General features: G+C 61.4%; 103 protein-coding genes (2 of these 103 running past the window's edge). 52 read left to right on the forward strand and 51 right to left on the reverse strand.

Features of this window, described 5'->3' with window-relative positions; genetic code table 11:
- From glnE to Q0887_RS12965, 8 genes are all read left to right on the forward strand, one after another.
- Positions 1-773, forward strand: the final stretch of a protein-coding gene (gene glnE / locus Q0887_RS12930) for a bifunctional [glutamate--ammonia ligase]-adenylyl-L-tyrosine phosphorylase/[glutamate--ammonia-ligase] adenylyltransferase (protein ID WP_299196755.1). Its footprint begins 1945 nt before the window's first position; the window shows 773 of its 2718 coding nt (coding positions 1946-2718); its start codon lies beyond the left edge, outside the window; the stop codon is at positions 771-773.
- Positions 773-1246 carry a peroxiredoxin gene (locus Q0887_RS12935; RefSeq protein ID WP_299196065.1) on the forward strand — a complete coding sequence of 158 codons (474 nt, stop codon included), beginning with the start codon at positions 773-775 and terminating at the stop codon, positions 1244-1246. Before glnE ends, Q0887_RS12935 begins: the two co-directional genes overlap by 1 nt.
- A gap of 9 nt (positions 1247-1255) precedes the next feature.
- Positions 1256-2059, forward strand: coding sequence for a ferritin-like domain-containing protein (locus Q0887_RS12940; protein WP_299196067.1), 804 nt, complete (start codon positions 1256-1258; stop codon positions 2057-2059).
- Positions 2060-2282: 223 nt separating this feature from the next.
- The gene (locus Q0887_RS12945; RefSeq protein WP_363317676.1) at positions 2283-2957 is read left to right on the forward strand and encodes a M23 family metallopeptidase; all 675 of its coding nucleotides are present in this window, start codon (positions 2283-2285) and stop codon (positions 2955-2957) included.
- 208 nt (positions 2958-3165) lie between these two features.
- Complete coding sequence (locus tag Q0887_RS12950) at positions 3166-4698, forward strand: acyl-CoA synthetase (protein ID WP_299196757.1); 1533 nt, start codon at positions 3166-3168, stop codon at positions 4696-4698.
- 10 nt (positions 4699-4708) lie between these two features.
- On the forward strand, positions 4709-6001 hold the full coding sequence (locus Q0887_RS12955) for a cytochrome P450 (RefSeq protein ID WP_299196071.1): 1293 nt from the start codon (positions 4709-4711) through the stop codon (positions 5999-6001).
- A gap of 217 nt (positions 6002-6218) precedes the next feature.
- Positions 6219-6860 (forward strand): OB-fold-containig protein, encoded by a 642-nt coding sequence (locus Q0887_RS12960; RefSeq protein WP_299196073.1) that lies wholly within the window; start codon positions 6219-6221, stop codon positions 6858-6860.
- A gap of 27 nt (positions 6861-6887) precedes the next feature.
- Positions 6888-8615: a flotillin domain-containing protein gene (locus Q0887_RS12965; protein WP_299196075.1), complete on the forward strand. Its 1728-nt coding sequence runs from the start codon at positions 6888-6890 to the stop codon at positions 8613-8615.
- A 74-nt stretch (positions 8616-8689) separates the two neighbouring features.
- Here the strand turns inward: Q0887_RS12965 and galU are convergent, their stop codons facing one another.
- Positions 8690-9568, reverse strand: a complete 879-nt coding sequence (gene galU / locus Q0887_RS12970; RefSeq protein ID WP_299196076.1) for a UTP--glucose-1-phosphate uridylyltransferase GalU — start codon at positions 9566-9568, stop codon at positions 8690-8692.
- A 128-nt stretch (positions 9569-9696) separates the two neighbouring features.
- On the opposite strand from galU, the gene murA reads away from it, so the two are divergent.
- Positions 9697-10977 carry a UDP-N-acetylglucosamine 1-carboxyvinyltransferase gene (gene murA, locus Q0887_RS12975; protein ID WP_299196078.1) on the forward strand — a complete coding sequence of 427 codons (1281 nt, stop codon included), beginning with the start codon at positions 9697-9699 and terminating at the stop codon, positions 10975-10977.
- On the opposite strand, the gene Q0887_RS12980 is transcribed toward murA, so the two are convergent.
- On the reverse strand, positions 10974-11216 hold the full coding sequence (locus Q0887_RS12980) for a ribbon-helix-helix domain-containing protein (RefSeq protein WP_299196080.1): 243 nt from the start codon (positions 11214-11216) through the stop codon (positions 10974-10976). The two genes, murA and Q0887_RS12980, sit on opposite strands and share 4 nt — an antisense overlap.
- Positions 11217-11396: 180 nt before the next feature.
- Here Q0887_RS12980 and Q0887_RS12985 point away from each other — a divergent pair, with 180 nt between their 5' ends.
- Positions 11397-11714 carry a metalloregulator ArsR/SmtB family transcription factor gene (locus tag Q0887_RS12985; RefSeq protein ID WP_299196082.1) on the forward strand — a complete coding sequence of 106 codons (318 nt, stop codon included), beginning with the start codon at positions 11397-11399 and terminating at the stop codon, positions 11712-11714.
- A complete protein-coding gene (locus Q0887_RS12990) occupies positions 11711-12700 on the forward strand; it encodes an acyl-CoA desaturase (protein ID WP_299196084.1) in 990 nt (329 codons plus the stop codon). The genes Q0887_RS12985 and Q0887_RS12990 overlap by 4 nt, the downstream gene beginning before the upstream one ends.
- Before the next feature lie 12 nt (positions 12701-12712).
- Here Q0887_RS12990 and Q0887_RS12995 read toward each other — a convergent pair whose 3' ends face one another.
- From Q0887_RS12995 to Q0887_RS13005, 3 genes are all read right to left on the reverse strand, one after another.
- Positions 12713-13357, reverse strand: a complete 645-nt coding sequence (locus Q0887_RS12995; RefSeq protein ID WP_299196086.1) for a PilZ domain-containing protein — start codon at positions 13355-13357, stop codon at positions 12713-12715.
- A 134-nt stretch (positions 13358-13491) separates the two neighbouring features.
- Positions 13492-14214 carry an acetoacetyl-CoA reductase gene (gene phbB, locus Q0887_RS13000; RefSeq protein ID WP_299196088.1) on the reverse strand — a complete coding sequence of 241 codons (723 nt, stop codon included), beginning with the start codon at positions 14212-14214 and terminating at the stop codon, positions 13492-13494.
- A 131-nt stretch (positions 14215-14345) separates the two neighbouring features.
- Positions 14346-15131 (reverse strand): hypothetical protein, encoded by a 786-nt coding sequence (locus Q0887_RS13005; protein ID WP_299196090.1) that lies wholly within the window; start codon positions 15129-15131, stop codon positions 14346-14348.
- A gap of 438 nt (positions 15132-15569) precedes the next feature.
- Between Q0887_RS13005 and Q0887_RS13010 the strand changes: the two genes are divergently transcribed.
- The 5 genes from Q0887_RS13010 to Q0887_RS13030 all read left to right on the forward strand — a co-directional run bounded on the left by Q0887_RS13010 (position 15570) and on the right by Q0887_RS13030 (position 21699).
- Positions 15570-15983 (forward strand): DUF3576 domain-containing protein, encoded by a 414-nt coding sequence (locus Q0887_RS13010; RefSeq protein ID WP_299196758.1) that lies wholly within the window; start codon positions 15570-15572, stop codon positions 15981-15983.
- A gap of 24 nt (positions 15984-16007) precedes the next feature.
- A complete protein-coding gene (gene leuS, locus Q0887_RS13015; RefSeq protein WP_299196092.1) occupies positions 16008-18563 on the forward strand; it encodes a leucine--tRNA ligase in 2556 nt (851 codons plus the stop codon).
- A gap of 32 nt (positions 18564-18595) precedes the next feature.
- Positions 18596-19108, forward strand: a complete 513-nt coding sequence (gene lptE, locus Q0887_RS13020; RefSeq protein WP_299196094.1) for an LPS assembly lipoprotein LptE — start codon at positions 18596-18598, stop codon at positions 19106-19108.
- Complete coding sequence (locus tag Q0887_RS13025) at positions 19105-20169, forward strand: DNA polymerase III subunit delta (protein WP_299196095.1); 1065 nt, start codon at positions 19105-19107, stop codon at positions 20167-20169. Before lptE ends, Q0887_RS13025 begins: the two co-directional genes overlap by 4 nt.
- Positions 20170-20295: 126 nt before the next feature.
- A complete protein-coding gene (locus tag Q0887_RS13030) occupies positions 20296-21699 on the forward strand; it encodes an exopolysaccharide biosynthesis polyprenyl glycosylphosphotransferase (RefSeq protein ID WP_299196097.1) in 1404 nt (467 codons plus the stop codon).
- Between the two features lie 363 nt (positions 21700-22062).
- Here the strand turns inward: Q0887_RS13030 and Q0887_RS13035 are convergent, their stop codons facing one another.
- From Q0887_RS13035 to Q0887_RS13045, 3 genes are read right to left on the reverse strand one after another with little or no spacing between them, the layout of a single operon-like run.
- The gene (locus tag Q0887_RS13035) at positions 22063-22608 is read right to left on the reverse strand and encodes an LptA/OstA family protein (RefSeq protein ID WP_299196099.1); all 546 of its coding nucleotides are present in this window, start codon (positions 22606-22608) and stop codon (positions 22063-22065) included.
- Entirely contained in the window at positions 22608-23273 is a 666-nt protein-coding gene (locus tag Q0887_RS13040) for an LPS export ABC transporter periplasmic protein LptC (protein WP_299196101.1), read from the reverse strand. The genes Q0887_RS13035 and Q0887_RS13040 overlap by 1 nt, the downstream gene beginning before the upstream one ends.
- Before the next feature lie 24 nt (positions 23274-23297).
- Positions 23298-23933, reverse strand: a complete 636-nt coding sequence (locus Q0887_RS13045) for a ribonuclease D (protein WP_299196103.1) — start codon at positions 23931-23933, stop codon at positions 23298-23300.
- Positions 23934-24016: 83 nt separating this feature from the next.
- Here Q0887_RS13045 and ung point away from each other — a divergent pair, with 83 nt between their 5' ends.
- The 4 genes from ung to Q0887_RS13065 are packed head-to-tail and all read left to right on the forward strand — an operon-like array spanning position 24017 to position 27074.
- Positions 24017-24703 carry a uracil-DNA glycosylase gene (ung, locus tag Q0887_RS13050; protein WP_299196104.1) on the forward strand — a complete coding sequence of 229 codons (687 nt, stop codon included), beginning with the start codon at positions 24017-24019 and terminating at the stop codon, positions 24701-24703.
- Complete coding sequence (locus Q0887_RS13055) at positions 24700-25035, forward strand: TraR/DksA family transcriptional regulator (RefSeq protein WP_299196106.1); 336 nt, start codon at positions 24700-24702, stop codon at positions 25033-25035. The genes ung and Q0887_RS13055 overlap by 4 nt, the downstream gene beginning before the upstream one ends.
- Positions 25036-25060: 25 nt before the next feature.
- Entirely contained in the window at positions 25061-26293 is a 1233-nt protein-coding gene (locus tag Q0887_RS13060; RefSeq protein ID WP_299196108.1) for an FAD-dependent oxidoreductase, read from the forward strand.
- A 46-nt stretch (positions 26294-26339) separates the two neighbouring features.
- Positions 26340-27074: an alpha/beta hydrolase-fold protein gene (locus Q0887_RS13065; RefSeq protein ID WP_299196110.1), complete on the forward strand. Its 735-nt coding sequence runs from the start codon at positions 26340-26342 to the stop codon at positions 27072-27074.
- Between the two features lie 60 nt (positions 27075-27134).
- Here Q0887_RS13065 and Q0887_RS13070 read toward each other — a convergent pair whose 3' ends face one another.
- From Q0887_RS13070 to Q0887_RS13095, 6 genes are all read right to left on the reverse strand, one after another.
- Positions 27135-28211: a glutathione S-transferase family protein gene (locus Q0887_RS13070; protein ID WP_299196112.1), complete on the reverse strand. Its 1077-nt coding sequence runs from the start codon at positions 28209-28211 to the stop codon at positions 27135-27137.
- Between the two features lie 70 nt (positions 28212-28281).
- Complete coding sequence (locus Q0887_RS13075) at positions 28282-29631, reverse strand: carbohydrate porin (RefSeq protein WP_299196114.1); 1350 nt, start codon at positions 29629-29631, stop codon at positions 28282-28284.
- A gap of 138 nt (positions 29632-29769) precedes the next feature.
- A complete protein-coding gene (locus tag Q0887_RS13080) occupies positions 29770-31206 on the reverse strand; it encodes a glutamate synthase subunit beta (protein ID WP_299196116.1) in 1437 nt (478 codons plus the stop codon).
- A 12-nt stretch (positions 31207-31218) separates the two neighbouring features.
- Positions 31219-35859 carry a glutamate synthase large subunit gene (gene gltB / locus Q0887_RS13085; RefSeq protein WP_299196760.1) on the reverse strand — a complete coding sequence of 1547 codons (4641 nt, stop codon included), beginning with the start codon at positions 35857-35859 and terminating at the stop codon, positions 31219-31221.
- Positions 35860-36116: 257 nt separating this feature from the next.
- Entirely contained in the window at positions 36117-37502 is a 1386-nt protein-coding gene (locus Q0887_RS13090) for a hypothetical protein (RefSeq protein WP_299196118.1), read from the reverse strand.
- A gap of 40 nt (positions 37503-37542) precedes the next feature.
- Positions 37543-38808, reverse strand: a complete 1266-nt coding sequence (locus Q0887_RS13095) for a TIGR04063 family PEP-CTERM/XrtA system glycosyltransferase (protein WP_299196120.1) — start codon at positions 38806-38808, stop codon at positions 37543-37545.
- Between the two features lie 21 nt (positions 38809-38829).
- Between Q0887_RS13095 and Q0887_RS13100 the strand changes: the two genes are divergently transcribed.
- The 7 genes from Q0887_RS13100 (at position 38830) to Q0887_RS13130 (ending at position 43806) form a co-directional block, all read left to right on the forward strand.
- Positions 38830-39078, forward strand: coding sequence for a hypothetical protein (locus tag Q0887_RS13100; protein ID WP_299196122.1), 249 nt, complete (start codon positions 38830-38832; stop codon positions 39076-39078).
- A complete protein-coding gene (locus Q0887_RS13105) occupies positions 39078-40496 on the forward strand; it encodes a putative O-glycosylation ligase, exosortase A system-associated (RefSeq protein WP_299196124.1) in 1419 nt (472 codons plus the stop codon). Before Q0887_RS13100 ends, Q0887_RS13105 begins: the two co-directional genes overlap by 1 nt.
- 132 nt (positions 40497-40628) lie before the next feature.
- Complete coding sequence (locus Q0887_RS13110; protein WP_299196126.1) at positions 40629-41078, forward strand: MaoC family dehydratase; 450 nt, start codon at positions 40629-40631, stop codon at positions 41076-41078.
- Between the two features lie 78 nt (positions 41079-41156).
- Positions 41157-42338 carry an acetyl-CoA C-acyltransferase gene (locus Q0887_RS13115; protein WP_299196128.1) on the forward strand — a complete coding sequence of 394 codons (1182 nt, stop codon included), beginning with the start codon at positions 41157-41159 and terminating at the stop codon, positions 42336-42338.
- 163 nt (positions 42339-42501) lie between these two features.
- Positions 42502-42765: a hypothetical protein gene (locus Q0887_RS13120; protein ID WP_299196129.1), complete on the forward strand. Its 264-nt coding sequence runs from the start codon at positions 42502-42504 to the stop codon at positions 42763-42765.
- A 28-nt stretch (positions 42766-42793) separates the two neighbouring features.
- Entirely contained in the window at positions 42794-43405 is a 612-nt protein-coding gene (locus Q0887_RS13125) for a DUF4126 domain-containing protein (protein WP_299196131.1), read from the forward strand.
- An 86-nt stretch (positions 43406-43491) separates the two neighbouring features.
- Positions 43492-43806 (forward strand): hypothetical protein, encoded by a 315-nt coding sequence (locus Q0887_RS13130; protein ID WP_299196133.1) that lies wholly within the window; start codon positions 43492-43494, stop codon positions 43804-43806.
- A gap of 23 nt (positions 43807-43829) precedes the next feature.
- Here the strand turns inward: Q0887_RS13130 and phaZ are convergent, their stop codons facing one another.
- Positions 43830-45065, reverse strand: coding sequence for a polyhydroxyalkanoate depolymerase (gene phaZ, locus Q0887_RS13135; RefSeq protein ID WP_299196762.1), 1236 nt, complete (start codon positions 45063-45065; stop codon positions 43830-43832).
- Positions 45066-45349: 284 nt separating this feature from the next.
- Between phaZ and Q0887_RS13140 the strand changes: the two genes are divergently transcribed.
- From Q0887_RS13140 to Q0887_RS13155, 4 genes are all read left to right on the forward strand, one after another.
- Entirely contained in the window at positions 45350-47077 is a 1728-nt protein-coding gene (locus tag Q0887_RS13140; RefSeq protein WP_299196765.1) for an ABC transporter transmembrane domain-containing protein, read from the forward strand.
- Between the two features lie 101 nt (positions 47078-47178).
- On the forward strand, positions 47179-49362 hold the full coding sequence (locus Q0887_RS13145) for a M13 family metallopeptidase (protein WP_299196135.1): 2184 nt from the start codon (positions 47179-47181) through the stop codon (positions 49360-49362).
- 304 nt (positions 49363-49666) lie between these two features.
- Entirely contained in the window at positions 49667-50524 is an 858-nt protein-coding gene (locus tag Q0887_RS13150) for an undecaprenyl-diphosphate phosphatase (RefSeq protein ID WP_299196137.1), read from the forward strand.
- An 88-nt stretch (positions 50525-50612) separates the two neighbouring features.
- Positions 50613-50870 carry a hypothetical protein gene (locus Q0887_RS13155; protein ID WP_299196139.1) on the forward strand — a complete coding sequence of 86 codons (258 nt, stop codon included), beginning with the start codon at positions 50613-50615 and terminating at the stop codon, positions 50868-50870.
- 3 nt (positions 50871-50873) lie between these two features.
- On the opposite strand, the gene phhA is transcribed toward Q0887_RS13155, so the two are convergent.
- Positions 50874-51812: a phenylalanine 4-monooxygenase gene (phhA, locus tag Q0887_RS13160; protein WP_299196141.1), complete on the reverse strand. Its 939-nt coding sequence runs from the start codon at positions 51810-51812 to the stop codon at positions 50874-50876.
- Between the two features lie 56 nt (positions 51813-51868).
- Here phhA and ppk2 point away from each other — a divergent pair, with 56 nt between their 5' ends.
- Positions 51869-52645, forward strand: coding sequence for a polyphosphate kinase 2 (gene ppk2, locus Q0887_RS13165; protein WP_299196143.1), 777 nt, complete (start codon positions 51869-51871; stop codon positions 52643-52645).
- On the opposite strand, the gene Q0887_RS13170 is transcribed toward ppk2, so the two are convergent.
- From Q0887_RS13170 to Q0887_RS13195, 6 genes are all read right to left on the reverse strand, one after another.
- Positions 52642-53496, reverse strand: coding sequence for a MaoC family dehydratase N-terminal domain-containing protein (locus Q0887_RS13170; protein WP_299196145.1), 855 nt, complete (start codon positions 53494-53496; stop codon positions 52642-52644). The two genes, ppk2 and Q0887_RS13170, sit on opposite strands and share 4 nt — an antisense overlap.
- The gene (locus tag Q0887_RS13175; protein WP_299196147.1) at positions 53493-54719 is read right to left on the reverse strand and encodes an acetyl-CoA C-acetyltransferase; all 1227 of its coding nucleotides are present in this window, start codon (positions 54717-54719) and stop codon (positions 53493-53495) included. Before Q0887_RS13175 ends, Q0887_RS13170 begins: the two co-directional genes overlap by 4 nt.
- On the reverse strand, positions 54716-55960 hold the full coding sequence (locus Q0887_RS13180) for a CoA transferase (protein ID WP_299196150.1): 1245 nt from the start codon (positions 55958-55960) through the stop codon (positions 54716-54718). The genes Q0887_RS13175 and Q0887_RS13180 overlap by 4 nt, the downstream gene beginning before the upstream one ends.
- Positions 55961-56094: 134 nt before the next feature.
- Positions 56095-57297: an acyl-CoA dehydrogenase family protein gene (locus tag Q0887_RS13185; RefSeq protein ID WP_299196152.1), complete on the reverse strand. Its 1203-nt coding sequence runs from the start codon at positions 57295-57297 to the stop codon at positions 56095-56097.
- Positions 57294-57545, reverse strand: coding sequence for a hypothetical protein (locus Q0887_RS13190; RefSeq protein WP_299196154.1), 252 nt, complete (start codon positions 57543-57545; stop codon positions 57294-57296). The genes Q0887_RS13185 and Q0887_RS13190 overlap by 4 nt, the downstream gene beginning before the upstream one ends.
- On the reverse strand, positions 57542-57874 hold the full coding sequence (locus tag Q0887_RS13195; protein ID WP_299196156.1) for a hypothetical protein: 333 nt from the start codon (positions 57872-57874) through the stop codon (positions 57542-57544). Before Q0887_RS13195 ends, Q0887_RS13190 begins: the two co-directional genes overlap by 4 nt.
- Before the next feature lie 152 nt (positions 57875-58026).
- Here Q0887_RS13195 and Q0887_RS13200 point away from each other — a divergent pair, with 152 nt between their 5' ends.
- Positions 58027-59043 (forward strand): right-handed parallel beta-helix repeat-containing protein, encoded by a 1017-nt coding sequence (locus Q0887_RS13200; protein ID WP_299196158.1) that lies wholly within the window; start codon positions 58027-58029, stop codon positions 59041-59043.
- Here Q0887_RS13200 and Q0887_RS13205 read toward each other — a convergent pair.
- The 3 genes from Q0887_RS13205 to xth are packed head-to-tail and all read right to left on the reverse strand — an operon-like array spanning position 59040 to position 61428.
- Positions 59040-59561, reverse strand: a complete 522-nt coding sequence (locus Q0887_RS13205) for an N-acetyltransferase (protein WP_299196160.1) — start codon at positions 59559-59561, stop codon at positions 59040-59042. The two genes, Q0887_RS13200 and Q0887_RS13205, sit on opposite strands and share 4 nt — an antisense overlap.
- The gene (gene ribA, locus Q0887_RS13210) at positions 59558-60643 is read right to left on the reverse strand and encodes a GTP cyclohydrolase II (RefSeq protein WP_299196163.1); all 1086 of its coding nucleotides are present in this window, start codon (positions 60641-60643) and stop codon (positions 59558-59560) included. The genes Q0887_RS13205 and ribA overlap by 4 nt, the downstream gene beginning before the upstream one ends.
- A complete protein-coding gene (xth, locus tag Q0887_RS13215; RefSeq protein WP_299196165.1) occupies positions 60640-61428 on the reverse strand; it encodes an exodeoxyribonuclease III in 789 nt (262 codons plus the stop codon). The genes ribA and xth overlap by 4 nt, the downstream gene beginning before the upstream one ends.
- Before the next feature lie 99 nt (positions 61429-61527).
- On the opposite strand from xth, the gene Q0887_RS13220 reads away from it, so the two are divergent.
- Positions 61528-62964, forward strand: a complete 1437-nt coding sequence (locus Q0887_RS13220; RefSeq protein ID WP_299196167.1) for an alkaline phosphatase — start codon at positions 61528-61530, stop codon at positions 62962-62964.
- 213 nt (positions 62965-63177) lie between these two features.
- Here Q0887_RS13220 and Q0887_RS13225 read toward each other — a convergent pair whose 3' ends face one another.
- The 5 genes from Q0887_RS13225 to pabB form a co-directional block, all read right to left on the reverse strand.
- Entirely contained in the window at positions 63178-63864 is a 687-nt protein-coding gene (locus tag Q0887_RS13225) for an outer membrane lipoprotein carrier protein LolA (RefSeq protein WP_299196169.1), read from the reverse strand.
- 90 nt (positions 63865-63954) lie between these two features.
- Positions 63955-64122 carry a 50S ribosomal protein L33 gene (rpmG, locus tag Q0887_RS13230; RefSeq protein WP_111991276.1) on the reverse strand — a complete coding sequence of 56 codons (168 nt, stop codon included), beginning with the start codon at positions 64120-64122 and terminating at the stop codon, positions 63955-63957.
- A gap of 138 nt (positions 64123-64260) precedes the next feature.
- Positions 64261-64677 carry an alternative ribosome rescue aminoacyl-tRNA hydrolase ArfB gene (gene arfB / locus Q0887_RS13235; RefSeq protein WP_299196174.1) on the reverse strand — a complete coding sequence of 139 codons (417 nt, stop codon included), beginning with the start codon at positions 64675-64677 and terminating at the stop codon, positions 64261-64263.
- Positions 64670-65368, reverse strand: coding sequence for an RNA pseudouridine synthase (locus Q0887_RS13240; RefSeq protein WP_299196176.1), 699 nt, complete (start codon positions 65366-65368; stop codon positions 64670-64672). The genes arfB and Q0887_RS13240 overlap by 8 nt, the downstream gene beginning before the upstream one ends.
- A gap of 114 nt (positions 65369-65482) precedes the next feature.
- Positions 65483-67309, reverse strand: a complete 1827-nt coding sequence (gene pabB / locus Q0887_RS13245; protein WP_299196178.1) for an aminodeoxychorismate synthase component I — start codon at positions 67307-67309, stop codon at positions 65483-65485.
- A gap of 118 nt (positions 67310-67427) precedes the next feature.
- On the opposite strand from pabB, the gene Q0887_RS13250 reads away from it, so the two are divergent.
- Positions 67428-69002 carry a helicase HerA-like domain-containing protein gene (locus Q0887_RS13250; RefSeq protein WP_299196180.1) on the forward strand — a complete coding sequence of 525 codons (1575 nt, stop codon included), beginning with the start codon at positions 67428-67430 and terminating at the stop codon, positions 69000-69002.
- Here the strand turns inward: Q0887_RS13250 and Q0887_RS13255 are convergent.
- From Q0887_RS13255 to Q0887_RS13280, 6 genes are all read right to left on the reverse strand, one after another.
- Positions 68999-70408, reverse strand: a complete 1410-nt coding sequence (locus tag Q0887_RS13255; RefSeq protein ID WP_299196182.1) for an ATP-binding protein — start codon at positions 70406-70408, stop codon at positions 68999-69001. The genes Q0887_RS13250 and Q0887_RS13255 overlap by 4 nt on opposite strands.
- Positions 70405-71151: a response regulator transcription factor gene (locus Q0887_RS13260; RefSeq protein WP_299196184.1), complete on the reverse strand. Its 747-nt coding sequence runs from the start codon at positions 71149-71151 to the stop codon at positions 70405-70407. The genes Q0887_RS13255 and Q0887_RS13260 overlap by 4 nt, the downstream gene beginning before the upstream one ends.
- Before the next feature lie 140 nt (positions 71152-71291).
- Positions 71292-71990 (reverse strand): hypothetical protein, encoded by a 699-nt coding sequence (locus tag Q0887_RS13265; protein WP_299196186.1) that lies wholly within the window; start codon positions 71988-71990, stop codon positions 71292-71294.
- A 276-nt stretch (positions 71991-72266) separates the two neighbouring features.
- Entirely contained in the window at positions 72267-72662 is a 396-nt protein-coding gene (locus Q0887_RS13270; RefSeq protein WP_299196188.1) for a cupin domain-containing protein, read from the reverse strand.
- Complete coding sequence (locus Q0887_RS13275) at positions 72659-73045, reverse strand: VOC family protein (RefSeq protein WP_299196191.1); 387 nt, start codon at positions 73043-73045, stop codon at positions 72659-72661. Before Q0887_RS13275 ends, Q0887_RS13270 begins: the two co-directional genes overlap by 4 nt.
- A 231-nt stretch (positions 73046-73276) precedes the next feature.
- A complete protein-coding gene (locus tag Q0887_RS13280; protein WP_299196193.1) occupies positions 73277-75091 on the reverse strand; it encodes an aminopeptidase P family protein in 1815 nt (604 codons plus the stop codon).
- A gap of 241 nt (positions 75092-75332) precedes the next feature.
- On the opposite strand from Q0887_RS13280, the gene Q0887_RS13285 reads away from it, so the two are divergent.
- Both Q0887_RS13285 and Q0887_RS13290 read left to right on the forward strand, forming a co-directional pair.
- Entirely contained in the window at positions 75333-77423 is a 2091-nt protein-coding gene (locus Q0887_RS13285; protein ID WP_299196195.1) for a S9 family peptidase, read from the forward strand.
- A complete protein-coding gene (locus Q0887_RS13290) occupies positions 77420-77827 on the forward strand; it encodes an acyl-CoA thioesterase (RefSeq protein WP_299196197.1) in 408 nt (135 codons plus the stop codon). Before Q0887_RS13285 ends, Q0887_RS13290 begins: the two co-directional genes overlap by 4 nt.
- Here Q0887_RS13290 and Q0887_RS13295 read toward each other — a convergent pair.
- Positions 77824-79560, reverse strand: a complete 1737-nt coding sequence (locus Q0887_RS13295) for a diguanylate cyclase (RefSeq protein ID WP_299196199.1) — start codon at positions 79558-79560, stop codon at positions 77824-77826. The genes Q0887_RS13290 and Q0887_RS13295 overlap by 4 nt on opposite strands.
- A gap of 267 nt (positions 79561-79827) precedes the next feature.
- Here Q0887_RS13295 and Q0887_RS13300 point away from each other — a divergent pair, with 267 nt between their 5' ends.
- Positions 79828-81225, forward strand: coding sequence for a porin (locus Q0887_RS13300; RefSeq protein WP_299196201.1), 1398 nt, complete (start codon positions 79828-79830; stop codon positions 81223-81225).
- A gap of 47 nt (positions 81226-81272) precedes the next feature.
- On the forward strand, positions 81273-82328 hold the full coding sequence (locus tag Q0887_RS13305) for a substrate-binding domain-containing protein (RefSeq protein ID WP_299196203.1): 1056 nt from the start codon (positions 81273-81275) through the stop codon (positions 82326-82328).
- A 65-nt stretch (positions 82329-82393) separates the two neighbouring features.
- On the opposite strand, the gene Q0887_RS13310 is transcribed toward Q0887_RS13305, so the two are convergent.
- The 5 genes from Q0887_RS13310 to Q0887_RS13330 all read right to left on the reverse strand — a co-directional run bounded on the left by Q0887_RS13310 (position 82394) and on the right by Q0887_RS13330 (position 88713).
- Positions 82394-83353, reverse strand: coding sequence for a sugar-transfer associated ATP-grasp domain-containing protein (locus tag Q0887_RS13310; protein WP_299196205.1), 960 nt, complete (start codon positions 83351-83353; stop codon positions 82394-82396).
- A gap of 2 nt (positions 83354-83355) precedes the next feature.
- Complete coding sequence (locus Q0887_RS13315) at positions 83356-84447, reverse strand: 7TM domain-containing protein (RefSeq protein ID WP_299196207.1); 1092 nt, start codon at positions 84445-84447, stop codon at positions 83356-83358.
- A complete protein-coding gene (locus Q0887_RS13320; protein ID WP_299196209.1) occupies positions 84437-85366 on the reverse strand; it encodes a hypothetical protein in 930 nt (309 codons plus the stop codon). Before Q0887_RS13320 ends, Q0887_RS13315 begins: the two co-directional genes overlap by 11 nt.
- Before the next feature lie 210 nt (positions 85367-85576).
- On the reverse strand, positions 85577-87970 hold the full coding sequence (locus Q0887_RS13325; RefSeq protein WP_299196211.1) for a DNA translocase FtsK 4TM domain-containing protein: 2394 nt from the start codon (positions 87968-87970) through the stop codon (positions 85577-85579).
- Between the two features lie 206 nt (positions 87971-88176).
- Positions 88177-88713: a thiamine phosphate synthase gene (locus Q0887_RS13330; protein ID WP_299196213.1), complete on the reverse strand. Its 537-nt coding sequence runs from the start codon at positions 88711-88713 to the stop codon at positions 88177-88179.
- Between the two features lie 23 nt (positions 88714-88736).
- Between Q0887_RS13330 and Q0887_RS13335 the strand changes: the two genes are divergently transcribed.
- Positions 88737-89414 (forward strand): YggS family pyridoxal phosphate-dependent enzyme, encoded by a 678-nt coding sequence (locus Q0887_RS13335; protein WP_299196215.1) that lies wholly within the window; start codon positions 88737-88739, stop codon positions 89412-89414.
- On the forward strand, positions 89414-89866 hold the full coding sequence (locus Q0887_RS13340) for a hypothetical protein (RefSeq protein WP_299196217.1): 453 nt from the start codon (positions 89414-89416) through the stop codon (positions 89864-89866). The genes Q0887_RS13335 and Q0887_RS13340 overlap by 1 nt, the downstream gene beginning before the upstream one ends.
- A 254-nt stretch (positions 89867-90120) precedes the next feature.
- On the opposite strand, the gene Q0887_RS13345 is transcribed toward Q0887_RS13340, so the two are convergent.
- From Q0887_RS13345 to Q0887_RS13355, 3 genes are all read right to left on the reverse strand, one after another.
- Positions 90121-92427 (reverse strand): TonB-dependent receptor, encoded by a 2307-nt coding sequence (locus Q0887_RS13345; RefSeq protein ID WP_299196219.1) that lies wholly within the window; start codon positions 92425-92427, stop codon positions 90121-90123.
- Between the two features lie 117 nt (positions 92428-92544).
- Positions 92545-95319, reverse strand: a complete 2775-nt coding sequence (locus Q0887_RS13350) for a [protein-PII] uridylyltransferase (RefSeq protein WP_299196221.1) — start codon at positions 95317-95319, stop codon at positions 92545-92547.
- Between the two features lie 43 nt (positions 95320-95362).
- Positions 95363-97081, reverse strand: coding sequence for a class I adenylate-forming enzyme family protein (locus Q0887_RS13355; RefSeq protein ID WP_299196223.1), 1719 nt, complete (start codon positions 97079-97081; stop codon positions 95363-95365).
- Positions 97082-97286: 205 nt separating this feature from the next.
- Here Q0887_RS13355 and lgt point away from each other — a divergent pair, with 205 nt between their 5' ends.
- The 3 genes from lgt (at position 97287) to Q0887_RS13370 (ending at position 100744) form a co-directional block, all read left to right on the forward strand.
- Positions 97287-98144 (forward strand): prolipoprotein diacylglyceryl transferase, encoded by an 858-nt coding sequence (gene lgt / locus Q0887_RS13360; RefSeq protein ID WP_299196225.1) that lies wholly within the window; start codon positions 97287-97289, stop codon positions 98142-98144.
- Positions 98054-100246, forward strand: coding sequence for an SAM-dependent methyltransferase (locus tag Q0887_RS15045; RefSeq protein ID WP_363317679.1), 2193 nt, complete (start codon positions 98054-98056; stop codon positions 100244-100246). The genes lgt and Q0887_RS15045 overlap by 91 nt, the downstream gene beginning before the upstream one ends.
- A gap of 66 nt (positions 100247-100312) precedes the next feature.
- Positions 100313-100744, forward strand: a complete 432-nt coding sequence (locus Q0887_RS13370; RefSeq protein WP_299196227.1) for a DUF2147 domain-containing protein — start codon at positions 100313-100315, stop codon at positions 100742-100744.
- Positions 100745-100831: 87 nt separating this feature from the next.
- On the opposite strand, the gene Q0887_RS13375 is transcribed toward Q0887_RS13370, so the two are convergent.
- From Q0887_RS13375 to Q0887_RS13385, 3 genes are all read right to left on the reverse strand, one after another.
- Complete coding sequence (locus tag Q0887_RS13375; RefSeq protein WP_299196229.1) at positions 100832-102370, reverse strand: ABC transporter permease/substrate-binding protein; 1539 nt, start codon at positions 102368-102370, stop codon at positions 100832-100834.
- Positions 102367-103083: an ATP-binding cassette domain-containing protein gene (locus Q0887_RS13380; RefSeq protein ID WP_299196230.1), complete on the reverse strand. Its 717-nt coding sequence runs from the start codon at positions 103081-103083 to the stop codon at positions 102367-102369. The genes Q0887_RS13375 and Q0887_RS13380 overlap by 4 nt, the downstream gene beginning before the upstream one ends.
- A 127-nt stretch (positions 103084-103210) precedes the next feature.
- Positions 103211-104641 carry a PAS domain-containing protein gene (locus Q0887_RS13385; RefSeq protein ID WP_299196232.1) on the reverse strand — a complete coding sequence of 477 codons (1431 nt, stop codon included), beginning with the start codon at positions 104639-104641 and terminating at the stop codon, positions 103211-103213.
- 331 nt (positions 104642-104972) lie between these two features.
- Between Q0887_RS13385 and Q0887_RS13390 the strand changes: the two genes are divergently transcribed.
- The 8 genes from Q0887_RS13390 (at position 104973) to Q0887_RS13425 (ending at position 111226) form a co-directional block, all read left to right on the forward strand.
- Positions 104973-106154 (forward strand): acyl-CoA dehydrogenase family protein, encoded by a 1182-nt coding sequence (locus tag Q0887_RS13390; RefSeq protein ID WP_299196234.1) that lies wholly within the window; start codon positions 104973-104975, stop codon positions 106152-106154.
- A complete protein-coding gene (locus tag Q0887_RS13395) occupies positions 106151-106504 on the forward strand; it encodes a hypothetical protein (protein WP_299196236.1) in 354 nt (117 codons plus the stop codon). Before Q0887_RS13390 ends, Q0887_RS13395 begins: the two co-directional genes overlap by 4 nt.
- Entirely contained in the window at positions 106504-106803 is a 300-nt protein-coding gene (locus tag Q0887_RS13400) for a DUF1330 domain-containing protein (RefSeq protein WP_299196237.1), read from the forward strand. Before Q0887_RS13395 ends, Q0887_RS13400 begins: the two co-directional genes overlap by 1 nt.
- A complete protein-coding gene (locus Q0887_RS13405) occupies positions 106800-108407 on the forward strand; it encodes a carboxyl transferase domain-containing protein (protein WP_299196239.1) in 1608 nt (535 codons plus the stop codon). Before Q0887_RS13400 ends, Q0887_RS13405 begins: the two co-directional genes overlap by 4 nt.
- Positions 108408-108487: 80 nt before the next feature.
- Positions 108488-109309, forward strand: coding sequence for a hypothetical protein (locus Q0887_RS13410; protein ID WP_299196241.1), 822 nt, complete (start codon positions 108488-108490; stop codon positions 109307-109309).
- A 79-nt stretch (positions 109310-109388) separates the two neighbouring features.
- The gene (locus tag Q0887_RS13415; RefSeq protein ID WP_299196243.1) at positions 109389-109757 is read left to right on the forward strand and encodes a hypothetical protein; all 369 of its coding nucleotides are present in this window, start codon (positions 109389-109391) and stop codon (positions 109755-109757) included.
- 86 nt (positions 109758-109843) lie between these two features.
- Complete coding sequence (locus Q0887_RS13420; RefSeq protein ID WP_299196244.1) at positions 109844-110473, forward strand: lysophospholipid acyltransferase family protein; 630 nt, start codon at positions 109844-109846, stop codon at positions 110471-110473.
- A gap of 114 nt (positions 110474-110587) precedes the next feature.
- On the forward strand, positions 110588-111226 hold the full coding sequence (locus tag Q0887_RS13425; RefSeq protein ID WP_299196245.1) for a hypothetical protein: 639 nt from the start codon (positions 110588-110590) through the stop codon (positions 111224-111226).
- A gap of 6 nt (positions 111227-111232) precedes the next feature.
- On the opposite strand, the gene Q0887_RS13430 is transcribed toward Q0887_RS13425, so the two are convergent.
- The 3 genes in view from Q0887_RS13430 to gyrB are tightly spaced (at most 55 nt apart) and all read right to left on the reverse strand, a layout consistent with a single transcriptional unit that may run on beyond the window.
- Entirely contained in the window at positions 111233-112027 is a 795-nt protein-coding gene (locus tag Q0887_RS13430) for a M50 family metallopeptidase (RefSeq protein ID WP_299196247.1), read from the reverse strand.
- Between the two features lie 3 nt (positions 112028-112030).
- Entirely contained in the window at positions 112031-113176 is a 1146-nt protein-coding gene (locus Q0887_RS13435) for an AI-2E family transporter (RefSeq protein WP_299196249.1), read from the reverse strand.
- Between the two features lie 55 nt (positions 113177-113231).
- Positions 113232-114980: the 3' portion of a DNA topoisomerase (ATP-hydrolyzing) subunit B gene (gene gyrB / locus Q0887_RS13440; RefSeq protein ID WP_299196770.1), read on the reverse strand. Its footprint extends 738 nt past the window's final position; 1749 of the gene's 2487 nt are visible here — the last part of the coding sequence; its start codon lies beyond the right edge, outside the window — the gene reads right to left on this strand; its stop codon occupies positions 113232-113234.

The following is a 114980-nucleotide window of genomic DNA, read 5'->3' on the forward strand; positions in this document are numbered from 1 at the left end:
AGTTTTCCGCGCAATCGGACGGAGAGAAACCGCTTGGCGCGACGCTTTACTTCAACCGCCTCGCCAGCCGCATCACCGCTGCATTGTCGGTGCCTACGGCGCAAGGGGCGCTCTACGAAGTCGACACAAGGCTGCGCCCGCAAGGCAATCAGGGGCCGCTGGCCGTCTCACTAGAGGCCTTTGCCAAATATCAGCAGGAAAGCGCGTGGACGTGGGAGCATATGGCGCTGACCCGCGCGCGGGTGTTGACCGGATCGGAAGAAGCGCGCGCTGAAACGGACGCGATCATCGCCGATGTGCTGCAACGCCAGCGCGACCCTGTAGAGCTGCGCAAAGCCGTGCTCAAAATGCGCGGGGAGATGGCGCAGCATAAACCGTCGAAGGGCGAGATTGACGTCAAACTTCTGCGCGGCGGGCTGGTCGATATCGAGTTCCTCACTCACTTCCTGCAATTGCGCGACGCCGCGCAGCTGAACGCCGCAGATTCCGATGCGCTCAACCCGGATCTGGGAATTGCGGTCGCGGGACTTGTCGCCGCCGGTCTGTTAGACCCCGCTATGGCCGCCGCGCATCAGCTGATGACCAATATGCTGGTGGCTGGCCGCTTGCTCGCCCCCGATGGCAAGAATCCACCCAAGGCTGCCGCGAAAGCCCTTGCGCGTGCCTGCGGGTGCGATAGCTACGCGCAGCTGATGGAGGATCTGGCCAATGCCCGCGAGGATGTCGCGCGCTGTTGGACTGCGATTTTCGACCAAGTTCTGGAGACAAAGTGATGAGTGAATTTGCCAAAGCGGGCGATGCTATGCCCGATATCGCGATGGAAACGCCCGATGGCGGCAGCGTCAAAGCGTCGGACTTCGCCGGGCAGAAGCTGGTGATCTTCTTCTATCCCAAGGACAACACGCCCGGCTGCACCACCGAAGCCAAAGACTTCACAGCGCTCAAGTCAGAGTTCGACAATGCAGGCGTCGCTTTGCTCGGCGTGAGCAAGGACAGCGCGAAAAAGCACCTCAACTTCATCGCCAAGCACGAGCTTACCACCCCGCTTGCGACCGATGCGGCAGAGGGCGGGCTGTCCGATGCGCTTGGCATCTGGACAGAGAAGCAGATGTACGGAAAGACCTATATGGGCATGGTCCGCTCGACCTATCTGGTCGGGGCTGACGGCAAAATCGCGCAGGCGTGGAACAAGGTGAAGGTCAAAGGCCACGCCGAGGAAGTGCTCGCTGCTGCCAAAGCGCTCTGACGTCACCCGATGCAATCTGTCGCCTCCGCCATTCGCGCCGCGCTCCTGACCGGTGACCCGCGCGCCAAGTGCTTCGCTGCCCGCGATGTCGCGCGGCGCTGGCGCATGGGAAAGCTTGCGTTCGAGTTTGACTGCGCGATGCCCGATGCGCCCGCATGGCCCGAGCGTCCCGAATTGCTCCCGCCCAGCCAGATGCCCAAGCGCGGCAAATTCGGCTCCGAACGCGGACGGATCGCGCTCTGGCACAGCCTTGCGCACATCGAATTCGTCGCGATCGATCTCGCGCTCGATATGGCCGGGCGGTTCGGGGCGGAGATGGCCCAGATCGGCGGGCGTGAGTTCGTTTCAGACTTCCTCTATGTCGCCGCCGACGAAGCGATGCATTTTGCCCTGCTCGCGCGCAAATTGCAGAGCATGGGGACCCACTACGGCGCGCTCCCGGCGCATGGCGGATTGTGGGAGGCGGCGCATGGCACCCGCCACGATGTCGCAGCGCGGCTCGCGGTGGTGCCGATGGTGCTCGAAGCGCGCGGGCTCGACGTGACGCCGGCCACGCTGGAACGGGTCAGAGCGGCGGGAGACGAAGGCGGCGCGAGAATTCTTGCCCGCATCCTTGACGATGAGATTCGCCATGTCGGATTCGGCACAAAACACTTTCTGAAAGTTTCAGAATCTCTTGGTGAGAATCCCGAAAACAAGTGGAAGTGCTTGGTTCGGGAGCACTTCAGGGGGCCGATTAAGCCTCCGTTTAACGACTCAGCGCGTCTTGCAGCCGGTTTATCGCGCGCATTTTATATTGATGTTGCGAATTAACGAATCGGCCCGATAACTCGCTTTACATGTTGAGGCGCTGCGGCGCTTTGAGTCACACAGCGATGCCAAACTGGGCTTTCGACAAGCCGGGAAAAACAACAAGGGCACGCAAAAACGTTTTCTTTGGCGCATCAACGCCAGTCAGGACCGGGTCAAAATGATAACGCTTCTAAAGCGTCCCATGTCAAAGGTAGCGGCGGCGCTTTTTGCCGCGACGACCTTGATGGCTGCGAATCCCGCGCTGGCCAATTCCTCCGCCAACTCAGCCGCCGATATTGCCGAGCCCGTGCGTGAAGCGCAGGACGATAGCCTTGCAAAGGGCGATGAGCGTTTCCGCGAACTGTTCGCCAGTTGGAGCGCGCTCGATACGCTTGATCCGCAGGCGCCGGGTGCCGGCACCACGATTATTGACCGCCCGACAATTTCGGTGCCTTCGCGCATGCCGCTTGATGGTGCGCGGATGACCAGCGGATACGGGATGCGCAATCATCCGATCCTGCGCCAGCGTCGCCGCCACACCGGTATCGACCTTGCCGCTCCGACCGGAACGCCAGTCTATGCAACCGCTGACGGTATCATCGAGCGCGCTGACTGGTTCTCCAGCTACGGCCTGTTCATCAGCATCGACCACGGTGCCGACCTCCAGACGCGCTATGCACATATGTCGCGGCTTGCGGTTGCAGCGGGAGACCGCGTCGAAGTGGGCGATGTGATTGGCTATGTCGGTTCAACCGGCCGCTCGACCGGTCCGCATTTGCATTACGAAGTGCGCGTCGATGGGGTTGCGGTCAATCCGATCCCCTATATGCAGGAAAGCGAAATGCAGACGCGGATGGCAAGCAGCAGCGAAGATCTGCTTCCCGGTCGCCGCCGCGTAGGTGCTGCTGGCGGCCAATAAGGCCAGCAAGAGTTACCCGCCTGGAAGCGGGTCGGACATTGGAGAGGGTGTCCGAGTTGAGGCGGCGGGTTTTCCCGCCGCCTTTTTTCATGCCACCAGCCTCTTTGCTGGCTGCCTGTCAAAAAGAGCGGTGAGCCTGCGCCGTTTTCGCTTGAGTGCTTGCCCCTCCCCGCTAGTCTCAGTTTCGAGGAGAGACTGATCTATGAGCATGCATCCAATCGCACACGCAGCGAGCCGCCCCGACCACCCGGCGGTGATCATGGCGGGCAGCGGCAAGCAGATGACCTATGGCGAGATGGATGACGCCGCAAACCGCTTCGCGCACGTGCTGCGCGCCCACGGACTTGCACCGGATGCGGCCTTTGCGGTCCTGCTTGAAAACCGGATCGAGTATTTCGCGCTTGTCTGGGGTTCACAGCGCGCGGGCACTCTGATGGTGCCCATCTCAACGCGGCTGACCGCGCCGGAGATTTCCTATATTCTGAAGGATAGCGGGGCAAAGCTGCTCGTCACCTCGCACGCCTTTGACGAGGTGATGGCGGATATTCGCAAGGACTGCCCCGATCTGACCGTGCTGATGACCGGCGATGATGGCGCAGAGAGCTTCGATGCCGCGCTCGCCGCGCAGCCTGACGGACCGATTGCCGATCAGCGCGCGGGCGCAAACATGCTCTATTCCTCCGGCACGACCGGCAGACCCAAGGGCATCCGCCCCGCTCCCCCCGAAAACCCCGATCCGCAAGCGATGATCCCGTTTCTGGGCCTTGCAACAATGGGCGCAGGGATGCCCACCGATGGCTCGATGATCTACCTCTCTCCCGCGCCGCTCTACCACGCCGCCCCGCTCGCGTGGTGCAGCGCGGCCCAGCGTTTGGGCGCAACACTGGTGGTGCTCGAAAAATTCGATCCCGAAGGCGCGCTTGCGGCGATCGAGAAATACAAGATCACCGACAGCCAGTGGGTGCCAACCCATTTCGTGCGCTTCCTCAAGCTCGATCCGGCGATCCGCACCAGATATGACCTCTCCAGCCACAAGCGCGCGCTCCACGCCGCTGCGCCCTGCCCGGTGCCGATCAAGCAAGAGATGATCGAATGGTGGGGGCCGATCGTGAACGAATATTACGCCGGTAGCGAAGGGATCGGCATGACCATGATCCACGCCGCCGACTGGCTCGAACACCCCGGCACTGTGGGCAAGGCGATCCACGGCACGCTCCACATTTGCGGCCCCGATGGCGAAGAAGTTGGCGCGGGCGAGGATGGCCTGATCTATTTCGAAAACGCTCTGCTGCCGACCTATCACAACGATCCGGAGAAAACCGCCGATGCGATGCATCCCAGGGGCTGGATGACTTTGGGCGATATCGGCCATGTCGATGAAGACGGCTATCTCTTCCTCACCGACCGTAAGAGCCACATGATTATCTCGGGAGGGGTGAACATCTACCCGCAGGAGATCGAGAACCTGCTCGTCACCCATGATAAGGTGATGGACGCCGCGGTCATCGGCGCTCCCGATCCCGATCTGGGGGAGAAGGTCGTCGCGGTGGTGCAGCCCATCGATATGGCGGGTGCGGGCGAGGCGCTGGAGCAGGAGCTGCGCGACTTCCTCGCGCCCAGCCTTGCACGGATCAAGATGCCCCGGTTGTTCGACTTCCGTCCCGAGCTTCCGCGTGAGGCCAATGGCAAGCTCTACAAACGCGAGCTGCGCGACGAATATGCCGCCAAGGCGCAGGAATAGGGGCGTTTCGATGAGCGAACCCGCGATCCTCCCCACCGATCTCGCCAGAACCGCGATTGATCCGCATGCCTATGCCGAATGGGACGGACTGCTCGACACGTTCGATCACATCCGCTCGACCATGCCGGTGGCCAAGATCGTGCCTGAGGATCCCGACCTGTTCGAACCCTTCTGGCTGATCACCGCCTATGACGATGTTATGCGCATCTCAAAGGATAACGCGACCTTCCTCAACAATCCCAAGCCGGTCGTGTTCTCGCTCAAACAGGCGATCGAGTTCAGCCGCAAGGCGACCGGATCGAACATGCTGGTCGATTCGCTGGTGGTCTTCGACGCGCCAATCCACCCGAAATATCGCAAGCTGACGCAAGACTGGTTCATGCCGCGCAATCTGAAGCGGATCGAAGCCGAAATCCGCGATCTCGCGGCGCGCACGGTGGACCGGATGATTGGCCTTGGGCCGCAGGTAGATTTCGTGAAGGAGGTCGCAGGCCCCTATCCCTTGCGCGTGGTGATGCAGATCCTTGGCGTTCCGCCCGAGGATGAGCCGCGCATGCAGATGCTCACCCAGCAGCTTTTCGGCGGGCAGGATGCCGATCTGTCGGGCACCGGCATGGAGAACATGACGCCAGAGCAAGTGGTCCAGCTGGTCGCGGGCGCGGTGAAGAGTTTTGAGGGTTACTTTGCCGAGCTGGCCGAAAAGCGCCGCGCCAACCCCACCGATGATGTCGCCAGCGTGATCGCCAATGCGCTGGTCGATGGTGAGCCTCTGCCGCCGCGCGACATGGCGGGCTATTACATCATCGTCGCCACTGCCGGGCACGACACGACCAGCGCTTCGACTGCGGGTGCGATGATGGCGCTCGCCAATGATCCGGAGCAATTTGCGCGGGTCAAAGCCGACCGTTCGCTGCTGCCCGGCATCGTCGAAGAGGCCATCCGCTGGACTTCGCCTGTGCAGCATTTCATGCGCACCGCCGCCAAAGACGTCGAAGTTGGAGGCCAGCAGATCAAGGCGGGCGACTGGATGATGATCAACTATGTCGCGGCCAATCACGATCCGGCGCAATTCGCCGATCCGCGCAGATTCGACGCGGCGCGATCACCCAACCGGCATCTCGCATTCGGAGCGGGCGCGCATCAATGCCTCGGTCTGCATCTGGCGCGGCTGGAAATGCGGATATTGTTCGAGGCTTTGCTGGACCGGATCGAAGCGGTCGAACCAGCGGGCGAAGCAAAGCGCGCGACCAGCACTTTTGTCGGCGGGTTGAAGTCACTGCCGCTCAAAATCACGCCAGCTTAAGCCTTGGATATGGGAAGGGCCGCGCAACAATACAAGGCATGCGCGACCAATAAAGTTGCAATCGAGAACTATCGAGACACTTTGTACGATTTTACTGTTAAATCGCCACAACATGTGTTAATACTCCATTCATGGGAAAAACTTGGAAAACAACCGTTGCACGTCGCAGCGGGCGACTGTTTGCGACTTGCTTCGCAGTAGAGTTGGAGGTGTGCGCATGATCTTGCTTGAACCGTATAACCTGCCCTTTGCGGTCGCTTTGGCTGCACTGTTCCTGGTGGCTTTGCTCCAGATCATCGGCGTCGGCGACCTGTTCGAAGGCGCGGATGATATCGAGATCGACATGGATGCCGACATCGCTGACGGGTTAGAGGCAAGCGGCTTTCTCGAAGGGTTTTTCAGCCTTCTAGGGCTGGGCCGGGTGCCCTTCCTGATCTGGCTATCGAGCCTGCTGCTGGTCTTTTCGTTCACCGGCGTGGTCGGACAATGGATCATCGGCAGCGTCGCTGGCGGACCGCTCGGTGCGGGGCTTGCGGCTCTGCTGGCGGGCGGCGCGGCACTGCCGCTCAACGGCCTGCTGACGCGCCCGCTTGCCATGCTCTTGCCTGAGGATGAGACCTCTGCGGTGGGCCTGCAAAGCCTGGTGCGCAGGGATGCTGTGATCCAGACCGGAACCGCGCGCGCCGCTTCACCGGCGCGGGCACAAGTCAAAGATGCTTTCGGGCATCCCCATTTTGTAATGGTCGAACCGCATGACCCCGATGCGGAGCTGGCCGAGGGTGAAACGGTGCTGCTCGTCCGCCGCGAAGGACAATTGTTCTTCGGCGTGCGTTACGAAAGCCCGTTGCTGACGCCCTGAACCCCATAGGAATCGTAAGGAGAAGAAATGGATTTCTGGACAATCTTGATGTTCGCAGGCGGCGTTGTCGCACTCTTCATAATCATACTCATCTTCATGATGTCGCTCTACCGGCGCGCATCGAAAGAGATCGCATTCGTGCGGACTGGTGTCGGCGGTGAGAAGGTCGTGATGAATGGCGGCGCGGTCGTGCTTCCGGTTCTGCACGAGACCATGCCGGTCAATATGAATACCTTGGTGCTACCGGTTGTGCGCCGCGACACTGAGGCGCTGATTACGCTCGACCGGCTGCGGATCGACGTGAAGGCGGAGTTTTATGTCCGCGTCCGTCCCGATGCCGGCGCGATTGCGATGGCCGCACAAACGCTCGGCCAGCGCACGATGCAGCCGGAAATGCTGAAAGATCTGGTCGAAGGTAAGTTCGTCGACGCGCTGCGCTCGGTCGCGGCGGGGATGAGCATGAACGAGCTGCATGAGCAGCGCGCGGACTTCGTCCAGAAGGTGCAGCAAGTCTCGTCCAACGACCTTGCAATGAACGGTCTGGAACTGGAATCGGTCTCGCTGACTGGGCTCGACCAGACGAGCATCGAGCACTTCAACGCCAACAACGCGTTTGACGCCGAAGGTCTGACCAAGCTCACCGAACAGATCGAAGCGCGCAAGAAACTGCGCAACGATATCGAGCAGGATACGCGGGTCCAGATGGAATCGAAGGATCTCGAAGCCGATACCAGAAGCTTCGAAATCGGGCGCGACAAGGAATATGCGCGGCTTCAGCAAGAGCGTGAGGTGGAAATTCGCCGCGCGTCACAGATGTCCGAAATCGCGACCGAACAGGCTGAGCGGCAACGCGAAGCCGATGCGGCGCGGATCGAGGCGAAGAAGCAGGTCGATGCCCAGCAGATCGAGGCGGACCGTCTCGTCGAAGAGGCCCGGATCGATCAGCAGCGCGCGCTCGAAATCGCACGGCAAGAACAGCAGATCGCTGTCCAGAACAAGTCGCGCGAGGAGAGCCAGGCCAAGGCAGAAGCCGACGCGGCACGTGCTCTGGCGGTGCAGGCCGAGGAGCAGGTCACAACCTCGCGTGAAAGCGAGATTGCCGAGCGTCAGAAGAAGATCGAATTGATCGAAGCGGCCAAGCAGGCAGAGCGCGACGCGATCCAGGTCAAGGTGGAAGCCGAGGCCGAGAAGGACGCAGCGACCAACCGCGCAGAGGCTGCACGCCTAGAAGCGAAGGGTGATGCAGACGCTGAAATCCTGCGCGCCGAAGCAGACCGTGTGCGCTTCGAAGTCGAAGCAGCCGGTCAGCAAGCGGTCAACGAGGCGGCCAATATCCTCTCGATGGACCAGATCAGCTTGCAGACCAAACTCGCACTGCTCGAAGTGCTGCCCGATGTTATCCGGGAAAGCGCCAAGCCGATGGAGGCGATCGATTCGATCAAGATCGTGCAGGTTGACGGCCTCACCCAAAACGGTGGCGGCTCGAAGGGCGGCTCAGGCGGCGGCGGCGCAGGCGGCTCGGGAAACCTCGCCAGTGACGCGGTTTCAGCAGCCCTCGCCTACCGCGCACAGGCCCCGGTGCTTGACGGGCTGATGAAAGAGCTGGGCCTCGACGGCTCCTCGCTCGGCACGCTTGTGCAGGGCGCGGCCACCGATGTCGCGGATGAGAAGGGCGATGATGATGCGCCTGCCCCGGTCACTTTCGACGACGCGCAAAGCGAAGCAGACGAAGGCCGCGAGGAAGCCGCCGAGTAACTTCTCGCGCGACGCTTTCCGCGATCTCAAAGCCCCCGGTTAGCCTCGCGCTGATCGGGGGTTTGCTTTGTGCGTTACCCGAGCAGCCGCTCCGCCATTGCGCGCACTTCGGCGCCCATGTCCTCACGCTCCAGCGCCAGCGCCAAAGTCGCTTCGACAAAGCCCAGCTTGCTTCCGCAATCATAGCGGTTGCCGTCAAATGTCACCGCGTGGAACGGCTGGCTGCCGATCATCCGCGCCATCGCATCGGTGAGCTGGATCTCACCGCCCGCGCCTTTGCCCTGATTTTCGAGCGTGCGCATGACCTCTGGCTGGAGGATGTAGCGGCCCGAAATGATCTTGTTCGACGGAGCCTCTTCGCGCGGAGGCTTTTCAACCAGACCGCGCACTTCGGTCAGCGCGCCGTTTGATGCGCCCGGATCGATGACGCCGTAGCTCGACACTTCCTCTTCGGGCACTTCGAGCACGCTGATGACGTTGCCGCCGACCTCATCATAGGCATCGACCATCTGCTTCATGCAGCCGGTGCCGCCCTTTCTGCCGATCATCAGTTCATCGGGAAGGAAGATGGCGAAAGGCTCATCGCCGACAATCGCGCGCGCGCACCAGATCGCATGGCCTAGGCCCATCGGAACTTGTTGGCGCACCGTGATGATATCGCCCGGCGTCGCGCGAGTGGAATCGAGCACCGACATGTCCTTGCCGCGCTCACCCATCGTGCTTTCAAGCTCGAAGGCGACATCGAAATGCTCGACGATGGCCGACTTGCCGCGTCCGGTGACGAAGATCATCTGCTCGATCCCCGCCTCGCGCGCTTCGTCTACCGCATATTGGATCAGCGGGCGGTCGACGATCGGGAGCAATTCCTTGGGGATCGCCTTGGTCGCGGGCAGGAAACGCGTGCCGAGTCCGGCGACGGGAAAAACGGCTTTCTTGATCGGCTTTTGTCTCATTCGCGTCGGGCCTCTTTGCTTGCCTGATTACGGGGTCCGCTTGCCACGCGCCAAGTGCCTTGCGCGGGCCCGCAGGTCAATGTCCGGCGTGAGTTGCGCGTTACACAAGTTTCGCTAATGCATTGTGCATGGACAAATTGATCATTCGCGGCGGTAATCGCCTGTCGGGCACTATCCCGGTTTCGGGCGCGAAGAATGCCGCGCTCACCCTGATCCCTTGCGCGCTTCTGACCGAGGAGCCGGTGACTTTGCGCAATCTGCCGCGGCTGGCGGATATTGACGGGTTCCAGCACCTGATGAACCAGTTCGGCGTGACCACTGCTATCCAGGGCACGCGGCCAGAGGATTTCGGGCGGACCATGCGGCTGGAGGCAACCCGCATCACCTCCAGCGTCGCGCCTTATGATCTGGTGCGCAAGATGCGCGCTTCGATCCTTGTGCTCGGCCCGATGCTTGCGCGCGCGGGCGAGGCTACGGTCTCGATGCCGGGCGGCTGCGCAATCGGCAACCGGCCTATCGACCTGCATTTGAAAGCGCTCGAAGCGATGGGCGCGGAGATCGAGCTGGCCCAAGGTTATGTCAAAGCGATCCAGCCCGATGGCGGAATGCCCGGCGGCGATTTCGACTTTCCGGTCGTGTCTGTGGGCGCGACCGAGAATGCGCTGATGGCGGCGGTTCTCGCCAATGGCACAACACGCCTGACCGGAGCGGCGCGCGAGCCTGAAATTGTCGACCTGTGCAATCTGCTCGCCGCAATGGGAGCTGAGATCGAGGGGATCGGAACCTCCGACCTGACGATCCACGGGGTCAAGCGGCTCAACGGCGCGACCTATAAGGTGATGGCCGACCGGATCGAGGCGGGCTCCTATGCCTGCGCGGCGGCGATCACAGGCGGCGAAGTGCGGCTCGAAGGGGCCAATGCGCATGACATGGCATCGACGCTGACGGCCCTGCGCGAGATCGGCGTCGAAGTCAGCGAGGACAAGAACGGCGTAAGCGTTGCGGCGAATGGCTCGCTGAAACCCACAAACCTCACCACCGCTCCGTTCCCCGGCCTCGCCACCGATATGCAGGCCCAGTTGATGAGCCTCTTGTGCAAGGCCGAGGGCACCAGCGTGCTCAAGGAAACGATTTTCGAAAACCGCTTCATGCATGTGCCCGAGCTGGCGCGAATGGGCGCGGATATCGAGACCGAAGGGCGCACCGCCATCGTCAAAGGGCCGGTGCACCTAACTGGTGCCGAAGTCATGGCAACCGACCTGCGCGCTTCGATGAGCCTGATTATTGCTGCGCTCGCCGCTGAGGGCGAGACGACCGTGCGGCGCATCTATCACCTCGACCGCGGCTATGAACGCCTCGAAGAGAAGCTCCAGCTCGTCGGCGCGGATATTGAAAGAGTAGACGACTAGCGCTGGCTCACCAGCCAGACTCTGATCGCGCCAGCTAGCCCGGGCGGGGTTTCGGCGCGGATGCGTTCGGCATCGATCCTGGCGACGATCGCATTGACCGGCACACCTTCGCGCGCCGCGGCGTCTTTGAGCATGTCCCAAAACACCGGCTCCAGACTGATCGAGGTCTTGTGTCCAGCAATCTCGACCGAGCGTTTCACCGGCGGGTGATAGGGCGTGTCGGTAGAGCTTTGCGTCATTTGCAATCAGATAAAGTACATTGCGAGGCGAACAAATGGAAATCTCCATTCATTCTCCCCAATGCACGAAAGCCCCGCCTCGGTGATAGGCCGGGCGGGAGACTGGCGCATCGTTAGCCCCTCGGGAAATCGCATCCTTCGCTCATTGACTTTCATACTTTCCTATTTAGGAAAGTATCTATGGAGAAGGCTTTCAAAGCTCTCGCGTCTACTCCTCGCAGGCGCATCCTGAACCACCTTGCCGGTGGGCCGATGACGGTTGGCGAAGTGGCCTCGAAGTTCGACATGGCTATGCCTTCGATCTCCAAACATATCTCGGTTCTGTATGATGCCGGCCTGCTGCACCGGCAAAAGCGCGGGCAGGAGGTGATCTATTCGATCGCCGCCGATAGGCTCGCCAACAACCTCTATTCCTTCCTCACCCCCTTCTGCCCCGAGGCGCGCGCGCTTTCGGCGGAGCGCAAACTCAAACCGCCACAAGAGGAGCCAGACCAATGAGCGCAACCCAAGGCGAAGCCGCAGACGGCGCGTTCAAAGTGAACTCACTGTCGGGGTTGGAGCGGGCTGATGCGGGCAGCGGCAGGCTGGTCTGGGATTGGCCGCGTTCAATCTGGAACATGAGTTTTATTGTTGCCGCGATAGTCCTCGGACCATTATTCTTCTCATGGAGCGGAGTTGCAGTCTTCCTTGTTCTCTCTGGCTTTACACTATGTGTTGGCCATTCTGTCGGGTTTCACCGCCGCCTGATCCACCGCACTTTTGACTGCCCCAAATGGCTCGAACGGATAATGGTCTATGTCGGGGTTTTGGTTGGCATGGGAGGACCGCTCTGGACGGTCGGCCTTCACGATATCCGCGACTGGGCGCAGAGGCAGGAAAATTGCCACTGGTTCCTCAGACACGCCAAACCTGCGCTGGCTGACGGATTCTATTATCTCAACTTCAGGCTGATCTTTGACAAGCCGCCCCAGTTCGATGCTGGACCAGGCGTCTCCGATGATCCCTTCTACATATTTTTGCAGCGCACCTGGATGCTCCATCAAATACCTGTCGCCTTGATACTGTTCTGGATCGGCGGTTGGTCGTGGGTGGTCTGGGGTGTCGTTGTAAGGGTCGCAGTGTGCTTTACCATGCACTGGTACATTGCCCATGTCGCGCACCGCAGAGGGCATCAGGACTGGTTCGTCGAAGACGCTGCTGTGCAAGGCTATAATATCGGCTGGCTTGCGATCCCGACGATGGGCGAAAGCTGGCATTGCAACCATCACGCCTTTCCGGCCTCGGCGCGCCATGGACTATATCCGGGCCAAATTGACTGGGGTTATGATTTCATCAGGCTGCTAGCCTTGTTGGGACTGGCCAAGAATATCCAGCTCCCCGCAAACCTTCCTGCAAGGCCGTCCATTACGCCTCTGACTGTACGTGCATTGAGCATCGCTGCGCCTGAACAGGCGGAGTACTCACGAAATCGGAATTCAGACTGACGGTATGGCTGCTTAAGCAGCCCGCGCCTTTGCCAGCAATTGTGAGAAGCCGCGTGAGCGGGTCTGGTCGAACGGTTGCAGATGCAGCGCGCAGGCGGCGAGTTCTTCGGTTGTGACCGGTTGCTGGAAGCGCAATCCGTGGCGCTTGCCTTCGACCCAGCGCACTTGGCCCAGCTGTGGGGGCAGGCCTTCAAGGTCGAATGTCACCAGCTTGCCTTCGGGCAATTCGACCGAGGAGGTGAACTTCGCGCCTTCGCAGGACAGGTCGAGCAGCCGGGCATCATAGACATCGCGCCCTTCGCCAAGCCGCACAGGAGCCGACATCTGCAAGCGCAATGGTCGGCTTTCAAATTGAGAATTTTCGCGCAGGAATTCGTCGAGTGTCACTTCGGCGCCAAAGCGGAAACCCGCCTGCCGCTTTCCGGTCCATACGCGCTCGATCGGATAGGTCAGTTCGTTGGCGAGCTGCAGCAATGTGCGCGGTTCGGGCGGGACATCGTGCATGAAGCCCAGCCCTACACCCAATTCGGACACATCGCGGATCAGGCACAGATATTCGCCGCTCTGACACACCAGCTTTGCCCGGCGCAGCATCAATGATGCGCGATGCGCTTGCCGTGGATCATTGCGGATTGCGGTGTCACCACCCTCGGTCATTGCCCAGCACCTCGAAAAGGAACCCTACGCGATTCCTAATCAAAGCTAGCCGAGCATACCTAACAAATCGCTAAGATCCGCCGCTTTCGGCGCAAGCCTGCCACGATGCAGCGCGCATCTGGCGATCTGCGCGATCAATACATATGCTGGCCGCCATTGATGCTCATGGTCGATCCGGTCATGAAGGCACCGTTGTTGGAGGTAAAGAAGGCGACGCCGCGCGCGATTTCCTCGGCCTGACCCAGACGCCCGACGGGGATGCCTGCGACGATCTTTTCCAGCACATTCTCAGGCACGGCAGCGACCATATCGGTGTCGATATAGCCCGGAGCAATGGCGTTGACGGTTACGCCGAACTTCGCGCCTTCCTGCGCCAGTGCCTTGGTAAAGCCGTGAATGCCGGACTTGGCGGCGGCGTAATTGACCTGGCCATATTGTCCCGCCTGACCATTGATCGATCCGATATTGACGATCCGGCCCCACTTGCGCTCACGCATGCCGGGGAAGGTTGCCTTGGCCATGTTGAAGCACCCGCCCAGATTGACGCGCATGACATCATGCCAGTCATCATAGCTCATCTTGTGGAGCGTGCCGTCGCGGGTAATCCCGGCATTGTTGATGACGATATCAACCTCGCCATATTCCTCGGCCACTTTGGCGCAGCCTTCAAGGCAGGCCTCGTGATCGCCGACATCCCATTTGTGCGCGGGAATGCCGGTTCCCTCGGTAAAGGCGCGCGCGGCATCGTCATTGCCGCCATAATTGGCGATGACCGTGTGGCCCTGCCGTTTGAGGCGTTGGCAGATAGCCTCTCCGATCCCGCGGGTTCCTCCGGTGACAATGGCGACTCGACTCATAGGTTTGGCTCCTGTTGCAATGCCCATCAACCCTAGCTGTGACGTAGCGTCACGCAACAAAAAGGCGTCAGGCAATAAAAAAGGCCCGCCTAAGCGAGCCTTGGTTCAATTCAAGCGGAGGCTGTGCAAGATCAGAAGCGCAGCTGCGTTCCGACATAGACGGCCTGACTGTCCTGAACCGCATTGGTCAGCGGGTCGAGGCGGTCGCGCTCTTGCGAATAGCGAACACCGGCAGTGACATCGAGATTGGGCGAGAGGCGGAAGCTGCCGCCAACATCGACCACATCCTCGGACGCGTCGAGCGTGTTGACTGAACGGCCGGCGATTGCGTTATCCGAAAGCTCGATCCGCGGCTGGAGGCGGCTGGGCTTGTCTTCGCGGCTCGGGCGCGCAGGCTCAAACTCGGCAAGGTCGGGCATCGAGAGGTTGCGGACATTGTCAGGCAGGCGGACCGTGCCCGAAACCGGAGCAGCGGATGCCGCAGTCTGGGTGCGGGCAAAGCTCTGATAACCGCGCGCAGTGCCGAGGTTAAAGCGGCTTGCCTGAATGCCGCGAATGCCTGTGCCATTGCCCGGCACTGCGTCCGCTGCCGCGCGAACCGAGATCGCCTGCGCAGTGGAATCGTCAACGCGGACCGCGACGGTCACGGTGCGATCGGAGCGTGAGATGCTGGTGCCGGTCGGGGTAAAGCGGATGCCGTGCTGGCGCGCTTTCTCTTCGACGCGCGCGGCCAGATCAGGATCAACCGATGCGGGAGTGAACAGGTCAAAACCCGGACCTTCGGCGCTATCGCCGCCCGATCCGATGCCGACCACTGCCAGACCTGCTGTCGGCAGCCCCAGCATAACAGCAGCAGCCACGCCAAGCAGCGGCAGTTTGAACTGCGTTCCTGCTGTCATGGTCTGTGCGTCTGCCATTGCGTCCCTTCAAATCCCCACTTTGTGTTCCGGATCAAGCCCCGGATTAAGCCCGGATCAAGCATAGTGATCCTGAACCATAGCTGAGTCTGCTTCGGTCTGTGTATGCCACCATCGCAGAATCGGCTCGATAACAAACAAACGATAGGTCCGAAGCGGCACAATGCGCAATATTTTCCACAAGTCCAAAGCCGCTTCACGACTCACCTGTTGCGTCCAGCACACATAGCAGATTGAATAGTGCGGGGCGATTAAGCGCTCATACAGGGGAAGCCCTGATAGGCTTGCGCGCAGAAATTAGCCGTGGCTGGCGCGGTCAACATGCTTGCCGCGAGAGGCAGGGCCGGTATAGAGCCATCTGGATATTGAACGAGGAACATTTCCGCAGTGACACGCGCAAACACCGCATTTTCGAAAACGCTTTCCCTCTCTGGCCGCATTGCCGCTCCGCTGGCTGCACTCGGTCTGCTTGCCGCATGCGGCGGAAACGAGCGCCCGACAACTGAGCTTGCAGCCTCGCAGGTCAACACGATCGGGGTCAACGCTTACCTATGGCGCGGTGCGCTTGAAACACTCAGCTTTGCGCCTCTCGCGTCGGCTGACAGCGCAGGCGGCGTGATCGTGACTGACTGGTACGCCAATCCCAACAACCCCAATGAGCGGGTCAAGGTGACGGTGACGATCCTCGATCAGGATCTTCGCGCCGATGCTTTGCGGGTTTCGGCCAGCCGTCAGGTTGCGCAGGGCGGAGGCTGGGTCGATGCGCCGGTTCAGGCCGCGACCGTGCAGAAGCTCGAAGACATTATTCTCACCAAGGCGCGCGATCTGCGGCGCAAGGCCGTCGCTTCGTAAGCCAATTCGCGATAGCGAGTTTTCATGACCGACACCCGATTCGATCCGTCGCAAGCTGACGGGCGCTGGCAGCGCGCGTGGGACGAGGCTGGTACTTTTACCGCCGATTCTGACAGCGAAAAGCCCAAGAGCTACATCCTTGAGATGTTCCCCTATCCATCGGGGCGCATCCATATGGGGCATGTGCGCAATTACACGATGGGCGACGTCCTCGCGCGCTACAAGAAGATGCAAGGCTTCGAAGTGCTCCACCCGATGGGCTGGGACGCGTTCGGGATGCCTGCTGAAAACGCCGCGATGGAGAAAAAGGTCCATCCCGGCAGCTGGACCCGCTCGAATATCGAGGCGATGAAGGCGCAGCTCAAACGGATCGGCTTCGCGCTCGACTGGACCCGCGAGTTTGCCACCTGCGACCCTGAATATTACGGCCACGAACAGGCGCTGTTCCTCGACATGTACGAGGCGGGGCTGGTTTATCGCCGATCATCCGAGGTGAACTGGGACCCGGTCGATATGACCGTGCTCGCCAATGAGCAGGTGATCGACGGCAAGGGCTGGCGCTCGGGCGCGGAGGTCGAAAAGCGCAAGCTCGACCAGTGGTTCCTCAAGATCACCGACTTTGCCGAAGACCTGCTCGATGGGCTGGGTGACCTGAAAGACTGGCCCGACAAGGTCCGTCTGATGCAGGAAAACTGGATCGGCAAGTCGCAGGGGCTGGAATTCTCGTTTGAACTTTCGAGCGGCGAGAAGCTGCCGGTCTACACTACGCGGCCTGACACGATCTTCGGCGCGAGCTTTGTCGCCGTCGCCGCTGACCATCCGGTCGCGCAGGCGCTGGCGGGTGATCCGGCGGTCCGAAGCTTCATCGAGGAATGCAAGCGCGGCGCGACCACCGCCGCGGCGCTGGAAACGGCGGAGAAGCTGGGCTTCCGCACCGAGATCACGGCCAAGCATCCCTTCACTGGCGCGCCCATGCCGGTCTTCATCGCGAACTTCGTGCTGATGGATTACGGCACCGGCGCGGTCATGGGCGTTCCGGGCCACGACCAGCGCGATTTCGAGTTCGCGACCAAATACGAGCTGCCGATCCTGCGCGTCATTGCGAGCGATCCGGCGCAGGCCGATGCTCCGATGGGCGACGAGGCCGAGCCGGGCGACGGCGTGTGCGTCAACTCGGACTTCCTCGATGGCAAATCGGTCGAAGATGCCAAAGCCGACGTTATCAACCGCGCGGAAAGTGGCGGATGGGGCGAAGGCACCACCGTTTGGCGGCTGCGTGACTGGGGCATTTCTCGGCAGCGCTATTGGGGTACTCCGATCCCCTTCATCCACTGCGCGAAATGCGACATCGTGCCGGTTCCCAAGGACCAGCTTCCGGTCACTCTGCCCGATGACGTCGATTTCGACACGCCCGGCAACCCGCTTGAGCGCCACCCCTCGTGGAAGCACACCACCTGCCCCAAATGCGGCGGAGACGCTGTGCGCGAGACCGACACGCTCGACACCTTCACCAATTCCAGCTGGTACTTCCTGCGCTTTGCCAGCCAGCCCGAGGGCGCGCCCTTCGATCCCGAAGAGATCGCCAAATGGATGCCGGTGCAGCACTATATTGGCGGGATCGAGCATGCGATCCTGCACCTGCTCTACGCCCGGTTCTGGACCCGCGCGCTGGCCCATATCGGCAAGTTCGATGTGAAGGAGCCGTTCGCGGCGCTCTTTACGCAGGGCATGGTGACGCATGAGACTTATTCGGTGATGGATGGTGCGGAAGAAGGTGTCCAAGACGCTAACCGGTTACGATTCGTGAGTCCGGCAGAGGTCGAAAACCGCGACGGTAAAATGTTTGAGGCCGAGACAGGTCGGCCCATCATATCAGGCCGTGTCGTCAAGATGTCGAAGTCGAAGAAAAACGTCGTCGACCCCGACAATATCATCGAGAAATACGGCGCAGATGCGGTGCGCTGGTTCATGCTGTCCGACAGCCCGCCCGAGCGCGACCTTCCATGGTCCGAAGCCGGAATCGAAGGCTGCTGGCGCTTTGTCCAGCGCCTGTGGCGTCTGTTTTCAGAACGCGGTTTCGGCGGCGCCGGTGCCGATTCGTTCGAGGACGAGGCGCTTGACCGCAAGGTTCACCAGACCGTCGCAGCCGTGTCCGCCGATATCGAGGCGCTTGCCTTTAACAAGGCGGTTGCGCGGATTTACGAGCTGACCGCAGCGATCGAGAAGGCGAAGTATTCGTCCAGCCGCACCAATGCGCTGGCCGAGCTGATGCTGCTGATTTCTCCGATGATGCCGCATCTGGCAGAGGAAGCGCGCAGCCAGTTCCATCTGGGAACCGGACTGGTCGCCGAAGACGCTTGGCCCAAAGTCGACGAAGCCATGCTGGTCGAGAAGGAAGTGACCATCGCCGTCCAACATATGGGCAAGCTGCGCGACACGCTCACCGCACCAAAAGGCGCTTCGAAGGAAGATCTCGAAGCGCTTGCGCTTGCCTCCGAGAAGGTTCAGCGTTCGCTTGACGGGGCTGAAGTGAGGAAGGTGATCGTCGTGCCCGACCGGCTGGTGAATATCGTAACGTGATGAGGAGGCCTGCCTTCTTGCTGGCGCTGGCCATGGCTGCTCCCCTGTCAGGGTGCGGGTTGCAGCCGATGTATGGCGGCGGCGCTTCCTCGGGCGTGGCTCAGGGTCTTGCGGTGGTTGATGTGCCTGCAATCCCCGGACGCGATGGCTGGTTGGTGCGCAAGGCTTTGCGCGACCGGCTTGGAGTCGCCAATTCGGGGCGAGGCGAGACAACTCCGCAATACAGGCTCGATGTGCGGCTCGACGATTCGCTCGAAGCTTTGGGCGTGCTTAACGATGACACGATCAGCCGCGAACGCCGCATCCTACGCGCGCGCTATCAGCTCATTGACCTTGCGACTGGCGAGATCCTGCTTGACGCGACCGCCGGATCGGATGCTGGGATCGACGTGGTTTCCAGCGAATATGCCACAATTGCCGCTGAACAAACCGCGCTGGAGAACCTCGCGCGCGATGTCGCAGGGCGGATGACGACGCGGATTGCGCTCACTCTTCGTGAAAGAGAGCGTTCCAATGAGCGCGCCAGTGAGTCTGGGGCCCAGTGAAGGCCAAGCACACCGAATTCGCGCGCGGCATTCCCAAGTCCGCAAGCCAAGCCTCTATTTTCTTCTTTTGCGGTCCTGACGAAGCGGGGGCATCGGCTGCGGCTGAGAAAATCGTCAAAGCGCTGCCCGATGCGGGCGAGCGGCTCGACATTTCCGGCGGCGATCTGAAGCGCGACCCCGCCATGCTGGGCGATGAAGCGCGCTCGGGATCATTGTTTGGCGACACGCGGCATCTTTGGGTGCGCGCCAATGGCGATGAAGCGCATGATGCGGTCAAGGCGCTGATCGAGACTTCGGATGCGGGTGCGGGAGATGCCGCTCCGGTCCTGATCGTCGCCACCTCGGCGACCGACAAATCGCGCACCGCGAAATTGCTCGAAAAGCGCAAGGATGCGCTGGTGGCGATGTTCTATCCGCCCGATCTGATGAGCGTTGCCGCCTCGGTCCGCGCAATGGGCGATGCGGCGGGTCTGCGGCTGGGCGGTGATCTGGCCGAAAGGATCGCGCGCGCGGCAGGCCTCGATGTGCGGCTCGCGCAGTCAGAGGTCGACAAGCTCGCGCTCTATATGGACGCCTCGGCGCAGGCTCCCAAAACCGCCTCGCCCGAAGATTACGGCGAAATCGGCGCGGCGACCGAAGAGGACGGGTTCGGGCCAGTGGTGAACGCGGTTCTGGGCGGCGATCTGGGGAAGCTTTCGGGCGAGATCAAGCGGATCAAGGAGTTGGGCCTCAACCCTGTCGGGCTGTTGCTTGCGCTTGAGAGGCGTACCGCGCAGCTCGCCCTGATCAGCGCAAAGCTTGGCCCGCGCGGCTCGATTGAAAATCTCGGACGCGGGGAAAAGGCGCAGCTGGGAATTTTCTGGAAGGAAGAGCGCGATATTCGCGCGCAGCTTTCGATCTGGCAGCGCCCCGCTGCACGCGGCGGCAAGGAAAGCCGCCTCGACCGGCTGATTCCGCGTCTGATCGGACTGCACCAAAGCCTGCTCGCCAACAGTCAGGCGGCGGAACTGCTGCTAGCTCAAGACCTTGCGGAAATCGCAAGATATGCCGCCAGACGGTAGCGTTTTCGGACAGGCAGACAATTCGTTACATTTCGCATTCGCACAAATACCGTTTTCTGGTGTAGAGGGTAAACCTTCGATAAGGGAAAATGCTTAAGGGGTGCTCTGTAAGGGGGCGCAGCGCGCATGAACAAGCAGACCGGGCAACTTCTTGAAGGTGCCCAAGCAGACAATGTTGACCACAAGGTCGCGCCCTCGCTGGAGCGGCGGCGTCTGCGCGCCTATGCGGCGCTCTTGCTGGTCGATGCACTCGTGTTGCATCTCGCCTTTGCGCTGGCTGGCCTGCTTTATGAAGGGCTGTGGTGGTATCCGCGCAATATGCTCGCCATTCAGACGATGCTGCCGGTGTTCTTCACCATTGCGCTTTACAACCGGACTTATGGTGCAAAGTCGCTGGGCGACTGGATGTTCGCGTCAAGACAGGCGTTGACCGCTCTGTTGCTCTCGGCAGCCTTGCTCAACTTCGTGGCATTCTACACCAAGTCAAACGCACAGTTCAGCCGTGTTTCTGTGACATTGGGTCTGATCCTGTCGGGCGTCGCGATCGTCGCTGTGCGGCGTTTGATGCCAATCGCGATCAACAAGTTTTGGGGCGGTCGCACGCAAAACAGCCTGATTATCAAGGATGGCGGTCCCGATTTCGAGCTGGATAATTCGCTCTCGATTTCGGCAGACGAATTCGAGCTCGATCCCACCAGCCACGATCCCTACATGTTCGACCGGCTGGGCAAGCTGCTGCAAAATCAGGACAAGGTGGTTATCTCGACTCCAAGGGAGCGGCGCGAGGAGTGGGCGTTCCTGCTCAAATCTGCGGGCGTCTATGGCGAGATTGTCAGCGAGCCAGCGCATGTCCTGGGCACGGTTGGCGTGCACCGCTATGAACAGCAGGGTCGCACAACTTTGGTCGTATCGACCGGCCCGTTGGGGCTGCGCTCGCGGATTTCGAAGCGCCTGTTCGACATTGTGCTTGCAGGCGGCGCGCTGGTGCTGCTCTCTCCAGTCTTCCTTTACGCTGCCTTGCGTATCAAGCTGGAGGATGGCGGTCCGATCCTGTTCGTTCAGCAGCGCGTGGGCCGCGGAAACAAGTTCTTCAATATGCTCAAATTCCGCTCGATGAAGATGGGCAAAAACGACGCCAAGGGCGACCGTTCGACAGGGCGCGAAGACGACCGCATCACCAAAGTCGGCGGAATGATCCGCCGCACCAGCATCGACGAGCTGCCGCAGCTCATCAATGTGCTGCGCGGAGATATGTCGATCGTCGGCCCGCGTCCGCATGCTTTGGGCAGCCGCGCGAACAACAAGTATTTCTGGGAAGTCGACGCGCAATACTGGCAGCGTCATTGCCTCAAGCCCGGCCTTACCGGCCTTGCGCAAGTGCGCGGCCATCGCGGCGCGACCGAGCAAGAGAAAGACTTGACTGACCGGCTCCAGTCGGACCTTGAATATATCTCCGGCTGGTCGCTGCGGCGCGATCTCGAGATCGTGTTCCGTACCGTTTTCGTGCTGAAGCACGATAACGCGTTTTAGTATTTGTTTGTTTGTTTTTCGCACCCACCTCCGTGGGTGCGTCCTCGCTAGACGCGCGGCAAGCCGCGCCCGCTGCGGGCGGGCGGTCGCCCTTGCGGCTGCTAAGCAGCCGTACTCCGCGACACGTTAGCTAGCTGGCACCAAGCATCAGGGTGCAAGGCAGATGGCTGGGAATGGTTGCGAGCCAAAGGCGAGCCAGCGCGCGACCGCGCGCCGCCGCTCCTGCGGCCCTAAGCGCTCAGGGCCAAGCGGCCCGGACGGGCCGCGCCCGGCGTCTGAGGGCGCAACAAACATACTGCACCCTGGTCCCAACCTACCGGTGTTTCCCCAAGGCCCCTCGCGCCAAGGGAGCAACCCCTAACCCTACTCACCACCCGAAACGCTGAAAGTCCCGCGCACGCGGCCGTCCGATCCCTCGGTGCCCGGTGTGCCGCCGCTGGAGCGGCCATCAACCGTTGAACGCCCGCTGGCGAGGTCAATCACCAGCCTTCCGCCGCTGAGCGTGTCGCCGCCGCGGCTGAGACTGACATTGCCGGCCATGGTGATGATCCGGCGGCCAAAGTCATAGACAGCGACATCGCCGCTCGCGCGTTCATTGCCGCGTGTCACGACCACGCCGCCATTGGCGGTGATGCGCTCGATATCGAGTGATCCGTCATCGGAATAGTTGGCGAGCATCCTGTTCGAGCGCACTGTCAGGCCCGATTGGTTGACCACGACTCCGCCGGTCAGCACCACGCGGTTCGCACGGTCATCAAGCGCGATATTGCCCGCATCGAACGTCACCGGCGCATTGGTATTGTGCGCGGAAATCGCCTGCGCCTCGGCTTCCATCTCGCTCGTCACGATTGCGGTGAGCGCGAAGCCTCCGACCGCCCAAAGCGCTGCGATTGTGGCCAATTTCTTCATCACGGCATCCTCAACTGGCCCGGGATCAGCGTCAACCGGGCATTGCCATCCAGAGTAATCCTGCGCGCATCGACATCGGTGCGCATTGTGTCGGCAGAGAATGTCCCCGCCGGTATTGCGCCTTCGACCCTGCCTTCGCCAAGCATCAGACGATTGTCGAGGTCGAAACTGACCCCGCTCGCGGTCATTTCATAGCCATCGGCGGTGCGCAGCCGCAGCTCGCCATTCACAGCGACGATATCGGCGTCGATGTCATAGACGCCTCCCGGAGCAGAAAGCTGCGCGGGACCGTCTTCAAGCAGCAATTGCGCCATCAGATCCTCCATCCGCACCTTGCCTTCCGCGCTCGACCGCTGAACCGCTTCGCCTGCAGTCAGAGAGAAAGGACGGCCAATAGCGTCTCGCCCGCGATACATGGCATTGTCGACGCTCAGCCGTTCGTCGATCACGTCGACTTCATTGCGGTCGAGCAGGAAACTGACCTCGCCGCGCGGGGAAAGCGGTGTGATGACCATCAATGCGGCCAGCACGCCCACGCCCATCGGCAACACGCGCGCAAGGAAGCCGACAAGCTTGTCGTGGCTTCCGCCCGGCGCGGCAAAGTGCTGACGCTTGTTGCGCAGTTCCTTTGCTTCGCTGGTTTCGATGCGGCGCTTGATGACCATGATCCTGTCTTCTCCGCCCCTGCCCTAGGCGTAGAAACCTTCATTGTGGCTGAATATGTCACGTCCGTCCCAACCGGCTATATCCAGCAACGCACGGGTCGGCAGGAAGTCAAAGCAGGATTGCGCCAGCTCGGTGCGCCCTTCGCGCTCCAGCCGCACGGCCAGCTCATCGCGCAGCCGGTGGAGGAAGCGCACATCCGACGCAGCGTAATCGCGCTGCGCATCGTTGATGTCGGGCCCGCCCCAATCGCTCGACTGCTGCTGCTTTGACATGCTCTCGTTGAGCAGTTCATCGGTCAGGTTTTTGAGGCCATGCCGGTCGGTGTAAGTGCGCACCAGCTTGCTCGCGATCTTGGTGCAGAACACCGGCGCGGCCATCACGCCCAGATAATACTGGATCGCCGCCAGATCGAAACGCGCGAAGTGGTAAAGCTTCAGCCTGCTCTCATCCGCCAGCAAAGCGGTCAGGTTGGGCGCTTCATAGGTGCTGCCAGGCGAAAAGCGCACAAGGTGCTCGTCGCCCGAACCATCGCTGATCTGGACCACGCAAAGCCGGTCGCGGTGAGTGATGAGACCCATGGTCTCGGTGTCGACCGCAAGCGGGGCGGTGCCTTGCAGCACGCCTTCGGGCAGGTCTTCTTCGTGGAAATGGACTGTCATTGCCTCAAGCCATTACGCCGATTGGGGATAGAGGGAAAGAGGTCTCTCGCGTGGAATGCTCCTTGAGGTGTAGCCTCGCTTGCATGGCAAGCGACGACATCCCTGAAAGCTGGCGCGCGGCGCTTGAACCCGCTCTGGATACTCCGGAAGCGCGCAAGCTGGGCGGCTGGCTGCGCGCAGAGGAGGCGGCGGGCAAGGTGATCTATCCACCGCGCGGGAGCCGCCTTGCCGCGCTCGCCGAAACGCCGCTTGATCAGGTGAAGGTCGTGATACTGGGGCAGGATCCCTATCACGGTCCAGGTCAAGCGCATGGCCTGAGCTTCTCGGTGCAGGACGGGGTCAAGCAGCCGCCGTCGCTGGTCAATATCTTCAAGGAACTGGAGGGTGATCTGGGCATTCCCCGCCCCGCGACCGGCAATCTTACGCCGTGGACGCGCCAAGGCGTGCTGCTGCTCAACAACACGCTGACAGTCGAGGCGGGGCAGGCGGGCAGCCATGCGGGGCGCGGTTGGGACGCGATCACCGACGCGGCTGTCGAGGCGGTTGCATCGACGGGCGAGCCGACCGTCTTCGTGCTGTGGGGCAGCCATGCGAAGAAGAAGGCGGGACGGGTGCCAAGCCTTGGCAAAGGCGCGCGTCATCTGGTGCTGACTTCGGTCCACCCAAGCCCGCTGTCGGCGCATTCGGGCTTTTTCGGTTCGAAGCCTTTCAGTCAGGCCAATGCTTTTTTGCAGGCGCAGGGGCGCGGTGTGATAGACTGGAGCCTATGACCGAGGATGAAGCCCGCAAAGCCCTGATCGCGCGCGCGGCGCAGCTGGATGAGGAAGACCGATCCAACAGCGACGCGCGCGATCCAGTGACGCTCCAGCAAGACAGCGTCGGCAGGCTCAGCCGCATGGACGCGATGCAGCAACAGGCGATGGCGCAAGCAACAGAGCGCCGCCGTCAGGCCGAGCGCAGCCGGATCAAAGCGGCGCTGGCACGGCTCGACGAAGGCGAATGGGGTTATTGCGGCACTTGCGGCGAGGACATTGCGCCCAAACGGCTGGAGCACGATCCAAGCGTTGGAACGTGTGTGAAATGTGCAAGCGGTGCTTCGTGAGCCTGACGATACGGGGAGAGGAATGATGCCCAGATTGTCACGCAGGAACCTGCTGGCCATTGGCGCAGTGAGCCCTCTTGTTGCGGCTTGTGGCTCCACCGGCTCGGGCGAGAAACGCCATGTCGCGGTTATTGGCGCGGGGATCATCGGTGCTTCGATTGCCTACCATCTGGCCAAGGGCGGCGCGCAGGTGACGGTGATCGAGCGGCATGACATCGCAACCCGCGCCAGTCGCGGCACGTTCGCCTGGCTCAACGCCACCTGGGCCAAGCAGCCGCGAAACTATCACCGCTTGAACCAACTCGGCCTCGCTGCGTGGCAGGAGCTGGAAGCGGAGATTGGCATTCCGATCAAATGGGGCGGCTCGCTCGAATGGTTTGGCGGAGCCGAGCGGCAGGAATTGCTTGGCGCGCAGATTGCCGAGCAGGCCGAATGGGGCGAACCCGCGCGGATGATTGGGCCGCAGGAGCTGGCTTCGCTCGAACCGCAGGTTGTATTTGGGGGCGCGCAGTCGGTTGCCTATTCCCCCAATGACGGCGCGCTTGATCCGGTGCTGGCAGCGCGGACCTTGCTGAACGAGGCACAGGCGCTGGGCGCGGTCCTCAAGACCAATTGTGCGGTGACCGGCGCTCGGGCGGGATCCATGGGCGCCGAAGCGGTGCTTGAGACAGATCAGGGTGATCTGGAGGTGGATTCCTACGTTCTTGCGACCGGGGCCGATCCCGAGGCGACGCAGGCGCTTGCTGGGATCGACATTCCTCAGCGCTCAACACCCGGTGTGATCGTCGTGACCCAGCCTATGGCGCCGATGTTGGGCCGCATTCTGGTCGCCCCCGGCGTGCATGTTCACCAGCGGCTCGACGGGCGCGTGGTGCTGGGCGAGCAGGACGGAGCGCCGCAGAACGAAGCTCATGCCGCGCGCCTTGCAGACCGGCCTAACGCCTTCCCCACGCGCGCATTGGCCGAAGAACATGCTGCGCGCATCCTAGCTATTGCACAGGCGTATTTGCCTGCTTTGGCGGATGCAGCGACCGAGGACGTCTTTATCGGCTGGCGGCCCCTGCCGCTGGACGGCCATCCGGTGATGGGTTTCTCGCCCCAGCGCCCCAAAGCCTATCTTGCGATCACGCATAGCGGCGTTTCGCTCGCGCCAATTCTGGGCCGGTTGGCAGCACAGGAGTTGCTTGAAGAGACCACCGCCTCCATGCTCGAACCTTACCGGCCTGACCGCGCATTCGAGGAGGTTCGCCGCTATTAGCCGTCTTGTTGCCCTACTTATCGCATTGGCTTTCCCGCAGCCGCTAATGGCCGACGAGGAGCCGCCAAGCGAGCCGATCACAATCGGCACGTCTTACACGCTCGAAACCCACGGGGCCGAGCGGCGGGTGAATGTCATCCTCCCGCGCGATTACGAGGCCGGGACGCGCGAATACCCTATCCTGCTGGTGCTCGATGGCGGGATGGATCAGGATCTGTTCCTGACGCTGGGCCTGTCGCGCTGGAACCAGCTGTGGGGGCGCAGCGAGGCGGTGATCTTTGTCGGGATCGAGACGGTTGATCGCCAGCGCGAGCTGCTGCCGCCGACGAGCGACTTGGACGAACAGACGCGCTACCCCAGCGCCGGTGAAAGCACCGCATTTCGCGCATGGCTCACCGAAACAGTCGTGGCTCTATTACGCGAAAACTACCGCAGCGACGGCCGGTTCATTCTCGCAGGCGAGAGCGCGGCGGGGCATTTCGTTGCCGAAACATGGGCGCTGCACCCCGACCTGTTTGACGGATACGCGGCTATCTCCCCAAGCCTGCAATGGTCCGGCCAAGCCTTGGCTACCCGGTTTGAGCAGATGGACAGCCGCACCCGCCCGCCGCTCTACATCTCGCTCGCCGATGAAGGCGGGGCGACCGAAGAGGGGATCGAGCGTCTCGTGGCAAAGGCGGGCGAGAATCTCTGCTTCTCCGACCGGCGCGAGGAGCTGGTCCACGCTAATGCCCTGCACGGCCTGCTGCCCGAAGCGCTGCAATTCCTGCTGCCAACCTAGGCAGATTGGCTCGAGGAATACGGGCTGGGCCTGCGCTGCAACAATCTGGCCTCGTAACGGCTAGGGCAGTCCGTCCTTGAACACGTTGATGGCCTTGCCGAAGGGCAGATGGTTGCCCGTGTTAAAGCCGGATGGGGCGGGCCCGTCATCTTGCCACAAGAGCTCAGCGCCTTCGTGGGGCAATAGAGCTTTGACCTTGGCCTGATCCGCGCTGCCCAGTTCAGCAAAGCGGCGGCGCAGCTCCTCAAGGCACCAAACGCGATATCGGGAGGTGGCGATGCTTCGATATTGGCAATCCTGCACTACCATATCAAACCGGTCCTCACCTGCACCAAATGCTGCCGCATTGGCCGACAATTGTGCCAGGTGGGTTTCGCAGATTTCCTTGAGCAGCGGCGCGACATCCTCCGGGATTTCCGTAACAAACACCGGATTGTCGCAATCTTTGGCGAGCCACATCCTCGCGGCCCATTCATAGACCAGCGGCGCGGTGTTGCGCATGATGTCTTGCGGTGTGGGATCCTGCCCGAAATGACGAAGCATCGGCCCCATCAATCCGAAATCGGCGATGGAAGGCGCATTGCCCAAGAGAAACGGCCGGTTTTCCAGCATCGCGCTCATTGCTGCCAATGCGCTGGCATAACCGTGCTCGATATGGGCGCGCGTTGCCTCGTTCCCGCCGTCGCGGTGAATGTAATGGTTCACTTGTCTGCGCGTGATCATCCGCTTTCTCAAGAAGCGCGGAAGGCGCAAATGGCCGGTTAGCTCATCGGTCAGGACGCTTGCGGCATATTCCCGGTCATGGCGGTACCACCATCTGTAGAACATCGCCGGACGCCACAGATATTCGTCTGCATAATCCTCGATCAGAAAGGCGATGAAGCGCACCACCGGATCGGAGGGAAGGATCGGTCTGGCGGCATGTGCGCTTTCCAGATGACACAGGATCGGCGTGGTGTCCGACATCCATGTGCCATCATCATCGACGATCGGCATTTGCACCGCGCCGACTTTCTCTTTGAGCATCTCCGCCTTGTCATAGGGCGTGGGCAACAGCTCGTAGCCTATGCCCTTGTAGCGCAGATAGGTTTCGAGTTTCCCGGTGTAATAGGAAATCCGCGATCCGTAGACTTTCATAATCACTCCCTCATGCTTGCGTAGAGCACGCGGAGAGCAAATCAAAACGAAGTGTTCAGAAGACCGGTCGTCAGAACTCTGTCGTCAATCTGGCACCCACCGTCACGCCGGTATCGCGAAACGCGACCGCGCTATCGACCACCTGCACATTGGCGGTGAGGCCAAAGCCCTCGGCGAATGTGTAGGTGTAGAACGCCTCGACGCCCTGCTCGTCCTCGATCCCGAGGCGGAAAGCGATGTCGTCGACCAGCTCGTCAGTGAGCGAATACTGGAAATAGGCGAGGCCAAAACGGTCCTGCGGGCGGAAGCGCGGATTGCCCGAGACGCCGAAATAGCCCGAATAATCGAGGAAGGTAGGATCGCCCATCGAGGCCTGGAAACGGGCGAGAATGCCCCAGCCCTTACCGCGGGCCTCAGGGTACATTTTGAGGAACTGGTAATAGGAAAGCTGCATCGCCAGCTCTCCGCTCTCGTTCCCGAAAGAGGCGAAGGGCTGCGGCGGCGGGGTCAGTGCTCGCGGCAGAATGTCGACCGCAAACTGATCGCGGGTCGAACCGACAATCGCGAGATTGACGACGCCAGGCAGGCGGTTGACTGTGGTGCGGCGCGCAGCGGCAAGCATGAAGCCAACGCCGCTCTCAAATGCAGTCTCGAAACCGGTGCGCTGATACTGGCTGTCCGGATCGAAGACCCATGCGCGGTAGATCATCTTGCCGCTTGGCACGGTCAGCATGGCGCCGGTCAGCGTGTTGGGAACGACAGCAGTCGGCGGAAGCGCCAGGCCGAGATTCTGGAAACCGTAATGCCCGTCACTCGCCACAATCGGCAATGCGCCGGACGTGTCGAGAATGTTCATCTTGCCGATCTCGAAAGTCGCGCCCGAATCCCATTTGTATTCAAGCGAAGCCGAAAGGTCGAAATCGCCTTTGCTTTCGGGACGGAAGAGCGCGGTGTTGCCGGGGATCAGTCCAACCTCTCCATTGGATGAGCGGCCCCAGGTGTATTCGGGACGGATGCGGATCGTGATATTGTCCGAACCGCCGTAGAAATGTCCGCCTACTTCCAGATAGCCGTCCACCCGGCCCGAATAGCGCGCGGTGCTGGCGGCATCGCCTGCAATCGGCGCATCGACAAATTGCGAGGCGACCACGCGCAGGCGCACTGGTTTGGGCGGCGGAGGCGCTTGCGGCGCGGCGGCGGCGGGAGCAGCAGGCGCTGCATCCTGCGGGCCGAGCGCTGCGTTGTCGTCCGCGGGCAAAGTGTAGGCGTCTGCATCCCCACTCGCTGCGATCTCAAAGGTCTCCGCCGAAATCGCGATATCCGCTGGCGCATTTGCCAAAGCTGGCGTGGCGGCTGCCATGGCGAGCACGGAACCCGCGGCTGTAAATACGCCAAGGCGGCGGCTGTTGAACTGGTGCAAGACCCATATCCCTTTTCTGCGCGCGAACCTTGTGCCTGATCCCGGCCGCGCAAACTGAAACACGGGTGAACCACCCGCGAATCCACGGGTCAAGCCAATTGAATGGTTAATGCACCGCCAGAAGTGACGAGTTTGCCCTTAGCGTGGCAGTTCGGAGACACCCATAAGCGCCTCATCGACAGCCCGCGCGCATTGGCGCCCCTCGCGGATTGCCCAGACCACAAGGCTTTGCCCGCGCCGCATATCGCCGCAGGCAAAGACGTTTTCGGTGCTGGTGGAGTAGTTGTTCGTGTCGGCGGCCACATTACCGCGATCCGTCAACTCGACACCCGCTTGCTCAAGCAATCCGGCCTTTTTCGGGCCGACAAAGCCCATGGCGAGCAGGATCAGATCGGCCGGGATGGTGAAGGTGCTGCCTTCGATTTCCTGCATCTGGCCGTCTTGCCACTCAACCCGCGCACATTCCAGGCCGGTGACCGTCGCACCATCGCCGATCACCCGCTTGGTCAGCACGGCCCAGTCGCGCGCGGCGCCTTCTTCGTGGCTGGAGGAGGTGCGCAATTTGAGCGGCCAATCGGGCCAGGTCAGCGCCTTGTCCTCTTTTTCAGGAGGCTTGGGCATGATCTCAAGCTGGGTGACGCTGGCCGCGCCCTGACGGTTGGACGTGCCCACACAGTCAGAGCCGGTGTCCCCGCCCCCGATCACGACGACATGCTTGCCCGTAGCCTTGAGCGTGCCGCGCGGCGCAGCTCGGGTTTCGTCATCGCCGGCATTGCGCTTGTTCTGCTGGGTCAGGAATTCCATCGCGAGCCGCACGCCGGGCATTTCGGCGCCGGGTATCGAGAGAGCGCGCGCATCTTCTGCGCCGCCGGACAGGACAATCGCGTCGAAGTTTTCCCGCAAGCTCTTGAACGAGACATCCACGCCCACTTCCTTGCTGGTGCGGAACTCGACCCCCTCAGCCTCCATCTGCACGCAGCGGCGGTTGATGAGGTGTTTTTCCATCTTGAAGTCTGGAATGCCGTAACGCAGCAGCCCGCCGACGCGGTCCGCTTTCTCGAACAGCACAACCGAATGGCCCGCGCGCGCCAGTTGCTGAGCGGCGGCCATGCCTGCGGGGCCGGAGCCTACGACAGCGACCGACTTGCCGGTCTTCTTCTCAGGCACTTGCGGGGTGATCCAGCCTTCCTGCCACCCGCGATCGACAATCGCGCATTCGATCGACTTGATCGTCACCGGCTGATCGACAATGTTGAGCGTGCAGGACGCTTCGCAGGGCGCGGGGCAGATGCGGCCGGTGAACTCAGGGAAGTTGTTGGTGGAGTGCAGGACGTCGAGCGCGTTCCTCCAGTCCTGCTCATAGACCAGATGGTTCCAGTCCGGGATCATGTTGTTCACCGGACAGCCATTGTGACAATAGGGAATGCCGCAATCCATGCAGCGCGAAGCCTGCGCGGCAAGCACCTCGTTGCTCGGCTGAACGACGAATTCGCGGTAGTTTTCAAGCCGCTGCTTGGGATCGAGATAGTCGCGCTCGCGGCGGTCCAGCTCGAGAAATCCGGTGTCTTTGCCCATGTTCTTTGACCCTTATTCCGCCGCCACGCTTGCGGCTTCTTCGCGCTCTGCTTCGAGAGCTTCGAGCGCGCGCTGGTAGTCGCGCGGCATGACCTTGACGAATTTGCTCAAGTTGCTGTCCCAATCGCCCAGCAGCTCTCCCGCGACCACGCTGCCGGTGTGGAGTTGATGGCGCTCGACGAGGATGCGCAGACGCTCGGCATCGTGGTGGAGCATATCGCCCATGCCGAAATCGTTGACCGATGTGCCGCGTTGCTGCGGGCGGCCAGTCCCAACTTTTGGATCAACCTCTGCCGAAACCGGCAGCAGATCGACCTGCGCGTGGTTCACCAACTCGCTGAACGCGCCCTCGGGGTCATAGACATAGGCGACCCCGCCGCTCATTCCGGCTGCGAAGTTGCGCCCGGTCTTGCCGAGGACAACCACGACGCCGCCGGTCATATATTCGCAGGCATGGTCGCCCGCGCCTTCGACCACGGCGATGGCGCCCGAATTGCGCACGGCAAAGCGCTCACCCGCAACGCCGGAGAAATAGGCCTCGCCCGCAATCGCGCCGTAAAGCACGGTGTTGCCGACGATGATGTTCTCGCCCGCCACGCGCGGGGCGTTTTCGGGCGGGCGCACGATGATCCGCCCGCCGCTCAGCCCCTTGCCGACATAGTCATTGGCATCGCCAATCAGATCGAGCGCGACGCCGTGCGCCAGCCATGCTCCGAAGCTTTGCCCGGCAACGCCCGTCAGGTTCACGCGAATTGTATCGACTGGCAGGCCCTCGTGACCATGCGCCTTGGCAATCTCGCCCGACAGCATCGCGCCGACCGTGCGGTTCACATTGCGGATCTCGACATTGAGTTTGACCGGTGTCTTGGCCGCGATCGCTTCGCGCGCGTCGGCGATCAGCGCATTGTCGAGCGCGCCGCCAAGGCCGTGATCTTGAGTCTCGGTGTTGAGGAGCGGGGCGCCCTCAGCAAGCGCGGGCTGGTGGAGCAGGCGGTCGAGATTGATCCCGCGCGCCTTCCAGTGGCGGTGCATGCGGGTCATGTCGAGCCGGTCGACGCGCCCAACCATCTCGGCGAGCGTGCGGAAGCCCATTTCGGCCATGATGGCGCGCAATTCCTCAGCGACGAAGAACATGTAATTGACGACATGTTCGGGCTGTCCGGTGAAGCGCTTGCGCAGCTCAGGGTCCTGCGTTGCGACGCCAACGGGGCAGGTGTTGAGGTGGCATTTGCGCATCATGATACAGCCCGCCGCGATCAGCGGGGCGGTGGCAAAGCCGAACTCGTCCGCGCCCAGCAACGCGCCGATGGCCACGTCGCGGCCTGTGCGCAAACCGCCATCGACCTGTACCGCGATGCGGCTGCGCAGATCGTTGAGCAGCAAGGTCTGCTGGGTTTCTGCCAGACCGATTTCCCACGGGCTGCCCGCATGGGTGAGGCTGGTCAGCGGCGAAGCGCCAGTACCACCATCATAGCCGGAGATCGTGACGTGATCCGCGCGCGCCTTGGAGACGCCTGCGGCCACCGTGCCCACGCCCACTTCGGAGACGAGCTTCACTGAGATACGCGCGTCGGTGTTCACGTTTTTGAGATCGTGGATCAGCTGCGCGAGGTCTTCGATCGAATAGATATCGTGATGCGGCGGGGGCGAGATCAGGCCTACGCCCGGCGTTGAATGCCGGACCGCGCCGATGCGCTTGTCGACCTTGTGACCGGGCAGCTGGCCGCCTTCGCCGGGCTTTGCACCCTGCGCCATCTTGATCTGGATATCGTCCGAATTGACGAGATATTCGGTGGTCACGCCGAACCGGCCCGAGGCCACCTGCTTGATCCGGCTGCGCATCGAATCCCCGTTCTCCATCGGGGTGAAGCGGAACGGCTCTTCGCCGCCTTCGCCGGTGTTCGAGCGCCCGCCAATGCGGTTCATCGCCACTGCAAGCGTCGAATGCGCTTCGTGGCTGATCGAGCCAAAGCTCATCGCGCCGGTGCTGAAGCGTTTGACGATTTCGCTCGCCGGTTCGACCTCTTCGAGCGGGATCGGCGTGTCAGCCTTTTTCAGCTCCATCAGCCCGCGAATTGTGAGCAGGCGTTCGCTCTGCTCGTTCACCGACTTGGCAAACTCTTCGTAATTGCTGAGATTGTTGCCGCGCACCGCATGCTGCAATTGCGCAACATTCTCGGGCGTCCAGGCGTGCTCCTCACCGCGCAGGCGATATTGGTAGATGCCGCCGACATCGAGCATGCCCTTGTAGAGCGGATTGTCGCCATAGGCCTGCGCGTGGCGGCGCACGCTTTCCTCGGCGACCTGTTCCAGCCCGACCCCTTCGATCGTGGTCGATGTACCGGTGAAGTATCTCTCGACGAAATCGGATGAGAGGCCAACGGCGTCAAAGATCTGCGCGCCGCAATAGGATTGGTAGGTCGAGATGCCCATCTTGGACATGACCTTGCGGATGCCTTTCCCGACACCCTTGATGTAGTTTTGCTGGACCTCTTCGGCGGTGAGGTCAGAGTGCTTGCGCACGCGAATATCTTCGAGCGTTTCGAACGCCACATAGGGATTGATCGCTTCGGCGCCGTAGCCTGCCAGCACGCAGAAATGGTGCACTTCGCGCGCTTCGCCGGTTTCGATGACGAGGCCGGTTTGCATCCGCAGGCCCTGCCGAACGAGGTGGTGGTGGACCGCCGCTGTCGCGAGCAGAGCGGGCATGGGCACGCGGTTCTCGTCTTGCGCGCGGTCGGACAGGACGAGGATGTTCTGGTCCTGCAACACCGCTTCGGTTGCCGCCCAGCACATTTCCCGCAGAGCCAGCTCGATGCCTTCGACGCCCTTTTCCGCATCGAAAGTGATGTCGATGGTCTCGCAGCGGAACGCACCGTCTAGCACCGCTTCGACCGAGCGGATTTTGGCCAGTTCCTCATTGGTGAGGATCGGCTGTTCAACCTCGAGGCGTTTATGCGTGCCGGCATCATGGCCCAGCAGGTTGGGGCGCGGGCCGATCATCGATAGCAGGCTCATCACCAGCTCTTCACGGATCGGATCGATCGGCGGATTGGTGACCTGCGCGAAGTTCTGTTTGAAATAATCGTAGAGCAGCCGCGCTTTGCCCGACAGGACCGCAATCGGCGTGTCGGTGCCCATCGACCCGATCGGATCGTCGCCCTTGACCGCCATCGGCTCGAGGAATTTCGAGATGTCTTCCTGCGTGTAGCCAAACGCCTGCTGGCGCTGGAGCAGGCTGGTGTGGTGCTCGGGCACATGCGACAATTCAGGCTCGATATGGGTGATATCGGCCAGCTTGAACTGCGCTTGATCAAGCCATTCGGCAAAGGGCGCATCGCCGGCAAGCTCGGCCTTGAGCTCGTCATCTTCGATGATCCGGCCCTGTTCGAGGTCGATCAGAAGCATCTTGCCGGGTTGCAAACGCCATTTGCGGGTGATGTCTTCCTCGGCAAAGGGCAGCACGCCGCTTTCCGAAGCGAGGCAGACAATGTCGTCCTTGGTCACGCAGAATCGCGCTGGGCGCAGGCCGTTGCGATCGAGCGTTGCGCCGATCTGGCGGCCATCGGTAAAGCACACCGCCGCAGGGCCGTCCCACGGCTCCATCAAAGCGGCGTGATATTCGTAAAACGCGCGCAGCTCAGGCGACATTTGCTCGTTCTTTGCCCAGGCTTCGGGGATCAGAACCATCATCGCATGGGCGAGAGAATATCCGCCCGCGAGCAGCAATTCGAGCGCGTTGTCGAGGCAGGCCGTGTCTGATTGGCCGTGCGGGATGATCGGCCACATCTTGTCGAGATCGGGACCAAGCAGCTCGCTTTCCATCGTGCGGCGGCGCGCATTCATCCAGTTCACATTGCCGCGAACCGTGTTGATCTCGCCATTGTGAGCGATGAAGCGGAACGGGTGGGCGAGCCGCCAGCTGGGGAAAGTGTTGGTCGAAAAGCGTTGATGGACGAGGCCAAAGGCGCTGACGCATTCGGGATCGCGCAGATCGTCGAAAAAGCTCTGCACCTGCGTTGCCAGCAGCAGGCCTTTGTAAACGATGGTGCGGCTGGAGAAGCTGGGCACATAGAGGTCGGCGAGGCCCGGAAGCCCATGCTTCTCGGCGAGCTTCTTGAGCGGGTTTTGCACCTGCTTGCGGATGACCAGCAGCTTGCGCTCGAACGCGTCCTGATCGGCACAATTCTCGCCCCGCGCGATGACCGCCATCTGGATCACCGGCATGGAATCAACCACTGCCTTGCCCAGCCCTTCGAGCGTGACAGGAACTTCGCGCCAGCCGACAAAGCGCTGGCCTTCCTTGGCGGTGAATTTCTCGAACTGTTCGGCGACAAAGCTGCGCGCCGCCTCGTCCTGAGGCATAAAGCACATGGCGACCGCGTAATCGCCCGGCTCCGGCAATTTGTGGCCATGCTCACCCGCCCAGCGCCGGATCAGCGCATCGGGGATCTGCATCAGCAGGCCCGCGCCGTCTCCCAGCAAAGGGTCTGCGCCCACCGCACCGCGATGGTCGAGCTTCTCGAGAATCTCGAGCGATTGTTCGACGATCGAATGGCTGCGCACGCCTTTGATATGCGCGACCATGCCTACACCGCAGGCGTCGTGTTCGTTTCTCGGGTCGTAAAGACCCTGCTGAGCGGGGTAACCCACCATGGCAAAGTTCCGTCCTGTCAGATGCTGCGACAGCGAGAGGGAGCACGCAGGCTTCACTGTAGCGGCAGAATGTCGAGCGCACCGGTGCGTCAGGCATAGCCGGACCGCGCTTCGTTTCGACACCCTAATGCCGATGGACGGGATATATTGCAACCGCGAAGAACGCAGTAATATTACGTTTGTGCAAAGATTGACTTTAGTTTCGTTGCGTCACCGCGTGTTATCAGCATAGTTTCATGCGAAACTAGTCAGAATCACGCCGCTCCACGCGCGCTGCCGGGGCTCTGCGGACGCAGGCTCTGGAGCTTGGTTAGAGCGTTGCGCAATTCGCGCTCGGTCTGGCCGAGCTGCGAGGTGTCGGCATGGGCAGCGACATCCGCGGGGCCTTTATCGAAGCCGCGTTCGGTGAACAGGTTGAGCGCTTTGAGCGCTTCTGCCAAAGCGGCATCGCGGGTCGGGCCGGTCTTGGCGAGGTTGGCGCGTTCGGCGGCCTGATGTTCGTGCAGCGCGCCTGCAAAGCGCTCAACCATTTCGACGAGGCTCAGTTCTTCGGGATGACGCTGGCGCAATTTCTCAAGCGCGTTTTCAGGCGGTGATGCGGTGCGAGCGGCGGGTTCAGGTGCAGGATCAGCCGCAGCTTGCTCTTCCACCCAGACCGCGTTGCGACCCGGAAGTTCGGCAAATTCGCCAAGATCAAGCGCTTGCGGCCTTTCAGGCAGCGGCGCTGATTTGGGGGCGGGCGCGGCTTCGGCAACGGGATCGGGCACGACATTCACCGGCGAAGTCTTGTCGGCACTGGCGAATGCCGATGCGACGGGCGCCGGTACAGGGGCGGGCGCAGCTTCGGGGGAAGGCGGGGTAAACTGGGTGAGGCTCCACGAAGCCGCTTCTGTTGCTGCGCGGGGGCTGCCGATCGGGGCGGGCCCGCCATCGCGTTTTGGCTTGGTCAATACCTGAGCCATGTCGTCTTCCTTCTCAGGGTTCTGGTCAGCAACTGCCTCGCACGTTTCGGCTTCACAGGTTTCGGCCTCACAGGTCTCGATCAGAGCTGACTGAAAATGCTTGCGGGTGAACAAAGCGTCCCCCCCGTTTTCGCGCGCAGTGACATCTTCGGGCGCTTCCATTTCATAGCCACGCTTGGACAATTCGCCCAAAGTGGGTGCGCGTTTCTCGCCGCTGGCGGCGCAATCCTCGCGCAGTTCCTCGAACTCGCCTTCCTCGATCGGCGCATCGAGGCTGTCGCTGCCAAGATCGGTTGCAGGGTCAATCGGATCAACTCTGCCAGAGCGGCGCGATTGGACAGCGGATACGACCGAAAGGCTCTCATCCGAAGCGCGCGCGCGCTCATGCATGCTACCCGCAGCAAAATAGGCGATCCCGCCACCAAGCACGGCTGCGATGCCTGCATAGGCGAGCTGCGCCCAGTCGCCGAGAAAGCTCGATTTGGTCAGAACAGTGATTCGAATGATGGCATCCGCAGGCAGGACCATGACGATAAGGCCCAGCAGCGCCGCGCCCCATGCGCTGATGATCGGCACAAAGAACCGTTGCGCTGCGATAGCTTGCAGTCCGCTCGCGGGTTTGGCGCGCGACTTCTTCCGCTTTACCGGCTGCCTATCGATATACTGGCTTAGACGCATGACGCCCCTTACAAATTGGGGCTTCGGGGGATGCGTATCCCTAGGCCCTTAATCCCTGTTCGCGCGGATTGGACGCAAACCGTCCATCACGCTTAAGATCGGCTAGCAAGAGTTGGTAAACGTCTGGATAACGACGCGCATTTTCATGCCAGTCGTGGCGGGTGCGCACATGTTCGATGCCGCGCTTGCGCATAGCGTCCCATTCATCGCGCCGGTCGAGCATATCGGCCAGCGCATCGGCGCAGGCTGCGGGATCGTCAGGCGGGAAGAGAAAGCCGGTTTCACCGTGGGTAATCAGCTCGCGGTGTCCGCCGACATCGGAAGCCGCCACAATCCGGCGCTGGGCCATCGCTTCGAGCGGTTTGAGCGGGGTCACGAGATCGGTGAGGCGCGAGTCTTTGCGCGGATAGGCCAGCACGTCGATAAGTGAATAGTAACGCTCGACCTCTGTGTGCGGCACGCGTCCGGCAAAGATCACGGCGTCCGGCTGAGGCAGCGAAGCGGCGGCCGCGCGCCATTCGCTCTCCATCTCGCCCGCTCCGACCAGCAGCAGCCTTGCCGCAGTGTGCCGTTCGCGCAGTCGCGGCATGGCGGCAATCAGGTCGTCAATGCCTTCGTAATCGTAGAAGCTGCCGATATAGCCGATCACTGGAGCGCCCGTTTCGATCCCCAATTCGCGCGCCAGAGCGTCATCGCGCGGCGGCGGGTCGCCGAAAAGCTGCAAATCAACGCCATTGGGCATCACTCCGATTTTCCCCGGAGCGATCCCGCGCGCGACCAGATCATCGCGCAGGCCCTTGCAAATGGTGAAGACCGCATCGGCGCGGCTCGCGACCTGCGTTTCGAGGCTGCGGGTGAGGCGGTATTTGGCTGATCCCTCGGTACCGTTGCGATTGCCGACAGCGGCATCTTCCCAGAACGCGCGGATTTCATAGACGAACGGCACGCCCAGCGCGCGCGCTGCCCGCAAGGCGGCTCCGCCATTGAGCGCGGGCGAGTGGGCGTGGATGACGTCAGGACGCCAATCTTTGGCAAGCTCCTGAATTGCGCCGGAAAGCGCGGCCATCTCGCGGAATTCATTGACCAGCATCGGCCCGCTGGTGACGCCCGGCGTGCGGTGAAAGGTCAGCCCGTCAAACGTCTCGACATCTTCATCCCACTCCGCCTCGTGATTGTGCTTTTGCGAGGTGATCCCGCGCACTTCGAGGCCCAGCGCCTCCTGCGCTTTCAGAATAGCGCGGGTGCGGAAGGTGTAGCCGCTATGCAGCGGCAACGAATGGTCAAGGACGTGGAGTATGCGCGTCATAGGATTTCACATAAGCGCAATGTGCTTAACGGGCCGTCAACCGCGTTGCCCTATGGCGGCGATGACATGATCGACTATCTCTCCCTTGCTATCGGGCACGCGCTGCTCGCTGTCGCATTTCTGCGGCTGGTGATGCGCGAGGATCTGGATGTCGATCCCGAGATTCAGGCCTATGCCGACAAGCTGGATGCCGAACGCGAGGCCGCCAGCGTTGCGGGCCGCAATGCCCGTCGCCGCCAGCGTGGTTCTGATGATGAGAGCGCAGTCTGATGCTCGACCTCGTCTTCATCGCCTTTATCGGATTTATCCTGCTGCTGGGCCTGCGCCGACCGTTCCTGTGGGTGCTGCTCTATGTCTATATTGACATTCTGGCTCCCCAGCGGATCGGCTATGGCATCATTCAGGAATTGCAGATCTCGCTGATCGCCTTTGCTGCCGCTTTCGGTGGCTGGCTGATCCTTGATCGCAAGGAGGGCGCGCGTTTCTCGCTACGCCAGTTCCTTATACTTGGATTGCTGATCTATTGCTGGTGGACGCTTCAAGGAGCCGAATTCCCCGAGGCTGCCGCGACTAAGTGGGACTGGGTTTGGAAGGCGTTTCTATTCGCAATCTTCCTGCCGCTTACCATCACAACCCGGCTTCGGATAGAAGCGCTCGCGCTGGTACTGGTGGTCGCTGTGGCGACGATTGTTATCGGGACGGGGATGAAGACCGTGCTGGGCGGCGGGGGCTACGAGAACCTCAAATTCTTCGTCAAAGACAATAGCGGCATTTACGAAAGTTCGACGCTTGCCACCGTTGCTATCGCGCTGATCCCGGTAATCGCGTGGTTCACCAAATATGGCACGGTCTACCGCCCGCATTGGACGGTGAGCGTGTTTGCAGGCGCGCTGATCTTTGCCAGCCTGCTGATCCCGGTAGGCACCGAAGCGCGCACGGGCCTGCTCTGCATTGCGGCGCTCGGCGTGCTACTGCTGCGTTACACAAAGCGCCGGCTAGTCTTCATCGCCGCAGCGGGTGTCATGGGGCTGACCGCTTTGCCGTTCCTTCCGGCGAGCTATTACGAACGGATGGCAACCCTGACCCAGCCGGGCGGCGACGAAAGCGCCTCCACCCGGATCGCGGTGTGGGAGTGGACCATGGACTACGCCGCGGAAAGGCCGTTTGGCGGAGGCTTCGATGCATACCGCGCGAACAGCTTCACCTATCGCATGCCGGTGCGGCAGGAGGTCGGCAATACGGTCAGCGTCGAGTACCGCGAAGTCACGGACGAAGCGCGCGCGTTCCACTCATCCTTCTTTGAGGTTCTGGGCGAGCAGGGCTATCCCGGCCTTGCCATGTGGCTGCTGCTGCACGGGCTGGGCGTGTGGCAGATGGAGCGGATCTATCGCAAATGGCGTGTGGGTGATCGCAGCCGCGACGAAGCGACCGAATGGATCGCGCCGCTCGCCGCAGCGCTGCAGATGGCAAGCCTGGTCTATCTGGTCGGCGCGACGTTTCAGGGGATCGCCTATCAGCCAGTGATGCTGATGATTGTCGGCCTGCAAATCGGGCTCAACTCCTATACCATCCGGATCGAATCGACCCGCGAGGATGAAGTCGAAACTACCGAACCTTCTCCATCAGAGCGGCGGGCGGAGCGCCAACGTGCCGCCGCACAGGCACGCGCAAGGCTGGCGGTGCCGTAACGGCAGGCCGCCCGCGCCCTACGATTGGCCGCTGCGCACATTGCATCACCCCGTTTCATAGGCCATGTAGCTCCCCAAGAAGCGCCGTTCCTGACGGAATTTCCAGCGGCGTATTGTTATAGGGAGAACATTATGACCCCGCAGGAATTGGCCGCAAAAGTCGGCGAGAATATCGGCACCAGTGAATGGGTTGAGATGCCTCAGGAGAAGGTCAACATGTTCGCGGATGCGACAGGCGACCATCAGTTCATTCACATCAACGAAGAAGCTGCCAAGATGACGCCGTTTGGTGGCACCATCGTGCATGGGTTTATGACCCTCTCGATGATCCCCTACCTTTCCGCCAACAGCGACATGCCCAAGATGGATAACGTCAAGATGGGCGTGAATTATGGCGGCAACAAAACCCGCTTCATCAACCCGGTCCGCGTTGGCAAGCGCATTCGCGGCCACTGGAAACTCGTCGAAATGATCGAAAAGCGCCCCGGCCAATGGCAGCAAACTGCCGAGATCACGATCGAGATCGAAGGCGAGGAGAAGCCCGCTTTGATCTGCGAGTGGATCACCCAGTTCTTCGTCTGAGCGCGCTCGACATACACAAAACGCCATTTTCGCCCTCCCCGGGGGATGGACCGTTTAACATTCTAAAGGACACCTCTCATGTCACGTGACGCAGTCATCGTTTCCACCGCCCGCACGCCGATTGGCCGGGCTTATAAAGGCGGCTTCAACGCCACTCCGGGCGCGACGCTCGGCTCCTATTCCTTCGCCGCAGCGGTTGAGCGTTCGGGCATCGACGCGGGCGAGATCGACGATGTTGTCTGGGGCGCGGTCCTCACGCAAGGCACGCAGGCAGGCAATATCGGCCGCCAGGTCGCGCTTCGCGGCGGCGCTCCGGTGAGCGTTGCTGCGCAGACGATTGACCGTCAGTGCTCTTCGGGCCTGATGGCGATTGCGACTGCAGCCAAGCAGATCATTGTCGACAATATGGATATCGTCGTCGGCGGCGGTCAGGATTCGATCTCGATGGTCCAAACGCCGGAAATGCGCGTCGCGCCTGACCGGTCGCTGATCGAGATGCACAAGGACGTCTACATGCCGATGCTCGGCACCGCAGAGACGGTGGCCGCGCGTTACGGCGTCAGCCGCGAAGCGCAGGACGAATATGCGCTGCAATCGCAAATGCGCACTGCCGCGGGGCAAGAGGCCGGCCATTTCGATGCCGAAATCGTTCCTGTGACCACCACTATGATGGTCAAGGACAAGGCAACCGGCGAAGTTTCGAGCCAGGAAGTCACAATCACCAAGGATGAAGGCAACCGCCCTTCGACCACGCTCGAAGGGCTGGCCTCGCTCAATCCGGTAATGGGTCCGGACAAGGTCATCACGGCCGGTAACGCCTCGCAGCTTTCGGACGGTTCGTCGGCCAGCGTGCTGATGGAAGCCAAGCTCGCCGAGCAAAAGGGCCTCCAGCCGCTCGGCCGCTATGTCGGCATGGCAGTCGCGGGCACTGAACCTGACGAAATGGGCATCGGCCCGGTCTTCGCGATTCCGAAACTGCTCAAGCAGACCGGCCTCACCATGGACGATATCGGCCTGTGGGAACTGAACGAAGCGTTTGCGGTGCAGGTGCTTTACTGCCGCGACCGTCTGGGCATCGATAACGATATCCTCAACGTCAATGGCGGCTCGATCTCGATCGGCCACCCTTACGGCATGACCGGCGCACGCTGCACCGGCCACGCGCTGATCGAAGGCAAGCGCCGCGGCGCCAAATACGTCGTCGTGACTATGTGCGTCGGCGGCGGCATGGGCGCAGCGGGGCTGTTCGAGGTCTTCTGATTTGCAAACCGCGCTCCGCTCCCATTGGGTCTGGCTTTTCGCGATCCTGACCCTTGTGAGTACGCTTGATTACTGGGATCACATCTCACGCCCGGGGTCTGCTTTTGCGCAGGCTCCGGGCGCCTGGTTTGCCTTCACGGCGGTCAGTCACATGAGCGTGTGTGTGATTGCATGGCTTGTGGCAAAGGGGCTTGCAAGGCTCAATCTACCCGCCTTGCTCGCGGATACTCTAGGCATTGCCAGCGCGGTTGCGGCGCATTTGCTGGCGACCGGCCCGCTGTGGGACCGACTGTTCTGGGGCGGCGGACTGATCTTTAGCTCGGTTTTGATCCCGGTTGCGATCGCTTGCGGGCTTTACCTGTTCTACCGGCTGGCCTTCGGATTTGTCCTGAAATTGCGCACCACAGAGCCCAAAAGCTTGCCGTAGCGGCGGCTTGGGAGCATTCTCCTACCCCATGGGCATAATGGAAATCATCGGGATCGCTGGGAGCGTCAGCCTGCTTTCGGGCTGGCGGCTCTATCTGTGCATCTTTGCAACCGGCCTTGCGATGCGGCTCGACGCGTTGCCGGTGCCCGAACATCTGGCGAGCCTTGGCGTGCTCGAAAATCCGTGGGTGATGGGCATCGCAGCTGTCGGCGCTCTGGCGGAGTTCTTTGCCGATAAGGTGATGTGGCTCGACAGCATCTGGGACAGCATTCACACCTTCATCCGGCCCGTCGGCGGCGCGCTGCTGGCGCTGGCTATCGTTGATCCGTCGGACCCGGCGATGCAGGTGATCGCCTTTATGCTGGGCGGCGGAGCGAGCTTCCTCGCGCATGGCGGCAAGGCCAGCGCGCGCGCCGTGGCCAACACTTCGCCGGAGCCGGTTTCGAACGCGGTCACATCGAGCGTAGAGGATGTCGCGACCGTCGGCCTGCTTTGGGCAGCCTACGAATACCCGACAATCGCAGCGGGAATTGCGGTTGTGCTGCTGGTTCTGGTGATTGTGCTGCTATGGTTAGCGTGGCGCGTGCTTGGGAGTATCCGCGCGGCGCTTAGGGGGACAGGTAGCGGAGACCTAGGATGAATTTGAGAAATTCGGTTCTTCTTACAGTTGTTGTCTTAGCATCCTGCGAACGAGCGGGAGAAGTGAGGCACCCGGAAGAAGTTATGGTGAGCCTTTACCAGTTCAACGGCCAAGAGGTCAGGATTGAGGCATGTGGTGAGCAGATCATTGCTGGATCATTCAAAACTTCTGATGCGACAGGCCATTCCAAGAGCGAGGTTTTTCGAAAGCGTGACGGCTGCAAGTTGAGCGTCAAGATCGGGTCGGATTTCGATCAAATTTACGATTTGAGTGAGCGGACAAACTACGTCCATATTACCTATACCGGCAACCCTGTATACGTAGATGGCCTCGAAGAGTGTGGCCCAAGTTGCATTGGATTTGTCGTAAAGCAATTCGAGGAGTTCCCGCCTCTCGATTGAGCGACTAATGCCGGCGCCGAGCTTTAAGAATGCGCCGCCACAAATTCCTCAACCACCGGTGCGACCTTGGTCCGCCACCTGCTCCCGTTGAAGATGCCGTAATGCCCGGCGCCTTCGGCCATGTAGTAGCGCTTCTTGTCTTCGGAGAGCCCGCTTGCGAGGTCGAGCGCGGCTTTGGTCTGGCCGAGGCCTGAAATGTCGTCGCGTTCGCCTTCGATGGCGAGCAAGGCGGTGTCGGTGATCTGAGTGAGGTCGACCACTTCGCCCTTGTGTTCAAACGTGCCGCGCGGGATCGAGTGTTTCTGGAACACTTCCTCGACCGTCTGGAGGTAGAACTCCGCCGTCATGTCGCACACGGCGCGATATTCGTCGTAAAACGCCTTTGTCGCATCTGCGCTTTCCTCATCGCCAGCGGTGAGGTGTTTGAACATCTCGTAATGGCTCATCATGTGGCTTTGCAGGTTCATGCTCATGAACGCTGATAGCTGCATGAAGCCGGGATAGACCCGCCGCCCGGCGCCGCGATAATTGATCGGAACGGTGGCAATTACGCTCTGGCGGAACCATTCGATCGGGCGGTTCATCGCGTGATTGTTGACCGTGGTCGGGCTTTCGCGCGTATCAATCGGCCCGCCCATCATGGTCAGCGTGGCGGGCGCAGCCGGAGAATTGTGCTGATTGAGCAGCGCGGTCGCGGCAAAGGCCGGGACCGAGGGCTGGCATACGGCGAGCATATGCGGGCGCTGGCCGGGTTCCAGCGACTCGATATATTCGAGGAATTCGATGAGGTAGTCGATATAGGTGTCGAGGTTGAAGTCGCCTTCCGACACCGGCACCAGCTTCGCATCGGCCCAGTCGGTGATGTAGACCTCAAAGCTTTGCAGCATCCGCTCGACCGTGCCGCGCAGCAGGGTCGCATAATGCCCGCTCATGGGAGCAACGATCAGCAATTTGGGCCGCTTGTCATCTATCCCGTCGAGGCGGAAGCGTTTGAGATCGCCGAAAGCGCGGTTGATCACCGTCGCCTCGATCACGGGATAGGTTCTGCCATCCACCTCGACCTCGTTGATGTCGAAAGCGGGCTTGCCATAATGCGCGGTGGCATGGGCGAACACGTCAAGCGCGTTGGCAGCCATCGGGCCGAAGCCAACTTTGCCCAGCGGATTGGCGGGGTGTGCGAGCATCTCTGAACTGATCGAAGCGATCGCGCTCACGGAATTCATCCAGCTGCGTTGCAGCTCATAAGCTTGGTAAAGCATCATTGCCCCGTAAAGAGTTGCGCAAAGCCTCCCCACAGGCGCGGCGCGAACATGTTTGATTGACTGCTAGATGGCCTCTCGCAGACCATTGTGCAATGCACAAAACCCGGCTCATTCCCAATGCGGGGCGATAATCTGCGCTTTTGCGCGTGATATTTGTGCGCGCTCTGACTAGATCGGGCGCTATGGACGGCAAAACTACCGAAACAAGCGACATTGTGACCGAAGATAGCGAGGCCGAGGTCGAGGCTGGCAAGAAGCCGCGCTCACTTGCGCCGCTTCGCATGATCTATCGCGAGGCCGCCAAATATCCGGCACAGATAATCTTTGCCTTGATCGCTCTGACAGTCACTGCTGCGGGCACACTTGCCATCCCTGCCGCTGTCCAGCTGATCGTCGATCGCGGGTTCGGCGCGGTCGAGGGCGCCGGTGAAATCGCGCGATGGTTCCGTTATCTTGGGCTGATTGTTGTCGTCATCGCTTTGGGCACAGCAGCGCGGTTCTACTTCGTCAGCTGGATCGGCGAGCGCGTGGTCGCCGATATCCGCCGCAAGGTTCACCGCAACCTGCTCAGGCTTTCGCCCGCCTTTTACGAGGACAATTCACCCAAGGAAATTTCCAGCCGGATGACGTCGGATACGGCGATTATCGAAACGGTGGTGGGCACCACGGTATCGGTCGCCTTGCGCAACGTCTTTCTCGGCATCGGCGGAACGATTTACCTCTTCTACCTGCTGCCCGGCTTTACGATCTGGCTTGCTGTCGGCATTCCGATGACGGTCTTGCCGATCATGTTCTTTGGCCGCCGGATCCGCACGATCTCGCGCGACAGCCAGGACCGTGTTGCGGATGTTGGCGCGATGGTCACAGAAGTGCTTTCGGCCATGAAAGTGGTCCAGAGCTTTGGCCAGCAGCCGCGCGAAGCCGATCGTTTCGGCGATGCGGTGGAGCGCACGTTCAACACCGCGCGCAAGCGGATCATCCTGCGGGCTGTAATGACCTCGATTGTCATTTTCGGGATTTTCGGCGGTATCGTGTTGATGCTTTGGCGCGGTGCGGAAGCGGTCGCGGCTGACGCGATGACATCGGGAACCTTGATGGCATTCCTTGTCGGCTCGATGATCGTGGCAGGCGCATTCGGCGCGCTGACCGAGGTTTACGGCGATCTCTTGCGCGGCGCAGGGGCGGCATCCCGGCTGGCGGAATTGCTGGAGGCGAAGCCGAGCATTGCGCCGCCCGAACGGCCCGAGAAACTGCCCGAGCCGCCGCGCGGTTCACTCTCGTTCCGCAATGTCACGTTCCGCTATCCCGCAAGGCCCGAAACGCCTGCGCTGAAAGATTTCAGCCTTGAGATCGAGCCGGGCGAGACGGTTGCGATTGTCGGGCCTTCGGGTGCGGGCAAGTCGACGATCTTCCAACTGGTCGAGCGGTTTTATGACCCGCAAGTGGGCACGATCCGCCTCGACGGTATTGCCCTGACCAAAGCCGACCCCGCTGAAATCCGCGACCGCATCGCCTTTGTGCCTCAGGACGGAGTACTGTTCAGCGCCAATGCGCGCGACAATCTGCGCTATGGCAGGTGGGACGCGAGCGACGAGGCGATCTGGGAAGCGGCGACGGCGGCCAATGCGGAGCGGTTCCTGCGCGAATTGCCAGCAGGCCTCGACACATATCTTGGCGAAGGCGGCACGCAATTGTCGGGCGGCCAGCGCCAGCGCGTAGCGATTGCCCGCGCATTGCTGCGCGATTCTCCGATCCTGCTGCTTGATGAAGCCACCAGCGCGCTGGATGCTGAAAGCGAGCAACTGGTCCAGCAAGCGCTCGATGGGTTGATGAAAGAGCGCACCACTTTGGTGATCGCCCACCGCCTTGCCACTGTGCGCGCGGCGGACCGGATCATCGTGCTCGATGGCGGCGAAGTGGTCGAGCAAGGCACGCATGCGGAGCTGAGCGCGGCAGGCGGGCTCTATGCGCGGCTTGCGACGCTGCAATTCGCTGCCGAAGCCGCGTAATTCGACCAAGCGCCTTGCCGTCCCGACCAGCGGCAACCTTGCGGTTTGGCGCGCGCTAAGTCAGCATCACGAAATTAACTGAGAAACGGGGACTCGCATCTATGATCCGCATTACGACAGCCTTGCTGGCCGGCACCGCCGCGCTCGCACTCACCGGAGCCGCTTTGGCCAATGAAAGCCACGGCATTCCGGGCGAACCGATCGAATTGCTCGAAGCGCATGACGATCTCGAAGAAGAGCTTGAGAACACCACGCCGACTATGGATTTCGGCACTTGGGGCGTCGGGCTCGATTCTATCAATCAGGACCTCGATCCGGGCGATGACTTCAACGCCTATGCCAATGGCAAGTGGATCGCCGCCAACGAAATCCCTGCCGACCGCCAGCGTTTTGGCGCGTTCGACATGTTGCGCGAAGGCGCGACCCGCGATGTGCGCACATTGGTTGAAACTCTGGTCGCCTCCAACCCTGCCGAGGGCACACAGGCGCGCCGGATCGTCGATGCCTACAATTCCTACATGGATGTCGATGCGATCAATGCGAGCGGCCTCGCTCCGGCGCAGCCTTTTTTGCAGGAAATCTATGGCGCAGCCGATCTTGAAGCGCTTGCCGGTCTGTTCGGCAAGCCGGGCTATCCCGCTTTGGTCAGCGCAGGCGTCACCATCGATGCGCGCAACCCGACCGACTATGCAGTCACCATCGGCTTTGACGGGATGGGCCTGCCCGACCGCGATTATTACCTCGTCGATAGCGACAGCAACATCGAGATCCGCACCAAGTACAAGGCCTATCTTGCGGCCGTGCTGGGCGCTGCGGGCTATGAAGATGCCGAGGGCGCTGCCGAAGCAGTCTATGCCTTCGAACGCCAGGTCGCTGAGCTGGAATGGGCGCGCCAGATTTTCCGACGCCCGACGCTCACCTATAACGAACTCAGCCCCGACGATCTGAACGAGCTGGCTGGCGATTTCCCGATTGCTGCCGTGCTGGCCTCTTCGCAGCTTGGTGGGCAAGAGCGCTATCTCGCCGCCCAGCTGCCTCCAACGCCGGAGGAAATCGAGGAAGCGGGCCTGACGGCGGAACAGATCGAGATGATCGGCGGCGGCCTGCCGGCGATGATGGAGCTGCTGAACAATACGCCGCTTTCGACGCTCAAAGCCTATATGGCCAAGAGTTTCCTTTCAGATAACGCCGCGGTGCTTTCGAGCGATCTCGATGATGCGACCTTCGAATTCTATGGTCGCACAATCAGCGGGCGCGAAGAGCAGCAAGAGCGCTGGAAGCGCGCGATCAATGCGGTCGAAGGCGCGATTGGCGAGCAACTCGGCGCACTTTATGTCGAGCGGTACTTCCCGCCCGAAAACAAGGCGCGGATGGACGAGCTGGTGGCCAATCTTACCCGCGCAATGAACGCCGCGCTCGACGAAAACGAATGGATGACCGAAGCGACCATCGCCGAGGCGCGCACCAAGCTGGAAGGCTTTGTGCCGATGATCGGCTATCCGGACGAGTTCGAGACCTATGACGGGCTCGAAATCAGCGCCGACGATCCGCTCGGCAACCGCATGTCGACGATTGCATGGAACGATGAGGACAACCGCTTGCGGCTCGGCACAGAAGTCGATCCGACCGAGTGGGGTATGTTCCCGCAGACGGTGAATGCCTATTATTCGCCGCTCACCAACCGCATCGTCTTCCCCGCTGCGATCCTCCAGCCGCCATTCTTTAACGGCAGCGCGGACCCGGCGGTCAATTATGGCGGTATCGGCGCGGTGATTGGGCACGAGATCGGCCATGGTTATGACGACCAAGGCTCGCAATTCGATTCCACCGGAACCTTGCGCAATTGGTGGCAGGACGAAGACCGCGAAGGCTTCGTCCAGTTCACCGACCAGATGGGCGCTTTTATCGAGGCATTCTGCCCGGTCGAGGGTTCGAACGGCCCTGAATGCCTGCGTGCAGGCCAGTCGATGGGCGAAACGCTCGGCGATGTGGTTGGCCTGCAAATGGCTTACCGTGCCTACCGGATGAGCCTGAATGGCGAAGAAGCTCCGGTGATCGACGGGCTGACCGGCGACCAGCGCTTCTTCCTTGGCTTTGCGCAGATCTGGCGCGGAATGGAGCGTGAGGCGAGCCTGCGCAACCGCGTGATGACCGCGAACCACCCTCCGGGCGAATTCCGCCTTAACAACGCCGTGCGTCACATCGATGCCTGGTACGAGGCGTTTGGCGTCACCGAGGACGACGCGCTGTATCTGCCGCCCGAGGAGCGCGTGCGGATCTGGTAGGTTGAAGTAGGGACCAGGGTTCCGCAGGGATTTGTTTGTGTGCCCCCATCCGGGGGCACATCCTCGCTAGACGTGCGGCAAGCCGCACCCGCTGCGGGCCGCGCAGTCGCGCTCTGACTGCCGTGACCAAGGTTCTTGGACCCATCTGAATTGGAATGGCCGCGAGCCGGAGGCGAGCCAGCGCGCGACCGCGCGCCGCCGCTCCTGCGGCGAAGCCAAGCGGGCCGAACGGCCCGCGCCCGGCGTTTGAGGGCGCAAACAAAAAGACTTTGCCTCGGCACCTCATGGTGCCAAGGCAAAATTTATGACTTTCCTACAGATGCTCATCATCGCGGTGGTGCAGGGGATCACTGAGTTCCTGCCGATCTCTTCATCCGGCCACCTGATTCTGGTGTCGGTCTTCACCGGCTTTGAAGATCAGGGGCCGATGATCGACATTGCGGTCCATGTCGGCTCGCTGCTCGCGATCATGGTCTATTTCTTCAAGGATGTGTGGGGCCTCGCACGCGGGGGACTCGCCACGGTCGGCATTGGCGCGGATGATCCCGAAACGCGCGAATGGCGTAAGCTCGCGTGGTGGATCGTGCTCGGCACAATCCCTGCGGTGATCTTCGGCCTCGCGATCAAGACGGGGATGCTCAACGGCTTTGTCGAAAGCACGTTCGGCATTCCGATCATCGAGGACGATCTGCTCGCCTCAATCCGCTTCACCGATCTGATCGCGGTCAATCTTATCGGCTACGGCATTCTCCTCGGCCTCGCCGATCATTTCGGGCGCGATGATAAGACGTTCGAGCAAATGACATGGCGCGACGGCTTGATCGTAGGGCTTGCGCAGGCGCTGGCGTTGATCCCCGGAACCAGCCGTTCGGGCGTCACCATGACAGCTGCGCGCTTCCTTGGCTTTGGCCGTTTCGAGGCGGCGCGCTTTTCCTTCCTGCTCTCGATCCCTGCGGTCGCAGGCGCGGGCGTGTTGATCGTGCCTGACTTGCTAGAAGCGGACAGCTCGCTGTTGATGGAAGCGGTCATCACAGGCGCGATGACCTTTGCCGCGGCCTTTGCGACCATGGCGTTCCTCATGAATTTCCTCAAACGCGCATCGATGATGGTGTTCGTGCTATACAGGATCGCAATGGGCTGCGCGCTGCTTTACCTGTTCTAGGAGTGGCAGCGTAATCTCGGTTGGAACCAATTCGGTAAGTGAAGGGTTCCAATTCCAACAGGCTAGGGCGGACGGGACCGAAAATATCATGGCATTGCTTTTGTTGATTGTGATCGGTGCGAGCATGGGATGGCTTGCCTCGATTATCATGCGCACCGAAGACCCAGGTTCGATCCTGCGCCAGATGGCGGCCGGAGTGCTGGCTTCTACTGTGGCCGGACTGGTCACCAATTCAGGCACGTTTCTGGGGGGGTTGAGCCTTATCGCGCTTGGCGCGGCGGTGGCTGCCGACGCTGCAGTGCTGGCGATCTACCACGTGATCGCCCGCCGTAACGCGGATGTTTAACCGCTAGACCGGATCCGCGTTTGAGCCTCTGCCTCCGCGCAGGTGGTATTCCTGGCTGCCCCGGTTCACCACATTATCGACGTCGATGATCGCCGAATTTGCATAGGTGAAACCCGGCGCAAGACTGCGATAGAGCCGGTCAAAGTCGCGCTCGACCGTCTGGCGGTAGAGGTCTTCGAAGCTCTCGATCACGAAATAGGTCGGCTGCAGATCGCTGATGACGTAATCGGTGCGCATTACGCGGTCGACATTGAGCATGATGCGGTTGGGGCTGTCGGCCTCGACGGCGAATTTCGCTTCTGTAGGCCCGGACAGGATGCCCGCACCATAGGCGCGAATGCCCTCGGCCTCCTCGATCAGACCAAACTCGACCGTGTACCAATAGAGCGCGCCCAGTGATTTGAGGCGGTTGTAGCGCATCGCCTTCCACCCGGCGCGGCCATATTCCTGCATGTAATCGGCATAGACCGGATCGGTGAGCATCGGCACATGGCCAAAGACATCGTGGAAGACGTCCGGCTCCTGAATGTAGTCGAACGTCTCGCGCGTGCGGATGAAATTGCCTGCGGGGAAGCGGCGATTGGCGAGGTGCCAGAAGAACACGTGATCGGGGATCAGCATCGGCACTGGTACGACGCTCCAGCCGGTCAGTCTGTCCAGTTCCTCTGACAGAGTGCCAAACTCGGGGATGCCGCCGCGCGACAGGTCCAGCTTGTCGAGGCCTGCCATAAAGGCGCTTGCCGCGCGTCCGGGCAGGACTTCCATCTGGCGCGCAAACAGATCGTTCCAGATCGCGTGTTCGTCAGACGAATAATCGGTTTGCGCAGGCTCCAGCCAGTCCTCGCCCAGATGCGGCGGCTTGGCCAGCGGCGCGGTGAAGACGTCCGCCGGAAGCTCGGGGAGGCGGGTAAAGTCGGTTTCGGGTTCTGCGAGAGTAGCCATAATGTATCATTTGATACTAGTGCTTGCGTTACACAAGAGCAAACGAGGGATTGCCGATGGGCCTGAAGGGGAAAGAATACCGCGAATTGCTTGAGCCGATGACCGAGGAACTGGTCGGCATGGCACGCTGGGCGCGGGTAACGGGTGCGCGGATCGTAGTGATTTTCGAAGGGCGCGACACGGCGGGCAAAGGCGGCGCGATCCGGGCTGTGCGCGACAGATTAAACCCGCGCCAATGCCGCACCGTCGCGCTCTCCAAGCCGAGCGAGGACGAACAGAGCCAGTGGTATTTCCAGCGCTACGCCGCGCATCTGCCTCATGCTGGCGAAATCGTGCTGTTCGACCGCAGCTGGTACAACCGCGCCGGGGTCGAACGGGTGATGGGCTATTGCAGCGAGGAACAGGCTGAGGCTTTCCTTGAACAAGCTCCGATCTTCGAAAAGCAGCTGACCGATGACGGGATCTTTCTGTTCAAATACTGGCTCACCACCGACCAAGACGAACAGGAGGAACGCCTGCGCGAGCGGCTCGATGATCCGCTCAAGCGCTGGAAGCTCTCACCGGTCGATCTGGCCGCGCGCGACAAATATGACGCTTATACCGATGCGCGCGAGGCGATGTTGCGCGCGACACACACGGACAACGCGCCGTGGACGCTGGTCGATTTCAACGATCAGAAACGCGGGCGTCTGACGCTGATCCGCGATCTGCTTGATCGGCTGCCGGACCAGCATGTCGAGCCGCCTGAGATCGACTTTCCCGATTTTGATGGGGAGCTTTCGGCGGAGAGCTTTTCGGTGATCGAACCGATTGCCGACTATTCGGCGGATTAGAGCGAGGCGCTCGCTTTGGTGATTTGCCGGCCGTCGCTGGCGAAGGCGCTGAGCTCGTAGGCGTCACCGCTCTTGCGCATTGCAAGGTGCAGCTCATCACCCGCAATCGCAGGAGACACTCCGCGAAATTCGAAGCGCTTCAGTGCGTTTTCGCCCAGCTCGCGCGCGGCGAGTTGGAGCAATAGACTGGCGGTCAGCGGGCCGTGGACGACCAGCCCGCGATAGCGCTCGACCTCGCGCGCATAGGGCGCGTCGTAATGGATGCGGTGGGTGTTGAAGGTCAGCGCCGAATAGCGAAACAGCAGGCGCGGATCAGGGGTGAGTGTGCGGGTGGCGTCCCATGCGGTCGCATCGAAGGCGCCGTGGCCCGGCTCAGGAGGGCTAAGCTGCGCGTCGCGCGCGGCGGCATCGCGATAGACCAGGGTCTGCACTTCGCGCACCGCCAGCGCGCCGTCAGCGCTGGTTTCGTGCTCGACATTGACGAAAGCAAGCTTGCCGCTGCCGCCTTCCTTTTCGCTGATCGAAACGACGCGGCTGGTGCGGGTGATCGCCGCGCCGACGGTGATCGGAGCAAGGAACTCGATAGCGCTCGAGGCCCACATGCGCCTTGGCCCAGATCCGAATTGGGGGAAGGGAGGCAAAAAGCTCTCGGCGCTGTCATCGCGCGCTGGGTGTCCGTCTTCTCCGAGCGCGCCGGTGGGTGCATCGGGAGTGCAAAGCGCGAAGTGGATCCCTTGGGGGAGCGGGTCGCGGTGGGCTAGGTCGAAGGTCGCGAGCCAGCGCTTCGCCAGCGCCTCGTCAAGCCTGTCAGTCGCGCGCTGCTCGCGCCCGATCCACGGGTCGAAGTTCATGTGGCGCGCTCAAACACCGCCGCGATGCCCTGACCGCCACCGATGCACATGGTTTCAAGGCCATAGCGCACTTCGCGCCGGTGCATTTCGGCGGCCATGTCAGCGAGAATGCGCCCTCCGGTCGCGCCGATGGGATGGCCTAGCGAGATGCCTGATCCGTTGACGTTGAGGATTTCGCGGCGCGAGTCGTCCGCGCTCCAGCCCCAGCCTTTCAGCACGGCGAGAACTTGCGGGGCAAAGGCTTCGTTGAGCTCGACGAGGCCAATATCGTCCCAGCTATAGCCGCGCCGCTCGAACAGGCGCTCCACTGCAGGAACCGGCCCAATCCCCATGCGCGACGGATCGCAGCCCGCCGCCGCCCAGCCGCCGAACCACAAAGATGGCGTCAGACCCAGCTCGTCGAGCTTGTCCTCGGCCACCACCAGACAGGCAGCCGCTGCATCGTTCTGCTGGCTGGCATTGCCTGCGGTGACTATGGCCTCTGCATCGCGCTTGCCATCAATCGCGCGCAACTGTCCGAGGCTCTCCATCGACGCATCGGCGCGGTAGCCTTCGTCGTGATCGAAGCGCACGGGATCGCCCCGGCGTTGGGGCACGTCGACCGGCACAAGGTGATCGGCAAATTTGCCCTGCTCCCATGCGGCGGCGGCATTGCTGTGCGAGCGGACCGCAAATTCGTCGGCTTCCTCACGGGTGATTTCGTAATCCTTGGCGAGGTTTTCCGCCGTCTCGATCATGCCGGTGATGATGCCAAAGCGTTCGATCGGCTGGCTCATCAAGCGTCCGCGTGACAGGCGATCGTGCAGGGTAATATCGCCCATCCGCGCGCCGCCGCGCCCTTGGAGCGTGTAGTGCTCAACATTGGACATGCTCTCGCACCCGCCCGCGACCACGACGTCGGCCATGCCCGTCTCGACCATCATCGCCGCATTGGCGACTGCCTGCACGCCTGAGCCGCAGCGCCGGTCGAGCTGATAGCCGGGCACTTCGAGGGGGAGGCCAGCGGCAAGCCAGCTCCAATGCCCGATGGCAGGCGCTTCGGCGTTTCCGTAGCCTTGCGAGAAAACCACGTCGTCAACGCGTTCCGGGTCGATGCCGCTGCGTTCCACCAGCGCCTTGAGAATGATCGCGCCCAGCTCTCCGGCATTGAGGCTGGAGAGCCCGCCGAGATATTTGCCCACGGGTGTGCGGAGGGGCGAAACAATGGCTGCTCGTCTGGTCATCTTGAGTCCTTATCAGAAAGCGCCACGGTGCCTGCATCGACAAGCGCACCAATCGCTCCGCTCGAAAGTCCAAGCCGCTCAGCCAGCACTTCCTCGGAATGCTCGCCGAGAAAAGGCGCGGGCGCGGGATTGCCGGGCTCGCGGCCGGGAAGATTGGCGAAGCTGCGGGTGGCGGGATATTCGAAGCCCGACGGGTTGGGAGGCGAGGGCCCGAATAGCGGGTTGTCGCGTACCAACTCGGGGTCATTCGCGGCCTCATGCGCGGTGCGGTATTTCTCGAAAGTGCAGCCTTCAGCCGCCATGCGCGCGGACAGTGCCGCGTAATCGAGGCCGTCTGCGACCTTCTGAAAGATATCGAACAGCGCGTGGCGATGCTCGAAACGCGGGCGGTCGCCGGAGGCGAAGTCTTCGCCGGTTTCGGCTTCCAGCGCGCTGATGGGAGCGGCAACGTCGAAGGCTTTGACCAGCCCCGCCCATTGCTTGGGTGTAAGCGCGGCGACCATGAAGCGCACGCCGTCGCTGGTGCGGAAATCGCGCCCGAAGGCTCCCCAGATCGCATTGCCCAGCCGCTCGCGGTCGCCGCCGCGAAAGAGCATTTCGGCCATGGTGCCCGAATTGGCGAGCGTCCCGATGGCGACATCGCCCAAAGGCACGCGCACTTCGCTCCCCTCGCCGGTCGCATCGCGTTGGCGCAAAGCGGCGAGCATGGCGAAAGCGCAATAGGCTCCGGTGATGAAATCCCATGCGGGCAGCACCTGATTGACCGGCGGGGCGGTTTCCATGTCCCACTCCTCCGGCCCCGTCATCAGCGGATAGCCAGCAGCGGCGTTGACGGTGAAGTCCATCGCCTGCCGCCCGTCATGCCAGCCCATGATCCGCACCGAGGTCATGTCCGGCGCACCCGCTGGCTGGGCGGCTTTCATGGCGTCATGCGAAAGGAAGCTCTTCTCGGGCAGATTGGTGATGCAATTGCCGGTCTTCGCCGCGAGCGCGACGGCAAGCTCGCGTCCCTCACCGCTGCGAAGATCGAGCGCGACCGATTTCTTGGCGCGATTGAGGTTCTCCCAGCTGAGCGAGCGGCCCTCTTTGGTCAGCATATAGCGGTCGTAATCCAGTCCGCCCGCCTTGTGATCGACGCGGATCACCTCGGCCCCCATCTGCGCGCAATAAAGCCCAGCCGTGGGACTGGCGACAAAGCTGGAAACCTCGATGATCGAGAGGTCGTTCAGAAGTTGATACATTAAATCTGGACCTTATTCCGAGGGTGCGGTCAATCGGTTCGCGTGCGAACCGCAAGGGCGACCGCCCGCCCGCAGCGATGCGACCTTAAGGTCGCGTGAGCGAGGATTTCGCGCGCCGGATGGCGTGCGGGAAATCAAACAACATCTTCCCATTCGCGCAGCATATGCTTGGCGATCTGGAGCTGGAGGATTTGCGTCGTGCCTTCGTATATGCGGTAGATGCGCGCATCACGATAGAAGCGTTCGGCATCGTATTCGGCGAGGTAGCCCGCACCGCCATAGATCTGCACCACGCGGTCGACCACGCGGCCGCACATTTCGCTGGCAAAGACCTTGAAGGCAGCGGCTTTGACGAGGATGTTCTCGCCCCTGTCGGCACGTTCGGTGACGTCCTTCATCATCGCTTCGGCGGCGTAGATTTCGATCTCGCTATCGGCGAGCATCGCCTGGATCAGCTGAAATTGCGCGATCGGCTCACCAAACGCCTTGCGCTCATTGGCATAGCGGATCGCGGAATTCAGCGCACGGCGGGCATAGCCGGTCGCGGCGGAGCCCACTGAAATCCGGCCATTGTCGAGGCTCTGCATCGCAAAGCGGAAGCCCTTGCCCGTCTCCCCGCCCAGCAAAGCATCGCCGGGCACTTTCACGTCGTCGAGCATGATGTCTGAGATGTGGCTGCCCGACTGGCCCATCTTGGCATCGGGCGATCCGGTTGAAACGCCTGGCACATTCATCGGCACCAGAAAGGCGCTGACATGCGCGTTTTTGGGCAGGTTTTCCTTGTCCGTGCGCGCCATGATCAGCGCGACATCGGCATGCGGGGCGTTGGTGATGTAGCGCTTGGTCCCGTTCAAGACCCAGCCATTGCCGTCAGGATCAGGCGTGGCGGTGGTTTGCAGGCCCGCGCTATCGCTGCCCGAGCCCGGTTCGGTGAGGCCGAAACAGGCGATCTTGCCTTCGGCGAGCTTGGGATACCATTCGGCGCGCTGTTCTTCGGTGGCGCCGTTCTTGAGCGCGCTGGCGAACATGCCAACATTGATTGAAAAGATCGAGCGATAGGCTGGCGCAGCGTAGCTCATCGTGTTCACCACGCGCGCATATTGCGCCATGTTGAGGCCCGCGCCGCCATATTCCTCCGGCACCGAAAGCCCGAACAGACCCATGTCGCGCATTTCGTCGATAATCTCGGGCGGAATCGCGTCATTTGCTATCACTTCGCCTTCCGCCGGAATCAGACGTTCCTTGACGTAACGCTCAAGCTGCTCGGCGAATTGTTCGAAAGTGTCCTGATCCATTCCGTGGTTTTGGCCATGGTTGTGGCCGGAATTCGTGGTCATTCAGTGCCTTCCTCTTGCGGCGTGTCCTGCGCCGGTGTGCCTTGCGGGGCTTCGAGCGGCGGGAGCACGCCTTCGGGCAATTGCCGCTCCTCCAGCATCTCGGCGGCTTCATCGAGTGCGGCCGCTTCGCCTTCGCTGACCGCGCCGGGGCCGCTCGTCGTGCCGCCGCTATCGCACGCAGCGATCAGCAGCAGCACGGGAACGAGCAGCGCCGCAGCGCCGTTCAGCTTTTGTCCGCTCCGGCTCACTCGCCGGTCGGGATCGCAGCAGCCGCTTCTGCAGCAGCAGCGGCCTCGGCAGCTTCGATCGCGGCTTCGGCCTCGGCTGCGACATTGGCAGCGGCATCAGCGGCTTCGTTGGCGGTCGCTTCGGAAGGCGCGTTCTCTGCCGGATCGACTTCAGGCCCTTCGACGCCTTCATCGACAACCGGTTCCTCGGCGATGGACCCGAGCGCTTCTTCTGCCGGCATTTCGACATCTTCGGGCATCGCTTCGGTCGATGCGTCATCGGTGCTGCCGCAAGCGGAAAGCATCAATGCCGCGCCGCCGATCATGGCGGTGTATACGATCTTCTTCATCAGTGGGTTCCTCCTAGAAAATTCCCAATTTGCGCAAATTGTGCGCGCAGGTGTAGCGGGCGAAGCGGCGTTAAGCCAAGCGCCAATTGATGCGCCGAAACGGCACACCGGGATTAGCAGCGCTCGGGCGGAAGCCAATTGGCGCTATAGATATGACCATGGTTCAAACTGTAGCAAATCTCCGCCCATCGCTTGCACTGCGTCTCGCCAACTCGCTCGATTGGGTGTTTCTCGCGCTGATCTTCGCGCTCGGGCTAGGAATGCTGGTGTTTCCGGCAAGCCCTGCCGCAGCGCAATCGGGCGGAGCTTTCACCATTACCGAGACAGGGCGCAGCTATCCGTCATTGCAGCAAGCGGTGGATGCAGTTGGCGACCAGCGCGGCACGATCACCATCGCACCGGGCACCTACCGCCAATGCGCGGTGCAGCGCGCCGGTGTGATCATCTACGCGGCGCAGGAATATGGCACAGTCACGCTTGTGGGCACGCCTTGCGAAGGCAAGGCAGCGCTGGTCCTGCGCGGGCTGGGCGCGGAGATTCGCGGGCTGACATTCTCGGGCATCTATGTGGCGGACGGAAACGGCGCGGGCATCCGGCTGGAGCAAGGCGCGCTCAACATCACCCACTCGCGCTTTCTCGACAGCCAGCAGGGCATCCTCAGCGGCAATGATCCGCAAAGCCGCATCTTCATCACCCGCTCGACCTTTAGCGGGCTGGGCACTTGCGAGAATTCTGCGGGCTGCGCGCATTCGATCTATATCGGCAATTATGGCGAGCTGACCGTGGTCGAAAGCCGGTTTGAACGCGGCAGCGGCGGGCATTATCTAAAGGCGCGCGCGGCCAATGTGATTATCGAAAACAACAGCTTTGACGATGCTGCTGGGCGCGGGACCAATTACATGATTGACCTGCCCGCAGGCAGCCGCGGGAGCATTGCGGGCAATTGGTTCGTGCAGGGCCGCGACAAGGAAAACTACTCCGCCTTTATCGCGCTGGGTGCGGAAGACGTCCTCCACTCCTCCGACGGATTGACGGTCACGGGCAATGAAGCACGCTTTGTGCCCGGCCTGACGCGGTCCAGCGTCTTTCTGGCCGACTGGACCGGATCGCGCATCGCCTTGTCAGGCAACAACCTCGCGCGCGGCCTTACCGATTACGAGCGGCGCTAGACTGCGGGATAGAAACCGGGCGCGTAGGAAACCTCGCCTGAGGGCATTTCGCCATCGAGCAGCAGCGCCTGAAAATATTCGGGCGGCGGGCCGGGATAGGTCAGCTCGGGCACATGCGCGAAGCCGAAGCGGGGATAGTAGACATTGCTCCCCAGCAGCACGATGCCTTTCGCGCCCGCCGCGCGCAGATCGGCAATCCCGCGTTTGATCAGCGCCCCGCCGATCCCGCGATGGTGAAATTCCGGCCAGACCGAAACGGGGCCAAGGCCGAACCAGCCCTTTGCGCCGCCTGTGATCGTGACCGGCGAAAAGGCGATATGGCCGACAATCCGCTCTGCGTCCTCGGCGACCAGCGAAAGTGTCAGATCGCCATCGTCGCGCAGGCGGGTGATGACATGCTGCTCGTCCGCGTCGCTGAATGGCATATCGGCAAAGGCGGCTTCGGTGAGCGCGAAGATCGTGTCCTCATCGCCTGCCGCTTCGGGCCGGATGGTGATGGCGAATTCAGGACCGTTCATTTGAGAAGGTGTCCGGACCGGTCGCGCTTGGTCGCAAGATAGCGCGCATTGTGAGGGTTATCGGGCAGCTGATGCGCCACCCGCTCGCGGACTGTGATTCCCGCCGCCTCAAGCGCTTCGACTTTGGCGGGATTGTTGGTCATCAGCCGGATCGAGCCGGCGCCAAGCAGATCGAGCATCCGCGCCGCCAGCGGAAAATCGCGCGCTTCGTCAGGCAGGCCGAGCCGCTGATTGGCGTCGACCGTATCAAAGCCCTGATCCTGCAAGCGGTAGGCGCGCAGCTTGTTCACCAGCCCGATCCCGCGCCCTTCCTGCCGCATATAAAGCAGCGCGCCCCAGCCGCCATTCTTGTCAGCGTGATCGGCCATGGCGTGGAGCGCGGCGTCGAGCTGCGGGCCGCAATCGCATTTGAGACTGCCCAGAATATCGCCGGTCAGGCATTCGGAATGGACCCGCACCAATGGCTCGGTGTCGCCGCATTGGTCGCCGATGATGAGCGCGACATGTTCGCGCGTATCCTCGGTCGAGCGAAAAGCGACAATCTCGGCCTCCTCGCTGGCCGAGACAGGCAAGCGCGCACGGGTGATGATCCGCAAAGCGCCCGCTTCGCTGTAATGCGTGAGGTCTGACGCGCAGAGCGAATGCGCTTCGCCTGCATAATTGGGATCGACTAGAAAAGCGGGCAGGATGCCTGCAATCCGCGCAAATTCCATCGCAGCGGCGGCGATGTCCTCCCATTCGAGCGCTTCGGCGCGAAACGGGCCTTTCATTGGGTTTTTGAGGTCGAGCGCCGGATCGGCAATCGGCACTGCTGCGCGCAGGTCAAATGGCTCGCCTCCGCGGATCAGGACCGGCGCGTGGGGCACTGCAGCCTCGCGCTGATTGGCAAGCTTGAGCGTGGCCGCCCGCGCCGCCGATATCAGCATACGCGGCGCGGAGGCCCCGCTCGCAATCGCGGTTTCTACAGGGAGAAGAGTTGGGCCACCTTCGAACGCCAGCGGCCAGCCATGGCGCAGCGCATCCACCGCCTGCGCGGCGCGGCGCGCGGGCGAAGTGGCGGGGGAAGGCGTGTCTGAACTCAAATATCGAACTCGGTGATCAGCGGGATGTGGTCAGACGGCTTCTCCCAGCTGCGCGCTTCTTCGAGCACCGAATGCCCGCGCGCCTGTTTGGCCAGCTCACCCGAGGCCCACATATGGTCAAGCCGCCGTCCGCGATCATTCTTGCGCCAGTCGGGCGAACGATAGGACCACCAGCTGAAATAGCGCTCTGGATCCTGGATAAACTCGCGCCCCAGATCGACCCAGCCATGCGCGTCCTGAAAGCGTTGTAAAGTGTCGACCTCAAGCGGGGTGTGGCTGACAACTTTGAGCAGTTGCTTGTGGCTCCACACATCGCTTTCGAGCGGGGCGATGTTGAAATCGCCCACGATCAGCGTGTTGCGATCCAGCGCATCGGCCCAGCCGGTCATGCGTTCGAGAAAGTCGAGCTTTTGCCCGAATTTCACGTTTTTCTCGCGGTCGGGGATATCGCCGCCTGCCGGCACATAGACATTGTCAATGCACATATCCTTGCCCACGACTTCGACCCCGACATGGCGCGCTTCGCCATTGGCCTGCCAGTCGTGACGCGATATCTCGCGGATCGGAACGCGGCTGACCGTGGCGACGCCGTGATAGCCCTTTTGCCCGCACACAGCTTGATGCTCGTAACCCATTTCGGCCAGAGCCTCGGCGGGGAACTTGTCGTTTTCGCACTTGATCTCTTGCAAGCACAGAATGTCCGGCGCGTGCTCGGTGAGGTATTTTTCGACAATCGGCAGGCGCAAGCGGACCGAATTGATGTTCCAGGTGGCTACAGAAATCATGCCAGCCGACTTAGGAGCGTGGGGGATTCGCAGCAAGGTTTAGCTTTCCCGTCACATTGGATAGCGATAGCAAGGTGGCAACCGATCAGGAGACTATCCATGACTGCCAAGCGCTTCACCGCCGCCCTTCTTGCCTCTGCCTCGCTCACCCTTGGAGGCTGCGTCATCCAGGCGGGCGACACCTATAGTGGCAGCGCCGCAAACCGGCCCGTAATCGAAGCGGACCCTGACGTTGCGGAAGCGCCGCGGGCAAAGAACGTGATTCTGTTCATCGGCGACGGCATGGGCATTTCGACCATCACTGCGATGCGAATCTATGCCGGGCAGAAACTGGGCCAAACGGGCGAGGAATATGTCCTGCCATTCGAGATGTTCGACAATGTTGCTCTGGTGAAGACCTACAATGTCGATGCGCAGGTGCCCGATAGCGCGGGCACCGCCACTGCAATGCATTCGGGTTCAAAGACCAATATTGGCTATCTCGGCGTTGGGCCTGAAGCCCGCCGTAACAATTGCGCCGACTCCAAGACCTATGCCTTGCCGCTGATTGGCGAGGAAGCGACGGAGCGCGGCCTTGCGCTCGGCATTGTGTCGACCGCACGGATTACCCATGCAACCCCGGCCAGCGTCTATTCGCGCGCTTCGGATCGCGATTGGGAATCGGATGCGGGAATTCCTGAAGACCAGCGCGGTCTTGGCTGCGATGATATCGCCAAGCAGCTGGTGCAATCCGATTTTACCGTCGCACTGGGCGGCGGTCTGACCGCGTTTTACGGCAGCGATGCCGATGGTTGGCGGCTCGACAGCGACGCCGATCTGCCCGCCGGATGGGTCGCGCGCACGGGCGGCACCTATGTGACCACGCAGGCCGAACTGGAAGCCGCGCCGATGGACGCGCCGGTTTTCGGCCTCTTTTCGCAAAGCCACATGACCTTCATGGCGCAGCGCGAGGAAACCTCCGAAGAGCCGACGCTGACCGACATGACTGCGCAGGCACTCTCGCGCCTATCGAGCGACCCGGACGGTTTCTATCTAATGGTCGAATCGGGCCGGATCGATCACGCGCATCACGGCGGCTATGCCGGGCTCGCGCTGGAGGAAGGGGCCGAGTTTGCCCGTGCGATCCAATATGCGATCGACAACACCGACCCCGAAGAAACGCTGATCCTCGTGACCGCCGATCACAGCCACGTCTTCACCATTGCCGGCTATCCGCGAAGGGGTAACGACATCCTCGGGCTGGTCGTGCCGCCCGAAGGGGCCGGGACCGAGTTTGCCACGGCCGAAGACGGACTGCCCTACACCACTTTGGGCTATGCCAATGGCCCGGGTTCAATCGCCAATATGGCCGAACGCCCGACGCCCGAAACCGGCATCTCCGCCCGCCAACAATCCGCAATCCCGACTGGCAGCGAGACTCACGCAGGCGAAGATGTCGCGCTCTACGCCCAAGGCCCCGGCGCCGAAAAAGCGCGCGGCGTGATCGAGCAGAACGTGATCTACGACATCATCCGCAGCGCGTTTGGGTGGGAATAACAAAAAGCTCCAGTGCCGGGGGCGATGGCACTGGAGCTTCGTTGTTAGCGTTCGTCACGCTTTTGCAAGGCGGGCAATCTTTTGAGGAGGGCAACAGGGGGGAAACCCGTCCTCGCTCGCCTTGTTGAGAATAATTAGCGGCTTTGGGCTTTCACTTATATGAACGCAGGCCCGATTTTGTCGCATCCATACAACTTATCACGGGTCAGCCGTTCACCGTGGGCGACGGGACGAGCGGCGCGGATCGCGGAACCTGAATGTGCTCTCCGGCACGTTGATTCCATAGCGGTGATTCGTCAGCCGCACCGTCGTCCGATGATTCTGGGCATCGAGCGCGACCCAGTGGGTGAGCTGCAATCCGCCCGGCGCATTGGGGCTGCGCACAAAGATCAGATTCATCCGCCCAAACTCGGGCCGGTCGGTGTCGCGCACATCAATGCTGATCACATCGGGGCTGCTCGTCTGCACCAGAGTGCCATATTGGGTGACATCACGCTCCGGATCGAGCAGCGCGCCGAGCGGTGAATTGCGGATCGGCCAGCGTTCGACCTGATTGACCTCGTAATCGATCATATAGAGCGAGCGGCCGTTGGAGACGACCAGCAGATCGGCATCCTCGCCATAATCGAAGCGGATCTTGCCGGGGCGCTTCAATGTCATCACCCCGCGCGCCTGATTGCCAGCGCGGTCGGTCTGGGTGAAGTCGGCGCGCATGGTTGCGATGCCGCGCAAGGCTGCAACCGCACGATTGAGATCCGCGGCGGTGGTCTGCGCGGTGGCGGGTGCTGGCCCCATAGCGAATGGGCGCGAATCGGCGCTCCCGATAGAGAGGCCAAGTGCAAGCGTACCGGCAGCGGCAAATGCCATGCCGGAGCGGCGGAGAAGGGTCGAAATGCTCATGAATCCGCAGCTAGGCCGCGCGGATTGAACTGTCGATGAATTTGTGAGAGCCGCTGCGTTCAGCAGGCGCCCCCAAATTCAACCAAGACCTTACTTGATCTTGGCTTCCTTGAATTCGACATGCTTTTTCGCGACCGGATCGTATTTACGGAACACCATCTTTTCAGTGGTGTTGCGCGGGTTCTTTTTGGTCACGTAGTAAAAGCCCGTGCCCTCGGTCGAGACGAGCTTGATCTTGACGGTTGCGGGCTTCGCCATGACGGTATCCTAAGATCGGGTGGTGGCCTCCAAACAGGTTGGGTTGGCCGAAAAACATAAAGCGGTGCGCGCGTTTTTGACGGCACCGCCCTTCAAGCCGCGCGCATTTGCCGATTCACCGGCAAAAGTCAAGCAGAGTCACCAGTCTGATCGGCTCGGCTTGCCGCGATTGGCTTTGATGGTGCCGCGTGCTTTCTTGGACTTGAGCCGCTGCACCTTGCCCACGCGGTTGACGCGGGTCTTGGCGCGCTTCTTGGGCGCGCGGTGCGCGGCTTCGAGAATCTCTGCCAGTTTGACCCGCGCGGCCTGCCGGTTGGCCTCTTGCGTACGGTGCTGGCGCGCGGTGATGAGGAGATCGCCCGCAGCGGTCAGTTTGGAGCCGGCAAGGTCGCGCAGGCGGGCAAAAACAGTCGGCTCAAGCCGCAGCGCATAGATGTTCACCCGCAGCTGAACCTCGGTTGCGACCTTGTTGGCGTTCTGCCCGCCTGGGCCGGAGCCTGCGAGGAAGCTTTCCTCGGCTAGCGCGTGGGCGCGATTTAGGAGGTCTTCATCCATCGGCCTGCACGAGTTCAGGGGCGCTCAGCCCGGCGCGCAGAAAATCCTCGGGGAAGGGCGCGGTGGCAGTGACAGGCGGTTTGCCCTCGCGTTCGACCGTAATGCTTTCGGCGTGGAGCATGGTGCGCGGCGCGCCTTTATTCTGCCCACGCACCGGCCCATAGACCGGATCGCCGAGCAATGGCGTGCCCAGTCCTTGCAGCGCATGGACGCGCAGCTGGTGGGTCCGCCCGGTTTCGGGCCGGAAACGAATCAGCGAGCGGCGTTTGTCGCCCTCTCCGATCACCTCGATCAGCTCCCAATGCGAGACGGCAGGCTTGCCCTTCTTCGCCGCGATCATCCGCCAGCCTTTTTCGGCTGAGCTGATCTTGGACAGCGCCAGTTCGATCGTGCCCGAACTTTCCGCCGGTTCGAAATCGAGGACCGCCAGATAGGTCTTGCCGACCAGCCGGTCTTCAAAGGCCTTGTTGAAGCGCTTCAAGGCCTTGGGATTGCGCGCGAGCAGCAGGCAGCCGCTGGTGTCGGTGTCGAGCCGGTGCACGGGGACTGGCGGGCGCTGAAAGCCGAGCTTGAGCTGCTCGATATGGTCAAACAGCGCAGGCCCGCCGCGTTTGGGACGGTCGACCGGCAGTCCGGCAGGCTTGTCGATGACAAGCGCTTCGCCGTCTTCGAAGAGGATTGGGATTTGCATTGTTTGTTTGCCTATGTGCCTGGCCACCCGCTCCCTCCACCCTTCCACCCGGATAATCACACCGGGTTACGATCCGGGTGGAAGGGTGGAGGGAGCGGGTGGCTTGGAGAAGTCCTATATCAGCTTTGCTGAAAAAAGCCCGCGAACGGCATTGCCGAGCATGAAGCCATGGGTGAGATCGTCGAGTGTGAGGTCCGCCTCGCGCGCGCGGCCTTGCCCGATCAGCGATTCGCGCAAGACACCCGGCAACAGGCCGAGTGTGGCCGGCGGGGTGAGAAATATGCCGCCGCGCTCAACAAAAATATTGGTGAAGCTGCCTTCGGTCACAAGCCCGTCATCGCGCACCAGCACCGCCTCGTTGGCGCCAAACTGCTTCGCAGCATTGTGTGCGTCTTCGTAAAAGCCCCTGTCGCTCGTCTTATACGAAAGCCGCCAGTCGGACGGGTCGAGCGGGTGGGGGAGCGCGGCGACTTTGAGCGGTTCGGTCAACGCCTCCGGCATCGGCTGCGTCTCCAGCGCAGTCGCACCGCTGCGCGCTGCAAGCAGGCGCAATTTCGCAGGCGCTTCCAGCTCGAAGCAAAGCGCCTGAATCTGGTTGCGCGCAGCGTGGCGATCAAACTGGAAGCCAAGCGCTGCCGCGCTGCGCTTCATCCGGGCCAGATGCAGTTCGAGCAGCGCAATCCCGCTCTCGGGATCAAACGCCATCGTTTCGATAAGATCGCAAGCGGGCGCGGCGTGAACGGGGGAGGCTGCCCGCGCAAAGCCCGCTTTCACCTCGCATTCGCGCCGTTCGGAAAAGGCCTCGCTATCCGCCACAATCGCTGAACCAACGCCCAGCACAGCATGGCCCTGACCATTCTCGATAGGAGTGAGGCGCAAGGTTCGGATTGCCACATTGAGAGCCGCCGTGCCGTCTGCTCCGATCCGGCCAATCGCCCCGCAATAGGGCCCGCGCGCATCACGCTCGATCTGATGGATCAGCTCCATCGCGCGGATTTTGGGCGCGCCGGTGATCGAGCCGCAGGGGAAGATCGCGCGCACCAGCTCCATCGCGCCCTTGCCCGGTGCAAGCTCGGCGCGAACGCTGGAGACCATCTGGTGCACGGTCGGAAAGCTCTCGATTGCAAAGGGCGCATCGACTTGGACACTGCCCGGTACGGCCACCCGGCTGAGATCGTTGCGCATCAGATCGACGATCATCAGGTTCTCGGCCTTGTCCTTGACCGACGTCGCCAGCTCTTCGGCCAGCTCGGCATCGCGCGCCGGATCATCCGAGCGCGGGCGCGTGCCCTTCATCGGCTTGACCTTGGCCTTGTCGCCATCGAGCGCCACGAACAATTCGGGCGAAAGGCTCAGCAGCCAGTGCGAGCCATCGAACACCACTCCGCCATAGCCAGCGCTCGCTGCGCCGCGCAGCTGGGCATAGAGCGCCAGCGGGTCACCCTGATATGACCCGGCTAGCGGATAGGTGAGGTTGGCCTGATAGATATCGCCAGCATGGATCGCTTCGCGCAGTTTCGCAAAGGCGGCTTCATAACCACCGGGCGAAAGCTGCGGGTCGAGCGGGCCGAGACTGGCGGTCCCCTCTGCCCGCGCATCGAGCCATGCGGGGACGTCTGCCGGCGCAATCCGTTCCGGCGCATCGAACAGTCCGAGCCAAACCAGCGGTCCGGCCGCGCCCGAACGTTCGTCTGCAAGCGGTGCGAGTTTGGGTTCGAGCGCAAGACCCGCCTCATAGGCGATATAGCCCGCAAGCTCGCCTCCGCTGCCGCCTGCGCCCGCGCGCGCGGCATCGGCGGCCTTCAGCACGCTTTCGACCTCGCTTGCCCGGTAAGCGACAAAGACTTCGCGCGGATTGGCGTAGAACATCGCGTCCGCCCCGCCATCGGCGCGCGCGTCATCGAGCAATACAAATGTCTGTGGCGAAGCGGCCTGAACCATCTCTAGCGCCTTAGAAGCCCCTGCGATCCAAGTCGATAGGTTGCCCGCACCAACTTGACCGGCTCCCAATCGGTCTGCAAACGCAGGTCGCACAAAGAACAGGGATTTGAAGCGGACTATGAGCGATATCTTTTTGGGTCTTGGCGGCAATGGTGAAAACCAGCACCTCGCGCTGAGCCGCGCAAACCGTCACGGATTGATCGCCGGCGCGACCGGCACGGGTAAGACGGTGACGTTGCAGGGACTGGCCGAGAGTTTTTCCGCCAATGGTGTTCCGGTGTTTGTCGCCGATGTGAAAGGCGATCTGTCCGGCATCGCCATGCCCGGCTCCCCCACCTTCAAACACGCTGACAAGCTGGAAGGCCGCGCCAAGGATCTGGGCATGGAGGACTATGCCTATTCGGACAATCCGGTGATCTTCTGGGATCTCTATGGTGAGCAAGGCCACCCGATCCGCACCACGATTTCCGAAATGGGCCCGCTGCTGCTCTCGCGCCTGCTCGACCTCAACGACACGCAGGAAGGCGTGCTTCAGATCGTCTTCAAACACGCTGACGAAAACGGCCTGCTGCTGCTCGATTTCGGCGATCTGCAAAGCGTGCTGCAATGGGCGCATGAAAATTCGAAGGAGCTGTCGGGCGTCTATGGCAATGTCTCGAAGCAATCGGTCGGCGCGATCCAGCGCCAATTGCTCAGCTTCGAAGCACAAGGCGCGAACCATTTCTTCGGCGAGCCAGCGCTTGAAATCGACGATTTCCTCAAGACCGATGAACAGGGGCGCGGCTATGTGAATGTGCTCGCCGCCGACAAGCTGATGCAGAGCCCCAAGCTCTATGCGACGTTTCTCTTATGGCTGCTAGCTGAATTGTTCGAGAGCCTGCCCGAAGTGGGCGACCCGGAAAAACCCAGCCTCGTCTTCTTCTTCGACGAAGCGCATTTGCTGTTTGATGATGCGCCCAAGGCCTTGCAGGAAAAGATCGAGCAGGTTGTCCGGCTGATCCGCTCCAAGGGTGTCGGCGTGTTCTTCGTCACGCAGAACCCGATCGACATTCCTGAGGAAGTCGCAGGTCAGCTTGGCAACCGCGTCCAGCACGCTCTGCGCGCCTTCACCAAGCGTGACCAGCGCGCGATCAAGGCGGCGGCGGAGACGTTCCGCATCAACGATGATCTCGACACCGAGGAAGTTATCACCCAGCTCAAAGTGGGTGAGGCGCTGGTCTCGACGCTCGACGAGGAAGGCGCGCCCACTGTTGTCCAGCGCACTCTCATCAAGCCGCCGCGCTCGCGCCTTGGCCCTGTGACTAAGAAAGAACGCGCTATCATCCAGTCAATCAGCCCGTTCGAAGGCAAATATGACGAAGCGGTCGACCGCGAGAGCGCCGAAGAAGTGCTGCTCGCCAAGACTCAGGATGCCGTCGATACGGCAGAGGAAGTCGCCGAAAAGGGCGAGCAGGAAGTCGCCAAGCGCCCGCGCAAGACCAAGTCGATGTGGGAAAAGGCAATCTCGCGCGGCACCAAGGTTGCCGCAGGCGGAATGGCCGGTGCCGCCGCCGCCGCGGTGCTCGGCAAGAAGTCTCGCGCCAATCCGGTGAAGAGCGGGATCACTTCGGCAGCAGGCTCGATCGCAACCGATCTTGCCGGACCGATCGCAGGTCGCTTTGTGCGCAATCTGATCGGCGGCTTGATGCGCTAGAGCGGCAGGCGGATTTCCGCGCGTAGGCCTGTGATCTGGCCTCCAGCTTGGCGATTTTCCAGCACCAGCTGGCCGCCATGCTGTTCCGCGATGGCGCGCGCGAGGGTCAGGCCGAGGCCTGCGCCGCCGGTTGCGCGGTTGCGTGAGGCTTCGCCGCGGGTGAAGGGTTCGAGCATGGCAGCGATCCGGTCCGGCGCGATGCCGGGCCCGCGATCATCGACGCGCAGCACGGCCTGCCCCGCCTCCTCGATCGCCGAAATCTCTGCCATCTCGCCATAACGCACCGCGTTGGAGGCGAGGTTGCGCAGCGCGCGCTTGATCCAGGTGACTTGCACGCGGGCAACCAAACGCGGCGGGTCGAGGATCGTCACAGGTTCGCCCAGATCCTCGAACTCCTCGGCCACACCCAGGGCGAGCGCGCCCAGATCGGCGGGTTCCACCCCGGCACCATCGCGCCCGACCCGTGACAGAGTGAGGATGTCGTCGAGTGTGGCGGTGATGTCCTCGATGGAGGCCGCCATTTTGCTGCGTTGGGCATCGTCGGGAACGCTCTCGATCCGCACGCGCAAGGCGGCAAGCGGCGTCTTGAGGTCGTGTCCGATGGCTCCAAGCATCACGTCCTTTTCATCGAGCAACGCGGCGATGCGCGCTTCCATCGCATTGTGTGCTGCGATCAGGTGGCGCGTGTCGGAAGGGCCGGTTTCTTCCAGCTGCACCACGCGCCCCGGCTCTCTCGAGAAGTCCCCGACCCGCTCGGTCAGCCGCGCCAAGGGCCGCGTGATCCGGCGCATGACGAAGAACAGCACCGCGATCAGCACGCCGAACGTGACGAGTGTCTGGAATATCAGCCCGCCCAATGCGGCCTGCCGGCGGCGCGGTTCGAGCACGCGGGCGGCCTCCCATTGGCCCCCTGCCTCTCGCTGGATTGCGGCGACATAGAGCCGCTTCTCGCGCCAGCCCTGACGCCGTTCGAAACGCGGGCGTGCCTCTGCAAAAGCGTTGAGCAGCGGATCGTCGCCCGCGCGGCGGATGGTTATGGCGACAGCGTGCGGGTCGATATCTTCGAGCAACAGAGCCGCGCGTAGTCGCGCTTCGCTCTCGCCCTCGCCATTGGCGTCTGAACCCGCCGCCGGTGGTTCAGCGCTGATCGTGTAGCGCAGGCGCGGGGGCAGACCGGCGGCCCCGCCTTGCCTGCGTCCGCGTTCTTGCCTAATCGCCCGGTCCCGCGCAGCGCGTTCGGCGCCGGTGACAAGCTGGAATGCGGCGGCAGTCAGGATCGCCGTTTCGCGCCTTTCTTCGCCCGCGCGATAGAGCAAGGCGAGCGAGACGAACTGCGCCACCAGCAGCGCCAGCGCGACGCTCACCATCACCTGTGAGAGCAGGCTTGAGGGCAGCAGCCGCTTCACGCGCCAATCCCGCCGGGCGCGATCCGTTCGACATTGGCGGCAAAGCGGTATCCGCCGCCGCGAACGGTCAGGATCAGCTGCGGCTCGCTGGTGTCAGCCTCGATCTTGCGGCGCAGGCGGCTCACCTGATTGTCAACCGCGCGGTCGAACAGATGCGCGCTGCGCCCCTGAACCAGATCGAGCAGCAGGTCGCGGTCCATCACATTGCGAGGATTGTCGAGAAAGGCGCGCAGCAGGCGAAACTCGGCCGTCGAGATCGGTACGGTGACGCCCTGCGGGTCGGTCAGTTTGCGCTTCAGCGGATCGAGCTGCCAGCCTTCGAAGCGATAATGCCAGTCCTGGATCTCGCGCTGGGGGGCGGGACTGCGCCCGACCCGGCGCAGGACCGTGCGGATGCGCGCGACCAGCTCGCGCGGCTCGAACGGTTTGACGACATAATCATCCGCGCCCAGTTCCAGCCCGATGATCCGGTCGGTCGGCTCGCCGCGCGCGGTGAGGAAAATGACGGGGATCTGGCGCGTTTCGACCAGATGGCGGCAGAGCGAAAGCCCGTCTTCGCCCGGCATCATGATGTCGAGCAGGACCAGATCGGGTGTGTTGGTGGTGAGAGCGGTGCGCGCCGCTGCGGCGCTTGCCGCCTCGCTGACCGCAAAGCCCTGATCGCCAAGATATTCGGCCAGCGGCTCGCGCAGGGTCGGCTCGTCATCGACTAGCAGTATCGAGGTTAGGGCGGCGTCATTCATCGCAGCTCAGTTCATGAAAGGAGCCGGCCCGATGCGCAACCAGCAAGTAAAAGGCGCGCGCCGGGCCGGCAGTCGGGATGCACGGGCGATTAGGGCCGGTTCGGGGAGGTGCCCCTGCATCCCTTGGAGTTAGCGTTGGATCAGTTGCGGCGCCGTTCACCACCACGCCGCTCACTGCGCGCCTCGCGGCGTTGCTGGCGGCGTTCGCGCGCGGCTTCGCGGGCCGTGTCGTGCTCGGCTTTGGTGATCGTACCCGAATTGTCGGCATCGACGCGGGCAAAGCGTGCTTCGATTGCGGCATCGAATTCTGCGCTTGAAATGACGCGATCCTGATTGGTGTCGGCGCGGCGGAGCATCCGCATGGCCCGGCCGCCACGGCGGCGTTCTGCGCGACCTGCACCGCGACGTTCACCGCGCGCTTCGCGGGCGGCTGCGATTTCGGCCTCGGAAATGCCGCCGCTGCCGTCGCTGTCGATCCGGTCAAAGCGGCGTTCTTGACGGCTGGCGCGTCGTTCTGCGCGGCGGGCATTGCGCGCTTCGCGGGCGGCGCTCATTTCGGCGCGCGACAACTCGCCATCGCCATTGGTATCCGAAGCGGCAAAGCGGGCAGCGCGGCGGGCTTCGCGGTCGGCTGAGGAAAGCTGGCCATCGCCATTCACGTCCATGCGCTCAAAACGTTCGCGCCCTTTGGCGCGCGCTTCGGCGAGCGAGATTACGCCGTCGCCATTGGTGTCAGAGGCTTCGAAGCCGCGTTCGCCGCCTTGCTGCTGGGCCGCCGCCATTCCGGCACCGCCGAGCGCCAATACGGCCGCCGAAAGAGTGAGTGTGAGTGTGCGCATTGTCATTCCTTCCAGGATAATTCTCTATGTGAGAAGCGGCCCGTTTCCGGTCAGGGACACCCGGCCAAATGCAGCCCGGCGCGGACATGTGGGCATATTGCCCGCGCCGTAAACTGGCTGCGTCGTCAGGTTGAGGAAGCCAAAGGCGACCCTTACCGCAACTCACAATTGCCATGTCTAGAGCGCGATTGTCGCAGGATTATGCCGGAAAGCCGCAAAAGTGTCGCGGCTTGTATCAGGATCGCAGCGCGGTTCAGCTGGGCGCAAGAACACGGATCAACGCGGGCGCATCTGGGTGCCTTCGCCCGCAGTGATGAAGATCGCGGTCGCGCGCTCCTCCACGTCTGCGATGTGCCACACGCCGGGCGGGTTGATCGCATATTCGCCTTTGGCCAGAGGCACTTGCGTGCGTGAGCCATTGGGGAATTCCTGCGTCAGCACCATCGCGCCTTCGATGCAGATCACCACTTCGTCACCCTTGGGGTGCATCTCCCATGTGTCCCACCCTTCGGTGAAACTGTGCTGGGACACCAGACGCCCTTCGGCTCCATCATCTCCGTGGCGTGCGCCATACTCTTCATACCATTCGACCCCGGAGAAGGGCGGTTGCGGAACCGCCTTTGCTCCGAGCCCGAGATGGATGAAAGCGTCCGTGAGCGTTTTCACGCTCATGAGGCAGGGGGTGCGGTGAAGCAGAAGACGTTGAGCTTGTTGCCATCGGGATCGCGGAAATAGCCTGCGTAAAAGCCGTCATCGCCGCGCGCGCCCGGAGCGCCTTCGTCGCTGCCGCCTTCGGCAATCGCGGTGTCATAAACCGCCTGCACCTGCTCCGGCCCTTCGACCTGTAGCGCGACCATCGTGCCATTGCCGACGGTTGCTGGCTGTTCGTCAAACGGCTTGGTCGCGGCGATTCCCGGCGCTCCGCCCATTTCGCCCCAAGCGATAAACGTGTCGAATTCCATCATCCGGCCAACGCCGAAATGTTTGGCGATAGCGTCGTAGAATTTCGCCGCGCGCGGCAGATCATTGGTGCCGAGGGTTACGTAGCCGATCATGTTCAATTCCTCCCAAACCGGTCGCCTTATGCGACTCGGGAAGTTGGAACATTACTAGAACATCCGGATCGGCGCAAATTGAGTCTTTGTTGCGTGCGGACCGGACCTCCGTCCGGTCCTTGGCCGTGCCACCCGCGCCCTCCACCCTTCCACCCGGAGCCTACCGGGATACAATCCGGGTGGAAGGGTGGAGGGCGCGGGTGGCACGGCGGCGAGCGAAAGCTCGCCCGATCACAAAGGCTCGGTCTCGCGCTCCAGCCATGCCAGATCATCGCCCTCAAGCTGCGGCGCGACGATTTCGCGCACGCGGGCGTGATAGGCGTCGAGCCATGCGATCTCGTCTGCGGTGAGCAGGCTCTTCTCGATCAGCTTGCGGTCGATCGGCACAAAGGTGAGGCAGTCGAACCCGAGATAGCGCCCTTCTGCGCCTTCGATATCCTGCTCGACCGTCAGGACCAGATTCTCGATCCGGATGCCGAATGCGTTCGGTTTGTAATAGCCCGGTTCGTTGGAGAGGATCATGCCTGCGAGCAATTCCTGGCTCGTGCCTGCCTGTCCGCCGCCGGGCTTGGCGATGCGCTGCGGGCCTTCGTGGACGCCGAGGAAGCTGCCCACGCCGTGGCCGGTGCCATGCGCGTAATCGACGCCGCCCTCCCACAGATATTGGCGGGCGAGCACGTCTATCTGGCCGCCGCAGGTCCCTTGCGGGAAGGTCGCCTTGTCGATCTGGATATGGCCCTTCAGAACCCGCGTGAAGCGGTCGCGCATCTCTGCGGTTGGCTCCGAGCCTTCGGGCGTGTCGATCCACACAGTGCGGGTGATGTCGGTGGTGCCAGCGGGATACTGACCGCCCGAATCGACCAGATAGATCGAGCCGGGGGGGATCAGGATATTGCTGTCCTCATCGACCTTGTAATGCGGCAGAGCGGCGTGGCCCGAAGCGGCGGAGATTGTGTCGAAGCTGGTATCACGCAAATCGCCATGTTCGCGGCGGAAACCTTCGAGCTTGGCGGCAGCGGCCAGTTCGTCGATCTCGCCAGCAGGCGCGGTGACTTCGAGCCAGCGCAGGAAGCGGCTGACCGCAGCCCCGTCGCGCGCCTGCGCATCGCGGTGACCTGCAACTTCGGCGGGGTTCTTGACCGCTTTGGCGAGGATCGTGGGGTCTTGCTTGAAGGTGAACTTCGCGCCGCCGGCGCGAAGCCCTTGCGCAATGCCTACGACGCCGAAATCAGGGTCCACGCTGACATGTTTGCCCGAAAGCTCGCCCAGCGCCGCCTGAAACTCGTCGCGCGGGCGCACGGTGACGGCGTTGCCCAGATGCTGGGTGACTTCGGGCGTCATCTTTTCCGGAGCGATGAACAGCTCGGCATGGCCGTCTGCATGCGCGATCACATAGGACAGCGCGACCGGCGTATGCGCCACGTCGGACCCGCGAATGTTGAGCAGCCACGCTATCGAATCGAGCGCAGGCACGACCACGGCATCGAGGCCTTCATCGCCAAGCCAGTCGGCGATTTGCCCGCGCTTGTCAGCCGATGAGCGTCCTGCAAGGTCTTCTGTATGGACAATTGCCACCGCATCGGAGGGTGCGGGCTGATCGGCCCATACTGCGTCGAGCGGGTTGCTGTCGGCGGGGACCATTGTGATTCCGGCAGGCTCGACCACCGCTTCGAGCGCTTCGACCCAGCCCCATGTGTGGAGCCACGGATCATAGGCGATCTTTGCGCCGCTTTCAGAGACATCTTTGAGCCAGGCGCCCAAACTGTCGCCGGGGATCGAGCGGTATTCGAACAGATTGCCGTCAACCTGATCGCGCACCTGCACGGTGTAGCGCCCATCGACGAAGATCGCGGCGTGGGTGAGCGTCACCGCTGCGAACCCAGCCGACCCGCCAAATCCGGTTAGCCATGCCAGCCGTTCGGCATATTCGCCGACATATTCGCTCATATGCTCATCCGAGATCGGGATGATGAACCCGTCCAGCTCGCGGCGTTTGAGTTCTTCGCGCAGCGCCTTGAGGCGCGCTTCATGGGTTTGCATCAGCATGTCATCGTTCCCGGCTGGTCCTGCCTACAGACCTGGTATGCAGGCTTGCTGTGCAGGATCGAATGTCTAGAAAGCATCACATAGGCCGCTTGAAGGTGGCTTTCTACCCGTGCCTTTTACAAAGGATCCCTCCGACGTGTCGAAAACTCGCCTCACCCTACTTACATGCGCGGCTGCTCTGGCAGCGACCCTGACCAGTAGCGCTTCTGCAGATTCTCATGAGGACAATGCCAACGTGACAATGACTCCGCCTGACGCCGAGAAGCGCGAGCACACTTACACCCATCACGGGATCACGATTTCGGACCCTTATGACTGGCTCTATGACAAGTCCTATCCGGAAATTGATGATGAGGATGTGCTCGATTACGTCCGCGCGGAGAACGCCTATTTCGAGGCGCAGATGGAGCCGCAGGCGGCGCTGACCGAGACGCTGTTCACCGAGATGCGCGGGCGGATCAAGGAAGATGACAGCACTGTCCCGCAGCGTCAGGGCGATTTTCTCTACTGGTCCGAATTTGAAGAGGGCGCGCAATATCGCAAACATTACCGCCGCCCAGTGGGTGCGCCTGAAAGCGCCGAGCCGCAGTTGATCCTCGACCAGAACGAACTGGCCGAGGGGCACGAATATTTTCGTCTGGGCGCTTTGTCGGTGAGCAAGAGCGGGCGCTATCTCGCCTACTCGACCGATACGAGCGGGGCGGAGCGTTACACCGGCCGCATCCTCGATCTGGAAACCGGCGAGCATCTTGCCGATGAAATCCCCGACTTGCGCAGCGGGCTGACCTGGGTCGCGGGCGGCAGTGCGCTGGTTTACGGCCCGGCGAACGAGAACTGGCGTACGCTGGAAGCGCGCCTGCATGTGATCGGCACGCCGGTGAGCGAGGACGTGGTGCTCTATACCGAGGAAGATGAAAGCTTCTCGGTCGGCACCGGGCTCAGCGCGCAGGAAGATTACCTCATCATCGCGACCGGCGATAACGAGACGAGCGAAGTGCGCTTTGTCTCCGCCGCCGATCCGACGGGCGAGCTCACTCTGGTCAAGCCGCGCGCGCAGGGCGTCGAATATTCGGTCGACATCCGTGAGGGTGAGATGTGGGTGTGGACCAATGACGACCACATCAACTTCCGCTTGGCCAAAGCCGACCTGACGACGCCGGGCAATTGGGAGACGGTGATCGCGGGATCGGATGAGTTCTACCTCACCGATTTCGACCTTTTTGAAGGCTTCTTTGTCACCGAGGGACGCCTCAACGGCCTCGATCAGGTGCAGATCCGGCAATATGCCTCACCGCAAACAATCGCTTCAATCGAGTTTCCTGAAGAGAGCTATTCGGCGGGCCTCTCCAACAATCCCGAATATGACCAGACTGTGCTGCGGCTTTCCTATGAGAGTATGATCACGCCCGATACCGTGTTCGACTACGACGTGGCGAACGGCGCGCTCGAAACGCTCAAGACTCAGGAAATCCCGAGCGGCTATGACCAGTCGGATTACATCACGCGGCGGGTCGAAATTCAGGCGCGCGACGGGACTATGGTTCCGGTCAGCATCGTGATGCGCAAGGACCGCGCGGAGATACTGGCGGCTCAGGGGATCGAGGGGCCGGGGCCGCTCCATCTCTACGCTTATGGCGCATACGGCTATGCCGTGCCGCCGGGCTTTTCGACCACGCGTCTAAGTCTGGTGGATCGCGGTTTCGCCTATGCCATCGCGCATATTCGCGGCGGCGATGATCTTGGGCGGCGCTGGTATCTGCAAGGCAAGATGTTTGAGCGCACCAACACCTTTAACGATTTCGTCGATGCGGGCCGCGGTCTGATCGACACGGGCTTCACCGCAGAGGGCATGGTCACCGCCAGCGGCGGTTCGGCTGGCGGCGAGCTGATGGGCGCAATCGTCAATCAGGACCCTTCGCAATATGGCGCCATCGTGGCCCATGTGCCCTTCGTCGATGTGCTCAACACGATGCTCAATTCCTCGCTGCCGCTGACACCGGGCGAATGGCAGGAATGGGGCAACCCGATCGAGAGTAAGGAGGCCTTTGCCTATATCCTTTCCTACAGCCCGTATGATCAGGTGAAGGCGCAGGACTATCCCCCGATGCTGGTCACCGCTGGCCTCAACGATCCGCGCGTGACCTATTGGGAGCCTGCCAAATGGGTCGCGCTGCTGCGCGATGTGAAGACCGACGACAATCTGCTGCTCTTGAAGACCAATATGGGCGCAGGCCATGGCGGCCAGTCGGGCCGGTGGAATTCCCTGCGCGAAACGGCAGAGGAATACGCCTTTATCCTGTGGCAGATGGGGATGGCTGAGGAAGCGGAGTGAGCGAACCGCGAAAATTCACTCGCACCTTCACCGCTGACCCGGCTCATATCGATGAGCTGGGTCATGTGAACAATTCGGTCTGGGTCCAGTGGATTCAGGACTTGGCCACCGCACATTGGGACAGTGCGGCTCTACCCGAACACCGTGAGGCGTTCTTCTGGGTCGTGGTGCGGCACGAGATTGATTATCGCGGGAACATTGCGGCGGGTGAGAGCGCGCTGGGCACAACGTGGATCGACGGTGAGCCTCGCGGGGCGAAGTCGGTCCGCGCGGTCGAGTTCACAGACGCCTCGGGCAAGAAGCTCGTCTCAGCGCGCACCACATGGGCGATCATGGACCGGCAAAGCGGACGGCTGGCGCGGGTGCGACCCGAAGTGCTCGCCAATTTCCGCGTCGAAACTTAGGCGGCGAGTTCGCTCACGGGACCGGGCTTGGGGCGAGATTTTGGCGCCTTGTTGAACAGTTTGAGCCGCTCGAAACACATGCGGTCGCGTCCCGATTCCTTGGCCTGATACAGCAGCGCATCGGCGCGCGCATACATCTCGTCCAAATTCATCAGCTCTTTTGACGCGCTCGGCAATTCGATCACGCCCATGCTCGCCGTGACCGGGAAGTCGATCGCGACTATCTCGGTCGAAATCCGCATCGCCACCATCTGGCGCAAGGCCTCAAGCCGTTCGATCGTCCGCTTGCCGCGCATCAGCACCACAAATTCCTCTCCGCCCAGCCGGATCGCGATTGTGTCGCGGCCATCGCCGCCGCGCAGCGCCTCGGCACAAGCGATCAGCGCGCGGTCGCCGATCTGGTGGCCATAGCGGTCATTGACGCTCTTGAACCGGTCGAGATCGACCAGTGCGAATGTGTCGAAGCCTTCTGCCCGCAACGTGGCAAAGCGGGTTTCGACCGCGCGGCGGTTCATCAATCCGGTCAGCGGGTCGCGCTCGGACAGCTGTTCGAGCATCCGCGCCTCGGTCCGCGCGGCATCGCGTTCGCGCCGAAGGGCAAAGAAGCGGTCGGCAATCGCAAGGCTCATGATCACCACTTCGATACCGATGGCGATATAGATCAGCTGGTCGAGGCTCGATGGGCCAGTATAGGCGCCGACGCCGCGCAGGAATCTCTCAGTTCCGGCGAGAATGAGTGGCATCCAGGCCAGCGCGATAATGCGCGCCGAGCGGCTGCCGCGCCAGATCGCCTCGGCAATCGCGGCGGTGATAACCACCAGCGCCGGAATGAAGGTGAAGAAATAGAGCTGGTCATCGAAAGCCTGCGTTGGGTGCAATTGCAGCGAAAAGAAGCCCGGCATGACTATGGTCCATATGCCGGTTGCTAGCGTCACGCGTCGCATAAACGGTGATTGGGCGTCCTTTTCGAGGAAATCGGCAAGAAACAGCGCTGATATTCCGCAGCCGAGCGCCCAGGTCAGCGCGCCGGCAACGGATATGAAGGCTACCGGCAGGGTGGCGATCACTGAAATCAGCCCTCCTGCAAAGAAGACATAGGCGATCATCGAGGCGACCATCGCCGCGTGGACCAGCACGGACCTCTCGCGCAGCACCACGAAATAGGACAGATCAAACGCCAGAGGCAGGATCAGCATCCCGATCACCAAAGCGAGCAACATCATCTCGAGCTGGGACCAATTGGCATATTCAACCTGATGGATCAGACGTGCCTCGGTTAAGAGCGGAAGAGAATGCGGCAGATCGACCCGCATCAAGACAGCGCGGGTGCTTGTCGTGATCTCGGGCAAGGCAAGCTGGAACACCGGACCGGCAGCAAGAGGCTGACCGTCTTTTTCGAGATAGCGCACGCTGCGCATTGTCCCGTCATCGTCGAGCGCGGCAAAGCTGATCGACTGGTGCCGGGCAATGCGGGTGAAGAAATGGCGCGGCAGCTCGCCGCTTTCCCATGCCGAGCGGTCAAACCACAGCCAGGCCGAGGGCTGATCGGCGCGCCAATCACTGTTGTCGCAGATCCACCGTGTCCGGTCCGCCATCTGCTCGAAACTGACATCAGAGCCGGTTGCGGCGTGGCATTCGGGAGCAATGCTTGCGTCCTTTGGGGCCTGCGCATGCAGAGTGCCCGGCGTTAGCCACAGGGCCAGCACCGCCACCATCTGGGCGAAAAGAGTCAAGAAGCGCGAAGCTTGCATGGAGGCGCAAATAGCAAGCAAGCCGTTACGAAGCGTTTAAGTGGTTGGCTCCGAAACGGTCAGAAAACATCAATTTTGCCGGATCTTTAACCCAAGTTAACCGAGCCGCGAAACCATGGCGCAATATCTCGGGCCATTGGCGCAGCCAGCAGGCTAGCCGCATTGTGGAAAAATAGCGGGTCAGCTTGTCACATATGGGTCATATAGCCGCCATAGACGCGGCGCATCTCAAACCATTCAGAGATTGCAATGAACCCGAAAATTTCCCGATTGGCACTCGTCGCTGCACTTGCTGCCGTATCCAGCCCGCTTGCTGCGCAGGACACCGATGTCCTGCGCGAAGAACTGGCGCAGATGCGCGCCCAGATGGAGGCGATGGCAGAGCGGGTCGACGCGCTCGAATCCGAATTGGACGAGGCTGAAGCCGAAGCCAGCGCAGCCAATGCCCGCGCAGAGGCTGCAATGGCCGCCGCAGAAACCGCGCAGGTCGCGGCTGCGGGCGCAAACGAAGCGGCGGAGGCCCAAAGCGGCCCCGACATTGCATTTAAAGGCGCCCCGCAAATCAGCACCGACAATGGCTGGAGCTTCAAGCCGCGCGGGCGCTTGCAATATGATGCCGGCACGATCAGCGCGCCTGACGGCACCGGTATCGAAGATGGTTTCGGCAGCGAAGCGCGCCGCGCACGGCTCGGCGTGTCGGGCGATATGCCAGGCGGTGTGGGCTACAAATTCGAAGTCGATTTTGCTGGCAACGACGTTTCGGTCACCGACGCGATCCTGACCTACGAGACCGGCGATGCCGAGTTTATCGTCGGCCAGTTCAACACTTTCCAGTCACTCGAAGAGCTGACCAGCAGCCTGCACACCAGCTTCATCGAACGTGCGGCCTTCACCGATGCCTTCGGGTTTGAACGCCGCGTGGGCGTGGGTGTGACCTATGGCAGCGGCGATCTTCTGCTTCAGGCGGGTGCGTTTTCCGACAATATGGAAGACCTCTCGAACAAGAACTGGAGCCTCGACGGACGCGTTGTCTTCATGCCGCAGATCGGTGATGCGCAGCTGCATCTGGGCGGCTCGATCCACTATGCTGACCTCGAAGCGGGCAGCCAGGTGCGTTACCGCCAGCGTCCGCTCGTGCATTTCACTTCGGATCGCCTGGTCAGCACCGGCCGCTTCGATGCCTCGTCCGAATTCGGCCTTGGCGTTGAAGCTGCTTTCATCTCCGGCCCGTTCCACGCCGCCGCTGAGGGCTATTGGCAGAACGTCAATGACCCGTTTGGCGGACCCGACGCAGGCTTCTTTGGCGGTTATGCCGAGATCGGCTACTTCCTCACCGCAGGCGATACGCGCGGTTATAAGGGCGGAAAATTCGACCGGACCAAGCCTGAAAATCCCGTCGGCGAAGGCGGATCGGGTTCGGTGCAGGTCAATCTGCGCTATGACCGGCTCGACCTCAATGACGGGTTGATCATTGGCGGAACGCAGGACGGGTATTTTGCCTCGATCGTGTGGAAGCCGACCGACTACACCATGCTGCTCGCCAATTATGGCAGGCTTGAATATTCCGATGCGGTCTTTGCGACTGCGGGCGGCCTGCGTGATTACGGCGTCGACATCTTCGCGATCCGCGCCCAGATCGACTTCTAAAGCGACACGAAACGAACAATCAGATCCAGAATTCAAGGATAAAGATGATGAAACTGAAAACCACTTTTGCCCTCGCCATCACGGCGGCGCTCACTCTTTCCGCGTGTGACAGCGGCGCGGGCGGCGGAACGCGCGAATCTATCCGCGCGGTCGGCTCCTCGACTGTCTATCCTTTCGCCAAGCAGGTCGCTGAAGACTTTGCGCGCAATGGCGGCGTCGCCTCGCCGCTGATCGAATCGACCGGCACTGGCGGCGGCATGCAGCTGTTCTGCCAGGGCGTCGGCCCGCAGACGCCTGATATGGCCAATGCGTCGCGCCGCATGAAAGTCTCCGAATTCGACACCTGTCAGGAAAACAACGTCACCGACATCATTGAACTGCAAGTTGGCCTCGACGGGATCGCCTTTGCGTCGGCGCAGGACGGCATCATGCTCAACCTGACCCCGCAGATCGTTTACGAAGCGCTCGCCGCCAACCCTTACGGTGAAGAACAGACCGCGCAGACCTGGGCCGATGTCGATCCGTCGCTGCCGGCTGAACCGATCCTCGTTTACGGCCCGCCCAGCACCTCGGGCACCCGCGACGCTCTGAAGGAACTGATCCTCGAAGTCGGCTGCGACAGCAATCCGGCCATGGAAGCGCTCAAGGAAGAAGACGAAGATCGCCACCAACAGGTCTGCACCGAGGTGCGTTCTGACGGCGCCTATGTTGATCAGGGCGAGCAGGACAATCTGATCGTGCAGAAGATCGAAGGCAATTCGCTCGCAGTTGGCGTGTTCGGCTTCTCCTATCTCGAAGAGAATGCCGACAAGGTTCAGGGCCTGCCGATGAACGGCGTCGACCCGACCTATGCCAACATTTCGGACTTCTCCTACCCCGGTGCGCGTCCGCTTTACGTCTATGTGAAGAAGAGCCATTTCAGCCTGCCGATCGGTCTCGACGGCTATCTGCAACAATGGGTGAGCAGCTGGGGCGTTGGCGGTCCGCTGGCCGGTATCGGCATGGTTGCCTCTCCGCCGGAAACGATGGCGATGAACGAGCAGCGCGTGAACGAGCAGATCACGATGACCCGCGCTGATCTGACCGGTGAAACGGCTGAATAAGCCACGCTTCAAACCGACCCATTCAAGATGCCGGGCGCTCCCAAGAGCGTCCGGCATTTTTGTGCCTACTTAAACGTCTCGCCCACCGCCGCCATCTGCGCCTTCAGGCCCAGCTGGCAGATGTTCTGGATTTCGATCCCAGGGTGCGCATTCACCTCGATAATCAGCGGCCCGTCATTCTTGTCGAGCACGATGTCCGACCCTGAATAGCCCAGCCCGATGGCAGGCCCGCATTTGCTCGCCAGTTCGAGCACGCGGTCCCATCCCGGCACCTGATAGCCGATCAGTTTGACGCCGGTATCGGGGTGGTGCGTGATCGGCTCTCCTTTGACGAGCGCGCGGGTGATCCGGCCTGTTTCCAGCGAGACGCCCGCTCCGATGGCGCGCTGGTGCAGGTTCGCTTTGCCGTCAGACTCGTTGGTCGGCAGCCGTAGCATCGCCATCAGCGGCTCGTCATGCAGGCAGATGACGCGCAGATCGGGGAGGCCTTCTGGGACGAGATCGGCAAGGCTCGGGTCGGCGATAATCAACGGCTCGATCAGCGCCGCGTCCTCGCTCGCCGTGTCGCCGGAAAAGCCGCCATCGACGACCTTTTGGATGTGGTGCATCACATCGGTCTCGGTCATCGCGACGCCAGAGCCTCTGTACCAGATGTCGCCTTCGCGCCGCACGGCCAGCAGAATGCCGTCGCCTTGCGAGCCGCGTGCGGGCTTGATCGCCCAGGCATCGGGCATGTCGCGGGTCGGCTTGAATTCCATGAGCGATTGATTGCTGTCGATCACCGCGACGGTGCCGGTGCAGGCAATCCCTGCCGCTTCGAGTGCGACCTTGGCTGCGACCTTGTCGCGCGCGCGCTCAATGGCGGAGCGCGGATTGTATTTGGCGATCAGCGCGTTGCGCATATTGATCCCGAGAATTTCGTCGATCGGACTGCCCCCATTTGCGCTGAGCGCGCGCGGGCGCATCCGGTCAATCGGACTAAGCGGTGCCTTCTTGCGGCGGAACTGGGAGAACATCTCGAACATACTCAAACGTCCTCTACCGATTTGATTATCCAGGCATTGTGCTTCTTGGGCCGCGCAGGCGCTCCGCTGGAGTCTGCGCCAGACGCGCCAAGGCGAGGCTCGAACTGAGCCTCGCTATTGGGTTTGACTGGTTCTTCTTTGGGCCTTGGTTGCGGGACTTGTCGCCGCGCAAAGGGTTCCAGATCTTTTGGCGACTGGATGACCCACATTCCTTCGAGGGGCGGCGCGCGTTCCTTCGCTTCCTCGGGCGTGGGCGGTCGCAAGTCGAATTCGAGCTGATCGGGATCGCTGACCTGCCGCGCGGCCCTTCGCCGCTCGAGCCAGATCGGGGCAAAACGCCAGATTTCGCTGACGCGCAGCCCGCGATACCGGCCAAGGATCGCGATGGCGATACCGGTCGCCGCCGGCATCAGCAGCGGTGAGGTTTCGATAAGAAGCAGCGCAAAGTTCGAAACCATGACAAACTGGATCACGACCGAAATCGCGAATGTGCTGAACGCCTGAAACGCCGCTTCGCGCGCGCCGTCCTTTTCCCATTGGCGCCACCAGCGCTCAACCACCAGCGCACAGACAATGACCGGGAAGGCGTCAACCTGAAGCTGGGTATCGAGGATGATCTGGAGCGCGACAAGAACGAGCACAATCAGCGAAATCAGCACGCCGAGAAAGCCGACGCGGGTCATGCGCAGTTTGAGCAAAGTCGGCGTCACGACCATGCCCACCAGCACGGACGAAACCAGCACGACCGGACCCATCACAGGACCGATCTGCAAGAAGGCGAGCGCGATGAGCATGGGGGTGAACAGGCCGAACGCCTTCACCCCGATAAAGCTACGGGCCAGCACCACGAGGAACGCGCCCAGCGGCAGCACCATCAGCAGGTTGGAAGGTTTTAGGCCCCAAATGGCCTGCGAGGTTGCCTGATCGCCAAAGGACGACGGCATCGCAACAAAGCTTTCAGTATTGGCGAGGCCAAGCGCCACCAACACGGCGAGGGCAAAGCCCACGCCGAGGCCAATATAGAGCGGACGTCTGACCTGGGGCGTTGTGCGCCCCCAGACCCGCTTTATGTTTGAAATCAGCTTAGAATACATACCCGACGCTCAGCGTGAGGCGATAACCTTCGCGCTCACGGAACTGTTCGTTGCTGTCGGAAAGGATGTATTTCGCCTCGGCCTCCACGCGCCAATTGCCCGGCCACCACAGCAGCTCGACTTCGGGCACGACCAGCTGGTCGTTGCGGCGCTCACCAGCGGGGGTGAAGCGATCGTCGAACTCGGTGTTGAGGAATTCGATCGCAGGCCGGACGCGCAGATCGGGAGTGATCGGGCGGGTGTAGGACACTTTGGCCGATTGCCGCTCGAAACCGCGCCCGGGATCATCGGAGCTGATCTCTTCGGCGCGCAGGTCGAAGGTCAGGTAGTGATAACGATCAAACCGGCGGCGATATTGCAGATCGACGCGTGCGCCGTCGCCCTTGGTTTCGGGTCCGGCGGTGCTGCCATACTCACGCTCGCGCCAGGTGGCACGGGCGCGGAGCCGATGCTCGCGGACCGGCTCGTAAGTGATCGCTGCAGAGGCCTGATACTCGTCAGTATCGGAGGATTCTGCGGTCACGTAATCGTCGTAATGACGCGCGCGTAGCTCCAATTCCCAATCATTATCAAGTTCTTGCTGGAACAGGACGGTGAAGCGGTCGCGCTGGCTGTTGCTGCGGTCTTCCTCGGGGCGGAAGACCTCGATCCGGTCGGCTTCGACGCGGAAACGGGTGTCCTCATCCTCGAAATCGAGCCCGATCTGGGCGCGCAAAGTGAAGGCGTCACCGTCGATAACCAGCTGCTCGTCGCGGGTGGTGCTCTCGGCGCTGACTGCGCCCAGCTCGATCCGCGCATCGGGGTCGAGCTGCCAGCCAGTCTCCTGCGCCGAGGTGGTTTGAGGGGTCACGGCGAGCAGCGCTGCGCCGAGAATTCCGAACAGGCCTGCCAGCCCCCGTTGCAAGGGCCCCCGTTCCAAGGCTTTATTCTTTGTCATATCCGCACGAATACGTGCAGGACGTTTAGAAAATCCTAACCCTAAAACTAAACCAGAAAAATGGTCGAATAATAGGGGCTTGCGGTCAATCTCGCACCGCGGACTGGTCCTTCTTAACCAAGATAGCTTAACAGATTTATCACGGCTTTCGGGCGAGGCCGAAAGCGCGGCGTCGTGACGTCAGATTTCGCCTTAGAGCGGGTTGCCGTCCTGGTCGCGGAAGATCTCGCGCCGCCCGACATGGTTTGCAGGGCCAACCAGCCCTTCGCTCTCCATCCGCTCGATCCATTTGGCGGCGGTGTTGTAGCCCACGCCCATCTGGCGCTGGAGCCAGCTACCGGAGGCCTTCTGGTTCTCGATCACGATCTGGCACGCCTGGCGGTATTTGCGCTCTTCGGGGCTGTCGGAGGCGGTGAGATCGTCCTCGAACGACATTCCGCCGCCGTCTTCGGGCTCTTCGGTGACCGCATCGACATATTCGGGCGAGCCTTGCGCGCGCCAGAAATCGGCCACCGCTTCAACCTCTTCGTCGCTCACAAACGGCCCGTGAACGCGCACGGTCGCGCCGGTATTGGGCTTGTAGAGCATGTCGCCCTTGCCCAGCAGCTGCTCCGCGCCCTGCTCGCCCAGAATGGTGCGGCTGTCGATCCGGCTGGTGACCTTGAAGCTGATCCGCGTGGGCAGGTTCGCCTTGATCACGCCGGTGATGACATCGACCGAGGGGCGCTGGGTGGCCATGATGAGGTGGATACCGGCGGCGCGTGATTTCTGGCTAAGCCGCTGAATCAAAACTTCGATTTCCTTGCCCACTGTCACCATCAAATCGGCAAGCTCGTCCACGATCAGCACGATCTGGGGCAGCGGCTCGTAATCGAGCTGTTCTTCTTCATAGAGCTGCTCACCCGTTTCGGGGTCAAAGCCGGTCTGCACACGCCGTCCGAGCGGCTTGCCCTTGGCAATCGCAGCGCGCACTTTCTCGTTGAAGCTGTTGATATTACGCGAATTTACCGAAGACATCATGCGGTAGCGCCGCTCCATCTCCTCGACTGCCCATTTGAGCGCGCGCACGCTCTTGTGCGGTTCGGTGACAACGGGAGAGAGCAGGTGCGGAATGTCGTCGTAAGACTTCAGTTCGAGCACTTTGGGGTCGATCAGGATCAACCGGCATTCGGCGGGGGTGAAGTGGTAGAGCAGGCTTAAGAGAATACAGTTCAGCCCGACCGATTTGCCCGAACCGGTCGTGCCAGCGACCAGCAGGTGAGGCATGGCCGCTAGGTCCGCGATAATCGGCTCGCCCGCAATGTCTTTTCCGAGGATTATCGGGAGGTTACCCTTCGCCTCGGCAAAATCGGCGCTGGCGGCGAGCTCCTTGAGCATCACCACTTGCCGGTCAGCATTGGGCAGCTCGATCCCCATCACCGTCTTGCCCGGAATGGGCGAGACGCGCGCGCTGATTGCGCTCATATTGCGGGCGATATCTTCAGCCAGACCGACCACGCGGCTGGCCTTGATCCCCGGCGCAGGCTCCAGCTCGTACATCGTCACCACAGGGCCGGTGCGCACCGCGGTGATCTCGCCCTTCACGTTGAAATCGTCGAGCACGTTTTCGAGCAGCCGCGCATTGCGCTCGAGCGCGAGTTTATCGAGCTTGGGCGCGTTATCCTCAGGCGGATCGGCGAGCAGTTCGAGGCTCGGCAGGTCGAAGGTCGCGAACATGTCGCGCTGGTTTTTCTTCGCCGGTTGAGCGCGTTTGGGCGGGGCGGAGGGGTCGGTGATCTCGGGCGCGCGGCGGGGCGCGGGTTCTTCGACCTTGGTCTTGGCCGCGCGGCGGGTCTTGCTCGCGGGCGCAGCGACGGGATCATCGTCGATCAAGGTAAGCCCGCCGTCGCCATTGCCGAAGGGCAGGCGTGAGAGGATCGCGCCGCCAATGGCGCTGTTGCGGATGAAATTGGGCAAAGTCAGCAGCACGCGCCAATCGATTGCGAAAACGCGGGTCGCCAGAGCGGTGCCTGCGCCGAGGGTGAGCAATGCGGCGGCAAGGATAATCCACCCCGCTGCGCCTCCGCCAATCCGGTTTGCGACGGCCTCGATTGCGGTGCCGCCCAGCAGGCCCGACACCCCGCCAAGCTGCGCAGGAAGCGAGCCCCCGCTGCTGTCAAAGGCGAGCGACAAAACCGTTCCAAAACAGACAATTGCGATCAGGAGCAGGCCGGTCGGGAGCCACCATCTGGTGCGCTCTTCCTCGCTGCCCGCATCGTCCAGCTCGACCGCGCGCCACAATTTGCGCGCCGAAATATAGAGCAGCGGGAGCAGCAGCACGCCCGGCAAGCCGAACAGGAATAGCACCCGGTCAGACGCCCATGCGCCCCAACTGCCCATCCAGTTCGCCACTTGCGCGGGGTCCGCTGCGGTCGAGGGGCTAGGGTCGGTCTGGGTGTAGCTTGCCAAAGCCAGTCCGAGGAAAATTGTTGCCAAAAGCAGCACGCCCGCGCCGGTCATCTGCGCGGCGCGGCGGATCGATCGGCGCAGGCCGATGCGCCAGTCAGCGGGAGAGGTTTTGCGTGTGCTCATTGCGCGGGTCGCCATTCGGCTGCTCCCCAAAAGGGTCAGGTGTAGTGTGTCAGGAACACACCATGAATCTTCGCGGGACTCCGGTCAAGCAAAGAGGTTGTTAGCTGCGCCTCAAGCGCCGGCGTTCGCGTCCGCTCACTTGGCTATCCTCGCTCACGCGACCTGAAGGTCGCATCGCTGCGGGCGGGCGGTCGCCCTTGCGGCCCTGCGGGCCGTTTCGACTAGCTTAACCCGTCAATTGCGGCCCAGCGGTCCCATCCCAGAGCATCGGCGCGCGTCTGGGTCATGCCGCCAAGCGCGATCACCGGAGCCTGCGCATGGCTTGCGAGGGCGCGGAAACGGGTCGGACCAAGCGCTTTACCGCCCGGATGCGATTTTGTACCAAAAACGGGTGATATTAGCATTGCGTCACAACCAAATCGGTTCGCTTCGCCGACTTCACGCAAGTCATGCGCCGTTGCCAGATGCAGCAAATCCCCGCGTGTCGGCCACAAAGCGCGCGGCGCGCCGTAAACTCCGTCAGCGCCCCACTCGGTCGCGGTGAGCGCGCTATCTGCGAGGATCACGATATGATCGCAGGCCCGCGCCACCCGCTTAAGCGCCTGAAAACGCTCCAAACGCTGCGGGTCGCCGAGGTGGTAATGGCGGTAGATAAACCCGCTCCCGCGCGGCAGGCGGCGCAGGCTTTGCTCCAGCACCGCATCATTGCGCGCATCGGAGATCAGCCAGAGATAAGGAAGGGGCGTTGAACTTGGCACGCAGGCGCTATAGCGGGTGCGCCATGGAAAGTGCAGCCACCAGACTAGAGAATGTCCGCGCAAATATCGCGCGCATGTGCAAGCCCGCGCGGCGCAAGCCCGAAGACGTGACCCTTATTGCGGTGAGCAAGACGCATCCGGTCGAGGCGATCGAGCCGCTGCTCGAAGCCGGACACCGCGTCTTTGGCGAGAACCGCGTGCAGGAGGCGCAGGCCAAATGGCCCGAATTGCGCGAGCGCTATGCAGACACCGAGCTGCACCTGATCGGACAGCTGCAATCGAACAAAGCCGATGAGGCGGTGGCGCTGTTCGACGTGATCCACTCGCTCGACCGCGAAAGCCTGCTGAAAGCGCTCGCCAAGGCGATGGACAAGGCGGGCAAGCGCGTGCCGTGCTTTGTGCAGGTCAATATTGGCGATGAAGAGCAAAAGGGCGGGTGCCCGATTGCGCAAGTTCCCGAATTTCTCGCCAAAGTGCGCGATGCGGGCGTGCCGCTCGCCGGGCTGATGTGCCTGCCGCCTGCCGATACCGAACCTGCGCCTTTCTTTGCGCTGATGGCGAAGCTGGCGAAGGATAATGGCGTTGAAGGCCTCGGCATGGGCCTAAGCATGGGCATGAGTGGTGACTACGAGACCGCTGTCCAATTGGGCGCCACCCATGTGCGGGTTGGCACCGCTCTGTTCGGAGCGCGCGGCGGGTAGTGACTGCTTGCGTGGACTTTGAAGAGGCTTGGGTCGAACGCCTCGCGGGCGGCGCGCAAGTGCTCTTTCGCTGCGGCACCCCCGATCCCGATGCGATGATCCACACCGCCATTGCCGATGCTTTTGCGGTGTCACTCGGCTTGAAGCCCATCGGGTTCAACTGGGAATTGCTCGACGCAGCTGCGCCTGCGGGTGAACCGCGCTCGGCAATGGGCGAGATCACGAATGCGCTGAGCCACGATATCGGCAATCCGAACAAGGATTGGCTCGATCCCGAGGTCGCGCGACAATGCGCCAGCGACTTTCTAGGCCTGTTAGAGAAGGGTGCTTGCACAATCACTTCCAACCGCTTTGACGGCTTGTGGAATCCGATTGCGGGCAACGCGGTTGAATGGGGCTTTGTCGGCTTCGATCAGCGGCGGATTGCGCTGCTTTTGCTGGCGCAGGACTGACCCTCCGGCATTTTCCTACATCGGCTCCTCGCGCTAGGAGGTAACACGCGGATTCAGAAGATCCGCGGGCTGGAAAAGCGAAAGGTGACACTCTGAGCTCGCGAACTTGCGAAAACCCGTTGAATTTCAGCTCACAGCGTATGGAACGGAGTTTTGCAAAAACCCCACTTGCGCGGTCCATGTCCTTCCAAACGAAAAGGGCGCTCCGTCGCCGGAACGCCCCTCTCAAATGGTCCATGCAGGCAAGGTCGAGCTTAGAACTCGAACAGAGCCTCGATACCGATCTGGCGCCCCTTGGCGAGCGGCGAGAAGCTGCCCACTGCCGGGAAGGCGTCGAACGGACGGTTGACGCCATTGCCAAGCGGTCCGCCGAACGGCAGCTGCGTGTCACCGCCAACCTGCACTCCGTCGAGCAGGTTGCGCCCGTAAACCGAGAAGGACAGCCCATCCATCGGGGTGTTCCAGGTGATGTTGGCTTCGAGGTTCGCAATGTCCTGCACGTAACCGAAGTTGTTGTCGGTATAGGCAAACTCGTCGCGATACTGGAAGTTCACCCGGGTCAGGATCTCACTGGTCGGCAGCAGCAGCTCGTGGATGAAGCCAACGCCCCAGGTGATCTCGGGAACACGCGGCAGACGCAGGTCGAGGTCGGTCTGGTCGATCACGCCGTCGCCCGAAATGTCGAACAGGATTGCGTCATAGCTATCATCGATCAGGCCCAGATTGGCGGTCACGATGAAGGTGTCGGTGATCCGCATGCGCGCTTCGGCTTCGAAACCGAGGATCGAAGCGTCGGCTGTGTTGAAAATCGACTGCGCGACCCCCGAGGCGGCCGAAGCCTGGTTCACTTCGCGCTGCATGTCCTGAATGTCGGTGTAGTAGGCCGCGACATTGACGGTGAGCGCGCCGTCAGCGCTCTGGAACTTGCCGCCGATCTCGTAATTGTCGACCCGTTCCTCATCGAAATTGAGGCTGCCGCCCGGAGCGAATGCGATGGCTTCGAACGCGTTCGCATTGGTGATGCGGAAGTTGTAGCCGCCGCTGCGATAGCCGCGGGTCCAATGCGCATAGACCTGACTGTCGTTGAACTCGTATTGCAGGCCGAGCTTGGGCGACCAGTTGGTGAAGCGAACCCGGTCGGAGAAGCCGTTGTTCTCGGTAGGGATGATCGAGTTGGTGCCGGTGGTCGGGCAAGTGCCCTCGACCACCGAACAGGCCACGCGCGGGCGCACATAGGTGACGTCGGCGTCCTTGGTCTCCTGGCTCCAGCGCAGGCCTGCGATCACCGAAAGCGCGTCGGTGACGTAGAACTGGCCATTGGCAAAGGCACCCAGCACTTCGTGATCCTGCGCACCGCCGCCGAAGAAGGTCGGCGCGTTGATGATGTTGCGCACCTCTGTGTAAGCGATCGACTGGTCAAAGTAGAATGCGCCCACTGTGAGGTCGAACGCATCGGCCGACACGGCATAGCGCAGCTCGTTCGAGATCTGGTCCTGCTCGGTCTCGGTGCCCGAATGGAAGATGAAGTTCGGGGTTGCATCGATGTCAGCATCGGTGGTGTTCGCAAAGTCGCGATAGCCGAAGATGTTGGTCAGCGTGCCCGGCCCGATGTCCAGCTCAGCGGTGAGCGAGGCGTTGATCGTCTCATTGGTGTAGGAGCCGCGATTGTCGATCGCAAAGTCAAACGTGTCACGCTCAAAAAGCCCGCGATTCTGCGCCGCCGGACCGTCGCCTTCGCTGTCGAAATAGTCGATCTTGCCGGTCAGGGTGAGATCGCCCAGACGCGCTTCGAGCGCGCCGCGAAGGATATAGGTTTCCGCCGCGCCGTGGTTGGACCCGTCAAAGCTGTTCTGGAAGTAGCCTTCGTCATTGTTGTAGTAGGCGCCGAGTTTGAAGAGCAGCACGTCTTCGACGATCGGGCCGGAAACGACGCCGCTGACAGTGTAGTTCGCGCCGCCGCGCCCGCCATCGACAAACGGTCCGTCAACCGCCGCGCGAAACTTGCCCTGGAAATCCTCGGTCGGGTTGCCGGTGTTGATCAGAACCGCGCCGCCGGTGACGTTGCGGCCGAACAGCACACCTTGCGGGCCGCGCAGGATCTCAACGCTATCAAGGTCGAACAGGTCGAACACGACGCCGCCATTGGTGCCGAGATAGACGCCGTCGACGAACACGCCGACGGTCGGGTCAATCGACGGGATCGAGGAGTTGATGCCAAGCCCGCGGATCGAGAAGTTCGCCTGTCCGCGGCTGGTCCCGATCTGGTCGAGCGAGACGTTGGGCGCGGAGAAGGTCAGGCCCTGGACATCGCGAACCTTGAAGGCCTCAAGCGTGTCGGCGTTGAACGCGGTGACGGCCAGCGGTACGTCTTGCACATCCTCGGGATCTTGCGTCTTGGTGCCGGTGACCACGATGGTGCCGATGCTGTCCAGCGTGCCGGTGCGCTCTTCGGTGTCTTCGACGTCGCCGTCAGTTGCCTGGGCGTGTGCGGCAAAGGGCGTGGCCGCGACCGAGCAGAGAAGAAGGGCAGCAAGACGCTGTGAGGGGGTGCGGAAGTTCATTCAGAAAGTCTCCGGTTGGAAAGGGGTGTCGGCCCATAAAAAGTAGGTTCCGCGATTGCAACCCGCCGTGCTCGCAATCCGCCCAACGGCCAGCCTGATCGGTCAGGTGACGAGCGCTCAGACCTTCTCGTGCTCGCGCTGACGCTGGTCGCTGGCTGCGTCGAGCAACTCGGCTTCGATTTCGGCCAGACGGTTGGGCTTGGTCACCTTTCCGCCTGTCAGATCGGTGACATAGAACGTGTCGGAGGCGACCTCGCCATAGGCCGTCACATGCGCCGACTGGACGATCAGATTGGCCTTGTAGAGCGCATGGGCAAGCCGGTTGAGCAGTGCCGGTCGGTCGCGCGCGGTGACTTCGATAACGGTGAAATGGTTGGAGGCGGTGTTGTCGAAATTGACCTCGGGTGCGACCGAAAATGCCTTGGCGCGCGAATGCGAGAGCGGACGCGCTGCGAGTTTGGGCACCAGCTCGACTTCGGCCAGCAATGCATCGTGAATGCCCTTCTTGAGACGCTCGATCTGATTGTCTTCGCGCAGAGGCTCTTCATGCAGATCCTGAACGAGAAAGTTGTCGACCGCATATCCGTTCGAGGCGGTGTGAATGCGCGCATCGATGATGTTCGCGCCCGCCAGATGGATGCCGCCCGCGATACGGTAGAACAGGCCGGGATGGTCGGCAGCGATCACACTGACCAGAGTGGCTCCGCGCTCTTCATCCACCTCGCAGCGGATCGACAGGCGATCTTCGAGCCGCCGGGCTTCTTCGTACTGGACGAGGTTCTTGGCGATGATGTCTTCCGGCTCGGCGATCCAGTAAGCATCGCCGAGCAGCTCGCCCACCTCCTCCACCAGATGGGCCTTGTCGCCCAGCTCTTCGGCCACGCCAGCTTTGCGCGCCTTGACCCGCTCCTTTCGGCCCGTGCGCTTGTGGCCCAGCCGCAGTCGCTCCTGCGCGGCGTCGTAAAGCTCGCCCAGCAGTTGGCCTTTCCAGCTGTTCCACGTGCCGGGGCCGACCGCGCGGATATCGACTGCGGTCAGGATCGCGAGGTTGCGCAGCCGGTCGAGGCTCTTCACCTCGGCGACGAAATCCTCGATTGTCTTGGGATCGGTTAGGTCGCGTTTCTGCGCGGTTGAACTCATCAAGAGATGTTGCAAGACCAGCCACTGGACCAGCTCGGTTTCGCGCGCGGTCAGGCCGAAACGCGGGCACAGCTCCTGCGCAACCTCTGCCCCCAAAACCGAATGATCGCCCCCGCGTCCTTTGGCTATGTCGTGGAGCAGCACCGCGACAAACAGCGCGCGGCGCGATGCGACTTTGTGAATCTGCTTGGTCGCGCGCGGGTGGTCATCTTCGAGCAATCCGCGCTCGATCTGGCTGAGAAGGCCAATGGCGCGGATCGTGTGCTCATCGACTGTGTAGTGGTGATACATGTCGAACTGCATCTGGGCATTGACCCGCCCGAAATCGGGCACGAAGCGGCCAAAGACACCCGCCTCGTTCATCCAGCGCAGCGCCGATTCAGGATCGTTGCGCCCTCCCAGAAGTTCGAGGAACAGAGCGTTGGCACGTGCATCGCGGCGCACTTTTTTGTCGATTCTACGCGAGTCCCGGTCCGCCTGCCGCATGGTTTCCGGATGCACTTCGAGACCTTCGGCCTCGGCCAGCTGGAACAGCTCGATCAGGCGCACCGGATCCTCGGTAAACCATTTGTCGCTTGGCGCTTTCAGCCGTCCGCCTTCGACAATGTAGTTCTTGAGGTAGCGCGGGCGCGCGGCCCATCCGGCAAAGAACCCGCTGCGGGTGCGTTTCTTGGCGACCTTGTCGTCGAGATGCGAGAGGAACACGCCGGTCAGGCTGCCAACCCGCTTTGCCTGAAGGAAGTAGAATTGCATGAAGCGCTCGACCGCGCTCTTGCCCGGACGGTCGGCGAATTTCATGCGTGCCGCGATCTCTCGCTGCAGATCGAATGTGAGGCGATCCTCGGCGCGGTTTGTCAGCACATGCATGTGGCAACGCACTGCGAGCAGGAACGCCTCGGCGCGGCGGAAACTGCGATATTCGGGGCGGGTGAGCAGGCCCACCTCGACCAGATCGGCAGCGCTTTCGACGCGGTGCAAATTCTTGCCGATCCAGTAAAGCGTCTGGAGATCGCGCAGGCCGCCTTTGCCTTCTTTCACATTGGGTTCAACGACATAGCGGCTGTCGCCCATGCGTTTGTGGCGCTGGTTGCGCTCGGCCAGTTTGTCGGTGAGGAACTGCCGCTCGTTTCCGCGCACGACCTCGGCCCAGAAACGTTGGCGCAGCTCCGCATACAGGTCCTGATCGCCCCAGATCAGTCGCCCTTCGAGCAGGGCGGTGTAGATCGTCAGGTCTTCCTTCGCCATCCGCATCGTATCGGCGATTGTGCGGCTGGAATGGCCGACCTTCAGCCCCAGATCCCACAGCAGATAAAGCATCGCTTCAATCACCTGCTCGCACCATGGCGAGCGTTTCATCGGCGTGACAAAGGCGATATCGACATCGGAATGCGGCGCCATTTCCGCGCGGCCGTAACCGCCGACTGCCAGCACTGTAAGCCGTTCGGCAGCGGTGCGATTTGCGACCGGATAGACATGCTCGGTGACGTAATCATGGATTACCCGCACCAGCTGATCGGTCATGAACGCATAGCCCAGCGTGATTTCGTGGCCCGCAGACGGCTTGTCCAAAAGCCGCGCTTCGAGCTCCGCGCGGCCAGCCTCCAGCGCGGCTTGGAGCGCTTTGAGCACAGCGGGCCTTGCAGCTTCGCCGTGCTCCTGCGCCAAGGCAGAAACCTCGCCGGTCAGCTCGCGGCGATTGATGATCGCGCGCTGACGGGGGACGCGGCGACTGGGTAGGCTCCAGTCGGTCATGGCGTCTCCCTTTGCGTTTCTAGGCGGTCAGTGCGGGCCCGGCCTAAGCCGAGGCCAGCAATTTGGTGTAGGTTTCGCGCAGGCTCTTCTTGTCGATCTTCTGTGTGCCGAGACGCGGAAGCTTCTCGTCAGTGACCCAGATATGTTCGACAAGCGGCACCTTGAACGGCGCGATCCGCGATAGCAGGAATTCGCGCAATGCGCCCGGCTCCATCGCGTCGCGGCCATCTTTCACGCGGAAGATAGCTGCAGGAACTTCGCCCATCCGGTCATCGGGAAGGCCGAAGACCGAACATTCGGCGATGTCGTCATGCGCGTAAATGGCGTCTTCAACCTCGATGCAGGTGATGTTCTCACCGCCGCGGATGATGATGTCTTTCTTGCGGTCAACGATATAGAGATAGCCGTCTTCGTCGAGATAACCGAGATCGCCGGTGCGGAAGAACCGGTCCGCGGTGAAGGCCTTGGTGGTGGCTTCTTCATTGTTCCAATAGCCGCGGAAATTGGCGACCGAACGGATGCAGACCTCGGCGACACTGCCCTGCGGGACTGGATTGCCGTCATCATCGAGGATGCCGATTTCCACCAGCGGCAGCGAGGCGCGGCCGGTCGATCCGGGCTTGGCAATATAGTTCTCGTTGAAATTGCCGCAGCCGACCGCGTTGGTTTCGGTGAGGCCATAGCCAAGGATCGGGAAACCGCCGGGGAAGGCTTCCTTGATCTTGGTGACATGTTCCAGCGGACGCGGCGCACCGCCAGCGGCAAAGCTCTTGCACGCCGACAGGTCATACTGGTCCTTGTTGGGATGGGTCGCGATTTCATAGCTCATCAGCGGAACGCCGACGAAGTAGGAAACTTTCTCCCGGTCCATCAATTGTAGCGCGGTCTCAGCATCCCATTTGGGCATCAGCACCAGTTTGCGCGCAATGGCATAGGATTGAAGGAACAGCGGCACTTCGCCGGTCACATGGAACAGCGGGACCGCGACCAGCGCGCAAGGCTGTGAGCTGACATCCTGCCCTTGGCTTTCGAGCAGCACCTTGGCCATCGCGCTTTGCGCGACATAGTTCAGCACACCAGCAACAACGCCGCGATGGTCGGAGAAAGCTCCTTTGGACTGGCCGGTCGAACCCGACGTGTAGAGGATCGTCGCCAGATCATCGGGGCCGAGCGTGCCGAGTTTGGCCATCGCTTGCGAAGTTTCAAAGCTGGCGGGAGCTTTCCAGATATTCTTGAGGCCGTCCGACGGAGCAGTGTGCTCCATCATCACCAGCTTGGCGGAGTGGACGGTGCCTTCGAGCCGAGCGGCGCGGCCAGCATCGGCGAGCACGATTTTGCACTCGGCAAGGCGGATGCCGTAAGCAAGCTCGTCACCCGACCAGAAGCCGTTGAGCAAAGTCACACAGCCGCCGGCCATGGCGATGCCCATATAGGCGATCATCCAGTTGACAGAATTGCGCGCCGCAATCCCGATCCGGTCGCCGGTTTCAACGCCGTGATCGAGCACGAGGCTTTCTGCCACGCAGACAGCCGCCCCGTAAGCATCGCCAAAGGTCAGGCGCAGATCGCCGTCGACCAGAAACTCGACATCCTTATGCTCGTTGCAGAAATGCGCGAAGTAATGCGCTAATGTCGGCGGTGATGTGGTGAAGGTCGGCATTTCAACGCCGTCTTGAACAAAGGGCGTGGTGTGAAACGGCTGACCTTCCTTGGTCAGTTCGCCGATAATCGCCTCTAGCGCAGTGTCCAGCTGGGTGGGCATGCGGGTATCTCTCCTTAATTTGCCCGCTTGATAGCAGGCTTGTCGTCGCCAGGGTCTGCCGCCAAGGGAAGCGGCGTTCGGAATGTGGTCGCGGCACATTGCAAGGCTTCCCCCGAAGTCTGCGCTGTGCCAAAAGCCTCCCCAAGCAGCGTCACAAGACGCAGGCCGGTCCGGCTTTGAAACTGTTTACTAAGGGGTTCCTTTCGTGCTGTCACTACTTGCTGCAAGCGGCGGCGCTGCAGACCCGATTTACTGGTCGGATTACAATCTCGGCGAGGCGCTGTTCTCGATCGGGTGGTTCGATTTGCGTTACTACAGCCTCGCCTATCTAATCGGCGTAATTTTTGCCTACTGGCACTTGTCGAAGATGATCAAATCGCCCGGTGCACCGCTTGCGCAACGTCACGTTGATGACTTGTTCTTCTATTGCACGTTGGGCGTCATTCTGGGTGGCAGGATCGGCTATTCGGTCTTTTACCAACCCGGAATGTGGGAGAACCCGCTCGACGTGCTCAAATTGTGGGAAGGCGGGATGAGCTTCCACGGCGGACTAGTCGGCGTTCTCCTTGCAATCTTGTGGGTGTCGCGGCGCGGAAATCTCTCATTCCTGCGCGTGTGCGACTATATTGCGGTCAATGTGCCGATGGGAATGCTATTGGGCCGACTCGCCAATTACAATAATGGCGAGCTATGGGGCCGCGCGGCCGACGTTCCGTGGGCCATGATCTTCGCCAAAGCAGACGAAGTGCCCCGCCACCCCAGCCAGCTCTACCAGGCGGGCCTTGAAGGGCTCGCATTGCTGATTATCCTGATGCTGCTTTTCTGGAAGACCAATGCGCGGTTCCGTCCGGGTTTGCTGGTGGGCGTTTTCACGCTCGGCATGGGAATTGCGCGCTTTGTTAACGAATTTTTCCGCGAACCAGATGCACAACTGGCTGACTTTGTTGTGCGAACCGGACTATCGATGGGTCAATGGCTGACTATACCGCTGATACTGACTGGATTGATTGTCACGATCTACGCCGTGACTCGCAAACCCGTGGGGACGGGCAGCGCAGCCTAGACGGCGGGCTAGACGCTCCAACAACCTATCTGCGCACCCTGCGGTTGATCGAGCCGGACGGGGCCGAAACCGACATTCCGATCGAGATAGTCGAGGGCTTTGCGCCTTCGCCCTTTGACGGGGCGGAGGCTGCTGCTGCCCGTGAAAAGGCGCGCGCCGAAGCGGAAGCGCGCACAGCCGAGGAAGCTCGCCAAAAGGCCGAAGCCGAGAAACGCGAACGCGAAGAGGCTGAGAAGAAGGCCAAGGTCGCGGCCGAGGAAAAAGCGCGACTTGAAGCGGAGGCCAGAGCCAAGGCTGCGGCAGAGGAAAAGGCCACGGCGGAAGCCGCAGCCAAAGCAAAAGCCGAGGCCGAAGCAAAGGCGCGGATCGAAGCCGAAAAGAAAGCAAAGGCAGAAGCAGAGGCAAAGGCCGCAGCAGAAGAGGCGCGCAAGAAGGCCGAGGCGCGCGCCAAAGCGAAGGCAGAAGCTGAGGCCCGTGCCAAGGCCGAGGCCGAAGAAATGGAGCGGCTAGAACGCGAGCTTCAAGAGAAGGCGCGGCTCGAGATTGAAAAGAAGGCTGCGGCCAGAGCCAAGAAAGAAGCGGAAGAAAAGGCAAAGCGCGAAGCCGCTACGAAAGCCAAGGCGGCTGCCGAGGCCAAGGCCCAAGCAGAGGCCAAGGCCCAAGCAGAGGCCAAAGCCGAAGCCGAAGCCAAGGCCAAGCAGGAGGCAGAGGCAAGGGCGAAGAAAGAAGAAGCCGCCGCTGCAGCCAAAGCCAAGAAAGTGGCCGAGGAAAAAGCAAAGCGCGAAGCAGAGGCCAAAGCGAAGAAAGAGGCTGAAGCCAAAGCCAAGCAGGAAGCCCAGGACAAAGCTCGGATCGAAGCGGAGAAAAAGGCCAAGGCCGAAGCCGCAGCGAAAGCAGCCACTGAGAAGAAGGCCAAGGAAGAGGCCAAAGCCAAGAAGGCTGCGCAAAAGGCCGCCGCTGAGAAGAAGGCGAAAGATGAGGCCGAAGCCAAGGCTAAAGCCGAACAAGCCGCCGCCAAAGCCGAACAAGCCGCCGCCAAAGCCGCCGAACTCGCCAAGAACAAGGATCTGGGCAAGGTCTTCCGCCGTCTCATCCGCGAAACCGGCCCGATCAGCCTCGCGCACTATATGGCCGAGAGCAATGCGCGCTATTACACATCGCGTGACCCTCTGGGCGAAGAAGCCGATTTCATCACTGCGCCCGAAGTTAGCCAGATGTTCGGCGAACTTATCGGACTATGGATCGCCGATCTGTGGGTCCGCATGGGCGCGCGCAAACGCATCCACTATGTCGAGCTTGGACCGGGCCGCGGCACGCTGGCCAAGGACGCGATGCGCACCGCAACGCGCTATGAATTCGACCCGCAGATCCATTTCGTCGAAACCTCGCCTGCCTTGCGCAAATTGCAGAGCGAGGCCTTCCCCGACGCCCAGCATCACGACGACCTCTCGACGCTCCCCGACGACGCGCCCCTACTGATCGTCGCCAACGAGTTTTTCGACGCGCTGCCGATCCACCAACTGGTACGTTCTGCGCAAGGCTGGCACGAGCGGATGATTGGCCTTGAGGGCGATGAATTCGCCTTTGTGGCGGGCGACAAGCCGATGGACACGATCGTGCCCAAGAGCTGGAAGAGCGCTTCGCAAGGCACGATGATCGAGACCAGCCCGGCAGCCAGCGCGGTTATGACCGAAATCGCCCAGCGTCTCAAAGAGCAGGGCGGCGCTGCGCTTATAATCGACTACGGCGCTCTCGAACTGCGCGCAGGCTCAACGCTTCAGGCGATCCGCAGCCACGAAAAGGTCGATCCTCTCGCCATGCCGGGCGAAGCCGATCTGACCGCGCATGTCGATTTCGAGCTGCTCAGGGATGTCGCCAAGAAGAACGGCGCGGATGTCATGGGCCTCCAGATGCAGGGCGAGTGGCTGCGCCAAATGGGGATCGATGTCCGGCTCGAAGCGCTCCAGCGCAAGAATCCAGCCGAGGCTGACAAGCTCAAACGGCAATATGACCGGCTAATGGATGATGCGCAGATGGGCCTGTTGTTCAAGGTGCTGGGTATTTGCGGGCGCCGCTGGCCGATTGGGGTCGGGTTTGAATAGCCCCTCACAAGGGGTAACTTTTCGCAGCATTTGCACGTATTACTTCCCGCTTCACGGGAGAATGACATGATTGCGCGCCTCGTTCTGGGATTGATGACCACGCTTTCGGCTTTCATGCTGAGCATTGCGCCTGCGAGCGCGGCTGATGCGATCTCTGGACGCTGGATCACTGAAGAGCGCGATGCTGTGGTCGAGATCAAGACATGCGGCAATGCGACCTGCGGCACGATTGCGCGCTTTCTGGTGACCCCGCCCGATGGCGCCGATCAGCGCGACATCAACAATCCTGAACCAAGATTGCGAACACGCCGCCTGCTCGGCTTGCCGATCCTGACCGAGTTCCGCGAGGATGACGATCAGTGGCGCGGGCGGATTTATGACCCCAATTCGGGGCGCAGCTATCGTTCGGTTGTTCGCCGCACGGGTGCCAATACGCTCGAAGTGCGCGGCTGTATCGGCCCGTTTTGTCAGACGCAGACCTGGCGCAGGGCGCGTTAGGTTTGGTATCCTCGCTAGACGCGCAGCATAGCTGCGCCCGCTGCGGGGCGGCCGCGCGGCCTTGCGGTTGCTTTGCAACCGTCTTGGTTAGAGCCCGATTCTCTCGGCTAACTGGGCGGCGGCGTCTGCTGGGCTGAGCTTGCCTTCGCCTTCACGGTCCACGGCGAAATTGGCCTCGCGCATGTCTTCGACCGAAATGGCCCCGATCAGGGGTTCGAGCGCGCTTACGATCCCCTCGTCATTTGCGATACGCGGGCTCATCATCAGCATTGCATCGTAGCTTGGCAGAGCCTCGCGCGGGTCGTCCAGCACCACCAGACGATCCGCCGCGATACGGCCGTCGGACGTGTAAGCGCTGATCACATCAGCCTCGCCCGAGCGCAGCGCGTTATACATGAAGGTCGGCGAGAAATTGCGCGTTTCGCTAAAGCGCATTCCGTAAGCCTCGCGCACCGAAATCCATTCGGGACGCTCAAAGAATTCAGGATCGCCGCCCACGGTTAGCTGCGGACCAACCGGCACGAGATCTTCAAGCGAGGTCACACCCAGTTCCGCCGCACGATCCTCGCGCATGGCAAAGGCGTAAGCGTTCTCGAAACCGAGCCGCCCGAGCACCCGCACGCCGGTCGTCTCACGCTCCCATTCCACGATGGTTTCATACATGGCCTCGCGCCCAGGATTGTCGCTGCGGCCGAGCTCGTTGGTCCAGATCGTGCCGGTGTAATCGACTGAGATGTCGATGCTGGACGAGGCGACCGCGCTATGGACCACTGCCGATCCCAGCCCATCGCGATATTCGACATTGTAGCCTGCTGCCTCCAGCTGCGATCCGATCAATTGGGCGAGGATATATTGCTCGGAAAACTGCTTTGAGGCGATGATGATCGTGTTGTCATCTTCGCCATCCGATTGCGCGTAAAGCGCCCCCGCAACGCCGAGCGCGACTGCGACCAGACCAGCGCCCCACATCCAGCGTTTGCGACTGGCGAACCCGCGCTCGACTAGTCCGAGCAAGGCATCGACCACCAGCGCCAGACCCGCGCTCGCGATGCACCCGGCCAGAACCAGCGCCCAATTCTGCGTCTGCAATCCGGCGAAGATCGGATCGCCAAGGCTGGGCTGGCCGATTGTGGTGGCGAGCGTTGCTGCGCCAATCGTCCAAACGCTCGCAGTGCGAATGCCGGCCATGATGAAGGGAGCGGCCAGCGGGGCCTCGACAAGAGTGAGCTTTTGCCAGCCGGTCATGCCGACTCCGTCGGCGGCTTCGAGCACGCCAGGGTCGAGATTGGCCTGCGCGGTCACCGCATTGCGCAGGATCGGCAGTAGCGCATAAAGCGCCAATGCGAGCAGTGCTGGCAGGAAGCCAAGCGTCGGCAAATCTTCGCCGAACACTGCGCGCAGGCTCAAAAGGATCGGGAAGAACAGCGCGAGCAGTGCCAGCGCGGGTATCGTCTGCACAAGGCTGGCAAAACCCAGCGCGATGCGCGCAACGGCCTGCGAACGGCTGGCCCAGACCGCGAGCGGCAGAGCGACCAGAATGCCCAGCCCGATAGCGCTTGCCGAAAGCACGATATGCGCGGCGAATTTGTCGCCAAGGCCAAGCAGAATGGTCCAGATTTCGCTCATGCCAGACGGCCTTCCATCGCAGCCAGTCGCTCGGCCTGTTCGCGCGGAACCGCGACGAGGTTTTGCGCAATTTCGCCGCCTGCACCCGTTAGAAGTTCGCGTGGAGTGTTGTCGGCCACGAGCTTGCCAAAGGACATCACCAGCACGCGGTCGGCAAGCAGCAGCGCCTCAGCCATGTCATGCGTGACCATGATGGTGGTGAGGCCGAGCTTTTCGTGCAGCTCGCGCACCTTCTCACCCAAAGCAGCGCGGGTGATCGGGTCGAGCGCTCCGAACGGTTCGTCCATGATCAGCAGTTCGGGATCGCCTGCCAGAGCGCGCGCAACACCGACACGCTGACGTTGCCCGCCGGACAGCTCATCTGGCATGCGGCTTGCCATATCCGGCTCCAGCTCGACCAGAGTGAGCAGTTCGGCGATCCGCCCATCGCTCAACTTCTCTCCGGCCAGACGCGGTCCGATGGCGATATTCTCACCAACGGTGAAATGGGGAAACAGGCCGATCCCTTGAAACACATATCCGACCCTGCGGCGAAGCTGCGACTGCTTCAGCCCGGTCACATCCTCGCCGCCAAACAGCACGCGCCCCATGCTGGGTGTCACGAGCGTGTTGACCATTTTGAGCAAGGTCGATTTGCCCGAACCCGACGATCCAACCAGCGCGACAAAGCTGCCTGCGTCGATAGTGCAGTCCACACCGGCGACCGCGACCACGTCGCCATATCGCCGTTCTATGCTTTCGAATGCCAGAACCGGAGTTTTGGCGGTGTCGTGTTCGGATGTTGAGGAGATCAGATTGGTCCCGATTTGCCCGTGCAGCGCCAGCCTAGAAGATCACGGCCTATCGCGCCAGTTGTTCAGCCGGAATGACAATCTTCATCGCAAGTCCTTCGGCATTCCAGTTCGTTTCGAAAGAACCACCCAGCTGATTCCCGATCGACATTTTGACCAGCCGTGAGCCAAAGCCTTGCTCGCCCGGGCCCGAGGCGTCTGGGCCGCCGCTCTCGTGCCAGGAAATCCGCACATTCTCATTTTCGGATGCGACCTCGATCGCGACACTGCCGCCGGCTGCGCTCAGCGCCCCGTACTTTGCGGCATTGGTTGCAAGTTCGTGGATCACCAAAGCAATTGGTGTGGCCGAACGCGCCCCAATCGCGATTTCCTCGCCAGTGATCCTGACCGTGTCATGTCCCGGAACCCCGTAAGGTGCCATGAGAATATGTAGCAAATTCTTGAGCCGATCCTCGTCGCTCGGCTCGATCTGCAGGGCAAATTCCTGCGCCCGGGAAAGCGCGCGGATATTCTCGCTGAGCGATTTGGCAAACGCGCCAAGCGATGCATCGCCACGAGACTGAAGGCCAATCAGTCCGGTAATGACTGCAAAGATGTTCTTGATCCGGTGCGTCAGTTCATTGGCAAGCCATTCGCGCTCTTCCGAGATTTGATAGCGCTCGTGGATGTCGGTTATCGTGCCGTACCAATTCTCGACGGTGCCATCAGCGTCATAGACCGGAACCGCGCGGCAAATCACCCAGCGATATTCGCCGCTGGCGTGACGGATGCGAAACTCCCGCCCGAATGCGCTCCCTTCGCAGATTGCCTGTTCCCATTCTTTCATCACCGCATCACGTTCATCGGGGTGGAAAAGCATCTGCCACCCACCCTCCGGCATCGCGTCAATCCCTAGAAATTCAAACCAGCGCCGGTTAAAGAAGCTGAATTCGCCGTGGCCGTTGGTTGACCAGGCGATATCGGGAATGCTGTTTGCGAAGATGCGAAACCTTTCTTCGCTCAGTTCGCGCTCTTTCGCCGCTTGCACCTGATCACGATGGCCGCCAATGCGCCGCATGACCGCATTGGCCAGCACTCCGAGGCCCTCGCGCTCGAAATCGGACAGACCATCTGCCCGCGAGACTGTGTCTGAAACGCACAATGCGCCCAGCGGAGCGCCTTCTGCCGAAACCAGGGGCCAGGCGGCGTAAAAACGAACCTTGGGCGGCGCTGTTACGGCGGCAAAACCGGCTACATCCGGGTGCGCGGTCGTGTCCCGAAACTCGACAAAGCCGGATTTGTACATCGAATAAGCGCACAAATTGTCGGAGCGGACAACTGAGGGGCCACTGGGTGCGCCAAAATCCGCCAGGAGGAGCTGGTCATGTTCCTCGATCAGATTGACCATCGCAACCGGCGTCTTACACAATTGTGCGGCGAAGCGGGCAATCTCCATCAGCTCTGCATCGCCCTGCAACTGATTGAGCCCATAACTGGCCATTACGGCAAGGCGCTGATCCTCGGCACAATATTGCTGCGCAGGCGATTGACCATTGGGCCAGAGATCGGGCTGGTTAGCGTTCAGGGTGCGACTCCTTGCCTGTCGTCTAACAGGAATGGCCGAAGCCATACAGAATCCCGGATCGAGGTCAAATTGACCCCGCTGCAAAAGCAATCCAATGGTCGTGGGCCCTAGTCCAAGCTTTAGCTTGGTGTCTGGCGTTGGCGGGAAGTGAACGGGTTGCTAAGGCGCACAAAGCAATCCCTTATCGCTTGCTGCCCGGAATGATATCCGGTGCAGGCAGGCCGGTGAAAGACAACGAAAGACTATCATGCGAGCAACCCCTCAATTCGATTTCCAACTGGGCGAATCCGCCGAAATGATCCGCGAAAGTGTTGGCCGGTTTGCCGATGAGCAGATCATGCCTATCGCCGACCGGATTGACCGCGAAGACTATTTTCCGCGCGCTGAACTCTGGGCGCAAATGGGCGAGTTGGGCCTTCATGGCATTACAGTTTCCGAGGAAGATGGCGGGCTGGGGCTTGGCTATCTGGAACATGTCATCGCTGTCGAGGAAGTCAGCCGCGCGAGCGCTTCGCTGGGCCTCTCTTACGGCGCGCATTCCAACCTTTGCGTCAACCAGATCCGCCGATGGGGCAATGACGAGCAGCGCGCCAAATATCTGCCCGGTCTGATTTCGGGCGAGCATGTCGGCAGCCTTGCCATGAGCGAGGCGGGCGCGGGTTCAGACGTGGTTTCTATGAAGCTCAAAGCCGAGGCAGTGTCCGATGAGCAAGGGGGCGGCTATGTCCTCAACGGCACCAAGTTCTGGATCACCAACGCGACCGAGGCCGACACTCTGGTGGTCTATGCCAAGACCGACGGACAGGCCGGATCGCGTGGGATCACCGCCTTCCTGATCGAGAAAGGCGATGAAGGCTTTTCCATCGGCCAGAAGATCGAAAAAGTCGGCATGAAGGGCTCCCCCACTGCCGAGCTGGTCTTCGACGATTGCCACATTCCCGAAGAGCGCGTGATGGGCCCGCTGAACGGCGGAGTCGGCGTGCTGATGAGCGGGCTGGATTACGAGCGCGTTGTGCTTTCAGGCATCCAGCTCGGGATCATGCAGGCCTGCCTCGACACCGTCATCCCCTACCTTCGCGACCGCAAGCAATTCGGCAAACCCATCGGCAGTTTCCAGCTTATGCAGGGCAAGGTCGCGGACATGTATGTCGCGCTGCAATCAGCGCGCGCCTACACCTACGCGGTGGCCAAGGCGTGCGATGCCGACCAGACGACACGGTTCGATGCGGCAGGCACGATCCTGCTGTCGTCGGAGAACGCCTTCCGCGTCGCCGCCGAAAGCGTGCAGGCGCTGGGCGGTGCAGGCTACACGCTCGACTGGCCGGTTGAGCGTTATTTGCGCGATGCAAAACTGCTCGATATCGGGGCGGGCACAAACGAGATCCGCCGGATGCTGATCGGCCGCGAGCTGATCGGGGCTGCTGGGTGAGCTGGCTCCACATTATCGCTGCAGGCCTGATTGTCTTCGCAACAATCTTTCACTCATTGATGGGTGAGAAGAAACTGATTGCGCCCACGCTCGCTGTCGATGATCCCTTCATCAAAGACCCCATGACGCAAGGCATAACCCGGTTTGGCTGGCATTCTTCCAGCGGGTTCTTCTTGCTTTCCGCGTTAATTGTCGTCTTGCCGGGCACGCCTGCAGCGCTTGTCTGGGCGACCGGGGCTTTGTGGTTGGTGCTTGGACTTACCAATCTGATCATGATGGCGGCCAAACATCCGGGCGGGTATCTGCTATCGCTGATCGGTATTTTGATTTTGGCAGGAGAAGCGTTTTAGTGCCTGTATATATGATCTCGCGCATGACGATCCACGACCGCGCCCAGTATGACAAATATGAAGAGCGCTTCATGGAAGTCTTCGAGAAGTTCGACGGCACCATGCTCAGCGTAGATGAAGAGCCTCAGGTGCTCGGCGGGGAGTGGACGGCCACCCGTTCCGTCTTGATGGAGTTCCCGAGCAAGCCGCAGCTTTTCGCATGGATGACTTCGCCGGAATATCAGGAAATCAGCAAATACCGCGAAGCTGGGAGCACCGGCGAGGCGATAATTGTGAAGGGATTTGAAGGCGAGCTATGACCGCACCTGTTCTCACCACAAAACTCGACCGCGAGGCCCCGGAGGCCAAAGCGCGGTTCGATCACAACAAGGCGCTCGCAGCCGACCTTCGCTCGACAGTCGCAACTGCGGCACTCGGCGGCAGCGAGAAGTCACGCGAGCGGCATGTTTCGCGCGGAAAGCTGCTGCCGCGTGAGCGGGTGGAGCGTCTGCTCGACCCCGGCTCGCCGTTCCTCGAAGTGGGCCAGCTTGCCGCGAACGGCATGTATGAGGGCGACATCAATGGCGCTTCGCTGATCTGCGGGATCGGGCGGGTGTCGGGCCGGCAGGTTATGATCGTGTGCAACGACGCCACCGTCAAAGGCGGCACCTACTATCCGATGACGGTCAAGAAGCATCTGCGCGCGCAGGAAATCGCGCAGGAGAACCGGCTGCCGTGCATTTACCTCGTCGATAGCGGCGGGGCGAATTTGCCGCATCAGGCAGAGGTCTTCCCCGACCGCGACCACTTTGGCCGCATCTTCTTCAATCAGGCGAACATGTCCGCACTCGGTATTCCGCAGATCGCATGTGTGATGGGTAGCTGCACCGCTGGCGGTGCTTATGTGCCTGCTATGTCCGACGAGACGGTGATTGTGCGCAATCAAGGCACGATCTTCCTCGCCGGACCGCCGCTGGTAAAGGCCGCGACGGGTGAGGAAATCACCGCCGAGGACCTTGGCGGCGGCGACCTTCACGCCAAGAAGTCGGGCGTGGTTGATCACCTCGCCGAGAATGACGAGCACGCTCTTACCATCGTGCGCGACATCGTCAGCCAGTTGGGCGAGAACACGGCGGCGGCGAAGGATATCAGCCTGAAAGACCCGCGCCCTCCGAAGTTCGACGCCGATGATCTCTATTCGATCATCCCCGAGGATGTGCGCGCGCCCTATGACGTCAAAGAGGTGATTGCGCGGCTGGTCGATGGCAGCGAGTTCCACGAGTTCAAAGCGCATTACGGCTCCACCCTCGTCTGCGGCTTTGCGCATATCTGGGGCATGCCGGTCGCGATTCTCGCGAATAACGGCGTGCTGTTTTCCGAAAGTGCGCAGAAGGGTGCGCATTTCATCGAGCTTGCCTGCCAGCGCCGCATTCCTCTGTTGTTCCTGCAGAACATCTCGGGCTTTATGGTGGGCGGGAAATATGAGGCAGAGGGCATCGCCAAGCATGGCGCGAAGCTTGTGACTGCCGTGGCAACCGCGACCGTGCCCAAGATCACAGTGGTGATTGGCGGCAGCTTTGGCGCGGGCAATTACGGCATGGCAGGCCGGGCATACTCCCCGCGCTTCCTCTTCACCTGGCCCAATGCGCGCATCTCGGTGATGGGCGGAGAGCAGGCCGCATCGGTCCTAGCGACTGTCCACCGCGATGCTGACAGTTGGAGTGAGGAAGAGGCCGAGGCCTTCAAAGCCCCGATCCGCCAGAAATACGAGGACGAGGGCAACCCATACTACGCCACCGCCCGGCTATGGGACGACGGGGTAATCGACCCGGCGCAGACCCGCGACGTGCTGGGGCTGGCCTTTGCCGCCACGCTCGAAGCTCCGATTGCGGAGCGGCCCGCGTTTGGTGTGTTCAGGATGTAGAACAGAAAAATTGCGCATCCGGCCTGCAATTCAGCCACTTGCGCCTTGGAAATCGCGAGAAGCACTCAGGGGGAATTTGTATGGCATTTGATCGCAATTACGACATGTTGATCGACACGGCGGCCGCGCTGGGTCAGTATGATGGCTATCTGGACACTGCTGGCCAAAAGGAATTCCAGCAGGTGCAGGCCAGTTATGCCGCGCTTCGGAACAAAGCTGCGTATGATATCCTGGCTGACAAGCCGGACATGGATCTGGTCTATGAACGTATTCGCGGTGATCTGAATTCGATTGCTGAGGAGGAACCGGATCTCGCTTCAGTTTGCGAGTTTGTCGCCGAAGACCTGATCGAAAAGCTGCAAGAAGAATCGGGGAAGAGCCCTGCATTGCGCGCGGTCAAGCGATATGGCGGACCTGCCATTCTGGGTGTTCTTGGGCTGATCTATGCCGGGCTGTTTTTCTACAATGATGTCACCATCGATCAGCCGATCGAAACCAAGGAGGGCCTGCTCCAGCATGCGGCCGCCTATGACAAAGCGCGCACTTTTGAAAGCTTGATGGGCACCCGCACCCGCAGGGGCGGAGCTATCAAAGGCTTGCTGTTCTGGCCGTTCGAGCCGGACGATGCCGAGTTCGAAGCGGCGGGCAATTTCGCCGGGCTAAGTTTGGACGGGCTGCAAGCGCTGACCGAGCAAGGCGTAACCTGCAACACGCAATATCTTCTGACTGGCGGTGAGTATCTTAGCGAGGCTCAAATGACCTTTGCCGATGAGGTATCCGAATATTTACAGGCCGAAAGCACGGTGTGGGAGGAACAGGCATTTATGACTCCTCTGCCAATGATGGTCGAAAATTTTGGCTGCCCCGTCGATCCGGCAAGTCCGACGCCGGCGGCGGAGTGAGATGCGCGAGATGGCGGCGCGTTTCCATCTAGCGGGGTGGCCCGCGTTTGGTTTGTTCAGGATGTGATGGGAGTTTGCCATGGAGATTTGGACTGAGCGGGAGACGATTGCCGATCCGACGCCCGAACAGATTCACAACACCATCGCGGACCTCCGATTTGACGAACCTGCGGTCCTCTCAAGGGCTGAAGAGATTTACATTCAAACGATGCTTACCCAGCACGGATTCCTGTTGGAAAAACGTGAAGGGGATGCGGCCCACCACTATGAGGCCGTTCCGAACGACGGACGCGCGCGAATGATTACGAAACCACCGTGGTGGGCATTCTGGGCGAAAACCACCTCAATCTACTATTTCTCTTCGGAAGAAGTGATCGAAGCGTTTCAAGAATATCAAAAGGGAAATGCCGATCCTTCCTTCGTCACATGGAATCAAATCTGGATTTGAGTCCATCGACAAATCCCCCTCGCATTCCGTAACGTAACTGCTAGGTCTGCGTGAAAGAGGGTCGCGCACCGGAGAGAGAACCGCCTTTGCAACACAACGAAACCCGCAATGTCACTTTGCTGTCGCGCATCGTGAACCGGATCATCCTGTTCCTCTACAAGTGGAAGGGTTGGAAGATCGAAGGTTCCCTGCCGAGCAATCTCCGAAAATATGTGATCGCGGGCGCGCCGCATACCTCGAACTGGGACTTTGTGTTTTTCGCAGGCGCGACGCATGCGGAAAAGGTCCAGCCTAACTTCATGGGTAAGCACACGCTGTTTCAGGGGATCATGAAGAACTTCATGCTCGATATGGGCGGGATCTCCGTCGACCGGACAAAGCGCACCAATGTTGTCGAGCAGATGCAAGTCGAGTTCGAAGCGCGCAACGAGCTTGCACTGGTGATCGCGACCGAGGGGACGCGCAGTTCCGATGGCAAGTGGAAATCGGGCTTCTACAACATTGCGCAGGCGGCTGGTGTTCCGATTGTTCCGGCATGCGCTGACAATGATCGCATGGTGATCAGTTTTGGTGAGCCGCTCATCCCGAGCGGGAATTACGGCGAGGACCTGCTTAAGCTCGCCGAATGGTTTCTGTCCAAGATCCCCGATTACGACCGCTTCAAAGTGCTCGAAGCGCAGGCGCGTGCTATCATCGAGGGGCGCAACGACGTCTGACCGAACGGTAGTTGCGCCAGGTCGAACACGTGTCGCGAAATTTTGCCAAGATATGTCTTTAAGCCGCGCCTGACCGACCCTATCTAGCGGGGCAATCAGGAGGACGCGCAGAGCATGGTCTTGAGCGAGGAAACACGGTCTACGGAACGGCGCCGGATTGCGCAGCTGGTGCTTGACCTTGTCAAACAGCGCGGCACCGAGATTACCCATGCGACTGCGCTGGCTGAAAGCGGGCTTTCGCGCAGCCGGTTCGAGCAGCTGTTCGAGGATTTTGACGATCTGTTTGATGCGGTCGCCGAGATTTGGCTCACGCCGAATATCCAGGTGATGGAGGAGGTGCTGGATGCCGACCTCCCGCCCAATCGCATGATGTATGAGTTCTTTCGGCGCCGCTTTGTGATCTCGCGCGAGCGGTTTCGTGAAGACCCTGAATATTTCACGCTCATCTGCGAAATGGGTGCTGCCAATTTCGAGCGGGTCCGCAGCTTTGTCGATCTCGCCGATCACTATCTGTGCGAGATCATCGTGCAGGCGCAGGCCGATGGCTACTTCGCCGGGCTGGAGATCGACGAGGCGCTTTCGCTGATCAATCAGATGGTGTCGAATTACACTATCCCGGATTCGCTGATTTATCTCGGCGACAAATTGACCGAAGAGAAGCTGGCTCGGATTGTCGATACGATCTTTATCGGGCTCTCGGGTGAAGCAGGCAGCGAAGCGAGCGGTGTGAACGCAATTCGGATCGCGCAGTAAACTGGCCTAACGGTCGCGGCTGTCGGTTGTCCGCTTGAACTGGAGCACATTGGCAGGCGGCTTGGGCCCGCGCGGCAGATTGGGTCGTTCGGCGAGCGCATATTTGAGGCTCGCACCCACAATGACCGCCGAAAGCGCCAGAATCGCCGTTGCCCAGAACCAGTGCGGCAACAGCAGTGACGCCTCGATCTGACCGGTGTCGGAGAGCATTCTTTCGCCCGCAATAACCGCCTCTTCAGTGAAGAGATAATCGAAGTCGCGCAGCATGCTGAGCGCTCCCAGCATCCCCAGAAACTGCAATAGGAAACGCGCCGCGCCCGCCGGCGCTTTCCATGCAACCAGCCCCAAAAATCCAGCGACAAACGGCAGGACTACAAGTCCAACCGGAGAGCGCACATAAACCCCTACCGAAGCGATGATCGCTCCTGCAGTGATCCATAGAGCAGGACGCCAAAACCGCTCGCGCGCGCTGGCCAGGATTAGCGCCGCTCCCACGAGTACCGGACCGAGCGGCCCACCAGCGGCAATGGCAGCGCGTGTAAAGGCCGAGGCGTCGCTTGCGACCGCGCTCCTCGCCACGCCTGATCCATCGGAAAAGATCTGCAATTGGTCAAATGGTTGTCCGGTCGCCAATGCGGCTAGACCATGGCCCATTTCGTGGAACCATGTGGTGAGAATCACAAACGGATAGGAAATGTAATTGCCCAGCGGCAATGCGGGCAGTGCGATCACGACGAACACAGCAATCAGCAAGCGGCCGACCTGTTCCGCCTGACTGCCGGGTACGACTATCGAGCGCATGGACTATTCGCTCTCACTTTGCTGGGGGATGGTTTTGCCGTCTGGGCCAACGCGCATGCGATATTTGGCGGCTGCTTCTTCGTCCTCCGCGCGGTGTTCTTGAAGGATCGACCAGCTTGCAAGGAACAGTCCGGCGACAAGCGGTCCCAGAACGATGCCCGCAAAACCGGCAATCGAAAGACCGCCCAGTGTCGTTACCAGAATGATCCAGTCGGGAATGCCCGTATCGCGGCCCACAAGGATCGGACGCAGCACATTGTCAGCTGAAGAAATAATGATGAAGCCCGAACCGAGCACGAAAACACCCTGCCAGATCTCGCCCGCGATCAGCAGCCAGATGCCAACTGGCGCCCAAACCAGTGCTGTGCCTACGGCAGGGATCAGCGCGAGGATCGCCATCAGCACGCCGAGCAGCAATGCCGACGGAACACCAGCAATCATCATGGTGATTGCACCCAGCGTTCCCTGCACAAGTCCGACTACGCCAGAACCCTTGATAACCGCACGAACAATGCCGAGGAACCGCTCGGCGAGGCGGTCGGCAATCTCGCGCTCGATCGGTGCGGAGTGGAGGATTGTCTCGCCAATGCGCGCGCCGTCGCGCAGCAGGAAGAACAGCACGTAAAGGCCGATGGCAAAGCTCAGGATAAAGCCGAGCGCGCCGCTGCCGATAGACACCGCCTGTGTCGCGATCAGGCCAGCGCTTTCGCCAAGCAGGCCCTGCAATTGTTGCTGAAGGACAGATACGTCGGTCCAGCCATTATCCTCGATCAGTTGCTGGAATGACGTTGGCAGCATGCTGAAAGCCGAATCGAACCAAAGCCGCAAATCGGGCGGGTCGGAACGTAGCGAGTTCACCAGACCAACGGTTTCATTGACCACCATCGATCCGATCCACAGAGCTGGAAGGAGAACTGCAACGAAAATGATGAGCAGCGTAAGCAGGGCAGCCAGATTGCGCCGACCACGCGCTTTCCTGAGTGACCATTTGTAAAGCGGCTGGAACATGATCGCCGCCAGCGCCGACCACAAGAGTGGCCCGGCAAACGGCCATGCCACCCAGATCAGAAGGAACGATACGCCCGCGAGCAGAAGCAAAAAGCTCCAATGTTCAAGGGCAGTTGTGTCGTTGGGTTCTTGCTCTGACATGCCCCAAGATGTCGGGCTTTAGGTCGCAAACATCAAGCCCAAACAGGCAAAGGTATCATACGTCGAGATTGGCGACGTTCAGAGCATTGTCCTGAATGAACTCACGCCGAGGCTCGACCACATCGCCCATCAGACGGGTGAAAATCTCGTCGGTGACGTCGGCATCTTCGACTTTCACTTGCAAAAGCACGCGATTGTCGGGATCGAGCGTGGTCTCCCACAGCTGTTCCGGGTTCATCTCGCCCAAACCTTTGTAGCGGCTGATCGAGAGGCCTTTGCGACCGGCGGCGAGTACGGCGGCCAAAAGCTGGCTCGGCCGGGAGATGGTGTCATCCGAAAGGGCGCCCTGTACCTCTTCGCCTTCCTCGCCCGTTTCCGGTTCGTCTTCGGCCACATCGGCCGCCTTGACCAGACGGACTGCGCCTTCATAGGCACTCGCCTCCGGCCCCGCGATCGAGTGAAGTTTTTGCGCCTCGGTGCTGGTGAGGAAGCGTCCCTCGATCTCGTGAACGTCGGTGACACCGCGCCAAACCCGCGAGAATTGAACCGCGCCGCTTTCCCGCATCACTGCTGACCATGTCGCATCGGCATCGCCTGCCTGAAGCCTTGCGGCGGTCGCTTCAAGTGCCGCGAGCCGCGCGCTGTCGCTGAGCGCCGGATCAAGCGCGCCGGACAGTGCCATCTGTTCGATTATCCCGCTGTCATAGCGGCGCGGGACGAACGCGATCATGTTCTTGAAGCGCAAGGCATTGTCGACCAGCGCGCGCAAATCGTCTCCCGAGCGAGCACCGCCTGCGGTTTCCAGCACCCGGCCCTGCAGGCCCGCATCGACCAGATAGCGGTCTAGTGCGGCCTGGTCCTTCACATAGACTTCGCTCTTGCCCTTGGCGACTTTGAACAAAGGCGGCTGGGCGATGAAGAGGTGCCCTGCCTTGACGATCTCGGGCATCTGGCGGTGGAAGAAAGTGAGCAGCAAAGTGCGGATATGCGCGCCGTCGACGTCAGCGTCGGTCATGATCACGATCTTGTGATAGCGCAGTTTTTCGATGTCGAATTCATCGCGAATGCCGGTGCCCATCGCCTGAATCAGTGTGCCGACTTCCTTGGAGGAGATAATCCGGTCAAATCGCGCACGCTCGACATTGAGGATCTTGCCCTTGAGCGGAAGGATCGCCTGATACTGGCTGTCGCGCCCGCCTTTGGCTGAGCCGCCTGCGGAATCGCCCTCGACCAGGAAAATCTCGGCCTTGGAGGCATCACGCTCACGGCAATCGGACAGCTTGCCCGGCAGTGAGGCAACGCTCATGGCGCCCTTGCGGCTCATTTCGCGGGCGCGTTTGGCGGCCTCGCGAGCGGCGGCGGCGTCGATGATCTTCTGCACGATCAGCTTGGCGTCGGCCGGATTTTCCTCAAGCCATTCATTCATCTTCTCGCCCATCAGCGACTGAAGTGGCTGGCGGACTTCGGACGAGACGAGCTTGTCCTTGGTCTGCGAGGAGAATTTGGGATCGGGCAGTTTGACGCTGACAATCGCGGTCAGGCCTTCGCGCATATCCTCGCCCGACAGCGAGACCTTGACCTTGCCGAGCAGGCCTGAGCGTTCGGCATAATTGTTGAGCGTGCTGGTCAGGGCGGCGCGGAATGCCGCCAGATGCGTGCCGCCGTCGCGCTGCGGGATGTTGTTGGTGAAGCACAGGACGTTTTCGTAATAGGAATCGTTCCACTCAAGCGCCACGTCGATCCCGATCCCGTCCTTCTCAGCCGAAACCGAGATGGGGTCCGCGATCAGTGCATCCTTGTTGCG

Source organism: uncultured Erythrobacter sp. (assembly GCF_947492365.1).
Taxonomy (GTDB): domain Bacteria; phylum Pseudomonadota; class Alphaproteobacteria; order Sphingomonadales; family Sphingomonadaceae; genus Erythrobacter.

Bases quoted from the DNA above. Each gene is read 5' to 3' on its own strand.
- Q0887_RS12935 (WP_299196065.1), top strand. From the start codon at position 773: ATGAGTGAATTTGCCAAAGCGGGCGATGCTATGCCCGATATCGCGATG.
- Q0887_RS12940 (WP_299196067.1), top strand. From the start codon at position 1,256: ATGCAATCTGTCGCCTCCGCCATTCGCGCCGCGCTCCTGACCGGTGAC.
- Q0887_RS12945 (WP_363317676.1), top strand. From the start codon at position 2,283: ATGGCTGCGAATCCCGCGCTGGCCAATTCCTCCGCCAACTCAGCCGCC.
- Q0887_RS12950 (WP_299196757.1), top strand. From the start codon at position 3,166: ATGCATCCAATCGCACACGCAGCGAGCCGCCCCGACCACCCGGCGGTG.
- Q0887_RS12955 (WP_299196071.1), top strand. From the start codon at position 4,709: ATGAGCGAACCCGCGATCCTCCCCACCGATCTCGCCAGAACCGCGATT.
- Q0887_RS12960 (WP_299196073.1), top strand. From the start codon at position 6,219: ATGATCTTGCTTGAACCGTATAACCTGCCCTTTGCGGTCGCTTTGGCT.
- Q0887_RS12965 (WP_299196075.1), top strand. From the start codon at position 6,888: ATGGATTTCTGGACAATCTTGATGTTCGCAGGCGGCGTTGTCGCACTC.
- galU (WP_299196076.1), bottom strand. From the start codon at position 9,568: ATGAGACAAAAGCCGATCAAGAAAGCCGTTTTTCCCGTCGCCGGACTC.
- murA (WP_299196078.1), top strand. From the start codon at position 9,697: ATGGACAAATTGATCATTCGCGGCGGTAATCGCCTGTCGGGCACTATC.
- Q0887_RS12980 (WP_299196080.1), bottom strand. From the start codon at position 11,216: ATGACGCAAAGCTCTACCGACACGCCCTATCACCCGCCGGTGAAACGC.
- Q0887_RS12985 (WP_299196082.1), top strand. From the start codon at position 11,397: ATGGAGAAGGCTTTCAAAGCTCTCGCGTCTACTCCTCGCAGGCGCATC.
- Q0887_RS12990 (WP_299196084.1), top strand. From the start codon at position 11,711: ATGAGCGCAACCCAAGGCGAAGCCGCAGACGGCGCGTTCAAAGTGAAC.
- Q0887_RS12995 (WP_299196086.1), bottom strand. From the start codon at position 13,357: ATGACCGAGGGTGGTGACACCGCAATCCGCAATGATCCACGGCAAGCG.
- phbB (WP_299196088.1), bottom strand. From the start codon at position 14,214: ATGAGTCGAGTCGCCATTGTCACCGGAGGAACCCGCGGGATCGGAGAG.
- Q0887_RS13005 (WP_299196090.1), bottom strand. From the start codon at position 15,131: ATGGCAGACGCACAGACCATGACAGCAGGAACGCAGTTCAAACTGCCG.
- leuS (WP_299196092.1), top strand. From the start codon at position 16,008: ATGACCGACACCCGATTCGATCCGTCGCAAGCTGACGGGCGCTGGCAG.
- lptE (WP_299196094.1), top strand. From the start codon at position 18,596: ATGGCTGCTCCCCTGTCAGGGTGCGGGTTGCAGCCGATGTATGGCGGC.
- Q0887_RS13030 (WP_299196097.1), top strand. From the start codon at position 20,296: ATGAACAAGCAGACCGGGCAACTTCTTGAAGGTGCCCAAGCAGACAAT.
- Q0887_RS13035 (WP_299196099.1), bottom strand. From the start codon at position 22,608: ATGAAGAAATTGGCCACAATCGCAGCGCTTTGGGCGGTCGGAGGCTTC.
- Q0887_RS13040 (WP_299196101.1), bottom strand. From the start codon at position 23,273: ATGGTCATCAAGCGCCGCATCGAAACCAGCGAAGCAAAGGAACTGCGC.
- Q0887_RS13045 (WP_299196103.1), bottom strand. From the start codon at position 23,933: ATGACAGTCCATTTCCACGAAGAAGACCTGCCCGAAGGCGTGCTGCAA.
- ung (WP_299196104.1), top strand. From the start codon at position 24,017: ATGGCAAGCGACGACATCCCTGAAAGCTGGCGCGCGGCGCTTGAACCC.
- Q0887_RS13055 (WP_299196106.1), top strand. From the start codon at position 24,700: ATGACCGAGGATGAAGCCCGCAAAGCCCTGATCGCGCGCGCGGCGCAG.
- Q0887_RS13060 (WP_299196108.1), top strand. From the start codon at position 25,061: ATGCCCAGATTGTCACGCAGGAACCTGCTGGCCATTGGCGCAGTGAGC.
- Q0887_RS13065 (WP_299196110.1), top strand. From the start codon at position 26,340: ATGGCCGACGAGGAGCCGCCAAGCGAGCCGATCACAATCGGCACGTCT.
- Q0887_RS13070 (WP_299196112.1), bottom strand. From the start codon at position 28,211: ATGAAAGTCTACGGATCGCGGATTTCCTATTACACCGGGAAACTCGAA.
- Q0887_RS13080 (WP_299196116.1), bottom strand. From the start codon at position 31,206: ATGGGCAAAGACACCGGATTTCTCGAGCTGGACCGCCGCGAGCGCGAC.
- Q0887_RS13090 (WP_299196118.1), bottom strand. From the start codon at position 37,502: ATGCGTCTAAGCCAGTATATCGATAGGCAGCCGGTAAAGCGGAAGAAG.
- Q0887_RS13095 (WP_299196120.1), bottom strand. From the start codon at position 38,808: ATGACGCGCATACTCCACGTCCTTGACCATTCGTTGCCGCTGCATAGC.
- Q0887_RS13105 (WP_299196124.1), top strand. From the start codon at position 39,078: ATGCTCGACCTCGTCTTCATCGCCTTTATCGGATTTATCCTGCTGCTG.
- Q0887_RS13110 (WP_299196126.1), top strand. From the start codon at position 40,629: ATGACCCCGCAGGAATTGGCCGCAAAAGTCGGCGAGAATATCGGCACC.
- Q0887_RS13115 (WP_299196128.1), top strand. From the start codon at position 41,157: ATGTCACGTGACGCAGTCATCGTTTCCACCGCCCGCACGCCGATTGGC.
- Q0887_RS13125 (WP_299196131.1), top strand. From the start codon at position 42,794: ATGGGCATAATGGAAATCATCGGGATCGCTGGGAGCGTCAGCCTGCTT.
- phaZ (WP_299196762.1), bottom strand. From the start codon at position 45,065: ATGCTTTACCAAGCTTATGAGCTGCAACGCAGCTGGATGAATTCCGTG.
- Q0887_RS13140 (WP_299196765.1), top strand. From the start codon at position 45,350: ATGATCTATCGCGAGGCCGCCAAATATCCGGCACAGATAATCTTTGCC.
- Q0887_RS13145 (WP_299196135.1), top strand. From the start codon at position 47,179: ATGATCCGCATTACGACAGCCTTGCTGGCCGGCACCGCCGCGCTCGCA.
- Q0887_RS13150 (WP_299196137.1), top strand. From the start codon at position 49,667: ATGACTTTCCTACAGATGCTCATCATCGCGGTGGTGCAGGGGATCACT.
- Q0887_RS13155 (WP_299196139.1), top strand. From the start codon at position 50,613: ATGGCATTGCTTTTGTTGATTGTGATCGGTGCGAGCATGGGATGGCTT.
- phhA (WP_299196141.1), bottom strand. From the start codon at position 51,812: ATGGCTACTCTCGCAGAACCCGAAACCGACTTTACCCGCCTCCCCGAG.
- ppk2 (WP_299196143.1), top strand. From the start codon at position 51,869: ATGGGCCTGAAGGGGAAAGAATACCGCGAATTGCTTGAGCCGATGACC.
- Q0887_RS13170 (WP_299196145.1), bottom strand. From the start codon at position 53,496: ATGAACTTCGACCCGTGGATCGGGCGCGAGCAGCGCGCGACTGACAGG.
- Q0887_RS13175 (WP_299196147.1), bottom strand. From the start codon at position 54,719: ATGACCAGACGAGCAGCCATTGTTTCGCCCCTCCGCACACCCGTGGGC.
- Q0887_RS13180 (WP_299196150.1), bottom strand. From the start codon at position 55,960: ATGTATCAACTTCTGAACGACCTCTCGATCATCGAGGTTTCCAGCTTT.
- Q0887_RS13185 (WP_299196152.1), bottom strand. From the start codon at position 57,297: ATGACCACGAATTCCGGCCACAACCATGGCCAAAACCACGGAATGGAT.
- Q0887_RS13195 (WP_299196156.1), bottom strand. From the start codon at position 57,874: ATGAAGAAGATCGTATACACCGCCATGATCGGCGGCGCGGCATTGATG.
- Q0887_RS13200 (WP_299196158.1), top strand. From the start codon at position 58,027: ATGACCATGGTTCAAACTGTAGCAAATCTCCGCCCATCGCTTGCACTG.
- Q0887_RS13205 (WP_299196160.1), bottom strand. From the start codon at position 59,561: ATGAACGGTCCTGAATTCGCCATCACCATCCGGCCCGAAGCGGCAGGC.
- xth (WP_299196165.1), bottom strand. From the start codon at position 61,428: ATGATTTCTGTAGCCACCTGGAACATCAATTCGGTCCGCTTGCGCCTG.
- Q0887_RS13220 (WP_299196167.1), top strand. From the start codon at position 61,528: ATGACTGCCAAGCGCTTCACCGCCGCCCTTCTTGCCTCTGCCTCGCTC.
- Q0887_RS13225 (WP_299196169.1), bottom strand. From the start codon at position 63,864: ATGAGCATTTCGACCCTTCTCCGCCGCTCCGGCATGGCATTTGCCGCT.
- rpmG (WP_111991276.1), bottom strand. From the start codon at position 64,122: ATGGCGAAGCCCGCAACCGTCAAGATCAAGCTCGTCTCGACCGAGGGC.
- arfB (WP_299196174.1), bottom strand. From the start codon at position 64,677: ATGGATGAAGACCTCCTAAATCGCGCCCACGCGCTAGCCGAGGAAAGC.
- Q0887_RS13240 (WP_299196176.1), bottom strand. From the start codon at position 65,368: ATGCAAATCCCAATCCTCTTCGAAGACGGCGAAGCGCTTGTCATCGAC.
- pabB (WP_299196178.1), bottom strand. From the start codon at position 67,309: ATGGTTCAGGCCGCTTCGCCACAGACATTTGTATTGCTCGATGACGCG.
- Q0887_RS13250 (WP_299196180.1), top strand. From the start codon at position 67,428: ATGAGCGATATCTTTTTGGGTCTTGGCGGCAATGGTGAAAACCAGCAC.
- Q0887_RS13260 (WP_299196184.1), bottom strand. From the start codon at position 71,151: ATGAATGACGCCGCCCTAACCTCGATACTGCTAGTCGATGACGAGCCG.
- Q0887_RS13265 (WP_299196186.1), bottom strand. From the start codon at position 71,990: ATGCGCACACTCACACTCACTCTTTCGGCGGCCGTATTGGCGCTCGGC.
- Q0887_RS13270 (WP_299196188.1), bottom strand. From the start codon at position 72,662: ATGAGCGTGAAAACGCTCACGGACGCTTTCATCCATCTCGGGCTCGGA.
- Q0887_RS13275 (WP_299196191.1), bottom strand. From the start codon at position 73,045: ATGATCGGCTACGTAACCCTCGGCACCAATGATCTGCCGCGCGCGGCG.
- Q0887_RS13280 (WP_299196193.1), bottom strand. From the start codon at position 75,091: ATGCTGATGCAAACCCATGAAGCGCGCCTCAAGGCGCTGCGCGAAGAA.
- Q0887_RS13285 (WP_299196195.1), top strand. From the start codon at position 75,333: ATGACTCCGCCTGACGCCGAGAAGCGCGAGCACACTTACACCCATCAC.
- Q0887_RS13300 (WP_299196201.1), top strand. From the start codon at position 79,828: ATGAACCCGAAAATTTCCCGATTGGCACTCGTCGCTGCACTTGCTGCC.
- Q0887_RS13305 (WP_299196203.1), top strand. From the start codon at position 81,273: ATGAAACTGAAAACCACTTTTGCCCTCGCCATCACGGCGGCGCTCACT.
- Q0887_RS13310 (WP_299196205.1), bottom strand. From the start codon at position 83,353: ATGTTCGAGATGTTCTCCCAGTTCCGCCGCAAGAAGGCACCGCTTAGT.
- Q0887_RS13315 (WP_299196207.1), bottom strand. From the start codon at position 84,447: ATGTATTCTAAGCTGATTTCAAACATAAAGCGGGTCTGGGGGCGCACA.
- Q0887_RS13325 (WP_299196211.1), bottom strand. From the start codon at position 87,970: ATGGCGACCCGCGCAATGAGCACACGCAAAACCTCTCCCGCTGACTGG.
- Q0887_RS13335 (WP_299196215.1), top strand. From the start codon at position 88,737: ATGGAAAGTGCAGCCACCAGACTAGAGAATGTCCGCGCAAATATCGCG.
- Q0887_RS13345 (WP_299196219.1), bottom strand. From the start codon at position 92,427: ATGAACTTCCGCACCCCCTCACAGCGTCTTGCTGCCCTTCTTCTCTGC.
- Q0887_RS13350 (WP_299196221.1), bottom strand. From the start codon at position 95,319: ATGACCGACTGGAGCCTACCCAGTCGCCGCGTCCCCCGTCAGCGCGCG.
- Q0887_RS13355 (WP_299196223.1), bottom strand. From the start codon at position 97,081: ATGCCCACCCAGCTGGACACTGCGCTAGAGGCGATTATCGGCGAACTG.
- Q0887_RS15045 (WP_363317679.1), top strand. From the start codon at position 98,054: ATGGCTGACTATACCGCTGATACTGACTGGATTGATTGTCACGATCTA.
- Q0887_RS13370 (WP_299196227.1), top strand. From the start codon at position 100,313: ATGATTGCGCGCCTCGTTCTGGGATTGATGACCACGCTTTCGGCTTTC.
- Q0887_RS13375 (WP_299196229.1), bottom strand. From the start codon at position 102,370: ATGAGCGAAATCTGGACCATTCTGCTTGGCCTTGGCGACAAATTCGCC.
- Q0887_RS13385 (WP_299196232.1), bottom strand. From the start codon at position 104,641: ATGGCCAGTTATGGGCTCAATCAGTTGCAGGGCGATGCAGAGCTGATG.
- Q0887_RS13390 (WP_299196234.1), top strand. From the start codon at position 104,973: ATGCGAGCAACCCCTCAATTCGATTTCCAACTGGGCGAATCCGCCGAA.
- Q0887_RS13405 (WP_299196239.1), top strand. From the start codon at position 106,800: ATGACCGCACCTGTTCTCACCACAAAACTCGACCGCGAGGCCCCGGAG.
- Q0887_RS13410 (WP_299196241.1), top strand. From the start codon at position 108,488: ATGGCATTTGATCGCAATTACGACATGTTGATCGACACGGCGGCCGCG.
- Q0887_RS13415 (WP_299196243.1), top strand. From the start codon at position 109,389: ATGGAGATTTGGACTGAGCGGGAGACGATTGCCGATCCGACGCCCGAA.
- Q0887_RS13425 (WP_299196245.1), top strand. From the start codon at position 110,588: ATGGTCTTGAGCGAGGAAACACGGTCTACGGAACGGCGCCGGATTGCG.
- Q0887_RS13430 (WP_299196247.1), bottom strand. From the start codon at position 112,027: ATGCGCTCGATAGTCGTACCCGGCAGTCAGGCGGAACAGGTCGGCCGC.
- Q0887_RS13435 (WP_299196249.1), bottom strand. From the start codon at position 113,176: ATGTCAGAGCAAGAACCCAACGACACAACTGCCCTTGAACATTGGAGC.